Annotated in this window: 84 protein-coding genes, 1 tRNA gene and 1 other RNA gene; 34 read left to right on the top strand and 52 right to left on the bottom strand. The window is 51.5% G+C overall.

Annotated elements, in window-relative coordinates:
- Positions 1-231: 231 nt before the first annotated feature.
- The 3 genes from JW499_RS03335 to JW499_RS03325 all read right to left on the bottom strand — a co-directional run bounded on the left by JW499_RS03335 (position 232) and on the right by JW499_RS03325 (position 2,642).
- Positions 232-1,209: a glutathione S-transferase family protein gene (locus JW499_RS03335; RefSeq protein WP_205209256.1), complete on the bottom strand. Its 978-nt coding sequence runs from the start codon at positions 1,207-1,209 to the stop codon at positions 232-234.
- Between the two features lie 55 nt (positions 1,210-1,264).
- Positions 1,265-1,654: a DoxX family protein gene (locus tag JW499_RS03330; protein ID WP_205209255.1), complete on the bottom strand. Its 390-nt coding sequence runs from the start codon at positions 1,652-1,654 to the stop codon at positions 1,265-1,267.
- 70 nt (positions 1,655-1,724) lie between these two features.
- Positions 1,725-2,642: a LysR family transcriptional regulator gene (locus JW499_RS03325; RefSeq protein WP_205209254.1), complete on the bottom strand. Its 918-nt coding sequence runs from the start codon at positions 2,640-2,642 to the stop codon at positions 1,725-1,727.
- A 131-nt stretch (positions 2,643-2,773) separates the two neighbouring features.
- On the opposite strand from JW499_RS03325, the gene JW499_RS03320 reads away from it, so the two are divergent.
- Positions 2,774-3,607, top strand: a complete 834-nt coding sequence (locus JW499_RS03320) for a pirin family protein (RefSeq protein ID WP_205209253.1) — start codon at positions 2,774-2,776, stop codon at positions 3,605-3,607.
- A gap of 19 nt (positions 3,608-3,626) precedes the next feature.
- On the opposite strand, the gene JW499_RS03315 is transcribed toward JW499_RS03320, so the two are convergent.
- Positions 3,627-5,183, bottom strand: coding sequence for a glutamate synthase-related protein (locus JW499_RS03315; RefSeq protein ID WP_205209252.1), 1,557 nt, complete (start codon positions 5,181-5,183; stop codon positions 3,627-3,629).
- A 95-nt stretch (positions 5,184-5,278) separates the two neighbouring features.
- A complete protein-coding gene (locus JW499_RS03310; RefSeq protein ID WP_332874003.1) occupies positions 5,279-6,028 on the bottom strand; it encodes a sulfite exporter TauE/SafE family protein in 750 nt (249 codons plus the stop codon).
- 97 nt (positions 6,029-6,125) lie between these two features.
- Here JW499_RS03310 and JW499_RS03305 point away from each other — a divergent pair, with 97 nt between their 5' ends.
- Positions 6,126-6,833 (top strand): pirin family protein, encoded by a 708-nt coding sequence (locus JW499_RS03305; protein WP_205209251.1) that lies wholly within the window; start codon positions 6,126-6,128, stop codon positions 6,831-6,833.
- 325 nt (positions 6,834-7,158) lie between these two features.
- Here JW499_RS03305 and JW499_RS03300 read toward each other — a convergent pair whose 3' ends face one another.
- Entirely contained in the window at positions 7,159-7,848 is a 690-nt protein-coding gene (locus JW499_RS03300; RefSeq protein WP_205209250.1) for a haloacid dehalogenase type II, read from the bottom strand.
- Between the two features lie 128 nt (positions 7,849-7,976).
- Between JW499_RS03300 and JW499_RS03295 the strand changes: the two genes are divergently transcribed.
- Both JW499_RS03295 and JW499_RS03290 read left to right on the top strand, forming a co-directional pair.
- A complete protein-coding gene (locus tag JW499_RS03295) occupies positions 7,977-8,237 on the top strand; it encodes a hypothetical protein (protein WP_205209249.1) in 261 nt (86 codons plus the stop codon).
- Positions 8,238-8,510: 273 nt separating this feature from the next.
- Positions 8,511-9,665: a mechanosensitive ion channel family protein gene (locus JW499_RS03290; protein ID WP_205209248.1), complete on the top strand. Its 1,155-nt coding sequence runs from the start codon at positions 8,511-8,513 to the stop codon at positions 9,663-9,665.
- A gap of 242 nt (positions 9,666-9,907) precedes the next feature.
- Here JW499_RS03290 and hrpB read toward each other — a convergent pair whose 3' ends face one another.
- From hrpB to JW499_RS03275, 3 genes are all read right to left on the bottom strand, one after another.
- Positions 9,908-12,433, bottom strand: a complete 2,526-nt coding sequence (gene hrpB, locus JW499_RS03285; RefSeq protein WP_205209247.1) for an ATP-dependent helicase HrpB — start codon at positions 12,431-12,433, stop codon at positions 9,908-9,910.
- 115 nt (positions 12,434-12,548) lie between these two features.
- Complete coding sequence (locus tag JW499_RS03280) at positions 12,549-13,529, bottom strand: hypothetical protein (protein WP_205209246.1); 981 nt, start codon at positions 13,527-13,529, stop codon at positions 12,549-12,551.
- A gap of 107 nt (positions 13,530-13,636) precedes the next feature.
- Positions 13,637-14,041 carry a phnA protein gene (locus tag JW499_RS03275; protein WP_205209245.1) on the bottom strand — a complete coding sequence of 135 codons (405 nt, stop codon included), beginning with the start codon at positions 14,039-14,041 and terminating at the stop codon, positions 13,637-13,639.
- Positions 14,042-14,614: 573 nt separating this feature from the next.
- On the opposite strand from JW499_RS03275, the gene JW499_RS03270 reads away from it, so the two are divergent.
- From JW499_RS03270 to JW499_RS03255, 4 genes are all read left to right on the top strand, one after another.
- The gene (locus JW499_RS03270) at positions 14,615-16,144 is read left to right on the top strand and encodes an alanine/glycine:cation symporter family protein (RefSeq protein ID WP_205209244.1); all 1,530 of its coding nucleotides are present in this window, start codon (positions 14,615-14,617) and stop codon (positions 16,142-16,144) included.
- A gap of 218 nt (positions 16,145-16,362) precedes the next feature.
- Complete coding sequence (locus JW499_RS03265) at positions 16,363-17,127, top strand: substrate-binding periplasmic protein (protein ID WP_205209243.1); 765 nt, start codon at positions 16,363-16,365, stop codon at positions 17,125-17,127.
- Between the two features lie 122 nt (positions 17,128-17,249).
- Positions 17,250-20,411 carry an AraC family transcriptional regulator gene (locus tag JW499_RS03260; RefSeq protein ID WP_205209242.1) on the top strand — a complete coding sequence of 1,054 codons (3,162 nt, stop codon included), beginning with the start codon at positions 17,250-17,252 and terminating at the stop codon, positions 20,409-20,411.
- Between the two features lie 143 nt (positions 20,412-20,554).
- On the top strand, positions 20,555-21,601 hold the full coding sequence (locus JW499_RS03255) for an ATP-binding response regulator (protein ID WP_205209241.1): 1,047 nt from the start codon (positions 20,555-20,557) through the stop codon (positions 21,599-21,601).
- Positions 21,602-21,688: 87 nt separating this feature from the next.
- Here the strand turns inward: JW499_RS03255 and JW499_RS03250 are convergent, their stop codons facing one another.
- The 19 genes from JW499_RS03250 to JW499_RS03160 form a co-directional block, all read right to left on the bottom strand.
- Positions 21,689-22,099, bottom strand: coding sequence for a hypothetical protein (locus JW499_RS03250; RefSeq protein ID WP_205209240.1), 411 nt, complete (start codon positions 22,097-22,099; stop codon positions 21,689-21,691).
- Between the two features lie 125 nt (positions 22,100-22,224).
- Positions 22,225-22,797, bottom strand: coding sequence for a LysE family translocator (locus tag JW499_RS03245; protein ID WP_332874408.1), 573 nt, complete (start codon positions 22,795-22,797; stop codon positions 22,225-22,227).
- 193 nt (positions 22,798-22,990) lie between these two features.
- Positions 22,991-23,272: a hypothetical protein gene (locus JW499_RS03240; RefSeq protein ID WP_205209239.1), complete on the bottom strand. Its 282-nt coding sequence runs from the start codon at positions 23,270-23,272 to the stop codon at positions 22,991-22,993.
- A 165-nt stretch (positions 23,273-23,437) separates the two neighbouring features.
- Positions 23,438-23,941, bottom strand: coding sequence for a hypothetical protein (locus JW499_RS03235; protein ID WP_205209238.1), 504 nt, complete (start codon positions 23,939-23,941; stop codon positions 23,438-23,440).
- 259 nt (positions 23,942-24,200) lie between these two features.
- The gene (locus tag JW499_RS03230; RefSeq protein ID WP_205209237.1) at positions 24,201-24,710 is read right to left on the bottom strand and encodes an Lcl C-terminal domain-containing protein; all 510 of its coding nucleotides are present in this window, start codon (positions 24,708-24,710) and stop codon (positions 24,201-24,203) included.
- A 233-nt stretch (positions 24,711-24,943) separates the two neighbouring features.
- The gene (locus JW499_RS03225; RefSeq protein ID WP_205209236.1) at positions 24,944-25,528 is read right to left on the bottom strand and encodes a DUF6151 family protein; all 585 of its coding nucleotides are present in this window, start codon (positions 25,526-25,528) and stop codon (positions 24,944-24,946) included.
- Positions 25,529-25,836: 308 nt separating this feature from the next.
- Complete coding sequence (locus JW499_RS03220) at positions 25,837-26,187, bottom strand: hypothetical protein (RefSeq protein WP_205209235.1); 351 nt, start codon at positions 26,185-26,187, stop codon at positions 25,837-25,839.
- 91 nt (positions 26,188-26,278) lie between these two features.
- Positions 26,279-26,791 (bottom strand): hypothetical protein, encoded by a 513-nt coding sequence (locus JW499_RS03215; RefSeq protein ID WP_205209234.1) that lies wholly within the window; start codon positions 26,789-26,791, stop codon positions 26,279-26,281.
- A gap of 86 nt (positions 26,792-26,877) precedes the next feature.
- A complete protein-coding gene (locus tag JW499_RS03210) occupies positions 26,878-27,378 on the bottom strand; it encodes a DinB family protein (protein ID WP_205209233.1) in 501 nt (166 codons plus the stop codon).
- 84 nt (positions 27,379-27,462) lie between these two features.
- Positions 27,463-28,287 (bottom strand): hypothetical protein, encoded by an 825-nt coding sequence (locus JW499_RS03205; protein ID WP_205209232.1) that lies wholly within the window; start codon positions 28,285-28,287, stop codon positions 27,463-27,465.
- A 171-nt stretch (positions 28,288-28,458) separates the two neighbouring features.
- On the bottom strand, positions 28,459-28,965 hold the full coding sequence (locus tag JW499_RS03200; protein ID WP_205209231.1) for a hypothetical protein: 507 nt from the start codon (positions 28,963-28,965) through the stop codon (positions 28,459-28,461).
- A 209-nt stretch (positions 28,966-29,174) separates the two neighbouring features.
- Positions 29,175-29,672, bottom strand: coding sequence for a hypothetical protein (locus tag JW499_RS03195; protein ID WP_205209230.1), 498 nt, complete (start codon positions 29,670-29,672; stop codon positions 29,175-29,177).
- Positions 29,673-30,387: 715 nt separating this feature from the next.
- On the bottom strand, positions 30,388-30,615 hold the full coding sequence (locus JW499_RS03190; RefSeq protein WP_205209229.1) for a hypothetical protein: 228 nt from the start codon (positions 30,613-30,615) through the stop codon (positions 30,388-30,390).
- Positions 30,616-30,706: 91 nt separating this feature from the next.
- Positions 30,707-35,542, bottom strand: coding sequence for an NAD-glutamate dehydrogenase (locus JW499_RS03185; RefSeq protein ID WP_205209228.1), 4,836 nt, complete (start codon positions 35,540-35,542; stop codon positions 30,707-30,709).
- A 278-nt stretch (positions 35,543-35,820) separates the two neighbouring features.
- Positions 35,821-37,128 (bottom strand): TRAP transporter large permease, encoded by a 1,308-nt coding sequence (locus JW499_RS03180; protein WP_205209227.1) that lies wholly within the window; start codon positions 37,126-37,128, stop codon positions 35,821-35,823.
- Positions 37,128-37,646: a TRAP transporter small permease gene (locus JW499_RS03175; RefSeq protein WP_205209226.1), complete on the bottom strand. Its 519-nt coding sequence runs from the start codon at positions 37,644-37,646 to the stop codon at positions 37,128-37,130. Before JW499_RS03175 ends, JW499_RS03180 begins: the two co-directional genes overlap by 1 nt.
- 59 nt (positions 37,647-37,705) lie before the next feature.
- Positions 37,706-38,686, bottom strand: a complete 981-nt coding sequence (locus JW499_RS03170; RefSeq protein WP_205209225.1) for a TRAP transporter substrate-binding protein — start codon at positions 38,684-38,686, stop codon at positions 37,706-37,708.
- 196 nt (positions 38,687-38,882) lie between these two features.
- Complete coding sequence (locus tag JW499_RS03165; protein ID WP_205209224.1) at positions 38,883-40,238, bottom strand: sigma-54-dependent transcriptional regulator; 1,356 nt, start codon at positions 40,236-40,238, stop codon at positions 38,883-38,885.
- Positions 40,235-42,178, bottom strand: a complete 1,944-nt coding sequence (locus JW499_RS03160) for an ATP-binding protein (protein WP_205209223.1) — start codon at positions 42,176-42,178, stop codon at positions 40,235-40,237. Before JW499_RS03160 ends, JW499_RS03165 begins: the two co-directional genes overlap by 4 nt.
- A gap of 178 nt (positions 42,179-42,356) precedes the next feature.
- Between JW499_RS03160 and JW499_RS03155 the strand changes: the two genes are divergently transcribed.
- From JW499_RS03155 to JW499_RS03135, 5 genes are all read left to right on the top strand, one after another.
- Entirely contained in the window at positions 42,357-43,421 is a 1,065-nt protein-coding gene (locus tag JW499_RS03155) for a TRAP transporter substrate-binding protein (protein ID WP_232846206.1), read from the top strand.
- Positions 43,422-43,907: 486 nt separating this feature from the next.
- A complete protein-coding gene (locus JW499_RS03150) occupies positions 43,908-45,221 on the top strand; it encodes a 2Fe-2S iron-sulfur cluster-binding protein (RefSeq protein WP_205209222.1) in 1,314 nt (437 codons plus the stop codon).
- Positions 45,222-45,231: 10 nt separating this feature from the next.
- Positions 45,232-45,810 carry a hypothetical protein gene (locus JW499_RS03145; RefSeq protein ID WP_205209221.1) on the top strand — a complete coding sequence of 193 codons (579 nt, stop codon included), beginning with the start codon at positions 45,232-45,234 and terminating at the stop codon, positions 45,808-45,810.
- Complete coding sequence (locus JW499_RS03140) at positions 45,807-46,568, top strand: cytochrome c3 family protein (protein ID WP_205209220.1); 762 nt, start codon at positions 45,807-45,809, stop codon at positions 46,566-46,568. The genes JW499_RS03145 and JW499_RS03140 overlap by 4 nt, the downstream gene beginning before the upstream one ends.
- A 162-nt stretch (positions 46,569-46,730) precedes the next feature.
- Entirely contained in the window at positions 46,731-48,311 is a 1,581-nt protein-coding gene (locus JW499_RS03135) for a sensor histidine kinase (RefSeq protein WP_205209219.1), read from the top strand.
- A gap of 150 nt (positions 48,312-48,461) precedes the next feature.
- Here the strand turns inward: JW499_RS03135 and JW499_RS03130 are convergent, their stop codons facing one another.
- Together JW499_RS03130 and JW499_RS03125 are read right to left on the bottom strand one after the other, a co-directional pair.
- Positions 48,462-49,544, bottom strand: a complete 1,083-nt coding sequence (locus JW499_RS03130) for a polyamine ABC transporter substrate-binding protein (protein WP_205209218.1) — start codon at positions 49,542-49,544, stop codon at positions 48,462-48,464.
- Positions 49,545-49,660: 116 nt separating this feature from the next.
- A complete protein-coding gene (locus JW499_RS03125; protein ID WP_205209217.1) occupies positions 49,661-50,383 on the bottom strand; it encodes a TorF family putative porin in 723 nt (240 codons plus the stop codon).
- A 298-nt stretch (positions 50,384-50,681) separates the two neighbouring features.
- Here JW499_RS03125 and JW499_RS03120 point away from each other — a divergent pair, with 298 nt between their 5' ends.
- The 5 genes from JW499_RS03120 to JW499_RS03100 all read left to right on the top strand — a co-directional run bounded on the left by JW499_RS03120 (position 50,682) and on the right by JW499_RS03100 (position 56,769).
- The gene (locus JW499_RS03120) at positions 50,682-52,313 is read left to right on the top strand and encodes an amidohydrolase (protein WP_205209216.1); all 1,632 of its coding nucleotides are present in this window, start codon (positions 50,682-50,684) and stop codon (positions 52,311-52,313) included.
- Positions 52,314-52,475: 162 nt separating this feature from the next.
- The gene (locus JW499_RS03115) at positions 52,476-53,264 is read left to right on the top strand and encodes a helix-turn-helix transcriptional regulator (protein ID WP_205209215.1); all 789 of its coding nucleotides are present in this window, start codon (positions 52,476-52,478) and stop codon (positions 53,262-53,264) included.
- Positions 53,265-53,585: 321 nt separating this feature from the next.
- A complete protein-coding gene (locus tag JW499_RS03110) occupies positions 53,586-54,638 on the top strand; it encodes an aromatic ring-hydroxylating oxygenase subunit alpha (RefSeq protein ID WP_205209214.1) in 1,053 nt (350 codons plus the stop codon).
- Positions 54,639-54,682: 44 nt separating this feature from the next.
- Positions 54,683-55,630, top strand: a complete 948-nt coding sequence (locus tag JW499_RS03105) for a PDR/VanB family oxidoreductase (RefSeq protein ID WP_205209213.1) — start codon at positions 54,683-54,685, stop codon at positions 55,628-55,630.
- A gap of 86 nt (positions 55,631-55,716) precedes the next feature.
- Entirely contained in the window at positions 55,717-56,769 is a 1,053-nt protein-coding gene (locus JW499_RS03100) for a TRAP transporter substrate-binding protein (protein WP_205209212.1), read from the top strand.
- Positions 56,770-56,833: 64 nt separating this feature from the next.
- Here JW499_RS03100 and JW499_RS03095 read toward each other — a convergent pair whose 3' ends face one another.
- Both JW499_RS03095 and JW499_RS03090 read right to left on the bottom strand, forming a co-directional pair.
- Complete coding sequence (locus JW499_RS03095) at positions 56,834-58,366, bottom strand: sbcc family protein (protein ID WP_205209211.1); 1,533 nt, start codon at positions 58,364-58,366, stop codon at positions 56,834-56,836.
- A 199-nt stretch (positions 58,367-58,565) separates the two neighbouring features.
- A complete protein-coding gene (locus tag JW499_RS03090) occupies positions 58,566-59,969 on the bottom strand; it encodes an aminotransferase-like domain-containing protein (RefSeq protein ID WP_205209210.1) in 1,404 nt (467 codons plus the stop codon).
- Positions 59,970-60,079: 110 nt separating this feature from the next.
- On the opposite strand from JW499_RS03090, the gene ccoG reads away from it, so the two are divergent.
- Positions 60,080-61,453: a cytochrome c oxidase accessory protein CcoG gene (gene ccoG / locus JW499_RS03085; protein WP_205209209.1), complete on the top strand. Its 1,374-nt coding sequence runs from the start codon at positions 60,080-60,082 to the stop codon at positions 61,451-61,453.
- Positions 61,454-61,525: 72 nt separating this feature from the next.
- Here the strand turns inward: ccoG and JW499_RS03080 are convergent, their stop codons facing one another.
- Positions 61,526-63,325, bottom strand: coding sequence for a sigma 54-interacting transcriptional regulator (locus JW499_RS03080; RefSeq protein ID WP_205209208.1), 1,800 nt, complete (start codon positions 63,323-63,325; stop codon positions 61,526-61,528).
- A gap of 357 nt (positions 63,326-63,682) precedes the next feature.
- Between JW499_RS03080 and JW499_RS03075 the strand changes: the two genes are divergently transcribed.
- The 6 genes from JW499_RS03075 to JW499_RS03050 all read left to right on the top strand — a co-directional run bounded on the left by JW499_RS03075 (position 63,683) and on the right by JW499_RS03050 (position 72,527).
- Positions 63,683-64,891, top strand: coding sequence for an MFS transporter (locus JW499_RS03075; RefSeq protein ID WP_205209207.1), 1,209 nt, complete (start codon positions 63,683-63,685; stop codon positions 64,889-64,891).
- A 71-nt stretch (positions 64,892-64,962) separates the two neighbouring features.
- The gene (locus JW499_RS03070) at positions 64,963-66,606 is read left to right on the top strand and encodes a DUF1302 domain-containing protein (protein ID WP_205209206.1); all 1,644 of its coding nucleotides are present in this window, start codon (positions 64,963-64,965) and stop codon (positions 66,604-66,606) included.
- Between the two features lie 21 nt (positions 66,607-66,627).
- Positions 66,628-67,983 carry a DUF1329 domain-containing protein gene (locus JW499_RS03065; RefSeq protein WP_205209205.1) on the top strand — a complete coding sequence of 452 codons (1,356 nt, stop codon included), beginning with the start codon at positions 66,628-66,630 and terminating at the stop codon, positions 67,981-67,983.
- A gap of 70 nt (positions 67,984-68,053) precedes the next feature.
- Positions 68,054-69,109 (top strand): WD40/YVTN/BNR-like repeat-containing protein, encoded by a 1,056-nt coding sequence (locus JW499_RS03060; protein ID WP_205209204.1) that lies wholly within the window; start codon positions 68,054-68,056, stop codon positions 69,107-69,109.
- 12 nt (positions 69,110-69,121) lie between these two features.
- Complete coding sequence (locus tag JW499_RS03055; protein WP_205209203.1) at positions 69,122-71,557, top strand: efflux RND transporter permease subunit; 2,436 nt, start codon at positions 69,122-69,124, stop codon at positions 71,555-71,557.
- 1 nt (position 71,558) lies between these two features.
- Positions 71,559-72,527 carry an alpha/beta hydrolase gene (locus tag JW499_RS03050; RefSeq protein ID WP_205209202.1) on the top strand — a complete coding sequence of 323 codons (969 nt, stop codon included), beginning with the start codon at positions 71,559-71,561 and terminating at the stop codon, positions 72,525-72,527.
- A gap of 229 nt (positions 72,528-72,756) precedes the next feature.
- Here the strand turns inward: JW499_RS03050 and glpK are convergent, their stop codons facing one another.
- Positions 72,757-74,250, bottom strand: coding sequence for a glycerol kinase GlpK (gene glpK / locus JW499_RS03045; RefSeq protein ID WP_205209201.1), 1,494 nt, complete (start codon positions 74,248-74,250; stop codon positions 72,757-72,759).
- Positions 74,251-74,494: 244 nt separating this feature from the next.
- On the opposite strand from glpK, the gene JW499_RS03040 reads away from it, so the two are divergent.
- Both JW499_RS03040 and glpD read left to right on the top strand, forming a co-directional pair.
- Complete coding sequence (locus tag JW499_RS03040; RefSeq protein WP_205209200.1) at positions 74,495-75,259, top strand: DeoR/GlpR family transcriptional regulator; 765 nt, start codon at positions 74,495-74,497, stop codon at positions 75,257-75,259.
- A 209-nt stretch (positions 75,260-75,468) separates the two neighbouring features.
- Complete coding sequence (gene glpD, locus JW499_RS03035; protein WP_205209199.1) at positions 75,469-76,986, top strand: glycerol-3-phosphate dehydrogenase; 1,518 nt, start codon at positions 75,469-75,471, stop codon at positions 76,984-76,986.
- 65 nt (positions 76,987-77,051) lie between these two features.
- Here glpD and JW499_RS03030 read toward each other — a convergent pair whose 3' ends face one another.
- The 18 genes from JW499_RS03030 to JW499_RS02945 all read right to left on the bottom strand — a co-directional run bounded on the left by JW499_RS03030 (position 77,052) and on the right by JW499_RS02945 (position 96,717).
- The gene (locus JW499_RS03030; RefSeq protein WP_205209198.1) at positions 77,052-77,552 is read right to left on the bottom strand and encodes an Lrp/AsnC family transcriptional regulator; all 501 of its coding nucleotides are present in this window, start codon (positions 77,550-77,552) and stop codon (positions 77,052-77,054) included.
- A gap of 320 nt (positions 77,553-77,872) precedes the next feature.
- Complete coding sequence (gene purU, locus JW499_RS03025; protein ID WP_205209197.1) at positions 77,873-78,745, bottom strand: formyltetrahydrofolate deformylase; 873 nt, start codon at positions 78,743-78,745, stop codon at positions 77,873-77,875.
- A 233-nt stretch (positions 78,746-78,978) separates the two neighbouring features.
- Positions 78,979-80,127, bottom strand: a complete 1,149-nt coding sequence (locus tag JW499_RS03020; RefSeq protein WP_205209196.1) for a glycine cleavage T C-terminal barrel domain-containing protein — start codon at positions 80,125-80,127, stop codon at positions 78,979-78,981.
- A 452-nt stretch (positions 80,128-80,579) separates the two neighbouring features.
- Positions 80,580-81,473 (bottom strand): bifunctional methylenetetrahydrofolate dehydrogenase/methenyltetrahydrofolate cyclohydrolase FolD, encoded by an 894-nt coding sequence (folD, locus tag JW499_RS03015; RefSeq protein ID WP_205209195.1) that lies wholly within the window; start codon positions 81,471-81,473, stop codon positions 80,580-80,582.
- 116 nt (positions 81,474-81,589) lie between these two features.
- Entirely contained in the window at positions 81,590-82,525 is a 936-nt protein-coding gene (locus JW499_RS03010; protein ID WP_205209194.1) for a methylenetetrahydrofolate reductase, read from the bottom strand.
- A gap of 204 nt (positions 82,526-82,729) precedes the next feature.
- A complete protein-coding gene (locus JW499_RS03005) occupies positions 82,730-83,878 on the bottom strand; it encodes a glycine cleavage T C-terminal barrel domain-containing protein (protein ID WP_205209193.1) in 1,149 nt (382 codons plus the stop codon).
- Positions 83,879-84,132: 254 nt separating this feature from the next.
- Positions 84,133-85,068 (bottom strand): LysR family transcriptional regulator, encoded by a 936-nt coding sequence (locus tag JW499_RS03000; protein ID WP_205209192.1) that lies wholly within the window; start codon positions 85,066-85,068, stop codon positions 84,133-84,135.
- A 150-nt stretch (positions 85,069-85,218) separates the two neighbouring features.
- Positions 85,219-86,859 (bottom strand): acyl-CoA synthetase, encoded by a 1,641-nt coding sequence (locus JW499_RS02995; protein ID WP_205209191.1) that lies wholly within the window; start codon positions 86,857-86,859, stop codon positions 85,219-85,221.
- A gap of 162 nt (positions 86,860-87,021) precedes the next feature.
- Positions 87,022-87,822 carry an enoyl-CoA hydratase gene (locus JW499_RS02990; protein ID WP_205209190.1) on the bottom strand — a complete coding sequence of 267 codons (801 nt, stop codon included), beginning with the start codon at positions 87,820-87,822 and terminating at the stop codon, positions 87,022-87,024.
- A gap of 25 nt (positions 87,823-87,847) precedes the next feature.
- On the bottom strand, positions 87,848-88,297 hold the full coding sequence (locus JW499_RS02985; protein ID WP_205209189.1) for an OsmC family protein: 450 nt from the start codon (positions 88,295-88,297) through the stop codon (positions 87,848-87,850).
- 483 nt (positions 88,298-88,780) lie between these two features.
- A complete protein-coding gene (locus JW499_RS02980; RefSeq protein ID WP_205209188.1) occupies positions 88,781-90,022 on the bottom strand; it encodes a leucine-rich repeat-containing protein kinase family protein in 1,242 nt (413 codons plus the stop codon).
- 166 nt (positions 90,023-90,188) lie between these two features.
- Positions 90,189-90,312, bottom strand: a non-coding RNA gene (locus JW499_RS02975) — RtT sRNA.
- Between the two features lie 193 nt (positions 90,313-90,505).
- Positions 90,506-90,593, bottom strand: a tRNA-Ser gene (locus JW499_RS02970).
- 432 nt (positions 90,594-91,025) lie between these two features.
- Positions 91,026-92,228 (bottom strand): cell division protein FtsZ, encoded by a 1,203-nt coding sequence (ftsZ, locus tag JW499_RS02965; protein WP_205209187.1) that lies wholly within the window; start codon positions 92,226-92,228, stop codon positions 91,026-91,028.
- A gap of 60 nt (positions 92,229-92,288) precedes the next feature.
- On the bottom strand, positions 92,289-93,527 hold the full coding sequence (gene ftsA / locus JW499_RS02960) for a cell division protein FtsA (protein WP_205209186.1): 1,239 nt from the start codon (positions 93,525-93,527) through the stop codon (positions 92,289-92,291).
- A gap of 632 nt (positions 93,528-94,159) precedes the next feature.
- Positions 94,160-94,813 (bottom strand): gamma-glutamylcyclotransferase, encoded by a 654-nt coding sequence (locus tag JW499_RS02955; protein ID WP_205209185.1) that lies wholly within the window; start codon positions 94,811-94,813, stop codon positions 94,160-94,162.
- Positions 94,810-96,336 carry a DNA recombination protein RmuC gene (locus JW499_RS02950; RefSeq protein ID WP_232846205.1) on the bottom strand — a complete coding sequence of 509 codons (1,527 nt, stop codon included), beginning with the start codon at positions 96,334-96,336 and terminating at the stop codon, positions 94,810-94,812. The genes JW499_RS02955 and JW499_RS02950 overlap by 4 nt, the downstream gene beginning before the upstream one ends.
- 30 nt (positions 96,337-96,366) lie before the next feature.
- The gene (locus tag JW499_RS02945) at positions 96,367-96,717 is read right to left on the bottom strand and encodes a hypothetical protein (protein ID WP_091359374.1); all 351 of its coding nucleotides are present in this window, start codon (positions 96,715-96,717) and stop codon (positions 96,367-96,369) included.
- A 242-nt stretch (positions 96,718-96,959) separates the two neighbouring features.
- Here JW499_RS02945 and JW499_RS02940 point away from each other — a divergent pair, with 242 nt between their 5' ends.
- The 7 genes from JW499_RS02940 (at position 96,960) to JW499_RS02910 (ending at position 102,753) form a co-directional block, all read left to right on the top strand.
- The gene (locus JW499_RS02940; RefSeq protein ID WP_205209183.1) at positions 96,960-97,601 is read left to right on the top strand and encodes an O-methyltransferase; all 642 of its coding nucleotides are present in this window, start codon (positions 96,960-96,962) and stop codon (positions 97,599-97,601) included.
- 63 nt (positions 97,602-97,664) lie between these two features.
- Entirely contained in the window at positions 97,665-98,075 is a 411-nt protein-coding gene (locus tag JW499_RS02935; RefSeq protein ID WP_205209182.1) for a hypothetical protein, read from the top strand.
- Positions 98,076-98,113: 38 nt separating this feature from the next.
- Positions 98,114-100,471 (top strand): intermembrane phospholipid transport YdbH family protein, encoded by a 2,358-nt coding sequence (locus JW499_RS02930; protein WP_205209181.1) that lies wholly within the window; start codon positions 98,114-98,116, stop codon positions 100,469-100,471.
- A 70-nt stretch (positions 100,472-100,541) separates the two neighbouring features.
- Positions 100,542-100,742: a YnbE family lipoprotein gene (locus tag JW499_RS02925; protein WP_091359363.1), complete on the top strand. Its 201-nt coding sequence runs from the start codon at positions 100,542-100,544 to the stop codon at positions 100,740-100,742.
- 11 nt (positions 100,743-100,753) lie between these two features.
- On the top strand, positions 100,754-101,089 hold the full coding sequence (locus tag JW499_RS02920; RefSeq protein WP_205209180.1) for a YdbL family probable chaperone protein: 336 nt from the start codon (positions 100,754-100,756) through the stop codon (positions 101,087-101,089).
- Positions 101,090-101,113: 24 nt separating this feature from the next.
- Positions 101,114-101,635 carry a disulfide bond formation protein B gene (locus JW499_RS02915; protein WP_205209179.1) on the top strand — a complete coding sequence of 174 codons (522 nt, stop codon included), beginning with the start codon at positions 101,114-101,116 and terminating at the stop codon, positions 101,633-101,635.
- A complete protein-coding gene (locus JW499_RS02910) occupies positions 101,635-102,753 on the top strand; it encodes a lipid A deacylase LpxR family protein (protein WP_205209178.1) in 1,119 nt (372 codons plus the stop codon). Before JW499_RS02915 ends, JW499_RS02910 begins: the two co-directional genes overlap by 1 nt.
- Positions 102,754-103,023 lie beyond the last annotated feature (270 nt).

Below are 103,023 nucleotides of genomic sequence, written 5' to 3'. Positions count from 1 at the left end.
ATCGAGATACTTGCTACAAAGGGAGCCTGAAAGGCTCTAAGCCGAGTCAAAGCGTCCCATAAATCTTTTACCTCGTTTTTGCTAACGTCGCTGGAATAGCCTTAGAAAAACAAAACCCCAGCAAAAAATACTGGGGTTTATCAGTAACCTGAACCGCCTGTTATGGCGGTTTTTTTTCTTAGGGCTTAATGGCTTTCATAACGTACAGGCAGCTCATCTATCTTATAACCGTCAAATGCTATCCCGACCGTGGGGTGCAGTAAAATCCAGTTCAGGCCCCAGTGGCACGATCCGGGTGGGGTTGATCATATCGTGGCTGTAATAGTAGTGCTGTTTGATATGGTTCATATCCACCGTTTCAGAGACGCCTTCAATCTGATATAGCTCGCGCAGATAACCGCTGATATTCGGGTATTCGCGCAGCTGTTTCAGGTTACATTTAAAGTGACCGTGATACACCGCATCAAACCGGATCAGGGTGGTAAACAGACGCCAGTCCGCTTCCGTTAGCGTAGCCCCCGCAAGGTAACGATTCTGAGACAGAATATGTTCGATCCGATCAAGGCTGGCAAACAGCTCTTTCACATTGTGTTCATAGGCCTCCTGCGTGGTGGCAAACCCTGAACGATACACACCGTTATTAACCGTCTCGTAGATCCAGCTATTCAGCGCTTCAATCGTATCACGCAGCGCTTCAGGCCACAGATCCAAGGTATTGCCGGCGAATCCATCAAACGCCGAGTTAAACATGCGGATAATCTCTGACGATTCATTACTGACAATGGTCTGCAGCTGTTTGTCCCACAGCACCGGCACCGTGACCCGGCCGGTATAATCCGCTTGCGCCCGGGTATAGATCTGATGCATAAACTCAGAAGCGTACAGATGATCGCCGGTTGAGCCGGTTTCCCTATCGAAGCTCCAGCCCTGTTCCAGCATATGCGGGCTGACAACCGACACCGTGATCAGCTCTTCCAGCCCTTTTAGCTTACGAAAAATCAGTGTGCGGTGTGCCCAGGGACAGGCCAGCGAGACATACAGATGATAGCGACCCGGTTCTGCTTTAAAGCCCCCCTTACCGGAGGGACCCGCACTGCCATCGGCTGTAATCCAGCTTCGATAGCCTGCCTGCTCACGGACAAACTCGCCCTTTGAATCTTTCGTATCGTACCAGCGATCCTGCCACTGACCATTAATTAATAAACCCATCGTTACCCTCACCCCTGGCTGATAGTTAGATTGTTAGTGCGATGTTTATACAAAGCTATTTCGCGCGCTTCGACCAGGCATCCAGGCTATAGCATCCGGCACCATTGGCGACTAACAGCAGAAAACCGCCCGCGATGGCGAAATTTTTCATAAACATAATGAATTGCACCTGCTCCGCAAAATTACTGTGAAAAATCAGTGCGGTTGCAATTGAAAAAAGGGCCAGAGCGGCTGCCACCCAACGGGTCATAAATCCGACCACGATGGCGATCCCCCCTAACAGTTCAAGTGCGATCACGACAGGTAATAGTATGCCCGGCACGCCCATACTCTCCATGTAACCCACGGTGCCTTCATAGCCGCCTATTTTGCCCCATCCGGCAATAATAAAGACTGCCGCAAGGCCGAAGCGTGCCAGCAAGGATAAAACTGCAGAAAAGTTCATCTCCGTCTCCCGTATTGTTCAGGTATACCTCCATATTAGCTTTCTGTATTTCTAATAAAAATCACTTAATTTAGCACTTTATATTCGAAAAATTAGAAACATCTGCATCACAACACCGATGTAACAGCTCTGCAACCCGCTTAATACCAGGCCCCATTCTGTCATGGCGCGCATAGTAGAGTTGCAGCGTCATCTTCCGGCATCTCCCCATCTCCAGTGGTACTGGTAACAATGCGCCCTGATTCAGCAAACGACTGATACGGGTGACCGGAATCCAGGCAAAACCCATCCCCCGACAGATCATCTCAACGGATGTGGAGATATTACTCACCGTCCAGCGCTCATCGGCCTTGAGCCAGCCAGAATCGACGCTCTTGTCGAGAGCTGAATCGCGGGTGACCAGTTGGCGGTAATGCACCAGATCATCGATCTGTAGCGGCCGGTTTTTACTGTAGTGTTTAAATATGGGGTGATCAGGAGAGGCAACCGCAATGAAATCCACCGAAAACAACGGTTCCGCCATAAAATGAGACACCCCGGAGCCGGCGATCGCCAGATCCACCTGCCCCCTATTGAGGGCTTCGGCGGCGCCGGACAGCACCGTCTCATAAAGTTGAATCCGGGTATTGGGGTATTCCTGAGAAAACTGTTCCAGCACCGTGCCGATATATTCCGGGGGAAAAGTCTGATCCACCGCAATCGATATCTCAGGCTCCACCCCCGCATTCAGGCTGGCGGCCAGCGAATCGATGTTGGCAGCGGATTCCAACAGATGCTCAGCCCGTTGCAATAATAGCCGGCCGGCATCCGTCAGGTGCGCTTTGCGTCCTTTAACTTCCAGTAACTTAACCTCCAGCATCAGCTCCATCTTCTGAATCGCATGATGGATGCTCGACTGGCTCTTATGCACCACCTCAGCGGCATGGGCAAAACCACCATGTTCGACCACCGCTTTTAACATACGCCACTGCTCAAGCGTCACCTTCATACCGCAATCCTTTCTAAAAAATAGAATATATAGCTCTATTTATACCGATTTTCATTCCCATATAAAGGACTATTATAGGCTCATATCAGATCAGACGCGGCTCAGACAGACGCAGCCGAAGGAGAAAATATATGACGATTCAGATCATTCCAAGCCATCCATCCGCCGATGGTGCCGGTGTCAAAATACAGCGGGTTCACGGCTTTCGCGATAATGGTCTCGACCCTTTCCTGATGCTGGATGAAATCTATTCAGATAACCCCGATGACTATGGTTCAGGTTTTCCTGCACACCCTCACCGGGGTATCGAAACCCTCACCTATATCCGCCATGGTGGCTTTGAGCATCAGGATCACATGGGCAATAAAGGCGGTGTACAAAGCGGTGAAGCGCAATGGATGTCGGCCGGACGGGGCATTATTCACTCCGAAATGCCACTGCAGAAAGATGGTTTGATGCATGGCTTTCAGCTGTGGCTTAACCTGCCCGCCAGCCAGAAAATGAAACAGCCCGACTGGAAAGATGTAGGCCGTGAGCAACTACCCTGGCAGCCGCTGGAGCATGCCGAAGTGAAAGTGATCGGCGGCGGAATCTCCCTGGATGGCCAATCATTCAACGGCCCGCTGCAGCAACTGCCCGGCAGTGCCACTGTTGCAGATCTCTGCCTGAAAGCTGATGCGGATATCAGTATTGCAAACAGCGCGGGCCGGACACTGCTGCTCTATGTCTACGAAGGGGAACTTACTCTGAATGGCACAACAGTGACGACCCGGCAGATGGCAAAAACAACCGAACCAGAGGTGTTGCAGATCACATCCGCCAACGGCGCCGGTGCTCTGCTGCTCAGTGGCGAGCCTCTGAAAGAGCCGGTGGCTCACTACGGCCCCTTTGTGATGAATACTCAGGCTGAAATTGATCAGGCGATCCGTGATTATCAGCAGGGCACCCTGACCGATTCACAGTAAAACCGATCTCCCCCTCTATTCAGAGGGGGACAACACCTGAATAGGTTATCCCCGAAAGATACGCCAGATCCCGATTCCAGGTAGCCAGATCGCCCATATCAAACTGTTGCAGATGATGATGCCCGCAGGCCCGGGCCATCACCTGCATCAGATGCACCGAGCCGGTCAGAAAGTTGGCCAACTGAGCGGCGGACTTGTCCACATTCAACCGCTGACGCAGGTCGGCCTTCTGGGTTGCGATGCCCGCCGGGCAGTTATTGGTGTTACAGATCCGCGCCGCCACGCAGCCGATCGACTGCATCGCACTGTTGGCCAGCGCAATGCCATCGGCTCCCAGTGCCAGCGCTTTAACAAAATCGCTCGGCACCCTGAGCCCTCCGGTAATGATCAGGGTGACCCGCCCGGAAGCGCCGTTAATATTCAGACAGCGCCGAGCCCTGGCCAGGGCCGGAATCGTGGGCACACTGATATGATCTCTGAACAACTGTGGCGCGGCTCCCGTACCGCCGCCCCGACCATCAAGGATGATATAATCGGCCCCGGCTTTCAGAGCAAACTCAATATCCCGCTCAATATGGTTGGCACTGAGCTTAAAGCCTACCGGAATCCCCCCACTGATCTCCCGAACCCGGTCGGCAAAGTGGCTAAAATCGGCCACACTGTGCAGATCGGTAAAGGTCGGCGGCGATAGCGCTTCCTGCCCCTCCGGAATCCCCCGCACCTGAGAGATCTTTCCGACATTTTTACTGGCGGGCAGATGGCCTCCGGTACCGGTTTTAGCCCCTTGCCCCCCTTTAAAATGAAACGCCTGCACCTGCTCCAGCAACGTTTCGCGATAACCAAATTTAGCACTGGCAAGTTCATAAAAATAACGGGAGTTAGCCTGCTGTTCCTCCGGCAGCATACCGCCCTCACCGGAACAGATACCCGTACCGGCCAGTTCAGCCCCTTTTGCCAGGGCGGTTTTCGCTTCTTCCGAGAGCGAGCCAAAGCTCATATCGGAGACAAACAGAGGGATATCCAGCTGCAACGGTTTTTTCGCTTCCGGGCCAATTACCAGCGAGGTTTCCACCACTGCATCTTCCAGCAACGGCTTACGGGCCATCTGAGCGACCATAATCTGAATATCATCCCAGGCTGGCAGCCGATTGCGGGGCACACCCATTGCGGTCATCGGACCATGGGAGCCGACCCCCTTTATCCCTTCACGGGCCAACTGATGGATAAACTCGACAGTGGACTCCTCAGGCGTATTCACCGCCCGCGGGGGCGTGTTATCGGAAGCACCATCAGACACAGCCGACTCTGGCCCCTCATAGCCCACAGCGGCGGCATCAAACTGTTTATGGCTGCCATCACAATAGGGGGCGTTGCCGGTATGTTTGCAGGCGCACAGCCACGCCTCCCCGGTACGCTCAGCCCGGAACGCTTTGGGTGTCAGGCCCGTCCCCGCATGGGAACCATCGCAGAAAGGTTGTTTAGAGGAACGCCCACAGACACAGAAATGATACTCCTGCCCCTCAATGAGCTCGACCTTAGCGGGTTTGTTATCCGCAACTACCGGTTTTGCCGACATAACTCACTCCCATGAACGGTTCAATGAGTAAAGCCTAGCAGCCATTTTAAAAAAAGAGCCAGCCCTGAATTAAAAAACGATCAGATCAGGCGCCCTCAGATCCCATCATAGATCAGCTTAATACCGACTATCAGCAGCATAATCAGAATAATGCGGTAAAACAGCTGATCATCCAGTTTATGATGGATCACCAGCCCCAGTCTGATACCGATCCAGGCGACAGGGGCCAGCACCAGCCCCACCAGCAGGTTATCGGTATTGATCTGTCCCAGTACACCATAGGCCATCAGTTTGACCAGATTGACGATCGCCAGAAACACCACAGCGGTGCCAAGAAATTCGGCCCGGGGCAGTTTCATAGGAATCAGATAGAAATTCATCGGCGGCCCCCCGGCATGGGCGATAAAGCTGGTGAACCCCGCTACCGTACTGGAGATAGATCCGACTACCGGCGAAGCGGTCCGGCCCAGCGTTGAACCGTTCAGTAACCCCCAGAGCGCAAAACCAATCGACAGAATGCCCAGTAACAGGCGTAATACATCGTCATTCAGATAACCAAACAGCAGATAGCCGATAAAGATCCCCAGCACCGCACCTGGCACCATAATCTTTAACAGATCGTTACGTTTGCTGTGCCACCAGGCCCGTACACTGAAAAAGTCCATCAGAATCAACAGTGGCAACATAATGGCGGCGGCCTGCACCGGACCGATATAGAGCGACATCAGCGGTACGCTAATCACGCCAACTCCTCCGGCAAAGCCCGACTTAGAAATACCGGTTAATAACACACCGATAGCGGCTAACAGCCAGAACGCCCAGCTAAATGACAGGATAAGATCCACTGAATTCCCCCGATAAAAGCAGCATTTTACCCTGATGCAGAGGACGGTAAAACTTATCTTCGTATTTACACTCTGCTGCGGACAGGGTAAAACAGTGATGAACAGTTCTCACTTGCGAACCCAGATGATCAGAATAAAACGTGCTTCAGACCGGGGTTATGCCCATTTCGGCTGGCTTGAATCCCGGCATGTATTCTCATTCGGCAGCTATTTCGATCCAGAATGGATGGGAGTTTCCGAACTGCGGGTGGCCAATGAAGATCTGTTGCATCCGGGTGCGGCAATCGATCCGAGCACCCATCAGGATATGGAGATCATCTCCGTTATTCTCGATGGTAAAAACCTGCATACTGACTCACTGGGCAACCGAAAGCTGTTAGAGGGACGCAGTCTGCAACTGCTCAGTACCGGAACAGGCACTGAGTTTACCGAACAGAACGCCTCGCTGGAAAACAACCTGAAAATGCTGCAGTTCTGGATCGTACCCGAGACCACCGGCAATCCACCACGCTATCAGTCGCGTAAACTCCTGAGTCGCGAGGGGGTACAACTGATCGCATCCCCTGATGGCCGGGATGATTCGCTGCAGCTTGGTCAAAATGCTGAGATGTATCAGTTCCGTCTGCAACACGCCAGCTACGGTCTGCCAGCCGCAGCCCACGGCTTTCTGTTTCTCTTCAGGGGCGAGCTGGAGGTCAATGGAAGTTTATTACTGGCGGGCGATGCGATGCTATTTGAAGATGAACCACTGATCTCCCTGCGGGGAATCAGTCGTGCCGAGGGCTTTTATTTCACCCTGCCCTGAAAAACCCTGCTCCTGACCGGGAAACCCCCGACTCCTGACTTAAAAACCTCTGCTCCTGACCTGAAAAGGGTTCGGCAAACAGCCTGATTCAACCGTCAGCGTTTTTAAAACAGATCGGTATATAACAAAAAATTCCAAACAGAATGGGGCTTTCAGCCCGATTATCCCGGAGTGTAATAAAATTTTTACCAAAACATTGTTGCAATGCACAAAAAATTCGCTATATTGAAATAGCACTTTGCTTTTTGAGCCACTAATTTGGCTTACTTCGACCCGGCGCCCGCCGGGTCTTTTTTTTCCGCACCGCACCAAAAGCGAGCATTCATCACTCTAAACCGTTGCTTATACTGAACTCTTCTGCAAGATTCTGGAGTGAATTCACGGTTTTATCCGGTGAAATATCCCAAAAATCAAACACCGCAGCCGGATCTCGCTGAATCCATGCGGCATTCAGACCCGCATGCTTAGCCCCCATCACATCCCAGGCATTGCTTGATATCAGCCAGGCATCGCCCGCCCGGCTGGCGGTGCGATTTAACAGATGCAGATAGACCGCCGGATCGGGTTTATAGCGTTTAATCTCATCGACACTGACAACATCATCCAGCAACTCTAGCACATTGGCATTGTTCAACAACGCTCTGACCTTATCAGCAGGTCCGTTAGAAAAAGCCACACAGTAGTGGCCCTGCGCCCGCAACGACTCGATAGCAGGAATAACATCGCTATAGGTCGCCAGTTGCTGATACTGAGCCATCAGGAACTGTTGTTGCTCTGTCGTCAGGGAGAGACCGGTTATTCCAAGGGCATACTCAAGAGCCTGCAGGGTACAGACATTAAACGGCTCGTATCGCCCCATCAGGCCACGTCGAAAGGCATACTCTACCTGTTTTTCCCGCCATATACTGGCCAGATCTGCGGCTTTATCACCCACCATCATCTGCAGATGCCTGCCCATCTCGAGTGGATCGACCAGAGTGCCATAAACATCAAAAGCAAAGGTCTGTCTGTGCATATCTGTTCTCCAGTGGCTTGTTCAGATCGGAGGCTATCACGATGATAAACCAGAAATCATCAACACAAGCACAATGCATTGAGTCGCTGACATCAAGTTTATGATGAAAGCCGGGGCAGGAACAGCCAATGAAAGCATCTGATAAAAACGGAACAAAAAAAGAGAGCCCCGCGCTAGCGGGGCTACATGTGGCATGCGAAGTATTTTCTTCTATCTCTTTTCAGCCCCAACTTATTGAGGCTATTGCTTCTCTGTCTTTGCAGAGTAACTTTAGCTTAGTACAGAATTTCCGCTTCGAACTTGAAAATTTTTTATACCCACACGGGCTTAATTGCGATTATTTTCTGTTGCCGCCCCCCGGTTTAAAAGCCGTGTCCACAACACGCTGAATCGGGAACGAAACCAGATTCAGGCTCACCATTTATTACTCTGTTCTCTGGCACTTATCGCTACACTTTATACCACCCGTATAACCGACAATCTCCACTACGCGGTGATTCCCCATATCGGGCTATACTTATCTCTATTGGTATACAGCAGATCAACGGGATACGCTGCAACCGGACAACTCTCAGATGAGCGACAGACTCCAGTCGCGGATGCGATCAAATGCCCGTTGTGACCGGTAAGTTCAATTGCAGTCTGTCTTTGGAGAGGTGTAAATGGCGACATCAGAGATCCAGAATTCAGATCCAGGCACTCAGACCCCTCCCCCGGAACTGATTATTGACAGAATACCCAATCTGAAAGATCTCTTGCCCGATACACTTCAACCTTATTGGGCCGTGTTGGAACACTATCCACTGATTGGCGCAATGCTGATCGTAATGGTCTCTTTCATGGTGGCCTTTTTGTTCCGGGCAATACTCATCCGCAGTCTGCAAAACGTTTATGTATCATCGCCAGGCTTTGCCGAAGAGAGGGTTATCCGGCACCTGCGCAAACCGCTGTTTACCACAATACTTTTTTTCGGTTTTACCCTCGCAGCCCAGATCGCAAATCTGGAAGTGGTAACCAATATTCTGGTAAATCTGTCGGTGTCCGTGATCGTCGCCAGCGGGATGCGCGCAGCGTTTCACCTGAGCACAACGATCCTGGAATCCCTGAGCAGCAGTCACAACCGCATCCCGGTTATCGAGCCACAGACGATTCCGATTCTTAACCTATCGGTGCGGCTGATTGTGATATTAGTGGGCAGCTATTGTTTACTGATCATCTGGGGAATCAACCCCCTCGGCTGGCTGGCTTCAGCAGGTATCGTCGGCATCGCCGTGGGTTTCGCCGCCAAGGATACCCTGGCAAATCTGTTTTCGGGTTTTTTCATTCTGGTGGATGCACCCTACAAAGTGGGCGACTATGTCAATCTCGATAGCGGGGAACGGGGCCGGGTGACCCATATCGGTCTGCGCAGCACACGATTGATGAGTCGCGATGATATTGAGATCACCCTGCCCAATGCAGTCATCGCAAATGCGAAGATCGTCAATGAAAGCGGTGGCATCAACTCCAATATCAGGATAGCGATAGCCGTCAGCGTCGCCTATGGCTCTGATGTCGATCAGGTCTGTGAGATCTTACAAACCATTGGCAACCGCTATGAGGAGTTTTGTGAACTGCCAGAGCCACGGGTTCGGATGCGGGCTTTCGGTGCTTCCGGTCTGGACTTTGAACTGCTGGGCTGGATTCACAACCCCGAAGACCGGGGCAGAATCAGGCATGAGATGCTAATGGAGATATATAAGCAGTTTGCAGCAGCCGGCATTGAGATCCCCTATCATAAAACAGATGTCTACGTTAAGGAGTTCCCCAAAGGCTGAAACCTTTGTGGGTGCTTTGCGCTTTACCTGGCCCGGATGCACCATGTTTAATTTTTGTGGAGCGATACCTCCCCAAACTAAAAGAGACTCACCACAGTCCCCAGAGGGCATGCTAAGGGCACGGAGAGCACAGAGGAACCTGATGAATAGCTCTTCTCCGTTTGCTCTGTGTCCTCTGTGGTAAAACATTTTCCTATGCCTTTTTAGCGTCAAGCCCCCTCGCCATAAAGTTTTTGGCGCCACTAATGGCGTTTATTCCGTTTGATCCCATCAGAGGGCAGCGCCTCCTGCGGGTTATCCGGCCACTGATGTTTTGGATAGCGCCCTTTCATATCCTTCTGTACATCGCGATAACTATTGGCCCAGAAGCTGGCAAGATCCTGAGTCACCGCCAGCGGTCTGCGCGCGGGTGACAACAGGTGTATTTTAACCGCCACACCATAGCCGATTACCGGGGTCTGGGTTGAGCCGAACATCTCCTGCAGTTTGACCGCTAACACCGGCGGAGATTCGCTGTAATCGAGAGTGGCACTGTGCCCCGAAGGCAGCTTCAGCCGCACTGGCGCAAGCTTGTCCAGCTCGCTGGGCAGTGGCCACGGCAATAGCCCCTGCAGTATGCCCGCCAGATCAAGGCGGTCAAAGTGATTGATATGATTTACCGGATCAAGCCAGGGCGCCAGCCAGCTTTCCATCGTATCGAGCAGGGCCTGATCAGACAGATCCGGCCAGCTCCCCCCTTCAGGTTGCGAGCGATGCAGAAACATCACCCGCTGACGCCAGCTGTTAATCTCCTGAGTCCAGGGAAGCACCTGCAATCCCTGCTTGCGAATCATCTCTGTCAGCGCCTGGTTCTTCTCTTTTACCGGCACCTCTGCAAGCGCCTCCCGGGCTAATACCAGCACCCCGATGCGGCGCTGCAATTCACAACACATCCGTGCCTGTTGCCGCTGCCATTCGACCACTTTATGCTGCTCAACCAGGCCTGACAGCTCATGGGAGAACAGCTTTTCCGGTAATGCGATGGCCAGAAACACCCGGTCGGCGCTCTGCCCCTGCATCCCCCCACAACTGGCCACCGCCAACCAGCGATATTTTGCCAGCGGATCACTATCCGCTAACCTGACGGCCCGACCACCACTTAACTGATAATCGCCGCCGACATCACTGCGTTTAGCAGCGATCCGATCCGGATAGGCCTGAGCGATCAGCATGGCGCACAGCTCGGTTTCTGGCAGATTAACAGAACGCTGACTGAGTGTACTCAGATGGCGGCTACACAGGCGATAGAACTGCTGACTCAGTTGGCGAATACGCTGCAGAACACCCTTCTGATTGGCAGCACAGGGGATATCCCCTCTTAACCAGTGCAGGCGACGTTCAAAATCGGCATCACCGCTCAGTGGATCCCGCTCACTGAGCAACGCAGCAATATCACAGGCCAGCCTGACACACTGGCTCTGCCAGCCCACCAGCAGCAGATGCGCAAGTCTTGGATGCAGCGGCAGCAACGCCATCAGAGCGCCGCTCTCGGTGAGCTGCAGACCAGTCTCCATCGGTTTTAATGCACCGAGTCGCAACAACAGCTCCCGCCCCTGAGTCAAAGCGGCTTCCGGTGGTTGATTCAGCCAGCGCAGTTCGGCTGGGTCCGCTACCCCCCAACGGGCCATCTGCAGGGCTAACGGGGTCAGATCGGTGGACATGATTTCCGGTGTCGCATGGGGCGCCAGTTGACCCTGCTGATTCTCGGACCAGAGCCGGTAACAGCACCCGGGTTCCATCCGCCCTGCCCGGCCGGCCCGCTGAATGCTGGCGGCGCGGGACACTTTACAAGTATGTAACCGGGTCATGCCACTGGCGGGATCAAGCCGGGCTTCACGACTCAGTCCGGCATCGATAACCACCCGGATCCCCTCGATTGTCAGACTGGTCTCAGCAATATTGGTGGCCAGTACCACCTTACGCTGTCCCGGCGGAGACGGCGCTATCGCCTGCTGCTGCGCCTGAATAGTCAGATCGCCATACAGTGGCGTCAGAATGATACTGTCTGGCAGATGGCCCTGAAGGTTGCTCATGACACTGCGAATCTCTCTCTGCCCCGGCAGAAACACCAGCAGACTTCCGGATTCCTCCTCCAGCGCCTGTTCGATCGCCCTCGACACTACGTTTTCCAGTCGCTGATCGCGACCGACGGCACCCAGATACCGGATATCCACCGGATAGATTCGTCCTTCACTACTGATCAGTGGAGCTTCGGGTAACAGCTGATCGATCACCCGCTGATCCAGAGTCGCGGACATCAGTAACAGTTTCAGCGGCTGATCTTCACGAAACAGCTCCCGCCCCTGCAGGGTCAGCGCCAGACCAAAATCCGCATCGAGACTGCGCTCATGAAACTCATCGAAGATCACCAGGCCATAACCGTCCAGGCTCGGATCATCCTGCAGCATGCGCGTCAGAATCCCCTCAGTAACCACTTCAATACGGGTCTGGGGGCCGCTTTTTGAATCCATCCGCACCCGGTATCCCACGGTGTCACCAACGGACTCGCCCAACTGCTCTGCCATACGGGCAGCCGCCATTCTCGCTGCCAGCCGCCGGGGCTCCAGCATCAGAATTTTCTGACCGGCAAGGTCGGGGTGCTGCAGCAGTTCAAGTGGCACCAGGGTTGTCTTACCTGCACCGGGGGGCGCTTCCAGCACCACCTCATCATGCTGACTCAGGGCGTCACTAAGCTGATGCAGAACAGCGCATATGGGAAGAGAACTCATGGGCAAATGTAATCCGGTGTGGGCAACAGAAAAAAAGCTATTCTAACAGCCAGACGTGATATTACAGGCAAAAAAAACGCCATATCAATATGGCGTTTTCTCAGTGGCACAAGACCTATGCGGTTTCAGCGACCGGATTGCTGCTCTCTACAGGAGCATCCGTTGCGGCGGCATCCACTACCGGATCACCGGATACAGCGGCAGCCGCTGGATCAGTTTCCCGGTTATGATGCGACCGATGAGCGCGATTTTCATGGTCATCCTCATGTTCATGCCGATCATGGCCGTGATGGCGGTTATGAACCATCTCACCAAGACGGGTGATATTCTCCTGCATTGAGTTCTGCCGGGTTTCGCTGCTGCTGGTAAAGCGAACATCGTGCTGCACCAGATTTACAAACAGACTCATACTAAACTCTGTGGCATTGGCAACATGCTGCTCACTGCTGCTGACCTGATTCTGCAGCTGCTCAATAAACGGCGCTAAGGCATGCTGGGACGCGGCTGGGGCTTCGTCTCCCATCGCCTGAACCTGACGATATTTCTCAATGGCCCGATACTCAATCGACTGCTGCATAGAGATATCCATCTGCGCCAGCTGTTCCGGGTCCAGGGTTAGGTCGCCCGCCTGTTGCAGCGCCGTTTGCAGATCCCCATTAAAGAAGCTGCTGGCCAGCGAGGAAAGATCCTGAACCAGCGAGGCGATGGCATCGATCTCTTCAACATCCAGCTCACCTTCCACTGTAAAACCAAAATCACTGCTCTGATTTTTTTCGATACTGTAGCGCTGACTCTCCCGCCCCGGCCCACTGCGCAGGCTGTAATCAGATTGATAACGGGTTTCGCTATTGAAGGTGATTTCAACCTGATCACCATCCTGAGTGGTCAGATTGATGGTAAAGCTGTCATCCCGGTTAAAGCGCTCTTTCAGTGAGTATGACTGGCGGGAGGCCACGGCAGCCGGACTACTACCCTCCTCGGTGCCAGAAACAGGGCTACTCTGCCCGCGGGGGGCTGCTGTGCCGACGCCCGAAGCGCCGGGCTGAGAAAGCCCGGGATTAAACATGAACGGAGTTGAGCTGAAGGAGTTAAGCATCGCAGGCCCCGGTTTTATTATTCGTAAACCGGGTTATCGCCCGCCAGGCACTGATCTCAAATGAAAAAAAATCATATTGTCGGGGGCTGAAGATGAAGCCCGCTGTTTCAGAAAAGATCAATATCCTCTGACCAGGCCCGCTCATCCTCTTCCATATAGACCTGTTCCAGCAACGCATCAGCCCAGTCCTGCTGCTTCGCCAGATGTCTGAGCAGCGCCACCGAGATCACCTTAACCGGGGCCACGCTGCTCCACATAGAGGTCGCCAGAAAGCGCCAGTATGCAGGATCGATCGTTTTCGGCCGGTCCAGCTGCCCCTGACAGGTTTCGCAGATCATAATACAGTGATCGTAATTTGGCTCCGGTTCGATAGGCGGCACCTCATAGACCACCAGCTTAACCCCATGGCTGTCACACAACTCGCATTTAGAACCGCAGCGGCGCACCAGGTCTTTGCCGAACTGCGACAACCCATGGTGTCTTTCCTGATGTCTCGCATGGCCTTTTGACATAGGAGTATTCCTTTAAAATCAGACAAATATAATACCTATAACAATAGGCTCAAAGCAGAAAAAAGTTAAGCACCGCAAAAATATCTTTCCTCAAGGCCGCTATAGCGGGCTTCCACAAGATTGCCTCCCGCCCCAGAAACAGGTCTGGCACGCCAGGAGGTAAACAAGGCACGGCAGGATATTCCTCCTCAGACAGATTCACTCTACAGTCTTGCACCTGTAGATAAATGAAGACACAGAAACACCCCGGCTTAAGCCTCCACCGCCAGATTGCTCTTCGGTGCCAGAGGTCCAGAAAACGGGCTGTGCCATCTGCTTATTATCTTAATAGCTGATTCTCTGGTTAATCCTTCATGACAGCGAAATGCCTGGATAGCATTTCATTAACCGCTATCTGACGGAGCAACCGGTTACAGGACTGTTGGCAGCAATCCTCAGATATCACCAGTACTCTGGCAATAAATATCTGACAGTGACAACAGCCTGCATCCATCTTCACGGGATGGATGACTATAGCAAAACAATAATTCTAACTTTCGTGCCCAGCACGTTGCTTTCCGGAGACACTTACACATGCAAGAATTTGTCGATTTTACAAACGGCATTATCTGGAGCCCGGCTCTGATCTATCTCTGCCTTGGGGCAGGTCTTTTTTACTCTATCCTGACACGCTTTGTACAGGTACGAATGTTCCGCGAAATGTGGATTTTGCTGTTCTCTGGCAGAGCCTCTGAAAAAGGGATCTCCTCTTTCCAGGCTCTGGCTGTTTCACTGTCCGGCCGCGTTGGCACCGGTAATATTGCCGGCGTTGCTGCCGCTATCGGTTTCGGAGGCCCAGGGGCAGTGTTCTGGATGTGGGTCGTTGCCTTCCTGGGGGCGGCCACAGCATACACCGAATCCACCCTGGCACAGATTTACAAAGAGGAACACGAGGGACAATACCGCGGTGGTCCGGCCTTCTACTTCGAGAAAGCGATGGGACAAAAGTGGTTTGCCTGGATCTTCGCTATCGCCACCATTCTGGCCTGTGGTATCTGTCTGCCTGGCGTCCAGGCGAACAGTATCGGCAACGCCGTAGAAGCCACCTTTGGCTCCGGCGCGATGATTGAAACCACCATGGGTACGCTGAGCTTCGCGAAAATTCTTACGGGCACCGTTGTGGTACTGATTCTGGGCTTCATTATCTTTGGCGGGGTTAAACGTATCGCCAACTTTACCCAGATCGTTGTCCCCTTCATGGCACTGGCTTACATCATCATCGCGGCGGTTATCGTGCTGCTTAACATCGATATGCTGCCAGGCGTGATCGGCATGATTTTAGAAGATGCCTTTACCCCAATGGCCGGTATGGGCGCAGCCATCGGCTGGGGTGTAAAACGGGGGGTTTACTCCAACGAAGCGGGTCAGGGTACCGGCCCTCATGCTGCCGCTGCCGCTGCCGTTGAACATCCGGCGCAGCAGGGACTGGTTCAGGCGTTCTCGGTTTATATCGATACGCTGTTTGTCTGTTCGGCTACCGCATTTATGATTCTGATCACTGGTGCCTATAACGTCCATGGTGTCGGTGATACATTCCTGGTGCAGAACCTGGGGGCGGATATCGCCGCCAATGGTCCGCTGTTTACCCAACAGGCCATTGAGCGGGTGCTACCGGGGCTTGGCAATCCGTTTGTCGCCTTCGCCCTGTTCTTCTTCTCGTTTACCACCATTCTGGCTTACTACTACATCGCCGAAACCAACATCGCTTACATCCAGCGTACTTTTAAAATCCCTGGCATGATTGGCGCCCTTAAACTGGTGCTGATGGCCGCGACTTTCTACGGTGCTGTAAAAACAGCGAATCTGGCGTGGGGTCTGGGCGATATCGGTGTCGGTCTGATGGCATGGCTGAACATTGCCGGTATTCTGATCATCTTCTTCATGTCCAAGCCTGCTCTTAAAGCACTGAAAGACTACGAAGAACAACATAAAGCCGGCGTTGACAGCTATACCTTTAACCCTCTGAAACTGGGCATCAAGAACGCCACTTTCTGGGAAAAACGGCACAGCAAACTGACCGCAAAAGTGAACAAAGAAACTGAAAAAGAAACTGAGCTGGTTTAACACTATTTCAGCTTATCAGATTCAGCGCTACTGACATGAAAGCCCGCCCCTGCAACTGGGCGGGCTTTTTTGTTTCCCTTCCTCCCGCGATCAACACTCAAACAAGCGGTAAAGATTCAAATACCCTAAGACTGGGTTAAAATAGACGCTTACTAGTCTGACCGGTTTATAGCCTGGCAGCGCTAATCCCGAGTCGTTTCCAGGGTGATAATAAAACCATGCCGATAACTAATCTCACCAGACACTTTTTGCTGACTATGCTGTTACTGCTATTAAGCAACACAGCACTGGCGGGCTGCCAAACCCGGTTTCTGGTCGGCTGGCTGGACTGGAAACCTTACCAGGTGTGGCACAACGATAAAGTCACAGGGATGGATATAGAGCTGCTTAAAGTGATTATGAACAAAGCGGGCTGCCGCTATGAGCTTACCAAGGTCCCCTGGGAGCGGACCATGCGCTATATTAAATCCGGTGATCTGGATCTCGCGCTCGGCGCATCAAAAACCGCAGAACGATCCGAGTGGGCCTATTTCTCTGAACCCTACCGAAGAGAGATCATGGCTCTGTTTGTCCGGCGCGACGAATACACTAAATGGAACACGGCGCAAAACTTCGAACAGCTGGCCGGTTTAAACCCTCGCGTTATGGCGTTACGCGGAGCCTATTACGGCAGCACCTGGAATCAGATAAAAGACCGCTTCTTTGTCCATCAGCTGAACAAGTATGAGCAGTTAATCAAAATGCTGGGGGTGCAGCGTACCGATGTTGTACTGACCGACCTCTACAACGGCAAAGTATTAATCAAAGAACTCGGCCTGGAGCACGACATTACAACGCTGGACTGGAATGCCAGCGATGATGATATCCATATGATGTTCAGTAAAGCCACTGTTAATCCCGATGATATCAGGCTGATCGATGAAGCGATTCGTCAGCTGCGTCAATCCGGCACACTGAAACAGGTCATCGATCGTTACCGCTAACCGCTCAGAGCAACTCAATCGCACGAAACGGCACGAAAAGACATACAGCCGGGCAACATCATGATATTCTTGTTTCTAACAACAAAAATATACATACATCCTTCCATGCCAACTTTATTTTCATGACGGTAACCACAGCAACAACCAAACTGCTGGAGCCGGTATTGCAACTGGCCCAGCACTACAGGCTGGACCAGACCGGGATTCTGGAAAGCGCATCACTGACCCATGAAGAGTTTGCTATACCCGGGGCTCGCTTTCCTGCCTCAGCCTATGGTCAGATACTGCAGACCCTGGCTCAGGCCTCTGACAACCCCCGTATCGCTCTGAATCTGGGGGAAGCCACCCAGCCGCGTATACTCGGCTCTATCGGCTTTCTGATGTCTACCGCAGCGACGCTGGGCAAAGCCTATCAGGCTCTGATCGATTATCTGCCGCTGCTGCTTGAAGGGGCGATTATTCAGATGGAGCAGTCCGTTGAGGGAACCCGGCTCACGCTGGAACTGAACGAGCCAGAGCTGCAACCGGTTGAATACCTGCTCGCCTGCCTGATCAACTGGCCCCGCTGGTTAACTGGCCACCAGATCCCTGTCCGTCTGGTCCAGCTGGCGTTTCCGGAACCTGATAACCTGTTACCCTACCAGCAGTTTTTTGCCGCAGAGGTGCAGTTTGATGCCCCCAGAAACCAACTGTTACTTGCCAGTGACTACCTTTCACTGAGCTGCCTCGACGCCAACCCTGAGATGCATCAGTTGCACCGGGAGTTTGCTGATTCCCTGTTAAGTAAATCGGCCCAGCAGAGTGCCCTGACAGCACAAACCCGGAATCTGATCAGACGCCAGCTGGCCGAGGGTAAAGGTTGTATCCGCCGGGAGCAGATCGCCGCCTCTGTAGGGCTCAGCCTCAGGACGCTGCAACGCAAACTGGGTCTTCTGGGGACCAATTTTCAGGATATCTATGATCAGACCCGGCGGGATGTTTGCCTGCAACTGATCCAGCGTGGCCAGCTGAGTTTTGGCGAAATCGCATTTCAGTTAGGTTTTTCAAATCAGTCTGCGTTTCAAAAAGCATTTAAACGCTGGATGGGTGTCGCCCCCAGCCAATACCGGCAACAGATCAAACCCGTCGCCTTTATTGAAACCTCATCCACCGCCCGCCAGCGGGATAGCCATACCCAGTGGCTGCAACAAAACAGCAGCCGCCAGCGCATCAATAAGATTGAAAAACGTATCAGTAAACTCAACAGTTTCACCCTTGAACTGCTGGAATGGGCCGCTCTGCTGGGCGAACAGTTTAGCCTGGTCGAACTGGGGGAGATCACCAACAATCCGGTCGCGCGGCTGGCAATACACCTCTGGCCTGCCGAACAACTCGGACTGATCGATATTGGCCGCAACCCAGCAACAAACGCCACACCAGAAGGCGGCGAAAGCCTGGGCGACGGGACAGAAAACGATTCTGTAGATAAACAGACCCTTTGCTACTTTTGTCATGCGGAGATTCGCAGCACAATCTACCAGCGACTCAGCGAAGCAGAGAAAAGCGCGCTGCATCGGCAGTGCGGCATGGCGATGCTGAGCCGTCTGCCGGCCACCTTTACACTGGATCAGATAGCCCCGGTACTGTGGCATCTGAACCGCGCATTTCAGCATACCGATAGCCAGCACAACAAACGCCTGCGACGTCTCAACATTCGTGCGGCCAGACTTGCGCAGCGGGAACAACGTTTTGACAGTGCCAGCCGTTATCTGTCAAACGCCTACCGGCTACTGAAACCCAATCAGACCAGCAAAAAAAACAAGCTACTTCTGCAACGGGCTAAATTACACCTGCTGGCGGGCGAGGTTGACCCCGCCGACCAGTGTTTGCAGCAACTGCCCGCGGGAAATATCGAATCACAGGACAGCATTAACGCAGCACTGATCACCGCCGAAATCTGCTTACATCGCAACCAGCAGGCACTGGCGTTAAACCACCTGCTGGAGCATCTGGCTCTGCTGACTGATTCCGCGCTTCCGGAAACCGACAACCAGCAGCTGTTACTCCTGTTGGCACTGCACGACAAAATCAGCTCACTGATCGATGCTCAGCAGCTACCACAGTTAGCGCCACTGACCTCACCCGAAGCGTTGCTGCGGTTGCAGCTACTGGAAAAGATCAGTCTGATCGCACGCCAGCAAAGTAAACCGCTGCTTGCCGCCTGCGCCATCGGACAGATGACACTCCTCAGCCTGCAGCAGGGACGTACCCACCTGACCTCGTTTGCCTTTGTCAGTTATGCCTGGGTTGCCAGTTGGTTTTGTGGCGACTATCCGCTGGCGCAGATATTTTCAGTTCAGGGAATGCAGCTGGCAAACCAGTTTGGCGGGCTGCTGTCGCAGGATACCGATGCTTCATCGTGTGACACAGATAAGCAACCAGATATCGCCACTAACGCAGCCCTGTTGCAGTGCAGCCAGGTGCAACACTGGTTTGCCCCGCTGCACAGTGCCAGAGAGCAGCTCCAGCACGTCGCATCACTGTGTGAAAAACATGGCCACTGGCTGATACAGAGCGAGTGCCGCCTGCTACAACACCAATTGTCGCTGTTAACGACCAACGCGCTGACGGAGCAACTCACCCAGTGTCGTCAACATTATCATGCGATGCTTGATCGGCAGCAGCCCCATCCGGCAGCACGCCTGCAGCAATCATCACTGCTGCTGATGGAACAGCTCGGTGGTGAAAAGCCCCTGCCAGACGAGGTCGAATATCAGCATGGCTGGCAGGCTATCAGCACAATCATGGCTGCCTTTCTGCTCAACCAGCAACACCTCTGGCCCGAGCTATATAGCTGGGAAGCCTCCCTTGAAAATGAGCTGGCCGGCTATTTCTGTGTCAGTGAAGCCCTCTTTTGTACCGCCATGATGCGACTCATTCTGGCACAACCCCAACAGTTGCTGGTACAGCGCCGGCGTCTGGAAGTTGAGCAGATAGAATCACGCTTCGAACTCTGGGCGAAACACTGCCCGGAAAACTTTAAAACACAACTGCTTCTGTTGCAGGCAGAAAAAGCCCGCCTGCTTAACCGGCCCGCCGCACCATTGTATGAACAGGCCATTGAGAGTGCAGAGCAGCAGGGGTTTAGTCATCACCCGGCACTCAGCTATGAACGCTACGGGGATTTTTTACAATCGCAGGGACAGCACTGTCTGGCCCGTTTCTGTCTCAACAAAAGCCAGGACCTCTATACCCACTGGGGTGCCCACGCCAAAGCCCGGCAACTTGACAGAGTACTGAGTTAATCGATTATCACAGCCCTGACAATAAAAACTAATGGACACACGTTGGATATGAAATTAGCAAGCCCCGTCCGCTTTTTCTGGTACTCGGGCAACATTTACTGGCAAAATAGCTGCTCTGACAAAACACCGGTGTGTAGTAGTTTATGAATCCATGGAAAGTACTGGTCGTCGACGACGAAGAAGGTATTCACGGCATAACCCGGATGATTTTTCGCGGTTATGAATTTGAACAGCGACCAATCGAACTGATCAGTGCAATGAGCGGTGCCCAGGCCAGGGAACTACTAACAGAGCACCCCGATATAGCACTGGCGCTACTCGATGTCGTCATGGAAAACGATGACGAAGGGTTGCAACTGGTCGAGTATATCCGTAACCAGCTCAACAACCGCGATATAAGGGTGATTCTGCGTACCGGCCATCCCGGATACGCCCCCGAATCTCAGGTGATTGTGAATTACGATATCAACGATTACCTGAGCAAGGCAGAACTGTCCGCCTCCCGCCTGTTAACGTCAGTGGTGGTTGCACTGCGCTCGTTTCGGGACATCAAAAATGCCCGCCTGCAGGCGGCCCCAAGCCGGAGCGCTACCCCGGACAACCAACTGCTGCAAGCAGTAACGCAGCAGTTAAACCAACAGATTCAGCCAATACTAAAACAGAGCCAAAGACTGCAACAGATGGATCTGAACCCGGTGGCTAAAGATCTGGCTACCGGCCTGCATGCCCAGCACCAGCGATTACAAAACAGCATCGGTATTCTGGATCTGACGGATCATGCGGCGAAAACCGTACCACTCAGACTAACACCACTGTTGGACGAGATGCTTTCCACCTTCCTGCCCCAGAGCCGCCACGAAGGCTGGCTGCTGGATTACCGGGTTGATGATGCCCTGCCAGCCCAGATCCATACCGATCCGGTGCGGATCAGACAGATATTGATCAGTGCGATCGAACTGGCCATGCTGCAGGCCAACGGTGCAGACCTGAAACTTAGCGCCGAACCCTCTATGCAACCGGGTCAGCTGCGTCTCAGTGTCACCCTGACCGATGGTCAGCCAGTGTTCTCCTCTTCCCCCTGGGCGCAACAGCTTCGAAACCATCTGCAACGACTGTGTCAGCAGCTACAGGGCGAACTGGCGGAGATGGATGAAAGCGGCGCCATCCACTGCCAGTTTCCGCTGTTATAGCGGCAAGCATTTTTTACCACAGAGGACTCTCTATACAATATAGCGGGTCCTTTTTTGAGCAAGCGTACCCCCACTCTCAAAACTCATCTAGTCACCCCCGCCGCCATCACCACCGTCACCACTACCAATATCCAGCCCGCTCCCCTCACCGGCGCCTGATCGGTTGGACCACGATATCAATATCAGCCCGATAATCATCCCTGCAAATGTTCGTTCAGATAACCCGTTCGAAAAACCATCGAACGCAGTAAAAGCAAAGACTCCATAACCCAGCATCAAGACAGAAGGTTCCACACTGAAGAGTAAAACAGCGCCGAGAATTAACGTCAAAAACGACCAGCCAGACAGGCCATCAAAGAGGGTGACTAAACCACCCATAAACAGGATAAACCCTAACAGTCTTAACACGTTGATACCTGCCTGTTTTTTGTCTATTTCTATGTGCAAGCGCTGAAGGGCGTTAACCCTTCGCCCTCTGATCGCTAAAAAGCGGTTCACCACCGTACCCAGAGCACCGGGGAAGAGCAAAGCTTAGCAAGGAAAACAGACCTCACCCGTTGTGTTGGGCTTAATGACAGGATCACCGCTCACTAAAGGCCAGCTTAAGCCCTAGTGCGGCAAAACTACCCGCAAATAGTTTCTGGATCGCCAAACCGGCTTTCTTTGACCCCACCACATATGCGCTGAAGCTGCTGGCCATAACGCCATAGACAACAAATACTGCGAAGGTCATCGCCATAAACACCCCCCCCCAGTAACAGCATGTTAATCAACGGTTGAGCGGCATTCGGTGAAAGAAACTGTGGTAGAAAAGCGAGAAAGAAAATAGACAGCTTAGGGTTCAATATATTGATAAGAAAACCTTTGGTAGCCACAGTGAGAAAATCGGCCGCTGGCTTTTCTCCCCCTAAAGACAGCGGAGCGGATGAGCGCCACATGAGCCAGGCAAGATAGAGTAGGTACGCCGCACCGACATATTTAACAACCTGAAAAGCGAGCACGCTGGTATGAAAAATGGCGGCTAAACCAAACACGCTTGCCAGAAGCGAAGGCACAATCCCCAGGGTGCAGCCTGACGCGGCGAACAGACTGGCGCGCTTACCAACGAACAGACCAGTCGCTACGGTATACAAAACACCTGTACCAGGCATAACAACAACGACTAAGGATGTGAGTAAAAACTCGACTGAAATCATAAGATACCTCCATGTTTCTTCAGGGTGTTATAGCTGAGTACCGGTTACCGGGGCTAAGCTAAGCTGAAATTATCAATATTTCCGGGCTTTGTACGTCTTACGAAATTTAGCACCCCACACTGGAGGCAACAACTAACGTAACGTTTTGACAGCCCCAACGATCAACAGCAACAACTGCTTTGGACTGTCCGGTTTAACCCTCTTTTGGAAGAACAACGATCTGAAAATCATCCCGGTAAATCACCTCACCAGGATTCTCTGATGTAAGCACATCAACGTCAATTTCATATTTTCGTAACAGCTCTACAACCTGAACCGACTTTGACAGAAACAAGGATGGAACATTGAGAAACCAACTTTTCGCAACAAACCGGATTGCTTCATGATCAGGCCCTTCAAAACAGGCCGGATTTTTTAAGTTTTCATTAAACCATGAGGCAGTGGCCACGTACCACTGACGCTCTTCCGCTGACATATTATCCATCCGTTTAAGATCACCCATTGCGGCAAATATCCCTTTTCGGTGAGCCGTTCCTGTGAAAGTCAGTTTCGTTTCGTAACGGATATACATAGATCACACTCATACCATGCGCTGGGGCAAGCCGAAACCCAGCACAGATTTATCCGTGGCAGCATTGTATTAGAAACCTGTCTTCATAATATTTCGAATCCGGGCCTTTACTGAAGGCGCTTCATCACGCATGACCATTTGAAAGAATTGCTTAGTTTCATTGAGATATTCTGAATGTTGTCTGCTTAACTCAAAAAAACCATTATATGACCACGCCCTTACGAACTTATTTTGATCAGTAAGCGTGTGCCTTAAAAAGTCGTATAAATATTTACATTCAGTGGCGGCAATTGGCATAAAGGAGATCGACTGCAGCAGATGCAATTTGCCCTCCCACTGCTGCAACTGGTTCAGCGACCTGTATATTTCTGCAATCTGAAATTGTTCTAACCTATTCCCGGCTTCCAGCCATGCCTTCAGTAGCCATGTGGCTCCCTTCTCATAAGCGGGGGTAAATAACAGAGCAATAACTTTGTCAGCGAAGTCAGCCGCTGAGTGGTGCGCGTCATAGACAACCTTAATATCGGCACTCGATTTACCATCCCACGCGGCTATATCTTGTTCAATACACATAGGTTTACCTGAACTTTCAACGCCACCATTCACCGGAAGCACGCGAAAGCGAGATGCCCTAATGTAATTGCCTGGCTGTGTTTAATACACCTGCGCATTTATCACCTCATGTTCCTCTTTCGTACCTGAAACAGTCAGCTGTCTAAGAAATTTTCCTTCAAGGCAGGTGCTGAGCTGACGGAATATAACGGTTACGTCCTGTTTTCTTCTAATGCATGCGACTAGAGTTGGGTTCTGCCCCGTTCTCATCGACAAACGACTACGGTTCACTACGCACCAGACGCACCGCCAGCGGAAACCCTTTGCTGTGACCATCTACTGCACCATCGATAAAATCAACGAAGTAAACGAGAGAGGGGATCTCCTCAACCGGGGTGTCACTCCAATAAGGTGCACCTTCTCCAACATTTGTTACGGCAGGAAACACAGTAGAGTTAATCGTTGGATTGAAGCATCCCTGTTCGACAATACTATAGAGTTCTTCAATCGTTGGAACACGCCAACCGCCACCGAGTTCCTGTGCGAACTGTTTTGCTTTATCTAGTCCCAAAAGCTTTACTTCCCCGATGCAACCGGCGTCATTGGTCCATGTGGTACCCACACTGCAACGGTTCCACGTCAGTTTCGTTTGCGGGTCATATGCTTCAGCGCCGTTAAGCACGAAGCGTGACGAAGGTGTACTTTCGGCAATATTCTCATCACAGGCAGCCAAAACGGCACTTGAAGACAACCAGGAAGTCAGTGCCAAAAATGTGATAACTCTTTTCATAATATGGTTTCTTAATCGAGACATCCGGCTCTGATCATAAGGTAGTTCCATGTTTCCTCAGGATGTAATAGCAGAGCGCCGGTTAGTGAGGGAGCACACCAATCAAGACTGATCAGGGGCATTGTTGCTTGTCAGAGTGCATTTAATCCAGCCCAGCGCCGTCACCACAACCAATCTCAATGCTCAGAGGAAAAACCCTTAATCAAGACGGTGAATGCACGACTAAACTCGCTTTAAATCTCAGTTTTCAAGGCTTTACGTTCTTCGGCAGTCAGTACCTTCGGCGTCACAACAGGCTCACCTGACTCAGTAAATAGTTGAGAACGTCGATACTGACCACTGATACGCATCGGTAAAACCATCCAGATGAATCGCAAGATAACGCCAAAAAGCCCCTTCTGCACGGGCTTTGGTTCGCCAATGGCTGATTCAACATTGACGACCGCGATACTGCTACCGAAGTCCTTCTCAATCATAGACTGATCAAGAAACGGACGAATAAGCCCGATAAACGAAACCTTTGGATTAGCCAGGGTATTTCCAATCGGGGTTTTGCAACAGTCGGCATACCAACGCAGCAAGCCTTTCTCACTCAGCCGAACCACAGCAAGGTGCTCCTGCCCCTGCGAAAAGACCACCCGGGGCTGCGCCAGCTGCACAATCTCGCTTCCGCCCTGAGCATCCAGCACCTCATCGGAGCAGCCTAAAAACTTTGTAAAGGCGCGACAATCAGCGCAGTAACAGACAACCCGACTGCAGCTTCCCGATCCCTGAATATGGCCTTGCAGCGCCCCGCATTTACATTGAATCCTATGCATCCTTTTTTATCCTCCGTCATTGGGGTTTACTGTCAGTGCTTACCATCAGAGCTTACCACCAGTGCTTACCGTCAGTGCCTGTTAAGTGCTAAAGCCTACAGCATACGCGGCACCAGAATCGAGGAAAAGTTAGAAGACCATGATCCTTTGTCCCCAGATCGGTAAAAAAGCGTCTCACCACAGTACCCAGAGGGCATGCTAAGGACACAGAGGACACAGAGGGCATGCTAAGGACACAGAGAGCACAGAGGCCTCCGGATGAAAAGCCAGAGAGAAGGTCAGGGCAAAAATCTGCCCCTCATTGTCCTTTATGGTGACAACCACTTTACGTTGGTCTCTTTTATACCCAGCCCGTGTTTAAACTTATCAGGAAACTCCAGACTGGGTTTCCCTGCCCAGCCTCGCTCAAGGTATAAATTGTAACCACCACCATTCTTCTCATAACGTACAGCCGTTAACCAAATGCCATCCCAGTCTCCCAAGAACTCAAGATCATCCAGGCTTTCTGGATATTCGCCATTTCGCAGTTTGTGCAACTCAATAATTGAAACGGCTGAGACAAAGTTTTGTGTGCCAAATTTTTCATCAGCACCCGGCACTTCAAAGTTACAACCTGACAATATAAGTAAGAGGAAAACGATTCCAGAGACTCTACGCATTTTATCTGTTCCTTGATTCAGAGCGCCTCGTTAAAAGGAAGAAACATGGTAGCTCGTTCCTAGGCTCCTGCGTGGGAACAAGGCAAACGTATTATTGGCTTTCATACCCGGAGACTCTGGCTATATGATTTCTTAGCTGAACGAAGAAAAGACCATAGAACGCTGTCGTTGCGATAAACATGACAAGCATACTCACTACCACGCCAAATGAACCTAAACCTGTTATCAACAGGGCTGAGATGACAGCCAGACCTAATCCTGTCAGCAAAAAATAGAGAGCAAGTTTAAAACCTACTGGCAGACTTAACGATATAAATCTTAAGAAAAAATCTTTACCGTCCCCCTTTTCGTTTGCCTGATATGTCAGCCACACGCCATAGTAAGTAATAACACCTGCAATGATCATCATTAACAGTGAACCCAGGTTTTTCCATAGACTTATTTCCGTCTCAGAAAACTCAGTCACTACCGGAAATTCAAAGGTAAAACCCCCGAGTACTGAAAGAACAATCAGGTGCTTTAAAGCTCTGATCTCTGAGAATGTACCCGACTTCAGCTCTTCTGAAAGTCCCTGACTATTAAGAAAATAAATATCCTTGAGCATAAATTCCCTTTATGTATAACCGTTAATGATAGTGATCTTGTGCAGTGTCACTCACAGACACAATAACCCGGTAAGCACGGCAGAAGCTAAGTCGCTTTATCTCGTTCCCGCAGAAACACCGGAAAGTCAGTCGTGGGTGGCGAAACACCGAGCTGATAGAGAATGCCAGCGGCATGACCGCGGTGGTAGGTCGTATGGTTTACCACGTGCATCAGGATATCCCGACGACTCATTTGTCCGGTTCCTCCACCAATAAACTCAAACTCAACAACCTCCTCCAGTTCACTCTCTGCGAGAGAGTCGGCGTAGTTGACGTACCACTCATCTATGCAGCGCTGGTTTACAATCAACTCCGCCAGATCCGGACAATCCTGGGGATTGCGAGTGGTTAAGCCGTGAGGTTTGCCTAGCAGGTGACACTTCCAGACGTGATCCATCTGATAGGCGTGGCTGAGCGTGCGAATCAGGCTCCCAAAGACGATTGGGCGCGGTGCGGTAAGCTCTGTATCAGGAAGGAAAGACAGCGCTGACAGGAACAGATCGTCTGCCCAAGCCTTGTAGCGGGTAAGCACCTTCGTCTCTCTCATACAATGCCCCCTAATCTCACTTGACGCCGTGCTCTGCGAAAATTTAGGAGCGCTAGCGAGTAAATTTTCCGTAGCAGCGCCTTGTTAGGCAAAATAGTCTCCAATCCACGCCACCGTTAGAAGAGCTGCTGGTATTGCGAGCGCAATAACGACAACAGACAGACACCCTTTTGATTCGCTTGTGGCGTTGGTATTCCTGCTTCTTTGTTGAACTGACGAACTCGAACGTTTTTGAGGTTTCTCCGGAAATCTTGCGCGTTCTTTGAGTAATAAAGAAGCTTGTTTGTATGCCGCGGTGCGGTTACTCCCCCCTGTATGAACATATCCGTCAGGTGATGTCCATTCCCCAAACCAAATTAGCTCTCTTCCATCATAGCGGCGAGCTGATTTAATAATTTTTTCATCTCTTGCCAGCTCATTAGCAATTTCTTCAATTATCGGATCATCAGGCCCTGATATTGGTGCGTTGTCAGAACCACCGACTAGTTCTCGATAAACTCTGAAGGTGAACCATGACAAAAGCTCCTTTTCGCGGCCGGGAACAACCAATGCGGCTTGAATTCGACAAAATAGAGATTTCTTCCCAATATAATCTGTAAATTCAAGACCATACATTCTTCCGAATTTTTTATGTCGTTCTGTTGATGGCTTGTCTCTGTCTACTTTCAGAGAAATAAGATCACTTAGATCATCCTTTGTTGCGTTGGAAGGGATAGAAATACCGAGGCCTTTTGCATAATCTAGCTGTCTTTCCGTCGGTGGGTCTGGCGGAATCTCTGTTATTTCTTCTACCAACGTGCCATCAGCTTCAGCGAGTTGCCTAGCCTCTTCCTCATTTTGTGCGGTGAAGATACGCTTTCTCGTTCGCCCGGTATCCTTCCCTTTGCCTTTGATCTCATAACTTGGCATCGTTGCTCCTATTTTTTATTGCCATGAATCCCGGCATGAATCACGGGGTCTAATCACGAGGTCACCCATTAGCCGACGGTAGTCAGGTCTTGAATTTTGCACAAGAGTTAATCCAATTTTCTTAACCCTGCAAAATGAAAGACCTGACCCCGATTTTTTTTGATTTTATTATTAGTATTTTTCTATTAACTTTATTTCTGAACAAGCGATTTTAATCGAATTTTTACTTGGTGACCTAAATTCTCCAGTTAAACCCACTAATGCATCAGGATCATCCCAGTCTTCTTCGTTAATACAAACTTTGCTATCAGTTCTAATACCACTACCAATGTAATCATTAGGTGTTGAAAAAGTATATGCTTTACCTTTTTTAGCTATAAATGAAATTGTAGATTTCGCCATATAAGTTTTATCATATTTTTTATCGACATTAGATAATGAATCACTTCTTAATGTAATATTTTTTTCCCCAGGAAGGACACTCAACCGTTTGTAATAATAATACTCTTTGCCATCGTTATTGATAGACGTTACATAAAGGTTTACGCCACTATCTATTGTTACTAAGTAAATTTCTGACACCTCTGATTGAGGAAGTACAGGTCCTTCATAATTTCTTGTGGAAACACACCCAGAAAGCATAATCATTGTAAAACAGATAAATATAATTTTTTTCATCATTTGAACCTAGTACTTAGAGCTAATCGCTCGCATTTGCGGCTGGTTTGGAGCGCAGCGGAAAACCAGTCCGACAACATGCGCTTATTAGGCATTTCTTTTGTAGGCATTGAGTTCTGCAACTTCATCAGCCTCAGCTAGAATAGTTTTGATTTTTAATTCTTCATCGCCTGCTATTGGACCCCTTAAATTTAATTCTGATTATATTTTCACAATTTATCTTTAGAGTCGCAAACCCTGAAGCCATCCAATGAAGATGTATATCCCTTTTTCAGCCCTACCCTGCGGTCCATATTAGTACTATCTCTATTGATAATTCTTACACGACACCACTTGTCAGTAAAACTAGACTTAACATCATAACTCACTCCGGCTTCTGGCATGAAGGCAGCAATAACGTTGCAACTTCTATTTCCGTCGTAACGGTCTATGCTAATAAATATGTCTTGGCCTACTTTAACACTAATAGGTATTCTCTCATCATCTGTATCACTAATTTCAATTACTTCAAAATTTCCGCAACCATCTTTTTCTTTTCTTGCGACCATTATATCACCGCCAGATATTATACTGGCAAGACTAAATTCTCTAGAGTATTTTGGGATCAAGAGTGTAGCTGTAGGGCCATCAACCGGTTGCACATAAGTTGCCGCACATCCCGCCAGCGAGATAACTAAAATCACTAAACATATTAATTTATTGATCATAAACTCTACCTTTCTAATTAAACATAACGAGACTGTCGAATTAGACACCTTGACATAAAAACATCCATCTACCGCAGCCTTCCCCTGTTCGTTTTAATGTTTTTCCTGGAAGCATTGATGGTTTATTCCTCCAGTTCAAGCACGCTCTCTTTAATCTTTAACCGCAATACAGCAATTATAAAAACAGGTCTAATATCTGTCCTTGACTACTAACAGCTTAATTGTGCGCATGCACATATGCACGCAAATTAAATACGTTAAAGAAACGATTAACTAATTGAATAAAATATTCTTTTGATAAACTCCCTTTCATTTGGCTCCGTGTAAACGCGCATGTGCGTTATCCCTAGTTCACTCTGCGAATCATCCCAGGATAGATCGGTATAACACCTTGATTTGCTGAGAACTGTGGGTAACTATCCGATGATAACGCGCAAGCGTCAAGATATTTTACGGATAGAACGTGCAAGCAATGGACGGGATCAAAGATCAATTGCCTGTCCATGCATCTTTATCATATAAGTCTGTCACCTGATAACCGGTGCCTGTTAACGAAAAAAGCCAACACATCTCTGCATTAGCTTTTCGAATATCGGCCACGCTAAACGGCGGAAGGCCGGGCCTTTAAGCAAAGACCCAGCCTTCCTGGTGCACTGTCGGGTGAGCAGGGTCTGAACTCAGCGGTATCAGACCGGTGCCCCACTCAAATTTGAGTCTAGTTATCAGATAACATATAGACCGTCGATTCCTGACGCTGGGTTTCAATCCAGCGTTCGACATCCGCGCGGGTGCGGCCGAAAAAAACCACCCGGGACACCGGTTTCAGTGTGCCATTGCCGCACACCTCATGACGGTAGACCCACCAGCTGTCGGCGGCCATCTGCTTAATGTTCAGCGCACACTGCACCATGTTCATTCCGGGAAATGCGTATCGTTGTTTCATAATTCTGTACGTTGTTTATCTCTTTTTCGCCTGTCTCCAGGCCTGTTTTGTAACCATAGACGGGGGCTCAGATAAGCCCCCGGGTTAATCGTTACTGCGCCTGCGCCAGCTCCATGAGTTCGCGGATCGCCACGGTAATGATCGCGAAGTCCTGCTGCGCACTGCCACGCACCTCATTCAGCAGAGACTGCCAGCGATCCAGTAAGCGATGATTATCCGCCAGCCAGCTTTCTACAAGCTGAACACCGTCCTGCTCTGTTACTTTCTGACTATCGGAATCCAAGGCATCGGAATCAACGGCAGACAGAACACTGACCGTTATCGCCTGCTGGTGACTGGTCAGGTCTTCACGGAAACCGTCCCGGGCCATCGACTCCCAGTGATTACTGGCGGTCAGCTCTTTAACCTGCTGATCAAACCATTGCAGCTGTAAACGCTCTCCCAGACCAAAATGGATCTGCGCGACCTGTTGCAGCGATCGGCCGGTCTGCTCGGCAGACTGAATGATGCTGAGTAGCGCATAGAGGCTATCGGCACCGGCAACAATTGACGCCAGTTCGTCCGGCACACCCGCCGCTGTCAGCTGATCATGCTTGTGCTGCCACAGGTTCAGGGGTTCACCGCTGAGTAACTGTGACAGTTGCCCACTGAGGGTGGCGACGCCACTGCGGAACTGCTGTACCGTTGCGGCAACATCCAGAGGCCGCCGGTGACGCAGGAACCACTGCGTAGCCCGGCGTATCAGACGGATCAGGTCAGCCATCATCTGCTGCTGCAGCGCGGACTGCACCTGGTTGTCCAGCGACTCAATCTGGTGCCACAGCTGATCGATATTGAACACATCACGAGCGATCACAAAGGCCGCAGCCACATCACCAAACCCGGAGCCACTGATCTGACAGAGACGGTCGGCAAAGGTAATACCCATGCTGTTGATCATGCCGTTGGCGATCTGCGTGGCGATGATCTCAGAACGCAGGCGATGCTGTGAGATCTCAGTGCCAAACTCATTCACCAGACGCTGGGGAAAAGCAGACACCGCTTCATGACTCAGATAAGCATCCTCGGTAATCCAGGTGTCGCTGAGCGCCTCTTTCAGTTCTGCTTTCACATAGGAGATCAGTACCGACAGCTCCGGCCGGGTCAGCCCCTGCTGCGCCTGTTTGCGCTCCTGAAGCTGTTCATCGGAGGGGATAAACTCCAGTTCCCGGTCCAGTTTACCGGCGGACTCGAGACGATTGATCAGGCGGATATATTCATCCATCGCACGGCGGGCATGGCTGTGGGCAATACTGATCGCCTGCGCCTGTTTATAGTTGTTCTGTAATACCAGCCCGGCCACTTCGTCAGTCATCTCACGCAGCAGGGCGTTACGCTGCTTCACGGTCATATCGCCGTTAGCCACTACCTCGTTGAGCAGAATTTTGATGTTCACTTCATGGTCAGAACAATCAACGCCACCGGCATTGTCGATAAAGTCGGTATTGGATTTACCGCCATTGGCACAGAACTCTATCCGCCCCAACTGAGTGAAGCCGAGGTTTCCACCCTCACCCAACACACGACAGCGCAGCTGATTACCATTGATACGTAAACTGTCGTTGGCCTTATCACCCACCTCGGCATGGCTTTCGCGGGAGGCTTTTACATAGGTGCCGATACCGCCGTTCCAGATCAGATCGACCGGCGCTTTCAGCAGTGCCGTGAGCAGATCATTTGGCGATAAGCGTGTCTCTTTGATATCAAACCGGGCCTGCATCTGTGGACTGATATCCAGCCACTTAGCAGCACGGGAGAAAACCCCGCCACCGGCGGAGATCAGCTCCCGGTTATAGTCCTCCCAACTGGAACGTGGCAGTTCAAACAGCCGCTTACGTTCAGCAAAACTGGTGGCCGCATCGGGGTCAGGATCGATGAAAACATGCAGATGGTTAAATGCCGCACACAGTTGTATATGTTCAGACAGCAGCATGCCGTTGCCAAACACATCCCCCGCCATGTCGCCAATGGCGACCACGCTGAAATCCTCAGACTGGATATCTTTACCCAGTTCGCGGAAGTGCAGCTTAACGGATTCCCAGGCACCCCGTGCCGTAATGCCCATCCCTTTATGGTCATACCCCTGAGAACCACCGGAAGCAAACGCATCCCCCAGCCAGAAGCCGCGTTCTTCAGCAATCGCATTGGCGATATCAGAGAAGGTCGCGGTGCCTTTATCGGCAGCGACGACAAAATAGGGATCGTCTTCATCGTGACGCACCACATCCACAGGGGGAACCACTTCGCCACCCACCAGGTTGTCGGTGATATCCAGCAGTGCCGAGATAAAGATCTGATAGCTGGCGATACCTTCGGCCTGAAACGCCTCACGCCCCCCCGTTGTGGGTAACTTTTTAGCCACAAAGCCACCTTTGGCCCCCACCGGAACAATCACCGAGTTTTTCACCTGTTGCGCTTTCACCAACCCCAGTACTTCGGTGCGGTAATCTTCCAGCCGGTCAGACCAGCGCAGCCCGCCGCGGGCAACCTTACCCCCACGCAGATGCACCCCTTCCACCCGCGCAGAATAAACAAACACCTCAAACATTGGCCGGGGCTGTGGAATACCGGCAATCACCCGGGGATTCAGTTTGAACGAGAAATAGTCTTTCAGCTCACCGGCTGCATCGCGCTGAAAATAGCTGGTCCGCAGGGTGGCTTTGATCAGTTCCAGAAAACGCCGCAGAATCTGATCTTCATTGAGGTTATCCACTTTATCGAGCGCATCAATAATGCTGTTGCTGATACGCTCTGCCAGGGCTAAAGATTTCTGACTGTCGCGACGACCAGGCTCAAAACGCGCCCGGAACAGGGCAACCAGCAGCTTGGTCACATGGATATGCCGGGCCAGCGTGCCGGCGATATAGGATTGCGAAAAGCCGAAACGGATCTGCTTGTTATAGCGGGCATAGGCACGCAGCATGGCTACTTCACGCCAGCTCAGATTGGCACCGATCACCAGATGGTTGAACTCATCATTTTCTGCGCGTCCCGCCCAGATATTGGCAAACGCATCATGGAAGACATCTTTAACCTCTTCCAGCACAACCGGCTCACTCCCCTGGCTGATCAGGGTGAAATCATGCATCCAGAACTGTTTTCCATCACTGCGGTTCACCGCATAGGGGTGTTCACCGATCACCCGCATCCCCAGGTTTTCCAACACCGGAATCACATCGGACAAGACCAGCGGTTCATCCGCATTAAACAGTTTGAAACGCAGCACTTTCGGGCTTTGCTCCAACACCCGGTAGAAACTCATGGTCACCGGGTTGTCGTCGCACAATGCTTCAATGCGCTGAATATCGTACACCCCGCTGAGGGCGGGGAAGTGTTCACGGTAAGCGCTGGTAAACGCGTGGCCATAGCTGTGGTGTAACCGGTTGCCCTCCTCTTCTCCGCACAGATCGGTGAGTGCAGAATGCAGTTCATCCCGCCAGTCACGAGAGATATGCACCACTTCAGCCTCAAGCTGCGCCAGTTCCAGAGTGTCGGCTTTATCCGGATCGATACGCAGGACAAACTGCACCCGCGCCAGCACTGACTCACTGAAGGTGGTGGTAAACTCCACTTCGCTGGCATGACAAGCTTTGACCAGCAGGTCCTGAACCTGCACCCGCAGCGCGGTGGAAAAGATGTCCCGGGGGACAAAGTAGAGGAAGGTAATAAACTGGTTACAGCGATCTTTACGATACAGTAAGCGCACTTTACGACGATCATGCAGGCTGAAAATACCCATTGCACTGTCCAGCAACGCCTGTTCGCTGGAGAGGAACAGCTCATCCCGGGGCAGATCGTTCATAATCTGTAGCAGCTCTTTACCGTTGTGACTGCGGCGATCGAAACCGACCCGTTGCAGCACCGCCTCTGCTTTGCTGCGCACTCCCGGTATAGCCAGCATCGCTTCAGAATAAACCGACGAGGTATACAAGCCATAAAAACGGCACTGACTGGCGACATTGCCCTGCTCATCAAAACGCTTGATAACCACACAGTCCATATAGGCAGGCCGGTGAACCAGTGAGTAGTGGAAATCTTTGGCAAACATCAGCCGGGTAGGTTCTAACAGAAAATCCCGCTCATCTTCCCGCAACTCTGTCAGCAGACGAGAGCTGCCCTGCCCTGCATTTTTAAGTAGTTTCAGTGTCCCCAGCTCGCTGCCCTCAACCCGCTGCACCCGGTCACCATTGATGCTCAGCTCATCGTAGCCAAGGAAGGTAAAGCGATCATCCAGCATCCAGCGCAGAAACGCTTCAGCTTCGGCATCCACAGACTGCTGCGAGAGTTCATCCAGCAATGCCTGTGCCTGGGCCTGCATCGGCGCATAATCCTCAACCGCCATGCGAACATTTGCCAGCACAAACTGCAGCGAGGTCAGTATGGCCTTAAGCTCTGTCGGGTCGCTGGTGCGATCAACTTCCAGATAGATCACCGATTCAGCCTGAGCTGACGCATGATCCGGTGCAACCAGGCCAACCAGACGTCCCTCCTCCCGCTGTACATGGAGAATGGCATTATGAATGGTGTGAATAACCAGATCCCGGCGATTCAGCTCCATCCGTACAGAGTCCACCAGAAAAGGAATATCGCGATGAATAATCTCTATCACGGTGTGGTTTGAACGCCAGCCAAACTGCTCCAGATCCGGGTTATAGACCCGGACTTTTGGCTTGCCGGCGCTAAAATCCTGCAGAAACTGCCAACACGACATGGTGGCGCCGTAGAGATTCTCCAGCGAGCGTTCCTCCAGCTCATCAGCGGTTGTTGTCTGGTAATAACAGCGTAAGAAGCTGACCACTTTACTGGCCATCTCTGCCGGAAGTCTTTCGATAACTAATTCATTCAGTGGCGCGAGTAACATCGGTTTATCAGATGAACGATCTGGCATGGTTGTTTTATTTTTTAACCTTTGTAGTTATTTACATAAGCTATTTACATTAGCTATTTACATTAGCTAAGACAGGGCTCTGTCCAGAAGACGGCCATAGAATAAAGCGGGCAATAATGTTTGCTGACCCTCTTTCATGCCAATAAGACCTCCTGGCATGCCAGGCCCTGTCCAGCAGCTTTCCATTGGTGCTCAGCCGGCAGAAACCAACCTCCGTTGATGACCCGGTCCACGGCGAAACGGCCATGTCATCCGGCTGCAAGCCGAGCACCATTGAGTCATCCCTGACTCATGGATCTTGGCAGATAGGTGACGATCTGAGGGAAAAGATAGATCAATACCACCGCCAACATAATCAGCAGGAAAAACGGCAGTGCCGCACGTGCCACGTAGAGAATATTTTTGCCGGTTAACGCCTGGATCACAAACAGGTTGAAACCCACTGGAGGGGTGATCTGAGACATCTCAACCACCAGCACAATATAGATTCCGAACCAGAGCAGATCGATACCTGCCTGCTGCACCATCGGCAGCACCACCGCAACCGTTAGCACCACGACAGAGATACCATCCAGAAAGCATCCCAGGGCAACAAACAGCACTGTCAGACAGATCAGCAATACACCGGGTGACAGGGACATATGTGCGATCCATTCCGCCAATGCCCGGGGTATCCCCAGAAAGCCCATCGCCAGTGTGAGAAAGTGAGCCCCGGCCAGAATCAGACCGATCATGCAGGAGCTTTTAACCGCACCGGTCAGGCTTTCAGCAAAGCTACTTATATCCAGAGAGCCGCTAACCGCTGCCAGAAACAGTGCCCCGACAACCCCCAGTGCAGCCGCTTCAGTCGGCGTGGTAAAACCGCCATAGATAGAGCCCAGCACAAAGCCGATCAGACACATAATCGGCAGCAGTAATCGCAACGCTTTTATCTTTGCGGCAAAGGAGAGATGGGTTTTATCATGCTGTGGCAGTTCATCTTTATTCAACAGCGCCCAGATGACGGTATAACCCATAAACAGGGTGACCAGTAACAAGCCAGGCAGTGCCCCGGCAATAAACAGACGGCCAATGGAGACCTCCGCCGCAACCCCGTAGACGATCAGAATAATCGACGGTGGGATCAGCAGCCCCAGTGTTCCCGAGCCCGCCAGTGTCCCCACCGCCATGCGATCACTGTAGCCCTGAGCTTTCAGCTCCGGTAGTGTCATCCGGCCAATCGTTGCAGCCGTAGCGGCTGAAGAACCGGACACCGCGGCAAAAATACCGCAGCTGAGTACATTCACATGTAACAGTTTGCCCGGCAGTCCACTCAGCCAGGGGGACAACCCTTTAAACAGATCCTCCGAAAGCCGGGTTCGAAACAGAATCTCTCCCATCCAGATAAACAGCGGCAGTGCGGTCAGCGACCAGGAGGTGCTGGCCCCCCAGGTTGAAGTGGCGAAGAGCAAACCAATCTGATCGTTACCGGACATATACAGGCCCAGCACCCCAACACCAAACAGTGCCAGTGACACCCAGAAGCCCAGCGCCAGCAGAAATAGCATAAATACGGCTAACGACACGCCTATAATGGTTATATCCATCACACCTCCTCCAGATGAAGCTCACCTTCATGCACTTTGTAGGAGGGGGCTTTGCCTGTTAGCTGCATAATCAGGTCATCCAGAATAGCGATATTCAACATCACAATGCCCATGGCAACAGGCACCTGAGGCATCCAGATGGGCACCGACACATAGCCTGAAGAGACCTCTTCAAAAATATAGGATTCCCACACCATATGGATCGCGTAGAACGACATAAAACTCACCAGCAGCAGAGCCACAATCAGAACCAGCAACTCCTGAATATAGCGGGCTCCCTCTCTCCATTTCTGGATCACCAGCGTCACCCGGATATGTCCTCCCTCACGGAAGGTATAAGCAAGGCCAAAAAAGGTTGCCGCGGCAAGTGCATAGCCGGAAAAGTCTTCCGCTGACGGCACAATAAAGCCCAGCAGCCGGCCAACTATTTGCGCTGTGATAATCAGTGTTATCAGCACGATGCAGAGTCCCGAAAGATAGCCGGATGCCAGATAAAGCTTATTGAGTAGAGAACGCATACTCATCTCCTGTGTCTGACAGGCCCCGCCAGAATGGCAGGGCCTGTCAGCTTTAAAGATTACTGATAGTAGTCAGACAGAATAGTCTCAACTTCAGGCGCTTCCGCTTTCCACTCGTCGACCATGATGGTGCCGATCTTATTCAGCTCGGCCATCAGTTCAGGGGAGGGTTCAGAAACGGTGATACCGTGCTCAGCCAGCGTCATCGTATCTTCTGCCGCCTGTCCCCGAACCCCTGCCCAGCCGCTTGCCTCAGCATTGGCTGCAGCATCCAGAATCACCTGTTGGGTCTTCTTATCCAGACGTTTGAACGAACGTTTATTGACGACCACCATGTTCTTGGGAATCCAGGCACGCACATCGGTGTAATTAGTCAGATAATCCCAGGCCTGACCATTCACACCGGTGGAAGGCGAGGTGATCATCGCATCGATAATGCCGGTACTGAACGCTTGAGGAATCTCCGGCACCTGCACAGTCGTAGGGGAGGTGTTCATCAGATCCGCCAGACGGGAAGTAGAAGGACTATAAGCCCGCATCTTCAGCCCTTGCAGATCTGCCAGACTGTTAACCGGTGCCTTGGTATACAGGCTCTGCGCCGGCCATGGCACGCTATAGAGCAACATCATCCCCTCTTTGTTAAGCTGCTTTTCTAGTTCGGGTTTAGCCGCTTCCCAAAGCTTTTGCGCACTGTCATAGGTGGTTGCGAGGAAGGGAATGTTATCGTGTTTAAACACCGGATGGGTGTTGCCCATAATCCCGATAAACACTTCCCCCAGCTGCACCTGGCCGGTTTTGACTGCACGGGGAATTTCCGGATGTTTAATCAGTGAAGCACCGGAGTGGACCACTATATCCAGATCCCCGGCGGTGTTATTTTTGATCTCTTCGGCAAACTTATAGGCGATCTGGGTTGGTAGATTCGCATCGCCATAGGGAGTCGGCATATGCCATTGAGTTCCGGCAGAAGCCACATTGGCCAGGCCCAGTGAAACAAGAGACGCGAACAGGATTGCCGCTCTTTTAATCGAACATGTCATTTTTATTCTCCAGAGATAGGTTTCTGATATAGCATTGGCATTTACCACCTTAGCTACAGCAACCTCTGTACCAAACATCGGAAAATAAAATAAATTCTTAAAAAACAATAAGTTATTTAAAACAAAGAAAAGCTACACCGGTCGCCACGGGTTAATTCTGACTCAGCAGCATCACCACCACTGGGTCAGTTTTAACTCACTCGCCGATAAAATCACCGCGCTCAATGCCATACTTCTTCATTCGCAAATAGAGCTTTTTACGTGGGATACCCAGTTTTTCAGCGGTCAGCTCCGCCTGCCCCCTGTTTGCCTTAAGTGCAGCTACAATGACGCCCCTTTCATAGCTGGCCACCAGTTGGTCAAGCGTTTCATCACTGTCTTCAGGAGCACTGTCAACGCTGTTGCCAAAAGGCAGCCCCAGCACCCAGCGCTCCGCGATATTGCGCAGCTCGCGTACATTCCCCGGCCAGGATTGCGCACACAGCTCTCTCAACAGCGTCTCAGGTACGGGGCGTTTTTCACGGCCAAAGCGCTGGGTTGCAAGATCTGTAAAATGGCTGAATAAAACCGGAATATCCTCTTTGCGCTGATCCAGACAGGGGATATCTATACTGGCAACATTGAGCCGGTAGTACAGGTCTTCCCGGAAAGTGCCTGCATCAGACGCTTCGCGCAGATCCACTTTGGAAGCCGCCAATACCCGGATATCGATACTGATATCAGCATTCCCCCCCAGCCGTTGCAACACCCGCTCCTGTAAAACCCTGAGCAAGCGCACCTGCAAAGAGGCAGGCATACTCTCTATCTCATCCAGAAACAGCGTGCCCCCACTGGCATACTCGATCTTACCTATACGCTTGCTGTTGGCCCCGGTAAAGGCACCCGCTTCATGACCAAACAACTCACTTTCAATCAAAGATTCGGTCAATGCGCCACAGTTAAGCGCAACAAACGGTTTTTTGGCCCGGGGGCTGAAGTCATGCAGACACCTGGCGACAACTTCCTTACCGGTCCCGGTGGCGCCATTGATAATCAGGTCGACATCAATCTGTGCCAACTGCAACACGGTTTCCCTGAGCCGCACGATCCCTGAGGTCTGTCCAACCAGACGGTTATGGATCTCGTGCTGTCCCTCAACGGCCTGCCGTAAACTGCGATTTTCCAAGACCAACTGACGTTTTTTCCAGGCCCGCTGAACCGTATTAAGGTGGTGTTGAGGGTCGTCATTTTTTTCCAGAAAATCGTAGGCACCTAACTGTATAGCCTGAACAGCGATAGCGATATCAGAATGACCACTGAACATAATGACCGGAATATCAGCATCGATCTCGAGTATTGCCTGTAACACCTCAAGTCCATCCATGCGATCCATACGCACATCACAGATCACCACGCCCTGCCAGCCCACAGAGCACTCAGCAATCGCCTTGACGGGGGTTTCAAAACCTATCGCCTCATAGCCTTCCAGCTGCAGTGTCTGAATCATTGATTCACGCACAATCTCTTCATCATCAATAACGATTACCTGGCCATCACAGGTCGATGAACTCATGATTTACTTCCCCGAAATTCTGGTAGCTGAATACAAAATGACGCGCCTTTTGTTGCCTCAAGATCCACGCTTAATCTGCCTCCAAAGCTATTGATAATGTTATACGAGATCGATAAGCCCAGTCCGAGGCTCTGGCCCCGCCGCTTGGTGGTAAAGAAGGGTTCGAAGATCTGTTCACGCAGCTCACTGCTGATGCCCGGACCATTATCCCTCACATTGATCGCCAGCCAGTCTTTATTACGCTGACACGCTATCCTGATCTGTTTATCCGGCTGCTCCTTCATGGCATCCAGAGCATTGGTGACCAGATTCAGAATGACCTGTTCCAGTTGAACCGGATCCCCCTTGACCTGGTTGTGTTGAGATTCAAACGCCACCTGTATATCGGTCAGCTTCCTGACCTCATCGCCCTCAAGCATCAGTAAGACATTATCCACCGCCTGTTTCAGTTCAACAGCCACCAGATTATCTTTTTGCGGCCGGGCTAACGATTTAAGACGGGTAATAATAATGGCGGCACGTTTCTTCAGATTGGAGATCTGATTAAGATTTTTCTCCACCTCCTCCAGCTTGCCCTGTTTCAGGAAACGGATGCCGTTATGCGAGTAATGACCAATGGCCGACAGGGGTTGATTAATCTCGTGGGCGATACCTGCCGATAGCTGTCCCAGAGCCGCCAGTTTACCGGCCTGTACCAACTCCTCCTGCAGCGTTGCCAGTTGATCCCGAAAGCTCACCAGCGATCGTGCCATGGTCCCGATCTCGTCACTGCCTTTAACTTCCACCTGCTGATCAAGATTACCATTAGCGATGGAGCGCATACTGGCATCCAGACTGGTAATCCTTGCCACCATGTTCCGGCCAACATAGAGCCAGACCGTTAGAATGGTAAACAGCAAACTCACCGCCACCATAAGCAACATCCAGACCCGACCCTTTTTAATGGTCTCGCGAATAGTATCAGCGGAGCTTTGCGCGGCGTTTTCAGTCTGAGTCGTCTGAACCGCAATAAGCTCATTTAAACGGTTGAGCTCTTCACGGATCTGACTCAGCAGCGCCTCGCCGTTATAAATAATCTGACGCTCCTCGCTGCGAATGGAAAAGATATTCCCCTCCCCCCGGGTCAGCGACACGATATTCCCGACGGTCTTCTCAAGCCTCTCTAAACCATATAAGGGATTTACTTTCTGCAGATCCTGAAAGATACGCTGAATAATATCCTCCGAATGGAGTTGTGTGGCGATCAGAGAGCTAAGGTCGGGCAGATGCCCTGCACGGTCCACCAGATTTGTCAGCAAATTGACATCCGCTTCGATCCGGTAGAGCCGCTGCAGATCAGCGTTGATCTCACTGACCGAATCATTTCCTGAGTAATTTTTGACCGCCCAGGCGTCGGGGTAATCTTCATTGATCCGGCTAAAAAGATAGAGCTGGGCCCTCTCTGTTACCGATTTTATCTCAGTTAAAAAGTTGCCTCCGGCCCACCTTAATCGTTGATTTTCAGATACTTTAAGTCGCTGAACCTCAAAATTCTTACGCACATAACGATCAAGTTCAGCCAGGGTCAGCTCTAGTGATTTAATCTGTTCCAGAGACTGATGCTGCCCCTGAAGATCCGCAGTGATCGCCGTAATTTTCGGCAACAGCCCTCTCATCCCCCCGATGCCACTGGTGAGTTCAGTCCATATCTGTTCTCGACTGTTCTCATCCTTTGCCGCTAACAGGGTAGGCGCCAGCAAAGTTATCTTCGTGCCCTCCTCTTTTAATTCAGAGATCAGGCTAAGGGTCTGGATATTACCTTTGATAAGGCTATTGAGTTCATCGCCCAACCGGTTATAGGAGATCCAGCTAATCATGGTAGCGACCAGCGTTAATGCACTCAGCACACCAAACGCAATAAAAAAACGTCCGCGAATCCCTAACTTATAACCATTTTTCATAAAAAGGACGCCATACTAAACCGATGCTGAATGATAGTTATATCAGAGGTAAATTAAAAATCACCCGGTTAAAATACTAAACTGACTTCTCACTTACGTAATACAGTAGGGTATAGTCATCCAATATAATACGATATCTCATTGCTAATTTACCCAGAGAATGAAAACGCCGGTCTATATGAAAACCAATAAGAATTGCATAGCTGCCCTGCTGCTCGGTCTGGTGATAGCAGCTACAAGCAGCCTGGTCATCGCCAACGACACCATCATTATCAAGGCAGTAGGCACCTGGGGATATTTTCACAACTATCCAAAACATGAAGGCCCTTTCTGGAACCAGCATATCGCCGATGTCTCCGGCGGAGAGATTGTCGGTGAGATTAAGCCACAGGACGAACTGGGCCTCAGGGGCTTTGAAATTATGCGCTTATTGAAAAATGGCGTATTTGATTTTGCCTTTGGTTTACCCGGCTATGCAATGGAGGAGGAAAGCGAAATTTTCGAAGGCGCTGATCTGTCATCGCTGGTACAGAATATCGCTGTACAAAGACGCGTTGCTGATGCCTACTTTCCAACCCTGGAGCGCGCTTTCGCCGAGAAATATAATGCCAGACTGATGATCCTCTACCCCTTCCCCAGTCAGATGATCTGGTGCAAACAACCCGTCAATACCATTGAAGAGTTGCAGGGACGCCGTATCCGGGTGTTTCTGAGAACACTTGCTGATTTTGTTGAAGGCGCAGGGGCTATTCCAGTCAACATGCCCTATCAGGATGTGCCCGAAGCCCTGGGCAATAACAGTCTGGACTGTATCATTACCGGAACCATGTCTGCCTATAACGCTGAATTATACAAAGAGATGCCTTATGGTTTTACGCTTCGGGTAGGCTGGGGGCTGGCATTTGGCGCGATGAATATAGATAAATGGAACCGTCTGAGTGAGGCACAGAAACAGCTGCTTGAAAAAGAGATCGCCATTCTGACCGAACAGATGTGGCAGGAAACAGCCAAAGAAGATGATAAAGCCCTGGCTTGCCTGAGTTCAGGCCCCTGTCCTGTTGGCGAAATCGGCAGTATGGTACTGGTCGAGCCCTCTGAGAAAGATCTGGCAATTCGTGACCAGATCGCTAGAGATGTGATTTTACCGAGATGGACTGAACGGTGCGGCCCTGAATGTGCAGCAAACTGGAATCGTACCGTCGGCAAGATCCTTGGTTTAAGAGCTGAGGCACGGATCAGGTGAATCGCTTGCATAAAACGCACCTGACCGAACGGTTAAGCACCCTATTTTTTAAATCCGGCAGTATGAACAGGCAATATCGCTTCCAGCTATTACTTAGCCCTGATCACCTGATCATCGGCCCTCATAATCAGCCCTTATAAGCTGTAATTTTCGATAAAAATACAATTAAGAATCGCATCTCCTTTAAACCTTAAAATAAGAATCACACCTTTTTAGTCAACTGGATGACAAGTTTTTGATCTGGATCTAATTTCGCTCCGGGGACAACCACCACAGTGCTTACAGGTCTGTGCTAAAATAGCTCTTAGGTTATCTATCTTACTGACTTTAAATATTTTTTCTTGTCAGACCCGTAAACCATAACATCTGTAAACCAAGAAAATTAATTTCAAAAATTTACTGTCACATAGAAAAATAATACAAAAAGCAGTTAGTCATTCTCAAAAAAACTGTTTTTGTATTACATGAAAATGAATATTGGGAATAATGACAATGACCACTGGTATTCTGGCATTAATTATATTGACTGTAATTTTGTTGCAGGTTGCTGTCGGCGCATTGTTGCTCTATTTCCACAGCAAAGGTCACTATAAAAAACTGGATAACCCGGTCGATGAAGCAGAGCCTGCACAAAACACATCAACAAAAGCCACGTCAACAACAGCCGTATCAACGATAACCCGATCTACGACTGACGAAGAATCGTATCACCCTGCCGAAGCTGCCTGGAAGGGGTTTCGGGAATTCATCGTACAACGCCGGGTGCCAGAAGACTCGCAGCACTCAGTTTGCTCCTTCTATCTGGCACCGACCGATGGGCAACCATTGCCACCCTTCATACCCGGGCAGTTTTTAACCTTCAAACTCGCCATCAGCGATACAGATCAGACGAAGTCCGTGGTGCGCTGCTACTCCCTCTCTGATGCGCCCAGATCTGACTACTACCGAATCTCTGTCAAACGCGCTCAGGCACCTGTCGGTCTGCCAGAGATACCTGCAGGTCTGGCCTCCAGCTTTCTACATGATCAGGTACGCGAAGGTGACACTCTTCAGGTCAGAGCGCCTGGCGGTCATTTTCATCTGATGGAAGCTGAACCACTCCCCATCGTATTGATTGGCGGCGGCATCGGTATTACCCCCATGTTAAGTATGCTTAACACCTTATTAGAGAACGGAACTGATCGAGAGATCTGGCTGTATTATGGTGTCTGCAATGGTGCTGATCAGATCATGAAAGAGCATCTGCAAACCTTCGCGGATAATCACCACAACTTTCACCTATATATCTGCTACAGCGCGCCACTGGAAAGTGATATCGAGGGAATCGATTATCAGCATAAAGGCCGGGTGACTCTTCATCTGTTGCGTGACACCTTAAAGCTGATGCGCTACCAGTTTTATGTCTGCGGTCCTAAACCCATGATGGAAAGTCTGGTGCCGGGGTTGCAAGAATGGGGAGTGGATAGTGGTGATATTTACTATGAATCCTTTGGCCCTGCTTCACTCATCAAACATGAACAGCCCCAACCCTCTGCTTCAGCAGAACCGATCACAGTAACCTTCAGCGAATCCGGCAAAAGCATTGTATGGGACGTGGGTGCAGCTTCTCTGCTGGAATTTGCCGAAACGAACAATATTGATGTTATGTCAGGTTGCCATGCAGGCAGTTGTGGCACGTGTCAGACAAAGGTGAAATCAGGCGAAGTGGAATACACTCAACAGCCTGATGCGGATGTCGAACCGGGGCACTGTTTACTCTGTATATCAACACCCAGATGTGATCTCACACTGGAAGCTTGAGAGAATAATTATGGAACGATCACTCATACGCAGAGAAGTTATCCCCTTTCTGCAGATGTTCGGCGCACTGATTCTGGGCACCGCCATCGCGGATGCTCTGCTGCACTTTTTCGACCTTGTATGGGTTGGCCGCTGGCTGGGGATACCCGGTGTTTTACTGATTCTGCTGTCATTCCTCTACTCCATGCGCAAACGCAAGATGATCAGCTTTGGCAAACCTAAAACCCTGCTCATTCTGCATGAAACCCTGGGCTGGTCAGGCTCTTTGATGATTCTGGTACATGCCGGCATCCATGTGTATACCGTGTTACCCTGGCTGGCGCTGGCGGCGATGCTGGTAAACGTTATCAGCGGCATGACCGGCAAGTATCTGCTGAATCGTTCGCGCCAGTTCCTGGCAGTAAAGAAAGATCTCTATCTACAACAAGGCCTGTCTGAAGAGGCGATAGAGAAGAAACTGTTCTGGGATGCCACCACCTTCGACCTGATGAAAAAATGGCGCGCGGTACACCTGCCCATCACGCTGGTGTTTACCGTGCTTGGCCTCACTCATATTCTCAGTATTCTTCTGTTCTGGGAGTGGAAATGAACAATAAATCGATCCTCGTCATTATCGTCATTAATCTGTTAGCTCTGGTTTTGCTAACGCTATTTGTCCCCCAGCATATGATCAGCCCGGGTAAACTGATTGACTCCCATGCTGAGCTGGCGGACGATTGCTTTGCCTGCCACACCCCCTTTATTGGCAGCCCCGCCAGCCAGTGTATCGCCTGTCACAAAGTCGAAGAGATTGGCAAAGTCACCACGAAAGGTGTTCCCATTGCCTCTGAGAAAAAGAACGTTGCCTTTCACCAGCAGCTGATTGAAGAGGACTGTGTCAGCTGTCACAGCGACCATAATGGGGGGCAGGCTTTCCGGCCCATCAGTCAGTTCTCCCACAATCTGCTTGAGGCTTCACTGCAGAACGAGTGTGACAGCTGTCATACCAGCCCAACGGATGACCTGCACCGGAAGATCAAAGGCAACTGTGGTCAGTGTCATTCTCAGGATGCCTGGACCCCTGCTACTTTTGATCATGAGGAATATTTCCGTTTCGACCGCCACCACGAAACAGAGTGCGAAACCTGCCATGTTAATAACGACTACACAGATTACACCTGTTATGGCTGTCACGAACACTCAAGATCAAAGATTCGTGAGGAGCATCTTGAAGAGGGTATCCGCGACTATGAAAACTGCGTTAAATGTCACCGCAGCGGAGACGAGGATGAGGCCAAGTATCTAATGAGATCGGGCGGCGTGGAAGGATACGATTATAAGCGGCGTGAGAAGAGGGATGATGATTAAAACTGATAAATGACTGTCCATAATCGACTAACATATCAGCGTCAATGGCATCAGCCATTGACGCCTGTCGGTATCAAAACCAGACAAGCTGGTCGATAAAATCTTTCCTCTTTCTCTGATGGCGCTATCATAGAGATCCCCTGGCCTGAAAAGCTCAAGAAAATGCATCTGTTACAACGCTTTAATGAACTCTGTACCCAGAAGCCCATCGGGGTCAGGTTACTCACCTCAATTCTTCTCTATAGTTCAGCGATTACTCTGATCGCCACCGGTACTCAGCTGTGGCTGGATTATCGCTATGAACGATCAGCTATCGATGAACGGTTACAGCAGATTGAAGCCAGCTCGCTAAACAGTCTGGCTAACAGTTTGTGGGAGATCAGCCCAACCCAGATTCAGGTGCAGCTGGATGGTCTGCTTCAATTGCCGGATATTCGCTACCTGGAGATCCGCTCTCAGTTTGGCAATATCTATACCGCTGGCAGCAAACCCCGTATCGGTGCCACCGTAGAGCGTCATTTCGAGCTGAACTACAGCGATAAAACCAATGCCCCGGTTAATGTCGGCCAGTTGACCCTGATCGTCAGTCTGGATGAGGTCTATCGGCGTCTGGCGGATAAGGTCCTGCTGATTCTCGCCTCTCAGGGGATCAAAACCTTTCTCGTATCGATCTTTATCCTCACCCTGTTCAATCAACTGGTGACCCGCCACCTCAGCACCATGGCCGACTATGCCCGACGGCTCAGGCTCGACCAGCTGGACACCCCCCTGATTCTGAAGCGAAAGCCCCAGGCAAAAGAGGATGAGCTCAGTCAGGTGGTCAACTCAATGAACCACATGCGTCAATCGATGCTGATCGATATGGGTAAACGGGAAGATGCCGAGCGTTCACTGGCACGCTTAAACGCCGAGTTGGAACAGCGGGTATCTGAGCGGACCCAGGCGCTGGAACAGAGCAACGAAGAGCTGCGCGCCACCCTGCTCAAACTGCAGGAAACCCAGCAACAGCTGGTTGAATCGAAAAAACTGGCAGCATTGGGGAGCTTAGTTGCCGGCGTCGCCCATGAGATTAATACGCCGATCGGGATCGGCTATACCGCCGCTTCTTTTCTGGCGGATCAGGCTAACCTTTACCAACAGCAGCACCCGGATAATTCGCTGGCCGGCACAGCGGTTGAAACCAGCCAGTTGATCTGTGAAAACCTTGAGCGTGCAGCCCAGCTGATCAGTGCTTTTAAACAGGTCTCCGTTGACCAGGCGAGTGAGCAGCGCCGGGCATTCGACCTGATCCAGTACCTTGACGAGATACAGCGCTCACTGAAACCTAAGCTGAAACAGTGCAATCCGGAAATAACAGTACTGGGGCCTGATCAACTGATGTTAAACAGTTACCCGGGCGGTTTTTATCAGATCTTTACCAACCTGATACTCAACTCATTGCTGCATGGTTTTGACAACCAGGCCGGCGGCAAAATAGCGATTGAAATCAAGTCCGATGGTAAACGGATCTCTATCGAATACCGGGACAACGGTGTGGGCATAACTGATGGCTGGCACACCAAACTGTTTGAACCCTTTATGACCACCAGGCGAAACCAGGGCTGCAGCGGTCTGGGTATGCATATCGTTTACAACCTGGTGAGTCAGTTGTTGCAGGGCCATATAGAAAGCCTTCCTAGCGATACCGGCGCACACTTTCATATTGATCTGCCGCTGATGCCCGGGCCTGTTTCTACTGATTAGCCGCTGCGGCAAATCACGGATCAAAAAGATAATCAGACATAAAAAAAGCCAGTGAACAAGTCACTGGCAAATGTTGCCGCAATAAAACTTAATATCAGGAAGGAGCAGCGCAGGCCCTGGCACTACCGATAGATCTCAGGGCCGCCCTGATTAACGATTAGTCTTGATATTGGTCCAGGCCCGGTTGAGGATACGGTCAAACTTCTGACTATGTGCTTGCAGCGCAAACAGAGTTTCTTTCACCTCATCCGATGGATAGATACCCGGGTTGTTAAAGGTTTCCGGCTCAACATACTTATCTGCCCCGAGGTTAGGCACCGCATATTTCACCATGTTTGAGATAGATGAACCGATCTCAGGCTCCAGGATAAAATTGATGAACTCATGGGCACCCTCAGGGTTAGGGGCATCAGCCGGAATCGCCATCACATCAAACCAGATCAGGGAACCGATATTAGGGATTGAGTAAGCGATCTCACGGTCAGGGTCGATCGACTTGGCGATCGCATTGCCCGCCAGGATGATGCCGTTGTAACCCAGCGCCACACAGATATCGCCATTGGCCAGATCATCGCGGTAGGAACCATTGTGGAAATATTTATAATTGCCTCTGGCAGCCCGTACCATCGCCTCAGCTTTCTTCAGGTCGCCTTTATCTTCAGAGTTAGGATCCAGTCCCAGATAGTGCAACGCCATCGCCATCGCTTCAGCCGGCGAATCAAGCAGCGCTATACCACAATCCTTCAGTTTGGCTGCCACTTCAGGTTTGAATACCAAATCAAAAGTATTCTCTGGGATTTCGCCTAAACGCTCCTTAACCATTTTCACGTTGTAACCCACGCCGATACTGCCCCAGGCATAGGGAACGCTGTATTGATTACCCGGATCATAGGTTTCGACTTTCTTTAAAATAACCGGATCAATCTTGTTGTAATTAGGTATTTTTGATTTATCAATTTTCTGATAAATACCCGTCTTTACCTGACGTTCCATAAAGTTTGCCGAAGGCACTACCAGGTCATAACGCGAGCCACCAGACAGCAGTTTAGTTTCAAGTATTTCATTACTTTCATAAACATCATAATTCAGTTCAGTTTTCGACGTATCTCTGAAAACCTGGAGAGAATCTTCCGGTATATAACCAAACCAGTTATAAACATTAACCTGAGCAGCACTGACTGAACATGAAGCGGTCAGCAGGCATAGCGATAGAATCTTTTTATTTATTCGCATAACATCCTCTGAAACTTATATTTTTATTTATCTTTTAAGAGCAATTAATACTCAAAAAGTTATCAGTGGCTACCGTATGAAGGGGATTATACAACAGCCCTGATAAAACTATCGCATTAAAACGATTTAGAGACGGAAAACACCACGGCGTCCTGGTTCGCCATGTGACCACTATCAACCGCATAGGTACTGGATATATCCGTGTTCACATAGGCCAGTTTCAGATCAACACCACTGAAGCTCTTGGTGACACCCACCGAATAATCCCTATATTTATCCAGCATCAGCGTGGTCGGATCATCAAACACCTCACCAAACGAAGAGCCGACATGCAGTTCAAGCCCCACACCTTCAGCGATATCGGTCTGATAGTTCAGGTAAAGATACTGATATGCCTTGCCTGAGTTAATGTAGTCAGGTGCATGCTCATAACCTAGGCGGAAACCATTGTAATTAAGGCCCAACTTCAACTCAGCGAAGTCCTGATCAACATTATCATTCGGATACTGGTAGTAGAATAATATTGCATCATAGGAGATATCTTCGTTGATCGCACCGGCATACCCCGCCAGCAGATCAAGCTCAACGGTTGCACCATCATCAAAAGGGTGCCCGGTAGGAAAGAAGTCAACGTTACTGGCCCAGACGCTGGCAAACAGGCCACTCTGGTTGTACCAGTCAATACCACCCTGAATAGCGAGCGACTCATTGGTCATAGAAACGCCACGGTTACGCCATTCACTCAACACTGACACATTGGCACCCAGATCTGCACGAACCAGACCAGACACCGACAAAAGACTTAAGCCGATAGCTGCAATTGATTTAATATTCTTCATGTCACCCTCACATTTACTTTTTTTAGTATGCAACCATCATTTCAGAGATTCTTTTTCTCCGGTATACCCCTATTTCATTAGTTGAAAAAAAAGTGTCATCTACGTCGATAAGTATTTATATCAACCGTCATCATCTATACCTAACGTGGTATTCCTGACAATCATAATTACGTTAATCTGACAGATGTATGAGATATTTTTCGAATGAAAATTAAAAACATAATAAAGAGTCAGAAACTTATTATCTGACGGCCTCAGCTATACCTTTTGTCCACATCTCTAAACATGGATCTACTTAATGTCATACATAGCAGACAAGATAATCGTCAACGGTAACATCCATACAATGGATGATATAAATGAAACAGCCGAAGCGTTGGCAATCTATGGTGATCAGATCATCGCGGTAGGCAGCAACACGGAAATTAAAGCGCTGGCTGACAAGAACACTCAGATGATTGATGCTCAGGGGCAACTGGTGCTGCCCGGCTTTCAGGATACCCACATACATTTTCAGGCCACCAGCGCCGACTTCTTCCACTATGTCCCCCTGCATGAGATGAAAACCATGGACGATCTGCTCAGTGAGATTGAGCGATTCTGCCGGGAAAATCAGCATAAAGAGTGGATTAAAGGGATCGGCTTTAATCCCTCTATATTTAACGAAAACAATCTCACCAAAGAGCGACTGGATGCGGTGACCGATGGGCGCCCCGCACTGATTTTCTCGTTTGATTACCACAGCGGCTGGGCGAACAGCGAAGCGTTTCGTGTTGCCGGCGTTACCGCTGCAAGCCCGGAGCCTGCCAGCGGCAGCTATGCCCGCTGTGCCGATGGCTCCCCCAAGGGGTATATCTATGAGGATGCCATCTGGGCAATGAACCGGTTCTCACCATCGTTCAGTGACGAGGATTATTTCGAGGCGATGCAGCACTACTGCAAAGTGTTCAACCAGCACGGTATCACCGGCATTCTGGATGCCGTGGCCCCTCGCAAAACGATGGAAAACTATCAGGCACTGAACCAGCAGGGTCATTTGACACTGCGGGTGGCGGCCACCTCAAAAATCTTTGCGCACCTGCCACTGGCAGAGCAACTGCAGGAACTTCTCTCGCTGCGGGAGATCTATGCCGATGATATGGTGTCTCTCCACTCAGCCAAGTTCTTCCTCGACGGAGTGCTTGAAAGTGGCACAGCTACACTGCTGGAACCCCGTAGTGATACCGGCACAACCGCACCACTGATGTTTGATCAGCCACAAATCAATGAGTTCTTTACCGCCTTTGATAAAGAGAAATTCCAGCTGCATGTTCACACCATCGGTGACGGCGCGGTTAACGCAGCACTGAATGGTATTGAGTACGCCCGGCAGATGAATGGTGCATGGGATAGCCGCCACCAGCTGGCACACATACAGTTGGTCACCGGATCAGACTTCCCCCGCTTCAAACAACTGGGGGTTTATGGCAACGTCCAGCCACTGTGGGCACAACCGGACCCGGACAACGATAAGATCGCCCTGGAGATGCTGGGTGAAGAACGCTGCCGGCAGATTTTCCCGATTGGTGAGCTGGTACGCCAGGGCATGGTCTGTGCACTCAGTAGTGACTGGGGCGTGAGCACCTTTGATCCCTTTGCTATCATGCAGACAGCACTGACCCGGCAGGTTTCCGGCGCCAGTGAAAGCTCACCGGCACACAACCCTCACTACCGCATCGATATCGATACCGCGATCAAAGGCTATACCATCAATGCAGCACGGGCAGCCTGGAGAGAGAAAACCACCGGTAGTTTAACGGTCGGTAAGTTTGCTGACCTGATCATCCTCAATCAGGATCTCTATACCATCTCCCCGTACGAAATTGAAAAGACTAAGGTGCTATTAACCCTGTTAGGCGGCAAAGAGGTCTACCGGGCCCCATCATACTGATCCACTGATGGCTGCATCAGCAAGCCTGCAGCAGGCTTGCTGACCTGTTTCGTGCCCTTCCCTTCGCGCCCAAATTGCCATTCGACAAAAACTCACCAACCGATATACTATTGAACAACATCTATTAAGCACCATCAGGCCAGAATCCCAAAGGAAGTATGAGTGGACGATTCTTCAGAAAATGTATACCTGCTTGCCTCTAAACTAATCGATACGAGTGGTGCTGATGCGTTTAATCAAGCTTTGCTCAGTCTGATTAACTCTGCCACACCCTGTGAATCGGTATTCGTCATTCACTTTCATAAAAACAGCCGTCCTACGATTCTGGTAGCCCCTGATTCAACCCTGTTAACCGACAAAATAATGGATGAGTACCTGAACGGCTTCTATATGATTGATCCGTTCTATAATGCCTTTAAAACGGGGCTTTCAACCGGTTTACACTTTATCAAAGAGATCGCCCCGGATGACTTTTTCGAGAGTACTTACTACACCGAGCATTACTGTAACCGGGGTTATGAAGAAGCCGCTTTTATCATAAATCTGGACAACGACTCACAGATACAGATATCACTCACCGTTATCGAAACCCCGGCGACAACCGCCACACGACAGCGGCTACAGGCTATATCTCCGCTGGTTATCTCCGCCTACAGGAAGCACTGGCAGAACATCGAAAACACCCAGGAAACCTCGCAGCACGCCAGCGCTATCATTCATGAGCAGATATCCAATGTGTTCAGAAACTTCGGCGGCGGCCTGTTAACCGAACGGGAAAGCGAGATAGCGATACTGATTATCCGGGGCTACTCCTTAATCGCCATTGCAGAGCTGCTGGGTATCGCCCACGGTACCGCTAAAGTTCACTGCAAAAACCTCTACAGCAAGCTGGAAATCAACTCCAAGTCAGAACTGTTTTCGCTCTTCCTGGATGACATTTCCGATAAATAGCCTTTCGGAATCAGTTGCTCTGGCTAAGCACGTCTGAATAGCCTCCCCTTTACAAAAACAGGTTAACAGCCCCTTCCCAAATGGCTCAGGGTTACCTTAATCCACAGCTTTAGCCATCTGCCCTCATAACGCTCTGTTTTTGTCAGACTTTTCAGCCTCCCCCATCACTATTCACGCTTTGCTAAGCAGAGAAAATCTACAACCACGACCCACTGAAATTTATTTTTTGTATCCAAAAATACATTTTTATTGCATATACACCCTTATTTTGCCTATTATTGTATCCATAAAAACAAATAGAACTATTTCGGAGTCCTTTCTATGTTTCCTAAAAACTGCTGGTATGTAGCCTGTACCCCTGATGAAATCGCAGAAAAACCCCTCGGCCGTACAATCTGTGGCGAACAGATCGCTTTTTTCAGAGATGGCGATGGCAAAGTCGCGGCGGTGAAAGACTTCTGCCCTCACCGTGGTGCACCACTCTCCCTTGGCTATACCGAAGGCGGCGGCCTGGTGTGTGGTTATCATGGTTTGAAAGTTGGCAGGGACGGTAAAACCCTTTCGATGCCCAAGCAGCGGGTGGGTGGTTTTCCCTGCATGAAGAGTTATCCGGTCGAAGAACGTTATGGGTTTATCTGGGTGTGGACAGGCGATGCCGATAAAGCCAGCAGTGATGCTATCCCCCATCTGGAGTGGGCAGTCAGTGATGACTGGGCCTACGGCGGTGGGTTGTATCATATCCAGTGCGATTACAAACTGATGATCGATAACCTGATGGATCTGACCCACGAAACCTACGTTCATTCCACCAGCATCGGTCAGAAAGAGATCGATGAAGCACCGGTTAAAACAGAGAAAGTGGGTAATGAGGTCACCACCAGCCGCTTTATGGACAATGTGATTGCGCCCCCCTTCTGGCAGGGAAACCTGCGGACCAAAGGTTTGCCCGATGACCAGCCGGTAGATCGCTGGCAGATCTGTCGCTTTACCCCCCCAAGCCATGTACTGATCGACGTAGGTGTCGCACTGGCCGGTAACGGTGGCCGGGAAGCTCCGGCAGATAAGCGGGTAAACAGTGTCGTTGTCGACTTCATCACCCCTGAAACAGAAACCAGCCACTGGTATTTCTGGGGGATGGCTCGCAACTTTAAAGCCGATGATGCAGCACTGACCGACGCAATTCGCGAAGGTCAGGGAGGCATTTTTGCTGAAGATCTGGAGATGCTGGAACTACAGCAGAAAAACCTGCTGGCCAATCCCGAATTGCGACTGCTTAAGCTGGATATCGATGCCGGTGGCGTTCATGCCCGACGTATTATCGACAAGCTTCTGAAAGAGGAAAACCCTGAGGCCGCGGAGTCTTCATTAGCCTGACAAACGTTTAACTGACGACCCGATGAAGACCCGGAGAGAACGCTATGTTTGAAGTCGAAGTCACCGCCAAGGTGCAGGAAACAGCTGATATTTATCTGTTTCGCCTGGCGCGCACCGATAATTCAGCACTGCCGGCTTTTAGTGCCGGAGCACATATTGATCTGCACCTGCCCAATGGGCTGGTGCGACAATATTCGCTGTGCAATCCACCCCATGACCACCACTGCTATGAAATTGGTGTCCTCAAGGATCCCGATTCACGGGGCGGCTCGATCTGTCTGCATGAGTCAGTCAATGTGGGGGACCGTTTAACCATCAGTGAGCCGCGCAATCTGTTTCCACTGGAGCACAGTGCAAGCCATCACCTGCTGATCGCTGGGGGTATCGGTATCACGCCATTGCTCTGTATGGCCGAACGCCTGGCTCACACCGATGCCAGCTTTTCCCTGCACTATTGCGCCAAATCCCCGGCGCAGGCCGCTTTTGTTGAGCGCATTAACACCTCTGAATTTGCTGACCGGGTAAGATTCCACTTCAGCCAGACAGAGGGCCGTCTGGATATGCAGGCACTGCTTGCCGACCCGGATCAAGGCACTCACCTCTACACCTGTGGCCCAAACCCTTTTATGGACGCAGTGTTACAAACTGCAGCCGCACAAGGCTGGGATGAAACCCGGTTACACCGGGAATATTTTGCCGCGGCAGCCAGCTCAGGCGAAGCCGATAGTGCATTTGAAATTCAGATTGCCAGTAGTGGCGAAGTAATTCAGATCCCGGCAGATAAAAGTGCGCTGGACGTCATGCTTGATCTGGATATCGATATTCCCTTTGCCTGTGAAGAGGGGGTGTGCGGTACATGCTCCACCCGCCTGCTATCCGGCGAACCGGACCACCGTGATGTCTATATGTCCCCGGAGGAACACGCCAGAAACGAAGAGTTCGCGCCCTGCTGTTCCCGCGCGAAAAGTACCCGTTTAGTGCTGGATATATAAACACCCGGCTACTGACTAGTAGAAAACTATTAAATAAAACACTGTGCTGAATCCAATAACAATAAATAACCTTTTAAGGTACCTACATGAAACTAAAAACAACCATAAAACGTTCTATCGCTGCCTGTGTACTATTACTCGGGGCTGCCAACGCCAGCGCAGCTGAACCCGAGTTCACCTTTAAGCTGCACCATATGCTGCCGCCTCCATCAAACGCACATACGAATTTTCTCGTGCCCTGGGCAGATAAAGTGATGAAGGAATCCGATGGGCGGATAAAGATTGATATCTACCCATCGATGCAACTGGGTGGCAAACCACCACAACTGTTTGACCAGGTACGTAAAGGTATCGTTGATATCAGCTGGACAGTCACCGGATACACACCCGGCCGCTTTCCTAAATCAACTGTGTTTGAACTCCCCTTCATGGCGGCCGATGCAAAATCGGTGAGCATGGCGATTCAGGAGTATGCCGAACAGGAGATGGCTGACGAGTTCAAAGATGTGCACCTGCTGGCAATGCATGTGCACTCCCCCGGCTCCCTGCACTCGCGGGATAAAGCGATCCATACCGTTGCAGACCTCGATGGAATGAAAGTCCGTGCGCCCAATAAAACCATGGCGGCTGCATTTGAAGGGCTGGGCGCCAATACAGTCTTCATGCCCGTACCGCAGATGCCCAGCGCACTGTCGAAGGGAGTTATCGATGTGGCGGTGCTGCCTTTCGAAGTGGTCAAACCACTGAAGATACACCAGTTGGTTAAACATCATACGGAGATACCGGGAAAACGCGGTCTCTATGCGAATAACTTTATTTTCAGTATGAATAAAAAAGCCTATGACAGCCTGCCGCCCGATCTGCAAAAAGTGATCGATGATAACTCCGGCGTTGAGCTGGCGGGTTTTATTGGTGAAGCATTCGATACCTACGAAAGAACCGGCCGCCAGGCCGCGATCGATCAGGGTAACGAACTGTATCAGCTACCCGAATCTGAAATTACCGCCTGGAAAGAGAAACTGGCCTTCGTAACCGAAGACTGGCTGAAACAGATGAAGGACGATGGCTATGATTCTCAGAGACTGTTGGATAAAGCCAATGCCCTGATCGATAAGTATCAGGCTGCCAATCAGCAATAATCGGTCTGATGAAACACTCCCCAGCCCCCGGAAAAAAAACCGGGGGCTTTATTATCCACAATAACTATTCTGCATTCAGATTGAGTGAACTGGAGTTCATACACAATCTGATCTTCCGAGAGGTCTGATCAAAATTGATCATACCGTCAATGCCATAAATCTGTTGAAGCGATGCTGCACTCTGTTTTAGCAACAGCTTTGCTGACGCAATCGAGTCCTGAAAGTAGTTTGTGGCTTTTTCAATCCGTTGTCGGGCCGTTTCAATTATCGGCAAATGGACCGTTTCCACCGTTTCAATCTTGTCATATACCTGTCTGACAGCAGCCAGCTGTTGCTGATACCGGTCCAGTTTTTGCTGTGCAATCAGAAGCTGTCGGCTGGCTCTCTGGATGAGCTGCTCGGTTGAGTACTGAGACTTCTGCTCTAAAGAGCCTAAGCTTAGTTGAGGTTCTGTTGTCAAACGACTGGAAGAAAGCAAAGTTTGGGCGGTTTCAGGCTCAATGGTAATCGTCGCAACCCGTTGCGCTACTTTTTGTACTTTCGTCAGGGTAATCCCGGAATCCCCCACTAACCGGCGTAACTCACTATCGGTTGTGGTCACAGCCGACCTTATCTCCTTTGCTACACTGTTCCTGGCTGTTTTCCAGTGATGCAGGCGCTGCAATAATCCCGGCAGCGGGCTACTGATTTCAGACAACCGCGCCATCACCCGGTCCCCCTCAAGCAACACAAGCTCCGTGCGGTCTTGCTGCTGAAGATAACGATTCACCTTCATCTCAATACCGTTAAGTAAAGCCTGCGGATTTGACAGGTCAGTAATCGCTGTTTGTAACAGATTTAACTGTTGACTGATCCTACTCAGGACCCTGGTGGTTGATTTCCCGGGCCCGAGTTCATGCCTGATCTCAGACAGTTGTTGCTGGCTCTCCCGCAGGTCATCAACAGCATCAGAGTGATCCCTCAATGGAATAGCCAGAACCTGATCGAGGGCCTTCAATGCGGCTTGCTGCTGTTCCTCATTGACTGCTTGTTGCACCAAAACACGTTTGCGATACGAAGCTAACCCGATACTCTTCTCATCCATATCTGTTATCAGTTTATCGATATGGTCCCGCGCATCATCTATACGGGAATCAGCAACCAGCATCACCGGCTGTAACGACTGCGCGATGGGTGTAAGACAGGCCACCCGGCTCTGTGCCAGCTTTACACCCGCAACAACAGCCTCTGGCGTATATAGCTGAATAGCGCCATAACCGATGCCTACGGTTGCGGCGATCAGAACAATGATCAGTTGTGGAGCCCGCAAAAGGACCGCAGCAGACCCCGCGGCTGCCAGGATGATCGCAGTGATCCCCCAGATATCGTTGATTGACTGAAATCTCTCAGTGAGTAAAAGATAATCCTGAGCCTGAATACTCAGGTCATGGATAACCGTTTCAATATCTGCACTATGACTGATCTTAGCCAGCCTGATATCTTCCATAAAATACTGGAACAGATAACCCGCAATCAGTAACCCAGCCAGCACCAGCCCCCAGATGAGAGTCTGTTTTCCGGTTTGATTCTCTGGGGATGGCGTGTCTGCCTGTGACATAACAGATCCCTTTTATGCTTCCAACACAGTAAACCCTCATACTCTGTCAGAAACAGAAAGCGGTTTGTGAATCAGATGCAAGCAGTTAAAACCAAGCGATTGCATTCAGTTTAAGTGATGACGGTCAAAATGCTAACAATAGTTCTGGCAACCAGTATAGCGCGTAGATTCAGGCTCAGGTTTTATCGGAACAGTAAAGTCATAACCCCAACACGCCGGACAAAATATTCAGCGCTTCAACCCGGCGCTTATCCCATGGATGGGAAAAACTGAGGCGCATACAGTTGCGGAACTGCCCGGATACCGAGAACAACGGCCCGGGGGTAATGACCACCCCACGGTCAAGCGCTTCGGGGTAAGCCTGCAATGTGTCCACCCCGTCAGGTAGTTCAACCCACACCGCTAAGCCCCCCTGAGGCAGACTTATTCTCAAATCCCCGGGCCAGGCCCGCAGGTGCGCAATCAGCCGGTCACGTCGTTCACGCAACTCATGGCGCTGGCGGCGAAGATGGGCGCCCAAACTACCCTCCGCCATAAACTCAGCAACCCCCTGTTGCAGATAGCGACTACTACTCAGCTGGGTAACCAGTTTCAGCTTGATAATCCGTTCGTGCCATCGTGCTCCTGATATCCAGCCCAGCCGCAGATCCCGGGATAACGATTTTGAAAATGAGCTACAGAGGATCACCCGGTTGTCTTCATCTAACGCTTTCAAAGGGTCTGGCACCATCCCCAAAGCGGTATCGGCATAGATATCATCTTCAATAATGGCGAGATCATGTTGTTCTGCCAGCGTTAATAATGTCAGGCGGGCATCTTTCGGCATCAGCGCCCCCCCCGGGGTAGAGAAGGCAGGCGACACAACACAGGCTTTCACTTTCCAGCGTTTCAACACCTCTTCCAGCGCCTCAATATCCATCCCCGTAGAGATTGATGTGGGCACCTCAACAACCTGCAGCCCCAGTTGCTCAAGCAGTTGAAGTACACCGTAAAAACCCGGTGATTCAACGGCAACAACATCCCCCTTTTCACAGGTCGCCATCAGCGCCAGAAACAGGGCATGCTGACAGCCGGAGGTAATACACAGCTCATCGATATCAACCTGCCAGCCCCGGCGTAACAGATGCAGGGATAGCTGCTCGCGCAACCCGACATCCCCGGCGGGAATATCGTAATACTGGTAATCATCGCCCCGTTGCCGCCGCAGCGCTCTGGCGACAGACCGGTTGAGGGTGACAATGCCTGCGGGCAGCTCACCAGCATGCAGGTCCGGCAGCAGATCAAATGCCGCACTACGACGCATAATATCCAGCAATAGCTCGCTCACCGTGACCGGCCTAGGTGCCTTGATATCTGAACGACTGATCGGCTCTTTGACAGTTTTAGCATGCAATGCAACGAAGTAGCCGGCTTTAGGTCTGGCCTCCAGCAAGCCCTGCGCCTCAAGCCTTTGCAACGCGTGCTGGACAGTCGCTTTAGACAACGAATGCTGTTTGCACAGTTCCCGGATAGAGGGTAACCGATCCCCCATCAGCCAACGCTGCTCCCCGATACCGGTTAATAACCAGTTTTCAAGCTGTTGATAGAGATAGTCTGATGCCATCGTGCATTACCGCCCAACTGTACCTATTAACTATATTTTTTTTATACCTGTACCCATTTAAGCGACAACCTTAAGCTAGTGCAATCAAAATTTTTCAGAAGATTGCCGCCATGCAAAAAATTCCTGTTATACAAGACCCCACCCCACCCTTTGCAACCGATGGTAAATTTCACGTCCGACTTACAGAGGGGCGTTTTCAAAACCTCAGACGTCTGACCTCCTGGCCAATGATCGCGCTGTTTTTCGGGCTCGTCTGGGTTCAGGTTGATGGTCAGCCGTTTCTGTTTTTCTCCTTCGAACAGCGCCGTATCACCCTCTTTGGCAGCGCCCTGTCCTGGCACGATCTGCCCTTAATGGCCGGATTGATGATTGCCGGAGCAGCGCTGCTGTTTTTTATGGCGGTGGCCTGGGGACGCGTCTGGTGCGGCTTTGCCTGCCCGCAAAGTATCTGGACCTGGCTGTTTATTCGTATCGAACAGCTGGCCGAAGGTCGCGCCAGTGAGCGATCTAAATCTGATCACCTGCCACTGCGGGGCACACGTCTGTTACGCCGGGTAATCAAACATCTTCTGTGGATTTTGCTCGCCGTTCTTACCGCAGCGACCTTCACCGGATATTTTGTCCCTATCCGGGAGATAGTGGCGGATGCTGTTAATCTTGAAATGTCCGCAACGGTGGTCGGATGGTTGGCAATTATGGAGGGACTCACCTATGCCAACGCGGGACTCGTGAGAGAGAAAATCTGTCTTCACGCGTGTCCCTACTCACGCTTTCAGAGTGTCATGTTTGATGAAAATACACTCACCGTCAGCTACGACGCCAAACGGGGTGAGCCCCGCGCCAACCGTCGTCATTCCAATAAAAACAGCGCCGATAAAAACAGCGGTGACTGTGTTGATTGTGGCATCTGCGTACAGGTCTGTCCCACGGGCATCGATATTCGTAACGGCCTGCAGGCTGCCTGTATCGACTGTGCTGCCTGCATCGATGCCTGTGACACGGTCATGGATAGAATTAACCGCCCAGGAGGCTTGATACGTTTCGCCTCCGAACGGCAACTGGAAGGCAAACAATCCCCCTTCCTGCGCCCAAGACTGGCGGGCTATGCAGCGGTAACACTGTGCGCCATCTCAGCGGTTATCTACGGTTTTACCGATACTAAAGGGTTACTGGTTGAGGTTCGCCGTGATCGCACAGTCCTGTTTACCCAGTTGGATCAGAACACTGTCTGCAATAATTACCGTGTCAAGGTAGAGGGGTTTGCCAGCGATCAGGAACTGATCAAGGTTTCCCTGTCAGGAAACCCGCAGTTTACCCTCAACGGGCCTGAAATCATTAAGCTCAGTGATAATAACTCAGCCTGGTTACCCTACCGCATCTGCGGTAGTAATGTTGATGAGATAAATGCAAAACTGGCGTTTGTCTTCACCGGCAATGGTATCTCAACGTCAAAGGAAACCACCTTTCTGTCGAAGCTGATCTGACCCTGTGTTAAAATCCGGCAAGGAGGCCCCTTCCTTGCCGGGCGTTTGAGAAAGCCCTCTACCGGCAGCGCATCAGGCCTTGCTCAGGCGGTAAGCCAGTTGCGCGCGCGACAGTCCCATCATCCGTGCAGCAGCGGCCAGGTTGCCACGACACCGTTCCACAGCTTCCTGTATCAGGCGCAACTCCAGGCTCTCCAACGAAAGTGACTCAGATTGAGACAGGGCCAGGAAACGATCCAATAACCCCCCTTCGATAGCCTCACTTGCCGTAAGAGCCTCGTTAGCATCCTCTTTCGCCAGCCCTCCGGCGATCCCGACTGAATACACAAACTCACTGGGCATCTGTTCAAACCGAAACAGGTGGCGCAGATCAATCGCATTATCATCGTCGGCGGAAATAACGCCTCGCTCGACCAGATTCTGCAATTCGCGGATATTGCCCGGATAGTCGTAGTTGAGCAAGGCTCGCACCGCCCGGGCCGTGAAGCCGGTGATATGGCGCCCATGCTGTTGACTGTAGCGCTGCAGGAAGTAGCTGAGCAACAGCGGAATATCTTCCCGCCGATCACGCAACGGCGGCAAGCGAACCGGAAATACGTTGAGACGGAAAAACAGATCTTCCCGGAAACGTCCCTGACGTACTTCCTCTTCAAGTTCGACATTGGTTGCGGCCACAACCCGGACATCCACTCTGATCTCCCGTGTTCCGCCGACCCGCTCAATCACCCCTTCCTGCAAGGCGCGCAACAACTTCCCCTGGGAAACCAGACTCAGTGTTCCAATTTCATCGAGAAACAGGGTGCCTCCGTCTGCGCGTTCGAAGCGTCCCGGACGGGAAGCAATTGCCCCGGTATAAGCGCCCTGCTCCACGCCGAACAACTCTGCTTCCACGAGAGTATCCGGAATTGCGGCGCAGTTGACCGAAACGAAAGGCTTATCTTTGCGCGGACTGATCTCATGGAGCATTTGCGCAAATAACTCTTTTCCGACTCCGGATTCGCCGGAAAATAGTGCGGTCGCCCGGGTTGGCGCAACACGCTTTAGTTGATGACAGCAGGCATTGAATGCTGCCGAAATCCCCACCATATGTTTTTCGTCTTCCGCAGCCAGATTGTCGGTTACTTCAGGGAGTTCGGCGATATCGCGGGCCGAAGACGGGTTGAAAGCACTGGTACTCAGAAAATCCTCACCATTGATGTAATGCAGGTCTTCCTCGACGTTCGGCCACTCTTCGGCCGGTTTACCAATAATACGGCAAGCCTGTCCCCCTGCTGCGCGACACTCAACTTCCCGAAAGATGACTAACCGCCCCAGCGTGGTTGATACATACCCCATGGCGTAGCCAAGCTGCGTCCAGCAGGCCGGTTCAGACCCCATGCCGCAGTGAGCGATGTGGGCTTCGACCTCCACTGAGTTATGCCAGATAAACTCACCACTGTAGGTGCCCATGGCGGCATCGAACTCCAGATGGAGCGGCTCGACTTTAACCATCCCTTCGAGAGCATGAAGCCGCACTCCGGCCAGATAGGTAGACATAGGCCCCTGATCTGCCCAGCGAGCCATAACCAGTTCGGCATCGCGAACGCCGGAAATGTAACCGGTACGCGTCAACAGTCCCCTCGCATCATCCAGACCCACTTTATCGATCAACTGCTGACGCATCATCCCCAGTGCATCGCTCTGCATCAGCACGACACGCCGGTCATCCAGCCAGATCCGCCCGTCCCCTGGCGAGAATTGGATGAACTCAGACAGCTCTCCGAGAGTCGGGGAAACCGCATCGTTTTCGATTGATCCGTCCCACCGCCACGTTTGGGTTTCTTCATTAAGGCGGGAAATGTCGGCTAAGGATATGCGTTCGGAGGATGACATTACAATGACTCCAGAGAAAATTACTGAAATCGTAATAAAGCCAAAAGACTAAGTCCATAAAAATTTATCATATCCGAACATTTCAAAGAAAAGCATCTTCAATCAAAAATATCATAAACAGATAATTAAACTATTTTATCCTTATATAACAATAGGTTGAAATTAATTATCACAATATTAACGGGCTCATATCACTTTCTGGCGCATACATTGCAATTATATAAATATGCGGTCGAAAATTACGGAAATCGGAAAATACCGAAACAATCGACACGACTTCAACAAGAAATGCGCGGGCCGAAAAGGAGAGTCGTCACCACGCAAGACGCCAGATTGACGGCGTAAGGAGATATAGCAATGTGCACACCTGATAGCATCAGCGGCAAGACCGTTCTGGTAACCGCTCACGTCGCCGGACTGATTGATATGGTGGCCCTGCCACTCTGGATCGGAGCGTTAATCCAGTACTACCACTACAGCCCCGAGCAAGCGGGCCTGACAGTTACAATATTCCTTTTCGGTGCACTCCTCGCAAGTCTGCTTGTTGCCCCCCGGTTCAACAGATTACCGAAGCGGCTTGCCGCAGCAGGCGGTTATGGTGTCGGTGCACTCGCTTTTTTCCTGATTGGACAGCAGCCTTTAGAGAACAGTCCCCCCCAGCTAATCGTGCTTTTCCATGGCCTTGGCGGACTTGGGGTTGGCTGTGCGTTATCGTTTGCGCACGGTGCCATGGGACGTAGTGCCAACCCGCACCGTTTGTTCGGTACTGCCCACTTTGCCCTCGGCATATTTGCACTGGCCTTCCTTTCGCTGGTACCACAGGCTATCCAGCAGGTGAGCCCAACGATGTTGTTCAAGATCATTGCCGCAGGAATGTTCATCGCCAGCGTTATGATGGTGATCGGCTTCCCCCACGTGGCGGATGACAGACCCCGAAGCCTGTCAGACAGAAAATACTCCCAGGTAAAGATCCCGCCTGCTGCATGGTTCATCATTGGTGTCGTCATGTGCATGCAGCTCAATCAGGCGATGGTCTTCAGCTTCGTCGAGCGCGTTGGCGCTGATCACGGGTTTGGCATCGCCGGCGTCAATGCGGCACTGATTGCACTCGGTTTTGTAAATCTGTTTCCCGGCGGGCTCGCAGCACTACTGCAAAAAAGACTCTCGCCAATCATCGTGGGCGTAGCCGGGCCACTCGGACAAGCGATCCTCGCCATGATCATTTTCAACTCAAGACATTATCTGCCCTACGCGGTTGCGGCCAGCCTGTTCGTCGCCATGGCTATCTTCACTCATGTTTTTCTGTTCGGTCTGCTCGCGCAGCTCGACATCAGCGGCCGCGCGGTTGCTGCAACGCCCGCGATGCTGATGGTCGGTTCCTGTATTGGTCCAGCTCTGGGAGGTTCCATTGTTCAGGGTATTGGTTACTCAGGACTGGGCTGGGCAGCCTGCATGATCACTGGTATTGCCATCCTATCGATCCTGCTGGTGCGCCACTACATGCTGCGCGCCACTATAACGGCCTCAGCCACCCCGCATACATTAACGGAGTCCATTATCGAGTAAATCGAACGCGAGTCCTCACGCAGAAAGCAATCACAAAAATAACACTGGTTTTACGCGAAGGAGATACACATATGAGAAACAAAAAGTCAGTCCAGGTGGTACACCGCACCATGGTGGCCGTTGCTGTGGCTCTGGCCTGTGGACAGGTACAGGCATTCCAGTTTGATACGGGCGATTCAGGCCTCAGGGCACGCTGGGACAACACCGTCAAATACAGCACTATCTACCGGCTGAGGGACCCGGACGCTACTCAACTGTCCGACTATGCGGCAGCCGGTTCGGTGAGTGACGACGGCGACCGCAACTTTAAAAAAGGCATCGCCTCAAACCGCCTGGATCTGCTCTCAGAGTTCGACCTTGTACATGACAGCAATAAAGGTTTACGCATCAGCGGCACCGCCTGGTACGACGACACCTATCAACAGGATAACGACAACGACTCACCGGCCAGCTCAAACAATATGAGCGCCCCCTACGACCAGTTCACCGACAAAACACGCGATGCCGTCGGTCAGGGCAGCCGACTGATGGACGCCTTTGTCTTCACCCGGGGCCGGATCGGCGATATGCCCGCCAGTTTGAGGATCGGCCGCCACGCTGTCATCTACGGCGAAACCCTGATGTCCGGTAGCAACGGTATTGCCGGTGCCCAGGGCCCCGTCGACATTGTCAAGGCGGCGACGGTACCCGGCGCACAGGTTAAGGAGTTCCTCCTGCCCACCAATCAGATCTCCGCCACCCTGAAACCGACCAGCAATATCTCGCTGGGTGCTTACTACCAGTTCGAATGGGAAAAGTCGCCGTTCTTCGCCTCGGGCAGTTTCCTCTCGCCCGCGGACTTTCTCGGCGACTCTGAGTCTTTCCTGCCTCACGTCACAACCCGCACGTCCGATATGTCACCCGACGATGATGGTCAGTGGGGCGCACAGATGCGCTTCTCGCTGGGTGACACCGAATATGGTCTGTACGCCGCAAACTATCACGACAAAACCCCTTCGGCGGTTTACCTGAATATCGGTGCTAACCCGTTAGCTGGCGGAACCGTTATGCCGACCAGCTTTACCCATGTCTACCAGCAGGATATCAAGACCTACGGTTTCAGTGCCAGTACTGTGCTTGGTAGCGATAACGTCTCCATCGAAGCCTCAGTGCGGGAGAACCAGCCTCTGACCGGCGGCAGCGGCTTCGTCCAGACCACCACTACCCTGCTGGGCGGCCCTGCGTTCGATAACGAGGACAATCCCGCCTATGCCGTTGGTACCACTCAGCACCTGACCCTGGTCGACATCCACATCATCCAGCCCAATACCTTCCTGCGGGATGGCGGATCGATCGCCACCCAGCTCGACTGGCATCGCGTTGCCAGCGTCACTAAAAACGAAGCGGCCATAGATCCCACCACCACCCGGAGCGCATCGCAGATCACCACAGCGTTCACCGCCGATTTCTATCAGGTCGCCGAAGGACTGGACCTGTCGATCCCGATCGTTCTGTCTTACAACCTGTCAGGCCGCTCACGCGTTTACTCTGGCTGGGTCGAACATGGTGGCTCTATCGACACCGGCATTAACTTCACCTACCAGAACGACTGGAAGGGCGGCTTCGGCTACCACCACTTTCTTGGCAGCCATGGCGTGGGCACAGGCGACGGGAATTTCGACCAGACCCTGTGGGACCGCGACTACATCTCGTTCAACCTGTCACGCACTTTCTAAAAATAATAAGGAAACACCTTCATGAATGCACAGATCAAGACTCTCGCTGCCCTGATTGCCCTGACCCTGGCAGGCAGCACACTGGCAGCGGTTTCGCCCGAAGAAGCGGCCAAGCTAAAAACAACCCTGACACCGCTGGGCGCAGAGCGGGCTGGCAACAAAGACGGCAGTATTCCTGCCTGGACCGGTGGCTACACCAAAGCACCGTCCGGCTATCAGTCCGGTGATGTCCGCCCTGACTTTTTCCCTGACGAGAAGCCACTGTACAGCATCACAGCTGAGAACATGGCGCAATATGCAGATAAACTGACTGACGGCGCGAAAGGACTGTTGCAGAAATATCCAAACTTCCGCATGGATATCTACCCAACCCATCGCACGGCAGCAGCCCCTCAGTGGTATTACGACAATACCTTTGAGAACGCCACCCGTGCCAGACTCACCGGCGACGGCTACCGGTTTGAAGGGGCTTATGGCGGCGTTCCCTTCCCGATCACCAACAATCCCAAGGAGATGCTGCTGAATCACCAGACAGCCTGGACCCGTGGTGAATCGGCAATCAGTCCCTCTCGCTGCTTTACCGTATCACCCAGTGGTAAGGTAACCCTGGTCAGCGACGGCATCCAGAACCAGCAGTTTCCCTACAACTTCAAGGATGGCAGTCTGGAGACCTATAGCGGCTATTTTAACGTAGGCCACTTCGTTCAATCGGCACCCGCCTCCAAGGCAGGCGAATCGATCCTCGCCCACTTTCCCTCGGATGCAGATGAGAATATCGGTCTCTGGCAGTATCTGGTCGGCCAGCGCCGTGTACGACGCGCCCCCTCAGTGTCCTACGACACCCCCGACTCAGTCACCTCAGGCGCGGGCTTTTTTGACGAAGCGTTCATGCAGTTTGGGCCGTATGACCATCACGAGTACAAGCTGCTCGGCAAGCAGGAGATGTATGTTCTCTATAATAACAACAGGGCTAATGCCGCCCAACCGGAAGAGATCTTCACCCCGGACTTCCTGAATCCTGATCTGGTGCGCTGGGAACTGCATCGTGTGTGGGTTATCGATGCCACCCTGGCTCCAGGCAAGCGCCATGTTGTCGCCCATCGCCGCTTCTATCTGGACGAGGACAGCTGGCAAATCCTGCTGGTCGATGGCTGGGATGCTCAGGGCCAGCTCTGGCGCATGACCTATACGCTGACCGAACTGGCACCGGATGTGCCCTCGCTGGTGGCCAATATGGCCTGGGGTAACTACAACTTCCTGACCGGCGGTTACTACCTCAACGCCGCGACCAACGGCACCACGCAGTTCAAGGTCGTCCCTCCGCGTCCGGATTCATTCTTCTCTCCTGACGAACTGGCTAACATGAGCGCCCGCTAAGCGCCCTTCTGGGCCTCCCGTCGCTTCATGCGGCGGGAAAAACTCGCTCAACAAGAGACCTGGAAGCACTATGAAAGTGAAGTATCTACTTACGTTGGTGGGGCTGTTTATTGCTGCGTCAAACCTGTTCGCCGCCGATCAACCGCCTCGCCCTGCAGCAGCCCTGGACAAGCCCGCGCTACAATCGCCTAAGTCGCCGAACATGGCGATCCTGTCGGTAACACGTGCCGGCGAGCGGGTGGTGGCTGTCGGTGAACGCGGCATCGCGCTCTATTCCGACGATAGCGGCCAGACCTGGACCCAGGCCCAAACGCCGACATCTGCGACCCTGACCGCGGTTCGCTTCGCCAACGACAAAATGGGCTGGGCAATTGGCCACATGGGTATCGTGTTGCACACAGAAGACGGGGGGGGCACCTGGGTTAAGCAACTCGACGGCATCGAGGCCGCCAGACTTTCTCTCCAGACGGCACAGCAAAGTGGCAACGAACGCGCCATTCGCGACGCGCAATATCTGATTCAGGATGGTGCCGACAAACCCTTCTTCGACATCTGCCTGCTGGACGAAAACAGTCTGATGATTATCGGCGCTTACAACCTGGTGTTACGCAGTGAAAACGGCGGCCAGAGTTGGACCGGCTGGCAAACCCACATCGATAACCCAAGGGCATTGCACCTGTATGCCATGCAAGCCATCGACACAACGCTGTTCATTGCCGGCGAGCAGGGACTGTTACTGCGCTCGGACGATAATGGCCAGCATTTCACTCAGCTCGAATCGCCCTATCACGGTAGCTGGTTCGGTTTGCAGGCTGAGCATAACGGCAGCCTGCTGGCCTACGGGCTACGCGGTACTGCCTACCTGACGACAGATCTCGGCAACCACTGGCAGCAGGTAAATAGCGGCACGCCAGTATCAATCTCTGCTAACACCGAACTGGGCGATGGTCGCACCCTGCTCGTCAGCCAGGCCGGAGAGATACTGGTCAGCACCGATAACGGCCTTAATTTCATCCGCGCAGCGGAACGATTAAGACTCCCTCTGACGGCAGTGACCGAAGTCCCCGATGGCCTCGTCGTGGGCAGCCTGCGCGGCGTCCATGCCATTCCCCTCCCCGCTGAATAAGCTGAGAATACTATGCACGCAACCATAGACCACCAGCCCGTCGTTAAACGACTGGAAGAATTTGATATCCGTTCAGGCAATCTTGCCGAGCGCACCCTGTTCAATAACCGGTTATTAATTGTCATTCTGTGCCTCTGCGGCACGCTGCTGCTCGGCTGGCAGGCAACCATGATTCAGCTGAATGCAAGCTTCGACAAGATGATTCCGACCTCGCATCCATATATCGCCAACTTCCTTGAGCATCGCGGCGATCTGCCCGGGCTGGGAAACTCAATGCGCATCGCGGTCGAGAACCGTGATGGCAGCATCTTCGACAAGGAATATCTCGACACACTGCAGAAGATGAACGACGAGATCTATCTGCTGCCCGGCGTCGATCGTCCCTTCATGAAGTCCCTTTGGACCACGGCTACCCGCTGGGCTGCGGTCACAGAGGAGGGGCTGGAAGGAGGTACCGTGATGCCCGACGATTATGACGGCTCCCCCAGGAGCCTGGATCAGGTCAGGGCTAACATCGAACGCTCCGGCGAGATCGGCCAGCTCGTGGCAAACAACTTCAGGTCGAGCGTGATCTTCGTACCGCTGATCGACCACAATCACCTGACCGGCGAAGATCTGGATTACCGTAAGCTCAACGCCAGCATTGATCAGATCATCGCCAGGTACCAGAGCGACAAGATCCGCATCCATATCACCGGTTTCGCCCGGGTAATCGGCGACCTGCTCGACGGCCTGGTCCAGATGCTCGGTTTCTTCGCCGTCGCCATCGTCATCGCCACCGTCATGCTATATTGGTACACCCGTTGCCTGCGATCCACGACTCTGGTCGTGGCCTGCTCTCTGGTCGCCGTGATCTGGCAGTTTGGCCTGGTACAACTGCTTGGCTATGCCCTCGATCCCTATTCAGTGCTGGTACCCTTTCTGGTCTTCGCCATCGGCATGAGCCACGGTGCCCAGAAGATGAACGGCATTATGCAGGACGTCGGCCGCGGCACCCACCGGGTAGTTGCAGCGCGTTACACCTTCCGACGGTTGTTCGTCGCCGGTATGACTGCGCTCCTGTGTGACGCCGTCGGCTTCGCCGTGCTGATGATCATCGACATCCAGGTGATCAAAGACCTGGCCATGATTGCCAGTGTTGGTGTCGCCGTGCTGATCTTCACCAACCTGATCCTGCTACCGATTCTGCTCTCCTATGTCGGCGTAAGCCCCAAAGCTGCAGAGCGCAGCCTCAAAGCAGAACAACTCGACGAGCTGGGTGCCAAGCACTGGATGTGGGAGTTTCTCGACCTCTTCACCCAACGACGCTGGGCGCTGGGCTCGGTGATTCTGGGGGCGCTTATGGCCATCGTCGGTTTCACCATCAGCACTCACCTGCAGATCGGCGATCTCGATCCGGGCGCACCGGAACTGCGTGCTGACTCGCGCTACAACCTCGACAACGCTTTCATGGTCAAGAACTATGCCGCCAGTAGTGACATTCTGGTGGTGATGGTGAAGACCCCTGATGACCACTGCACACGCTACATCACACTTTCAAAGATGGACCAGTTGGGCTGGCAACTTGAACAGTTACCGGGGGTCGAATCAACCAACTCCATGGCCAATCTGTCGCGCATATCATCGGTCGGCTACAACGAAGGCAACTTCAAGTGGCTGGAGCTGATCCCGAACCAGTATGTATTAAACGGCGTGCAAAACCGGGCCCCTCGGGAACTCTTTAACCAGAACTGCAATCTCCTCAGCCTCTACGTCTACCTTAAGGATCACAAGGCGGCAACGCTGACGCGCGTGGTCGATGCAGTTGAAGCGTATGCCGCAGCCAACAACACCGGCGAGACGCAGTTTATCCTCGCCGCTGGCAGTGCCGGTATCGAGGCTGCGACTAACATTGTTGTCAGGAAGGCCACCCACGAAATGATGTTCTGGGTATACGGCGCGGTGATTGTGTTGTGCTGGATCACTTTCCGCTCCTGGCGCGCAGTCGTCTGCGCCGTGGTGCCATTGGTACTCACCTCGATTCTTTGTGAAGCGCTGATGGTGGTGTTCGGCATGGGTATTAAGGTCGCAACCCTGCCAGTGATTGCACTCGGTGTTGGCATCGGCGTCGACTATGCACTCTACGTGCTATCGGTAATGCTCACGCGCATGCGTGCGGGGATGTCGCTTTCCGAAGCCTATTACCAGGCCCTGCTGTTCACTGGCAAAGTGGTGATGCTGACCGGAGTGACGCTGGCAATTGGCGTTGCCACCTGGGCGTTTTCGCCGATCAAGTTTCAGGCGGATATGGGCATCCTCCTGGCCTTCATGTTTATCTGGAACATGCTCGGCGCACTGCTGCTGCTCCCGGCCCTGGCCCACTTCCTGTTGCCTCAGGGCAGGCCCGAAGATGCACCGGCGATGAACCACGAAATCGAACTTCCCATGACCACTACAAGCGAGACCTGAGATGAATTGGAAAATCCGCTTCAAAGCCAAAGCCTTACGCTTCTTTATCGACCGCATCGTCATGCGCAAACCCGCGTATCAAATTGACGGTGTTCCTGAAACCGCCCATGATGAAGAGTTAATGATTCCAACGCCACAAGGCGAAACGCGTACCCTGTTCCACTGGCCCGCAAAAGCCCGCAATACCGATAGCCCGCTGCCCGCACTGGTGCTGATTCATGGCGGAGGGTTTGTCTTCGGTTTACCGGAGCACGAAACCCCTTTTTGCCAGCGCCTCGCGAACAACACAGGCTGCGTCGTGATCAATCCCGACTACGTGCTCTCACCCGAATACCCGTTCCCCCATGCGATCCACCAGTGCTATGAACTCGTCGCCTGGGTGGCGCGGGAAGCGACATCCATGGGGATAGATCCCCAACGCATCGCTGTCGGTGGCCACAGCGCCGGCGGCAACCTGGCAACAGGCGTCGCCGCGCAGGCGCTGGCCAGGGGTTTCCCGAATATCTGCTTCCAGATTCTCGACTATCCATTTCTGGATGGCAGTGTGGATGCCAGGAACAAGCCGCTTCCCATTCCAAAGCCGGTCATTACGCCGGAGCTCGCCACACTTTTCAATAGCTGCTATATGCCGGAAGGTACAAATCTTCGCGATCCACTGCTATCCCCTGTCTGCGCAGCTCTTGACGATCTGGCGGGCCATCCACCCGCACTGGTTATTACCGCCGAAAACGACGTACTCCGCGAGGAAGCGGATCGATATGCCGACATGCTGCGCAGGGCTGGCGTGCCGGTTAGACACGTAGTATTCCCAGGGGTCGACCACGCCTTCACCCACAACGGCCCGAAACCATCGGCAGACGCAGCCTGGCAACTGATAGAGGACTATGTCCGCGCGGCCTTCGCCAAAACGCCCTCTAAAGGGTCGCTGAACTCACAACAACCAGAGAGCATGACGAACAATTCGCAGTGATACTAAAAGCTTTATTTAAAGCGGGCCGCCTTACGATCTGCGGATAGTGGATTCTGAGTATATTAACGATCTGACCGCCCCGCCTCTGAGGGCCGGGCGGTCATTCAGGAACAGGTTTGCTACTACGGCTTTCAGCAGGGGCTACCCGCCCCCTGCTCAGCATAAACTACTGACTCAGATATTGACGAAAACACCCGCTATCGTGGATAAAGAGTGCCCAGCCAGTCATTTACTCAGGTTCGTCCTTTCCCCGAACACGCCTGACAGCATCCTGCCACCCGGCATAGAACTCATCCCGACCCGATTTGCTCATGGTCGGCTCAAAACGTTTGTCACAATGCCACATCAACTGCAGTGATTCTAAAGACTCAAACACCCCGGCCTGCAAACCAGCTAAATAAGCCACCCCTAAGGCGGTGGTCTCAATAATCTCCGGCCGGTCTACTGTTGCCCCAAGAATATCTGAGAGAAAGCTCAGCACCCAGTTGTTAACCACCATGCCACCATCAACCCGCAGTGTGGTTGGTCTGACACCATCACTTTCCATCGCTTTTTGCAGGTCTTTCGTTTGATAGCACACCGATTGCAGTCCAGCGGTAACAATCTCTTTTATGCCAGTATCCCGGGTGAGACCAAAAATAGCGCCCCGGGCATTCGGGTCCCAATAAGGCGCACCTAATCCAGTAAAGGCAGGCACCAGATAAACACCATGATCCAGTGGCGTCTGGCAGGCCAGCGGTTCCGCCTCTGCGGCTCCTTTGATCAGTTGCAAACCATCTCGCAACCACTGAATCGTTGCTCCGGCAATGAAAATACTGCCTTCCAATGCATAGGTTGTTTTACCGTTAAGACGATAAGCCACCGTTGTCAGCAAACGGTTTGCCGAGACCAGTGCTTTATCACCGGTATTCAGCATCAGGAAACAACCGGTACCATAAGTGCTCTTGGCCATCCCCGCCGTGAAACAGGTCTGACCAAAGAGTGCCGCCTGCTGGTCGCCAGCGACCCCCAGAATAGGCACCTCACCCCCCAGCAGGTGCTTAGCAGTGACACCGAAATCAGCAGAGGAGTCCAACACTTCAGGCAGCATAGACGCGGGTATATCGAACAGCTCAAGCAGCTCCGGATCCCACTCCTGTGTATGAATGTTAAACAGCATGGTGCGTGACGCATTGGTCGCATCCGTACGATGTACCTTTCCGCCGGTCAACTGCCAAAGCAGATAGGTATCGACAGTACCAAAAACAAGGTCGCCCCGCTCTGCCTTTTCTCTGGCTCCCGGAATCTGTTCCAGCAACCAGCAGATCTTAGTGGCGGAGAAGTAAGGGTCGATAAGTAGTCCGGTCTTCGAGCTGATTAACGCTTCTACACCTTGCGCTGAAAGCTTTTCACAATATTCGGAGGTGCGACGGTCTTGCCAGACAATGGCATTATAGACAGGCACCCCGGTATGCCGGTCCCATACCAGGGTGGTTTCTCTCTGATTGGTAATACCGATCGCGATAATGTCGTCAGTTGATAGCGCATTTTCCGCTAATACTTTGCGACAGGTTGTCAGAACAGTACCCCACAGATCATCAGGATTGTGTTCAACCCAGCCATCCTGTGGAAACTTCTGTGAAAACTCCTCCTGAGCCAGCGCATGCACCCGTCCTTCCGTTGTAAAAAGCACCGCTCTGGAGCTTGTTGTACCCTGATCGATAGACAAGAGATATCCAGACATGAACACTACCTGTATTGTTATTCTATATGTTCTTAAATGTTCGATAATGCATCATTTACAACAAACAAACAACGAAGATTTTCAATACCGAACAACAGCACTGCTCTACATATATAAAAGTTAAAACAAAACAAAAACTATATGCGATAATTTACCTCTTTCCACTTTCATACAAGCGCCCCTGGATGGTGTGCCGCAACGGCTTATGAACAAAACTTACTTATAGAGTAGAAGGTTTTTCAGAATGTCACAGAGCCAACGCCAACTTCAAATCATGGAACTGGTCCGGGAAAAAGGGTTTGCCAGTATTGATGAGCTGGTAACGCACTTTAACGTTACCCCCCAGACTATTCGCCGGGATCTCAATCAGCTGGCAGAAGCGAAGAAACTCCGGCGTCACCATGGTGGGGCGGGGGCGGAACCAGAATCAAGTACGGAAAATCTCTCTTATCAGTCGCGAAAGATTATGAACCTGGAGGCGAAAGAGCGTATTGCGAAAGCCCTGGCAAAGGCGATCCCTGACGGCGCCTCTCTGTTTATCAACATCGGCACGACCACCGAAACCATCGCTCAGGCTTTGCTAAATCATCGCGACCTTAAAATCGTCACCAACAATATCCATGTCGCCGCAATTCTTTCATCGAAACCGGACTTTACCGTCATTATCGCCGCTGGCGAGGTTCGCCATAGGGACGGAGGCATTGTCGGTGAAGCCACCAGCGATTTTATCGGCCAGTTCCAGATGGACTTTGGCATTATTGGTATCAGCGGTATCAGCATGAACGGATCACTACTGGATTTCGACTATCGTGAAGTCAGAGTCGCCCAGGCGATCATTGAGCATTCACAACAGATCATCCTGGCTGCTGACCATACAAAATTTGGTCGAAGCGCAATGGTTAAACTCGGTAATATCTCGCAAATAGACCATCTCTACACCGATATGACGCCGCCCGCAGAGATCTGCGAGATTCTGACCACTAACGATATTAGCCTGCATATCGTCTAGCCCAGCAACGTCGCCCGACTCAGCATAAGGCGGGCATTTCACCACGCTCCTGACAGCCACACAGTTCGTGAATGTTTTTTTGTCAAAATTTGTTCGTTTTTGATTGATTTTTTTCGTATTAGAACATTATAGTAACCAAAATCGAAATACGATAAAAACATATCACAGCTGTCCAGGCTCAAACCGGTATTTACTGAGGAGAATCCAAGATGAATCTTACCCGTGATGTTTATGACCTCCTTGTTATAGGCGGCGGCATTAATGGCGCAGGTATTGCGGCAGATGCTGCCGGTCGTGGTCTGTCAGTTGCCCTGTGCGAAATGAGCGATCTGGGGTCAGCAACCTCATCCAACAGCAGCAAACTGATCCACGGCGGGCTGCGATATCTGGAATACTACGAGTTCAGATTAGTCAGGGAGGCACTGGCTGAACGCGAAGTGCTACTAAAAAACGCGCCTCACATTATCTGGCCGCTGCGATTTCGACTTCCTCACCGGCCACATCTGCGCCCGGCATGGATGATCCGCGCCGGTCTTTTCCTCTACGACAATCTGGCCAAACGAGCCACGCTGCCTGCATCAAAGAGCCTGAAATTTGGTGCTGAAAGCGTACTCAAACCGACCATGCCCCGTGGTTTTGAATACTCTGATGGCTGGGTAGACGATGCCCGTTTAGTCGTCTTGAACGCCTTAGCGGCCCAGACTAAAGGGGCAACGATTAAAACCCGCACCCGCTGCATCAGCGCCAGACGCACAGATCAGCTCTGGAGCGTCACACTACTGGATACACTCACCGGCAACACTGCGGTTCTCAAATCCCGCTCTATCGTTAATGCCGCAGGTCCCTGGGTTTCAAGCCTGTTTAAAGAAACCATGAGCTCGGAGCCGCCCAGACAGGTCAGGTTAGTTAAAGGCAGTCACATCATCGTTCCCCGTATTCATGACGAACCTGAGGCCTATATACTCCAGAACGAAGACGGCCGGATAGTGTTTGTTATCCCCTACGAAGATCGCTTCTCTTTAATCGGCACAACCGATCAGGAGTACATTGGCGATCCTGCCAGGGTGACAATCGATCAGGGTGAAATCGATTACTTAATTGAGGTCACTAATCAGCATTTCCGCAGACAAATTAAGGCGACAGATGTTGTAAGAACGTACTCAGGGGTGCGCCCATTACTCGATGACAACGCCGGTTCGGCCCAGGCAGTAACCCGTGATTACACCTTTGAAGTTGACGCCCCCGGCAACCAGGCACCTTTAATCTCTGTCTTTGGCGGCAAGATCACAACCTATCGTAAGCTGTCCGAGGCAGTCGTCGACAAACTATGTGAGCACTTTCCTGACAGCGGACCAAAGTGGACAGCTGATGCCCGCCTGCCCGGCGGTGAGTTTGAGAGTCAGCCGGCACTGCAAAACAAGCTGGCACACCGATACCCATGGCTGCCGAACCCGCTAATCACCCGATATGTCCGAACTTACGGCACCCTCTCCTACCGTTTGCTCAAAGATATTTCCAGTCTCAGCGAAATGGGAACAGATTTTGGTGCCGGTTTGTATGAAGCAGAAGTACGCTACCTGATTGATCACGAGTGGGCTCTGACCGCTGAAGACATCCTATGGCGTAGAACCAAGCGTGGGCTTTACATGACAGAAACAGACGTTGATTGCTTAACCGCGTATGTGAATAACCACTTCGATAAAAGCATAAAAGCCTCTATTAATTAAAGCGCTGATTTGATGAACGTTTTCTCTATATATCCAACCGAATAAAGTGACACTGATACAAACGACTACTCATCGGCACTGGCTTTATTCGCTAACAGTTTCGATAAGCTGGGCGTGGTCGATTTAACCTCCCGCGTGACAACATAAATATAATAGCGATCAATGCCTATCTCTTCATCAAGCAGTTGCTCAATTAAGTGTTGAAAATCCGGCAGGGAGTGGGTAATGACTTTCATCACATAGTCGCAACCACCACCGGTCGCGCTGCACTCTATGATCTCATCAACGCTCAGAATACGTTTTTCAAACCGCTCAAAATTTGACCGGTTATGCGCCTTTAATGAAACCGTGACATAAACCTTGGTCAGATCGAGAATCTTATCGATGGCAATATCGCCCCGAAACCCCTTTATAAGCCCCGCCTTTTTGAGCTTATCCAGCCGCATCCAGCATGGCGTTGGCGATAGGCTGACCAATTCCGAAAGTCTGGATTTGCTGATCTGTCCGTGCTGCTGCACGGCACTCAGAATACGAACATCCACCGCATCTAAAATGACTTTTTTCATATTTTTGACTACACAATGAATCCCAATCGCAAAGGTCGAGTCTACCCAGCTGCCGAAACCAGAGCAAATGTTATATGTCATCATCGTGGCTACATTGACAACACCGACATTACAGGTTTACCCATTTGAACCGGCTGCGGTATCGACAGTATAGCTAAGCATAAAAAAGGCCCCTGAGGGGCCAGAATATAGGTGCTCTCGCACTAAGGAAGATAACTCTGTTCACCACGTCCCACAGTGCTGTAAAAGCCAAAGCGGATCGCCGGGTTACCGGGCTCATCCGCAGGCTGCAGGACTCATTAATCGCTCAGAGTCGATGGTTAATGCCCGGGGAAGACAACCGTTTTATTGCCATTCAGGAAACAGCGATCCTCTACATGCAGCTTAATCGCCTTGGCCAGCGTCACCCGCTCGGTGTCGCGTCCTTTTGCCACCAGTCGCTCGGGGGTGTAGGTGTGATCCACCGGTTCCACGCCCTGAGTGATGATGGGACCTTCGTCCAGATCTTCACTCACATAGTGTGCGGTGGCCCCGACCAGCTTAACCCCTTTATCGTATGCCTGATGGTAAGGCTTGGCACCTTTAAAGCCCGGCAACAGCGAATGATGGATATTGATGGCTCGCCCGTGTAGCTTCTTACACATATCCTCGGACAGAACCTGCATGTAGCGCGCCAGTACAACGAGGTCGGCTCCGGTTTCCTGGATGATCTGCCACATCTGCGCTTCCTGCTCCGCCTTGGTTTCTGCAGTTACCGGCAGGTGGTAATAAGGAATATTGTACCAATCAGCCTGCTTTTTCAGATCAGGGTGGTTGGAGATGATCGCTGGAATCTCGATATTAAGTGCACCGGTGCTATAGCGATGCAGCAGATCCTGCAGACAATGATCATATTTGGATACCAAAATCACCACCTTTGCGGGAATCGCCAGATCACGCAGCTCCCATTTGACTTCAAAGGCTTCAGCCCGGTCGGCAAGCTGGCTACGCAGATCCGCTTCCGAAAATTCACCATTACCCCGGTAATTAAATTCAACACGGAAGAAAAAACGGTCGGTATCGGCATCATCAAAAGTATGCATCTCGTATGCATAACAGTCGTTTCGATACAGACTGCTAATGATCAGATCCAGGACACCCAGCTTGGTTTGAGAACTGCCGGTAAGGATATAGGTTGTTGTATTTGTAGTCATTCTACGAGTCCTTAATTTTTCACTGGCCAAACGAATAATGCCGGAGAAGTCGGTTGAGAATGAAACTCTGCTCAACGTGCCTGCGTATCGCACCATCAATTGGCTGATTGTTTAATACCGGGATAACCCGGATACCCGGATACATTCACTCCCTGCAAAAAACTGAAATGAACGCAACGGGTGATATGTGAGCCATCGAACACTGGGGAGCATTGATGGCTCAACCATCGGAATCAGGTCGCCGCTATTGTCTTTTTCGGATCAAAGAATGGCGTTTCCACCACGGTGGCGGTTGCTGCTCCACTGGGTAGCGCAACCTCAAAGGCTGTCCCCGGCTCAGCAAACTCTGCGCTGACCATCGCCAGGGCAATATTTTGTTCCAGACGTGGCGAGAACACTGCGGATGTCACCTTGCCCACCTGTTGGCCCTCTTTTTCCAGCATCCAGAAGCGGGTGTTCGGTCCTGTCAGCGCCGGAGCATCGATCACCAGGCCCACCTGTTTGCGTGTCACGCCTGCGTCACGGATTCGCTTCAGCGCAGCTTTACCAATAAAATCAGCATCCATATCCAGCTCAACCAGGCGGTCCAGACCCAGCTCGTATGGATTGGTGTTGATATCCATATCCGCGTGGTAAGACAGCATACCGCCCTCAATGCGACGGATTGACGATGTATGACCCGGCTGTAAACCAAACGGAGCACCGGCTGCCATAATCTTTTCCCACAGCTCATCCCCCTTCGAACCATCCTGCAGATACAGCTCGTAGCCCAGTTCGCTTGACCAGCCGGTCCGGGACACGATCAGAGGAATGCCATCCAGGTCGTATTCACGTAGCCAGTAATACTTCAGATCGGTGATGCTGTCGCCGAACAGGGCTTTCATGATTTCACCGGACTTCGGCCCCTGCAGCTGCAACGGAGAGACATCCGGTTCACGAATGGTGACATCCAGACCGGAGTTCACCGCAACGCCTTGTGCCCACAGTAAAATATCGCTGTCTGCCAGGGAGATCCAGAAGCGGTTTTCTTCAAGACGCAGCAGAATCGGATCGTTCAGAATGCCGCCCTCAGCATTGGTGATCAGCACATACTTGCACTGCCCTACCGCACACTTTGACAGGTCTCGCGGTGTCAGTAGCTGGGCAAACTGTGCGGCATCGGGACCGGTAATCTCCACCTGACGTTCAACCGCTACATCACACAGGATCGCATCGTTCACCAGGTTCCAGAAATTCTGCTCCGGATTACCGAAATCGCGGGGAATATACATATGGTTATACACCGAAAAACCTTTAGCGCCCCAGCGCACGGTTGCATCGAAGTAAGGTGATTTGCGAATCTGTGTGCCAAAGCCAAACTCTTCTTGTTGTTGTGTCGCCATTTTCCAGTCCTCAAAATGTTCAATCCCGCCCGATACGACAAGATTGAACCGCACTTAAATCGTTTGAACAGCGTAAATGATATGAGCAATTCACGGATGAAAGGGCCTAAAGAGATGGTACAAAAATGCACAAACGGTCTTGTTTTAAGCGCATATTAGTCTGTTTGGACTATGCTCAGACGCACCGGAGAATCGGGCTTTAAACGGATCTGAACAGGCATACGTGACACTATGGATAAACAGGAAAACGGGGTGCCGGTTTTAGAAATAGCAGAAAGGTGATGTTGCGACTCCGCCGCGATGAGGATCGATGCGGGGTTCTGACAAAACAGTGTGGCGGGAAGAGCATTAGCGCTGTCACCAGCGCTCATTCCGAATGGATCAGGTGACCCACACTCAGCTGAAGCGGCAGCGTCCGGCAATAGGCCATGGCCCGTTATGATGAAGGATGATCAGACCGTAAGCCCATGGGGTTCAGGGAGAGCTCTGGCCCGACAGCACGCGGTGACCGTATTGGCCAGTAAACAGGCAATCGTCATCGGGCCAACGCCCCCGGGAACCGGAGTAATTGCACCTGCGACCTCTTTGGCAGCGGCGAAATCTACATCCCCGACAAGCCGTGTTGTACCGTCGCTTTTCTCTATACGATTGATACCCACATCGATCACTGTAGCACCCGGTTTGATCCATCCACCCTCAATGAACAGAGGCCGTCCCACCGCGGCAACCACGATATCGGCATTAGCCACCAGTTCAGGCAGATTTCGTGTCCGCGAGTGCGCCACGGTTACCGTGCAACTCTCTCTCAACAGCAGTTGCGCCATCGGCTTGCCAACAATATTAGAACGCCCGATCACTAAAGCATTCTGGCCCGACAAATTGCCGCAATACTCACGCAGCATCATCAGACAACCCAAAGGAGTGCAGGGCACCATCGCTTGCTGTCCTGTCGCAAGCAGACCCGCATTAGAGATATGAAATCCGTCCACATCTTTGGCTGGATCGATCGCATTAATCACTAATGCTTCATCGATATGCTCAGGCAGTGGTAACTGAACCAGAATGCCGTGAACAGCCGGATCCGTATTAAGCTGATCAATCAGTGCCAGCAGTTCCGCTTCGGTTGTATCAACAGCCAGCTTATGCTGATAAGAGTGCATACCCGCCTCAACGGTTTGCTTAGCCTTAGAGCGCACATAAACCTGAGATGCCGGATCCTCACCCACCAGCACCACAGCCAGGCCTGGAGTGATATCGTGTTGTTGCTTCAAATAGGCTGTATGTTCAGCGACTCTTTCGCGTAATGCAACGGCGAAATTCTTACCATCGATGATCTGTGCAGTCATGTTGTTCTTCTCATTTAGCGCTCAGCGAAAGTGGGCTGAAAACCTGTAAAGCGGCGCCCTGATTCCTGTTGTGTAACACGCCCCTGTCGTGGGCTGTAGCTACAGATATAGTTGCATCAATCTCGGTCTGCTGAAGCTGGCCGGCCGGCGCTGCCACCATTTTCAGAGACCCAGACTGCATTATTCCTGATCCCCCCCAATGGGAAGAAATGTACCTGTTCAACGCCAAAACCGGGATGGCGTTCTTTGTGAGCAGCAAGCTCGGTTAATAACTCTGTGGGCTCATAGGGCAGAAGTAACTTCCCGACATCCTTTGCCCTGCGTTGCAGAACCCGCATGCTAGGCCCGACACCACATGACAAGGCATATTTTATCAGGGTATGCAGCTTAGCCGGTCCCGCCACGCCAATATGGATGGGCAGATCAACCCCTTCCGCTGCCAGCCTGTCAGCCCAGGCAATCACCGGAGCAGACTCAAAGCAGAACTGAGTGGTAATCGCCACACGCGCATCCGTCCGCTCGAAGAAAGCCTTTTTCCATTTCATCGCTTGCATCACCATTCGGTCGGAACCGTCGGGATCTATATCCCGGTTCCCTTCAGGGTGGCCAGCTATGTGCAAGTTGCTGAAACCATCGAAGAGACCCGTTTCCAGCAACTGCATAGAATCCTTAAATTCACCCACCGGAGTGTTCAGACCACCGCCCAGAAGCAGCGCCTGATTAACACCTGCTTCGCCCTGGTAGCGGGCGATCCATTCGGCGAGCTCATTATACCCTGTAATCAGGCGCGCAGGAAAATGCGGCATAACCTCAAACCCTTCATCGGTCAGACGGCGTGCGGTATGGACCATATCCTCAATGAAGGTCCCATCGATATGAGCGATATACACGCGGGTGCCGGTGGGCAGGATATCGCGAAAGCATTCCACATTCTCAGCAGTCCGAGGCATCACCTCAATCGAATAGCCGCTTAAAAATTTCTCCAGCAGGGGGGAGGTTGGATCCACGGTAGCAGTCTCAGTGGATTTGTGAAGAAATGATAACAGCCCCATAAAGTCGCCCTTCTGTTTGCCAGGGTGGTCAACCCTGCTATTTATAATCAATAAGCATCTGCAGGCATCTGGAATCAGGTCTTACCGCCAGCCCGAAATCCTGCTCACCCGAACCGTTTGATCGATATAACTTAAATCAAACCTGGTCGTTAATATGCGCCTGCAGAGGTCGCTCATATTTTCTGATTTGTCTGTTTGCCGGAATTAACTCGCTGCAATTTTCTTTTTCGGATCAAAGAATGGCGTTTCCACCACGGTGGCGGTTGCGGCTCCACTGGGTAGCGCAACCTCAAAGGTAGTTCCCGGCTCGGCAAACTCTGCGCCAACCATCGCCAGGGCTATATTTTGTTCCAGACGTGGCGAAAACACTGCAGATGTCACCCTGCCCACCTGCTGGCCCTCTTTTTCCAGCATCCAGAAGCGGGTGTTCGGTCCTGTCAGCGCCGGAGCATCGATCACCAGGCCCACCTGTTTGCGTGTCACACCTGCATCACGGATTCGCTTCAGCGCAGCTTTGCCAATAAAATCGGCGTCCATATCCAGCTCTACCAGGCGATCAAGGCCCAGTTCATACGGGTTGGTGTTGATATCCATATCGGCATGGTAAGACAGCATACCGCCCTCAATACGACGGATTGACGATGTATGGCCCGGCTGTAAACCAAACGGAGCACCGGCAGCCATAATCTTTTCCCACAGCGCATCCCCCTTCGAACCATCCTGCAGATACAGCTCATAGCCCAGTTCGCTTGACCAGCCGGTCCGGGACACGATCAGAGGAATGCCATCCAGATCGTATTCACGCAGCCAGTAATACTTCAGGTCGGTGATGCTGTCGCCGAACAGGGCTTTCATGATTTCACCGGACTTCGGCCCCTGCAGCTGCAACGGAGAGACATCCGGTTCACGAATGGTGACATCCAGACCGGAGTTCACCGCAACGCCTTGTGCCCACAGCAAAATGTCGCTGTCGGCCAGGGAGATCCAGAAGCGGTTTTCTTCCAGGCGGAGCAGGATAGGATCATTCAGAATCCCGCCATCAGCATTGGTGATCAACACATACTTACACTGCCCTACGGCACACTTTGACAGGTCTCGCGGCGTCAGTAGCTGGGCAAACTGTGCGGCGTCGGGACCGGTAATCTCCACCTGACGTTCAACCGCCACATCACACAGGATCGCATCGTTCACCAGGTTCCAGAAATTCTGCTCCGGGTTGCCGAAATCGCGGGGAATATACATATGGTTATACACCGAAAAAACTTTAGCGCCCCAGCGCACGGTTGCATCGAAGTAAGGTGATTTGCGAATCTGTGTGCCAAAGCCAAATTCTTCTTGTTGTTGTGTCGCCATTTTCCAGTCCTCAAAATGTTCAATCCCGCCCGATACGACAAGATTGAACCGCACTTAAATCGTTTGAACAGCGTAAATGATATGAGGTATTTGCAGAGAGAAGGGCCTAAACCACAGCAGCGAAACTGAATAATCAGTCTTGTTTTTGAGCCGTTTTAGTCCGTTTGGACTATAGCCAGGGATAGCATTTTATCCCGAGAGAAAATCAGCAGATGGATTAGCGGGTAAACGGCAAAACACATAAAAAAAGGGGCTCAGGCATCGGGCGAGCCGGCCTCATCCAGCAACCACTCACGAAACTGCCGGGCAATATCCCGTTCATTATTTGGCCCGGCACTGACAACATAGTACGCCTGATCACAGTGCATCGGATGATCAATCACTACCTGCAGTTTTTCTGCAGCAAGCTCTGCCTGCAGCAGCGCTTTACTACCCAACAGCAAGCCTTGTCCGGACAGCGCCGCTTCAAGTGTCAGCAGACCGTTGCCAAAACGCAGTTCACGCAGAGAACCGGTATGTTCCGATGCCTGTTGTAAGAACCACTCATGCCAGCCACAGGAATCTTTAAAGCGTGACAGTGTACTGTCCCATAACAGCGTTTGCTTGCCTAATGACTCTGTACTCTTAAGGCTGGCAGCAAGCTCTGCCGTCCCCATTGGCACTAAATCAAGAGTCATTAAGCGTTGCGGGGCAAGATCCTTATAATCACCATACCCCAGCCGTACAGAGACATCGATCCCCGCCCGCTTTAGCTGCGATCCTTCGAAATCACTATTACGGCACTTATCCACCGTATGCAGACTGGCCTGTAACCGCACTTCAGCTTCCGGGCATCGAGCATAAAACCGGTGCAGGCGTGGCACGATCCATTTGGTCGCGAACAGGGGTTCTGCACAGACGGTCACGACACTCCGCTCTTCGCTGAAGAGACGAATATTGTCGACGGCCTGTTGCAATGTTTTGAAGCCTTCGTGCAACTCAGGCAACGCTGCACGTGCGGCGGGGGTCAGACTGACCCGACGGTGGTGACGGACAAACAGTTCGACTCCCAGATAGGCTTCCAGCGCCTTGATCTGATGACTGATTGCCGCAGGGGTAACATTTAGCTCCTGAGCAGCCTTAGCGAAACTTTTTGTGCGGCTGGCAACCTCAAAATATGAGAGAGCGATCATCGGGGGGAGTCGAGACATAGAATCTGCCCTTAGAAAAAACGAGAGTCATCAACGGGGTACGGCTGTACCCCAATACGATAACAGACAGCTAACTATAATCGCTTATCACCTCCATGACTATTATTTACCGACAGCGATGCAATAGCTCCCCTGCCTGGAAATTGTTAATTACATGCTTGCCTGAGGTCTCAGTTGCTGACGCAATGCAAACTTCTGGATTTTTCCGGTTGAGGTGGTTGGCAGACTACCCAATACAATCCGCTTAGGCGCTTTGAAACGGCTCATATTATCACGGCAAAAATCAATGATTGCCTCTTCACTTAGCTCACTGCCGGGGCGTAATTGTACAAACGCCGCAGGCACTTCGCCCCACTTCTCATCCGGCATAGCCACAACCGCTGCAAGCTCCACTTCAGGATGGCGCTGGATAATATCCTCAACTTCCAGTGAGGATATATTTTCACCGCCCGAAATGATGACATCTTTGGAGCGGTCGGTAATTTTGATATAACCATCAGCATGTACTACCGCTAAGTCACCGGTATGAAACCAGCCATCGGCAAATGCCTCCTCGGTGGCGGTCTCGTTATGGAGATAACCCTTCATAACAATATTGCCCCGGAACATGATTTCCCCCACCGTTGTGCCATCAGCCGGTACCGGTTGCATGGTCTGGGGGTCTAACACGGTGACCTCCTCCTGTAACGGATAGCTCACCCCCTGCCGACCGTTCAGTACCACCTGCTCTTCAAGTGAGCGACCGGCCCAGTCATCCTGCTTAACGCATACCGAAGCGGGACCGTAGGTCTCAGTCAGACCATAGACATGGGTCAGCTCAAAGCCAAGCCGCCCCATCCGCTCCAGAACCGCAGCTGGCGGAGCAGCACCTGCAATCAATCCACAGATCTTGTGATCGATTGAGGTTTTCTGAGTGACGGCAGCATCGGCAATCATCGAATGGACAATTGGAGCACCACAGTAATGGGTGACACGATGCTGTCGCATCAGCTGATGAATTTTTTCCGCATCAACTTTACGCAGGCAGACACTGGTTCCACCGATCGCAGCCAGTGTCCAGGGAAAACACCAGCCATTGCAATGAAACATTGGCAGAGTCCACAGATACACCACCTTTGAAGGTAAGCTCCATGACAGTGTATTGCTGACGGCATTCAGATAAGCACCCCGATGGTGAGTGACCACGCCTTTTGGGTTTCCGGTAGTGCCGGAGGTATATCCCAGCGCAATCGCATCCCACTCATCTGCCGGAAGTTCCCACTCAGTCTCTTCTGGCTGTTCAGCCAGTAATGCTTCATATTCAAAACCGCCAAACAGCCGCCCTTCGCCATAGCCAGGGTCAGCAACGTTGATAACAATCGGGGCATCTCCTTCGACCAGAGTCAGCGCTTTCTCGATAACATCGGCATACTCCGTATCCACCAGTAAAAGCCGCGTGCGACTGTGGTTAAGAATAAAACCAATCGCTTCAGCATCCAGGCGAATATTGATTGCATTCAGCACGGCACCAACCATAGGCACGCCAAAATGAGCCTCATACATGGCGGGAATATTTGGCAGCATGGCTGACACAGTATCGCCTCGGCCAATACCAAACTGCTGCAACAGCGAGGCTAACTTGCAGCATCGACCGTAGGTCTGGCGCCAGGAATAGACTTTATCGTCGTATATCACAGCAGATCTGTCCGGATAAACCGCAGCGGCCCGCTTAATAAAGCTGAGTGGCGACAGAGCGACATAGTTAGCCGTGTTTTTCTCCAGCGCCTGATTGAATGCACATTGCTCGGTCATTTTATTGTTTCTCTTGTGTAAGACTCATCAGCGACCTCTACGTCAGATAAGCTATCTCACCTGCACCAGCAGAGTGTGCCTGATAACGTCAATATCTAATGCTAAATTCATTGAAAGCCAGTAAAACCAGCAGATCCACACAGACTTTCTCAGATAAAAACCTCAGCCCGCCGGCTTTTCCCAGATCGGTGCCCGTTTGGCAAGAAAGGCATCAATACCTTCGCCCGCGTCGGGACTCATCATATTATCCGCCATAACATTGCCGGCAAATTCATAGGCATCAGCCAGCGACATCTGGCGTTGCGGATTAAACATCGATTTGCCAAACCGGACAGCAGAAGGACTTTTACTGAGAATTTTCTCGACTTTTTCTGCAACGGCGTCATCCAGATCCGCATCATCAACCACACTGCTGATCAGCCCCCATTCCAGCGCAGTATCGGCATCAATAATATCGCCGGTCACCAGCAGATCGAATGCCCGCTTAGGTGAGATATTGCGTGACAGGGCAACCGCCGGGGTTGAACAGAACAACCCCACATTAATACCCGGAACAGCGAATCGGGCCGATCTGGCAGCGATCACCAGATCACAGCTGGCGACCAGTTGACAGCCTGCAGCGGCGGCGATACCACCCACCTTTGCAACGACCGGTACTGGCAGATTAACGATGCTCTGCATCACCTGACCACAACGACGAAACAGTTCCTGATAGTAGCTATGCGTTGGGTTGCTGCGCATCTCTTGCAGATCGTGGCCGGCACAAAATCCGCGCCCCTCAGCACTCAGGACGACACACTGTACGGTGGGATCAGCGGCGATACTATCTAGTTCCTGTTGTAGTGAAGCCAGCATCGCTTCGGATAAGGTATTTAATTTATCCGGCCGGTTTAAAGAGAGAAACACGGCACCATTCTGATCGCTGCGCAACAAAAGACTCTCTTTTGACTGATTAGTGCTCATAGAAGCCCTCACAAAATATCAACAGTTAAGAATGATTGATCTCAACACTGGCTGTAACCGAGTTTCTGATAAAACAGTTCTTATGTGCATTGGCATGGATTTTAGAAATTGTTTGCTGATCGGGCTGCTTATCTCCACCGAATATCACGCTGGGGGAGAGGACAATACGGGTAATTTCCATCCCGCCTTTGCCGTTCTTTTCCAGATATCCTGCAGGAACATCTTCGTATGATTCAACCCGGAACCCCTGAAACTCTGCAATCGCCAGGAAAAACAGCATATGACAACTGGAAACAGCACTCACCAGCATCTGCTCGGGATCTGCACAGTTAGGATCGCCCTTAAATTCCGTCGAGGCCGATACCTGAAGTTGCTGATCTCCATTCAGGCTGACCTGATGATTACGCGAGTAAGTCACTGAATCTGAGCAGTGGGGTTTGCGCTGCCAGTTAATTTTTGCTTGATGTACAGACATAACAGAAGATCTCTTTACTGAGTTACTTTATGCCCACCTTAGAAAATCCACCTATCGCTGTAAAACGATCTTTCCTAAGCAAAACGATTAGCTTTGCTAACCCAGACCGGTATTCAACAATCGCTATAACCACTCATAATATTAGTGAATATGCCAGTAAACACCATACAGCTACATTACAAAACCTAAACAGAATAGATTGAACTCATCGTTTTACCCACTACCCACCCCACGCGATGATCGCTGGCTAACGGCTGATAATAGATATGTTGCGTCATTGACCTGAATATAATTTGTCATGAGCACAGACAGACAATGCAACCAATATCTATATAAAAAACTGGGGGAACTCACCGCACTCGACCCCTATCATGTGTCCGACACAAAAAAACCCGGTCGTCAGACCAGGCTTTATCGTTTTCAATTTATGCTGGATTCAGCTGAAAGGGAAATGATCGCCGCTTTTGCTTTTATCCTGGCACGCTAATGCGTAGCTTTCTGCTTCAGGCGCGTGAATCTCAGGTTCTGTTGATCGGTTTCAGCACAGATACTCAACAGATCATCAATAAAATGATGCAGCGCCCGCCGCTCAATCTGCCTGATCTTTTCCTGCTGTCTCTCTGTTAGCATGTGATACATACTGGCCGCGCCAAAGTCGCCAAAAATGATATTCGCATCTTCGTCATACAGGGTGTTATGGGCATACAGATCACCATGACAGACTTGCTGGTCATGCAGATGGGTAAAGACACTCACCATCTGTTGCACAATTTTATCGATCTGTTCGATGGATAGCGAAACACCCTCGGGGAAGTTGTCACGGGTACAACTCTGAAAGCATGGCGGCAACCCCAGATTGCGATAGTGCGGTGGAATCAGGTTCATGATCAACGCTAAGTACCCATTCTCATTCACCTGCGCCAAAGGCTGTACCAGATTGGGATGCTCTCCGACCTTTAAACAGGCGTGCAGCTCATCTTCCGGATAGCCATCAGAGGTAACCTCACCTTTGAATACTTTCACCGCTATCTCATCAGGAAAGTGGGTTTGATCCTCATTCCACACCGCCTTTGAAATTACACCCGATGCCCCCTGCCCCAACACTTCCTGCTGGGTATAGCTGGATGACCGTATAAGCGGAACAGAGTCAATCCTGAGATCTGAACGACTGAATGGATTACCGGAAAACGCAATCCAGGCGAGTTTCGGCAGATCAAGCAGCTGTTCAGGGCACTCACTCAACTGGTTAGCAGAGATACGCACTAACTCAAGGTTGGTTAACTTAGCCATACTCTGTGGCAGATGGGTTAAGCGATTACCCGCCAGTGCTAACTTTTGTAACCGGGGCCGCTCGCCCAGCGACTCAGGCAGAGTTTCAATCCGGTTATCCGTTAAGATTAGCCAGCGTAACCGGGGCGGCAATGCGTTTTCCGGCACCCGGCTTATTCTGTTCGCTTTAAACCCCACCATTTCCAGACTAGCGCACTCACCCAGCACTTTTGGCAGCGTCTCAAAGCGGTTGTTTGAAGCAAACATGATTTTAAGCTTATGCAGCTGTCTCAGCTCATCCGGCAATGAATCCAACCGGTTATGGGACAGATCAAGAATTTCCAGAGTATCCGCCAGCGACAGAATCTCCACCGGGAAGGTGGTCAAATTTTCTGACAATTTCAGATGCTGAATACCCGCTAATTCGCCGGATTTTAACTGTGCAAGTGTATGCAAAATGATGAACCCATGGTGAGTCTGAGACAAAATTGCAGCCAGTATACAAGCGTTATCAGAGGGGCTCTAGGGGAATGAGGGAGAATGTTTTGGGCTTAGACGAAGCCCATATTCCAAACATAAAAAAGCCCGGTGGTTAAACCAGGCTGTTTCATTTTGAATTAGATGGCGGTGAGGGAGGATTACTCGTCGTTTCACTCCTCGCCCTTCGGGTCGTCGTCACAGGCTCCAACGTTATCTCGCTATGCTCGGTGCCCTCGTCGTTTCACTCCTCGCCCTTCGGGCTATCGTCGCAGGCTCCGATGTGGTCTCGCTTCGCTCGGCTCGAACCCGCGAGGGCTATTCACAGAAAACTTTCACCCTTTCAGGGCCATCGTCGCAAGCTCCGATGTTGTCTCACTGCGTTCGACTCTCACCCTCCCCTCATATTTCAGATACAAAAAAGCCCGGTGGTTAAACCGGGCTTTTCCGTTTTGAATTAGATGGCGGTGAGGGAGGGATTCGAACCCTCGATACCTTGCGGTATACACACTTTCCAGGCGTGCTCCTTCGGCCACTCGGACACCTCACCACGTATGTTGTTTACGCTGTCTTTTCAGACTCATAACCTGCACGCCTGCGTGCTCGTTACCATCGTCGTAAACTCCGATGTTCTCTGCGGCTTCGCCTCCGAGTCAACCACTCGGACACCTCACTACGTATTTTGTTTACGCTGTCTTTTCAGACTTATAACCTGCACATCTGGGTGCGGGTTAACGCCGTCGCAAACCTCGGCGTTCTCTCTGATGCCGATATCAGAGGCCGCGTACTTTAATAGAATTCAGGACTTAAATCAAACATCTGGAACGGTTTTTAACGACTTTTTTCGGATTCGTTTAAAACCGCAACCCAGCCGGGTTTTCAGCGACTCAAAAAAGAAAACCCCGCCTGGGATGGCTCCACAGGCGGGGGAAGTTTGGCTGTTAAAAGATAAGGGGTGGAACATACCCCAATGGGCTATCTTTTAATCAGCCTGACGACGCAGGAATGCTGGAATATCCAGAAACTCCATATCATCCGTACCGGTTTTACGTGACTCTGACGCAGGCTCCGGCTCAACCACGGGGTTATCCTGAGCACGGACAGAATCGTTGCGATTACGCATAACGGTTGGCAGCTCAAGCTGGCTGTAATCACTGACTGCGCTGGCGGCACGACGGGAACCTGAAGCAGACGAGCCATTACTGACCACCCGGATATCCTGCTTTTCAGCACCACCCAGCCCGGTTGCCACGACAGTGACTTTAATCTCATCAGACATCTCTGGGTCGATAACGGTGCCGATCACAACAGTCGCGCTATCTGAAGCAAACTCTTCGATCACCTGACCTACATCGCTGAACTCACCCAGGCCGAGATCCAGACCGGCGGTGATATTCACCAGAATACCGCGAGCCCCCATCAGATCGACATCTTCCAGCAGCGGGCTGCGGACGGCGGCTTCGGCGGCCTCAATGGCACGATTATCACCGCGGGCCGAACCGGTACCCATCATCGAGGTACCCATCTCTGACATCACGGTACGCACATCCGCAAAGTCGACGTTGATCATTCCCGGACGGATAATCAGATCAGAGATCCCCTGCACCGCCCCTTTAAGGACATCATTCGCTTCGTCGAACGCTTTCATCAGGGTGCAGTTTTTGCCCAGTACCTGCAGCAGTTTTTCGTTGGGCACGATAATCAGCGAGTCAACATGCTCGGACAGCTCTTTGATCCCCTGATCGGCGATCAGCATCCGCTTCTTACCCTCGAACGGGAACGGCTTGGTCACCACGGCAACCGTCAGGATACCCAGTTCTTTGGCCACTTCAGCAACGATTGGCGCCGCCCCGGTACCGGTACCACCACCCATGCCAGCGGTGATAAACACCATATCCGCACCGCTGAGCATCTCCAGGATCTGCTCACGGTCTTCCATCGCCGCTTCACGACCGATATCCGGATTAGCCCCCGCACCCAGCCCCTTGGTGATTTCGCCACCCAGTTGCAGGACGTTGCGCGAGCCCATATTGTTGAGCGCCTGTGCATCGGTATTGGCACAGATAAATTCGACCCCATCAACCTCCGATGAGACCATGTGCTGTACGGCATTACCACCGCCACCACCAACGCCAATCACCTTAATGACGGCGTTCTGCGCGATGTTATTAACTAGTTCAAACATGTCCCTTATCCTCCAGGTTCAGTGCCCAACCCGCACCTGTTGTATTGCTTATATTACGTTCTAAAAATTCCCCTGAAACCAGGCTTTCATCCGGTTCAGTATGTTCTCTCTTGCTGGTTCATCGTCATCAACCGGGACGGCATCTCCCTGATGATGGCTATCCTGTTTGGCGTATTGCAACAGACCGATGCCGGTGGCGTAGATCGGGCTGTTAAGGATATCCCCCATGCCCCGCACCCCTTTTGGTAACGCCAGTCGCACCGGCATATGGAAGATCTCTTCCGCCAGCTCCACCGCCCCTTCCATCTTCGCCGTGCCCCCGGTCAGTACTATCCCCGCGGCCACCAGATCTTCAAAACCGCTGCGGCGCAGTTCCGCCTGCACCAGGGTGAACAGTTCGTCATAGCGCGGCTCAACCACCTCTGCCAGCGCCTGACGGGACAAGTCCCGCGCCGGACGATCACCGACACTGGGCACCTTGATGGTGTCCTCGGCACTGGCCAGCTGAGCCAGCGCACAGGCGTACTTGATCTTGATCTCTTCCGCATGGGGCGTCGGTGTGCGCAGCGCCATGGCAATATCGTTGGTCACCTGGTCACCGGCAATCGGGATCACCGCGGTATGGCGGATCGCGCCGCCGGTGAAGATAGCGATATCGGTGGTGCCGCCCCCCATATCCACCATGCAGACACCCAGCTCTTTCTCATCCTCAGTCAATACCGAATAACTGGATGCCAGTTGTTCCAGCACCGCGTTGTCCACCGCCAGACCACAGCGCTTAACGCACTTCTCAATGTTCTGCACCGCATTCACCGCGCCGGTCACCAGATGTACTTTGGCTTCCAGTCGCACTCCGGACATCCCCAGCGGTTCGCGAATGCCCTCCTGGTTATCGATGACATACTCCTGCGGCAGGATATGCAGAATTTTCTGATCCGCTGGAATCGCCACCGCCCGGGCCGCATCAATCACCCGCTCCAGATCATGCTCCATCACTTCACCGTCGCGAACGGCAACGATGCCGTGGGAGTTCATGCTGTTGATATGGCTGCCGGCGACCCCCACGGTCACCGAGTGGATCTTACAGCCCGCCATCAGCTCGGCCTCTTCCACGGCCCGCTGAATGGAGTGCACGGTGGATTCGATATTCACCACCACACCCCGCTTCAGCCCCCGCGACTCATGGGAGCCAATACCAACGATATCGATCGTGCCATCCAGGCCAACCTCGCCCACCAGACACACCACTTTCGAGGTGCCTATATCCAGTGCCACGATCATATTGCTCGTCATTGCCATATCCAGTCACATACTTAGCTATCCGCCCCTCTACCGGGAAACGGTAATTTACCGGCTGCTTTTTGCTTCAGCCCTGAATGTTATTTGACCAACCCCGGATATTTTTTTATCCGGTAAAACCATTCTTTTTGCTGTTTGCAATATTATTGACAACTACAGCAAAAAATAAACCAAATAATTGCTAAAAATGAGTATTTCTTTAAACACAACATTTTAGCCATTAAATATTTGTAAAATTTTGAAGCCTTTTATCTATATCGGCAATTTTTTGCCATCTTTAGCGGCAAATCGCCTACCGCCTCTGCCGTTGCGGCAAATATAGCACGTCTTTGAATACCCCTCTATTTTTATCACATATCGCGCCTTTTTTGTACAAAAAATAAACAAAAATCAAAATTAAATTTTGACTGTAAACATACATATCAATATTTAATTTTGATGATTTTAAGAATTTTCAAAACTTAATTTTGATGAATTACAGAATTTTCAATATTTAGTTTTGATTTTTCATGAAAATTCAAAACAGCATATTGATAAAAACAACCGGGCAAAACATGCCGACGAATTTTTATTCAACGATGGGAAAAGAATATATAAACAGGATCAAAAATGGAGCCAGGCAACCGTGCGGACTAGCGGGAAGGATAGTGATAACCCGTTTCAAAATTACGCCAGTCCTGCAACTCCGGGGTCTGATCCAGATAGGTTCTGAGCGTTGTCTGACCATCGGCAAGATAGCTGCTGTCCAGAAAGTTATCCAGCACAGCACGACCCTGAGAGGCGGCCGCTTGCAAACAAAAGGCGAGATAGCGGGGGAAAGGCAGAATATCATCGCGCCAGATAGCCCCCGTATAGAACCGCCCTACCCGCAGCTCATACTCCTGTGGTGTCACACATTTATTGAGGCGGTAGTCCAGATCATCATAACCGGTACACATCCGCCCCACAGAGGGTGTATCAGGCGCCTGTGACGGTTCTAACGGCACGGTTTCTACCTCAATCCAGCGAAACCGGTGTTCCCGTTCATAGAGCCCGACAAAATCCTCAGCAGAGCATTCAAACTGACTACAGATAATGTCACACCCCGCCACTCTCTGCGTTGAACAGGAGGCCAGTTGCAGGCTCTCCGGATCAGCTCCGTGACGGCTGAGAAACACGATACCGACTTTATTAAAAATACGTCGAAAACCAGACACCCGTACCAGACGAAAGTTTTGCAGCGCCGGCACCGTCTGGCGGGCAGAGCTTTCTGATAACAGCGAACCATAACCCACCACCGAGATCATCTGTCGAGAATCTCCAGCTGTTCAGCATCCGGGTCGGACTCTGAGGCATGATCAGTCAGTTTTTTATCCAGCTCTTTCTTGTTTTTCACACCCAGCTTATGCAGTGACGCCGCCTGGTTAACCAGATTCCCCTTGCCACTGCTGAGGCGTTTATGCGCGGTTTCGTAAGCAGCCTGAGTGCGTCCAAGATGACGCCCGATATCTTCCACGGATTCGACAAAACCTACAAACTTATCGTGCAGCTCACCGCCACGACGGGCGATCTCCTGCGCAAAACGGTTCTGCCGCTCATAACGCCAGATATTATTGATGGTCCGCAAGGTCACCAGCAGCGTCGAGGGACTCACCAGAATAATGTTGCGTTCGTAGGCAAAGCTGAACAGCTCTTTATCCTGCTGCAGAGCTAATAGGAAAGCCCCCTCCACCGGGATAAACATCAGCACAAAATCAAGGGATCGCACCCCTTCCAGGCTCTGATACGCTTTATCACTCAGCCCCCGGATATGGTTGCGAATCGATTGCAGGTGTTCGGCTAAAGCCCGCTCCTGTGCCGGGGTGTCATCAGCAGAGCAGTACTTTTCATAGGCGGTCAGAGAGACTTTCGCATCCACAATAACGTCTTTATCGTCCGGCAGACGGATAATGACATCCGGCATATAGCGCTGCCCCTGCTCACTGAGAGAGACCTGGGTTTCATACTCATAGCCTTTTCGCAGACCGGACTGTTCCAGCACCCGTTCGAGAATCACCTCGCCCCAGTTTCCCTGAGTCTTACTCTCACCCTTGAGGGCATTGGTCAGGTTAACCGCATCCATACTCATCTGCTGATTCAGCTCTTTCAGCTGGGTAATCTGTTCATACAACGAGCGGCGGTCTTTGGCTTCCTTATCGTAGACATCCTCTACCTTGCGCTTAAACTCGCCCAACTGATCGCGTAGTGGGGTTAACAGTGAACCGAGAGAGTCTTTATTCGCAGTGGTAAATTTCGCTGATTTCTCTTCAAAGATTTTGTTCGCAAGATTCTGAAATTCGCTTTTCAGCTGATCCCGGGCTTCAGTCAGCAACTGCAGTTTCTCTGACTGTGATTCCCGCTCACTCTCCAGCCGGCTTTCCAGTTCGGCAATACGTGCCTGTCGCTGACTTAATAAACGTTGCAGATTATCCATCTGCTCCTGTTGCTCAGCCAGTTGGTCATCAAGCGCATATTTATGCGCCTCAACCTGCTGCAACCGTACCTGATCCAGCTCCAGATCCCGCACCCGCGCACTGTTTAGCTGCAGCTCCTGTTCCAGATACTGAACTTTGTCGCTGGCCATCGCCTGATCAACCTGAAAACGTTCCAGTTGCTCCAGCAGTTTCTGCTGTTCCATCTCTGCTTGCTGCAATTGTGAACGATGCTGACTGCTGAGTTTCTGTTTTGTCAGTTGCAACCAGATCAGACCCAACAGCAAACCCAGCACGACACCTGACGCTGCAGTCATCAGGGGGCTATTTAACAGTTCAGTCAACTGGGCAGTCATCATTGTCATTCCTGATTGATGGAGAGAATAAGCTTACCAGAAATGATATAGCAGACCGATAGACACCAGGGTCAGTGGCAGCATCAGAAACAGATTCACCCGATCACCCAACAGACGCTGGGTAATACCCAGAGAGATGGCCGGAAAAGAGAGGAAAACAGAGCTCAGCGGGATCCACCACTCCAGCAACCGGAAACCATACGCCAGCGCACCGATCAGTGTCAGCGCCCCCAGATTTCCCGCCATAATCACCATTACCGCACCATTACGGCTTTGCATAAATGCGGGCTTATCAGCATCCGCCAGTTTATTCAGCTGCCCGGCACTCAGTGCAGCAGACATAGAGACAAAACCGGTACAGAGAAACAGAATCAGGGGGTCCAAGGGGTTACTCCACTTTTACAATGTTTAAAAACGATCATTGTAAGGGATTTTTCATCCCCAACCTATGGCATATCCCCGGATACGGCGGAAAAATGTCACCGCGCAGCATTATTGACGGCGTAACACACCATTATCCCTACACGCCTCAAAAGTGATATTATCTCCGGCAAAATTTACCCGGCACCGAACAGGGCAACGGCGCTGAAAGTCCGGGTCAGACATGTGATGTTGAGAGAGACAGAATGACCCAGTATCTGGTTGATGAAGCCATCGAAGATTACGCCTTTATCCATACCGGCGAAGAGCCTCCCCTGCTGCAGGAACTGATCGATAAAACCAACGAAAATATGGGTTGGCCGCAGAAGCTGTCGGGACGTTTAGTGGGCCGCACCCTGAAGCTGCTGAGTGCGATCCACCAGCCGAAAGTGGCGCTGGAGATCGGCATGTTCACCGGTTACTCTGCGCTCTCTATTGCCGAAGGGATGCCCGAAGATGGCCGGCTTATCTGCTGTGAAACCAACCCCCGGGCGATAGAATTTGCCCAGACCTTCTATGATCGCAGCGAACACGGCCATAAAATTGAAGTGATCTTTGGCCGCGCCCTGGAAACCATCGAAAACCTCGATCTGACACTGGATTTCACCTTTATCGATGCCGACAAACGCAACTATCTTAATTACTATAACCGGGTAAAAGAGATGACCCGTCCCGGCGGACTGATCGTACTCGATAATGTGCTCTGGTCGGGCAAAGTGGTACAACCGGAATCGGAGATCGATGATATCCTGGTGGAAACGAACCGGCTTATCGCCCAGGACCCGGACGTGGAAAACGTCTTCCTGACCGTCAGGGATGGCCTTAATGTGGTGCGTAAGATCCGTTAACCCTCAGACTCTCCGGCTGAAACATTTACTCAGTTCAACCTTAAAAGATCAGGCAGCGCCGATATGCGTTTTATTATCCGTAGTCACAACGATGCGTTTCACCTTGAACCCTGCGGCAGCGAAACAGCGGCGGTACCGGGGGCGGCAGATTACCTGATCGGGGATGCCGACACCCTGCTAAGACTCTATGTAGCAACAGACCTGGATGACCCACTGTTTATCGTGTTACAACAGTTGCGCGACCACTTTCTGGCGGATCTGGATGCGGTTGAAACCCAGGCGGAGATCTATGGTCTGATATACTGGTTACTGGATGATAACGGTATCAGTGCCCAGGGCGCCTCCCTGGAAGAAACAGCTGACCGGCTCAGCGATATTGATATTGCCACCGACAGCGACCAGTATGCGAAAATCATCTTCCACCTGAGGGATGCGGTCGACCGGCTCTGTGAGATGGAGCTGGAGGATATCTGATGTTTAACGGGGTTTAATATTGTGACAGGGAGACGTGCATGCGCAAACTGCTGATAGCCACGGCTCTCCTGTGCTTCCTGATAGCCAGTGTCTATGCAGCGCTTCCGGCAATTGCCGAATACAGTGTCCGCCAGCTTTTGGCAGAGCAGCAGATCGATGCCAGCTTTGACTTGCAAAGACCCGGCCTTAACACGATCCGGATCAACCAGTTTAAACTGCAGAAAAATACTCCGGATCAGTCGTTTGTCCTGACGGCGGAAGCAATCGATCTGCGCTTCACCCCCTGGCTGTTATTTAATTCACAGCGGGTTAAAAGTTTGCATATAGATGGGCTGCAACTGGATCTGACAGTCTCGCAGCGTTCAGCAGCCACGACTGAACCGGGACCGCTGCCGTTTCCACCGCTGCCCTCCTATCTGTTAAAGCAGTTACCCGCCGATACGATTAAACTGGAACACTACAGGGTCAATATCCATTCATCTTCTGAGACCGACAGCTTTCCTCCACTGGTTTTTTCCGGACATCTTTCAACCGATAAAGAGCAGTTCCGCCTCAGTATTGACCAGATTCAGGATGCGCCGCAGATCGCTCTGAAGCTGATCATCGACCATCAGGACACAGGCCAGCTGACCCTGACCACCCAGGAGATTCCCGCCCTTAAAACCCGGTTTTCACTGTCCTATCAGGCACCACAGCTTAGCCTCCAAAGCCAGACAAACCTCTACCCGGAACAACTACAGACGCTGTTGCAACAGCCCCTGTTAACGACGTTTATCACATTGCCTGCGCCGGTCACCCTGCCTGAAATATCCGGCATCGTTACGCTCTCTGGCAGTAGCGAATTCCCCCTCAACAGTGGTCTCGGCGGCGCCCGCCATCACTATCAGGTCTCCAGCCAGGTTACCCTGCAGCAGCCCATTCCTGAGCTGGCACGACTGGATATGCAACAACACTCAGCACTGACATTGAAAAACGATGAACTGACCCTGACGATAGAGCAGCTGTCTGCCAACGGCCAGCAGTTTGCTGCCCACGGGGACACGCCAGAAGCCCCGACAATCCGCTCCGAGGCTATACAGGTTGAGCTGGTTAATCCCCTGCATATTCAAACCACCGTGCACACTCTCAGTCAGTCTGGTATTGAGGCGCTGCAGTTACCCCGGACAGATCTGCGTATCAGCCTGCAACCGGTGACGATTAAATCCACCGGACAACCGGATATACAGATCGGTTCAACCCCCCTATTACTCTCACTGTCAGAGATCAGGCTCAGTGACCAGCATCTGCAGGCTGATCTGACGGCTGACCAGATCGAAGGAAGTTATAACACCCGCTCACTGCCGCTGATGCAACTGCATAGCCATGCTGACATCAGCCCGGACAGGATTAGCCAGCGTTTCAGCCTCAATCTACAGGACCGGCTGCTGGCTGCTGCGACAGAGATCAGCGGTTCAACCACCACTGATCTTACAAGCAACCGTACCACCGGCAGCTGGAAAACCGCCGTGCCACTCAACGGTATCGAAAAACTACTGCGACGTTTTAGCCAGGAGATCCCCCCGGAACTGGTATTCACTGCCGGCACACTGCACCAGTCAGGCTGGCTGGATATGAATAACAATGGCATCGCACTGCGACTGTTAAACCGGACAGAGAAAGCCAGCCTCAGTTACGATCAGACCCATCTCTACGAAATTGACTGGAGTTCAGAAACGGTTAAGAACCATCGCGGTAAATTAGAGGATAGCGGTCAGTTAAAGATCGCTTTTATCGATGTCGGTGTGCCTCTGCAGAACTTCTCAGGACACTACCGCCTTGAACACAGCACAGCTGGCAAACAGACGCTGCAGCTCGACAGTAGCACTGTTGACCTGCTCGGAGGCAAAGTGACCACCCTGCCGGTAACACTGGCATTGGATAATCCCGACTTTAAGACGGCCATCGCGGTGACAGGGATCGATCTGGCGCAACTGATCGCGCTGGAGCAGCAGGAGGGACTCACCGGTAGCGGAACCCTTAATGGTCAGATGCCGGTCCACTTCAGTGACGGGGCGTTAACCATCACAGGGGGACAGGTTCTCAGCACCCCGGACGGGGGCTGGATCAGGTTCGAACCACCGGCGGAGTTTCTGGCGTTACAGGCAGCCAACCCGGCCCTGGGCATCGCCTTTGATGCGCTGCGTAACATGCGCTATGAGAGTCTGGGAATTGAACTGGATTACCAGCCAGATGGGGAGGCCCTGCTAAAAACCCACCTGAAAGGACATAATCCCAACTGGAACCGGGGACAGCCAGTCGACTTTACCATCAATATCGAGGAAAACATCCCGAAATTGTTACAAGCCCTTCAATTTACAGACAAATTGACGAAAACACTGGAAAAGCGATACCGTTGACAGGTTACAATCAGGCAGGGCTGCCACAACGGTATCATAAACGTGCTTTACTATTGACGGAGAACAGCATATGTATATGCCAAAAACACTACAATCGCTGACATTATGCAGTTTAATGCTGATGTTGGCTGCCTGTACACCAACCGTACAGGTCGCTGTTCCTAATGAACCGATCACTATCAATCTTAATGTGAAGATAAAACACGAGATACTGATTAAGGTTGATAAAGAGATTGATAACCTGTTAGAAGAAAACAGCGAACTATTCTGAGGAGGAGCACCATGAAGCAGATAAAAAATATACTGACATTCGCGACCCTGCTGCTGAGCCTGGCGATCCCTCCCTCTGCCTGGGCGATCAGCCTGGATGATGCTAAAAATCAGGGACTGGTGGGTGAACAACTTAACGGCTATCTTGGTGTCGTAAAAAGCACCCCAGAAGTGAATAATCTGGTTAAAACAATCAACAGCAAACGTCGGGAAGCATACGCAGAAACCGCCCGTAACGCAGGTGTTGAGATAAATATTATCGAGTTGCGTATTGGCCAGCGTCTGACCCAGCGGGCTCCGGCCGGGCAATATGTTCAAACCCCTAACGGACAGTGGTCTAAAAAATAAACTTTAAACGATCAGGACAATAATGTGAGCACCTTTGATGTTTCAGGTAAGCCCTCATATCGTTCAAACAATCTCTTAGGCTTTTTGATCTGCGTTGCCAGTCTGGCCGTCACAGAGATCTACATCGAACCGTTGATAGATCAGAGTAATTGCGCCCTGTGTTCGGTAATACGCATCATACTGCTGCTGATGGCAGGATTTTTTCTGCTCGGTTTTCTGATAAACCGCAGTGTCTACTTTCAGCGGTTGCTGGCGACACTGCATCTGCTGCTGATTGCCGGCGGTCTGGTGACCATTGTGCGCAGCCTGTTTGCCGACACCAGCGACATCCCTGAAAGTTGTCAGCAGAGCACCTCTGTCCTGCTGGAAAAAGGCAGTCTCAATGCCCTGCTAACCACCCTGGACAATGCCGGTATCTGCCCGGTGCCTGACTGGCAGTTCTATCAACTAAACGTGGCCCACCTGTCACTCATTATCCTGTTGATCCTGCTGGTAGTGGTGTGGAAGATCATGATTAAAAAACCCCAGAGAAACCTGTTCTTCTGATGAAAACCACCGCCGTAATACTAACCGCCGGGCTGACACTATCGGCCCCGATTATGGCGGCTTCCTCGCAGCCAGATACGTTTGCCAGTGAAAAAAATGCGTTGCTCGGCAGCGAGTCTAACCCCGGAACCTTTAACTTTTATCTGGAAAACGACCTGTTTGCCGATACCGATCAGCAGTATACCAACGGCATCCGTTTTTCCTGGACCTCACCGGACCTGACCAGTTATCTGGATGATAAACGACTACCGGTGTGGGCCCGACGCTATAACCGCTATATCACCGCACCGTTGGGACTGTTTGACGATACTCCGCCGAAACAGGATGAGATCGTCCGAAATCTGGTTGTCACCCTGGGACAGCAGATGTTTACCCCGAAAGACAATAAACGCACCACGGTTGTTCCCGATGACCGCCCCTATGCTGGCTGGCTCTATCTGGGGATGGGTTACCACCTGAAGCATAAACAGCGGATGGATTCCGCCATTATGAATATCGGCCTTATCGGCCCGGCATCACTGGCAAAAGAAGCTCAGGATCTGGTGCACGATATACGTGGCATCGAAAAGTTTGATGGCTGGGACAATCAGCTGAACAATGAACTGGGGCTGCAACTGGTCTATGAACGAAAATACCGCACCCCCGTTCAACGCATTAAAGGCGCTCTCGAATACGATATTATCTGGCATGGTGGTGCCAGTCTCGGCAACGTTGCCACCTATCTCAACGCTGGTGCAGAGTTTCGTATAGGCTGGTTCCTTCCCGATGACTTCGGTACCTCTTCACTGCGCCCCGGAGGAGACAACAGCGCCCCAGGTAGCAATGACCTCCGTACCCAAAGCACCTCCGGTTACAGCCGTGACCAGAACTTCGGACTGCACGGCTTTATGGCGATTGACGGCCGCTGGGTTTTACGGGATATATTCCTGGACGGTAACACATTCAGTCACAGCCACTCGGTGGATAAAGAGAACTGGGTCGGCGACTTCAGTATCGGTGCCAGCATGCTGGTCGAGGACTGGAAAATCTCATACGCCCGGGTATTCCGCAGCAAAGAGTTTGATACCCAGAAAGAAACCCACAGCTTCGGCTCAATCTCGGCGTCTTATAGCTTTTAAGCGCTTATACTTACCACAGAAACCAGAGGAGTAGCAGCTCTTATAAAATACTTCGCCACCAAAAGCACAGTACTCAAAGGGCATGCTAAGCACACCCAGAGAACCACTTAAAGCAAAGCTCTTCTCTGTGGACCTCCGCGCCCTTAGTATGTCCTTTGGATACTGCGGTAAAGCCACCCCAAAAGATTACTCACCACCGAGAACACAGAGAGCACCGAGGAAAAGCGAGACCTAAAGTAAGAACGTAAAGCTCTTCTCTGTGGATCTCCG

This window comes from Amphritea pacifica, from assembly GCF_016924145.1.
Classification (GTDB): Bacteria; Pseudomonadota; Gammaproteobacteria; order Pseudomonadales; family Balneatricaceae; genus Amphritea; species Amphritea pacifica.
This window is presented reverse-complemented; position numbering and strand designations above follow the sequence as displayed.

Coding starts and splice junctions, on each gene's coding strand:
- JW499_RS03325 (WP_205209254.1), bottom strand. CDS start 2,642: ATGAAGGTGACGCTTGAGCAGTGGCGTATGTTAAAAGCGGTGGTCGAA.
- JW499_RS02940 (WP_205209183.1), top strand. CDS start 96,960: ATGACCCAGTATCTGGTTGATGAAGCCATCGAAGATTACGCCTTTATC.
- JW499_RS03185 (WP_205209228.1), bottom strand. CDS start 35,542: ATGCCAGATCGTTCATCTGATAAACCGATGTTACTCGCGCCACTGAAT.
- JW499_RS03165 (WP_205209224.1), bottom strand. CDS start 40,238: ATGAGTTCATCGACCTGTGATGGCCAGGTAATCGTTATTGATGATGAA.
- JW499_RS03215 (WP_205209234.1), bottom strand. CDS start 26,791: ATGCTCAAGGATATTTATTTTCTTAATAGTCAGGGACTTTCAGAAGAG.
- JW499_RS02910 (WP_205209178.1), top strand. CDS start 101,635: ATGAAAACCACCGCCGTAATACTAACCGCCGGGCTGACACTATCGGCC.
- ccoG (WP_205209209.1), top strand. CDS start 60,080: ATGCAAAAAATTCCTGTTATACAAGACCCCACCCCACCCTTTGCAACC.
- JW499_RS03190 (WP_205209229.1), bottom strand. CDS start 30,615: ATGAAACAACGATACGCATTTCCCGGAATGAACATGGTGCAGTGTGCG.
- JW499_RS03235 (WP_205209238.1), bottom strand. CDS start 23,941: ATGTGTATTGAACAAGATATAGCCGCGTGGGATGGTAAATCGAGTGCC.
- JW499_RS02955 (WP_205209185.1), bottom strand. CDS start 94,813: ATGATCTCGGTGGTGGGTTATGGTTCGCTGTTATCAGAAAGCTCTGCC.
- JW499_RS03210 (WP_205209233.1), bottom strand. CDS start 27,378: ATGAGAGAGACGAAGGTGCTTACCCGCTACAAGGCTTGGGCAGACGAT.
- JW499_RS03070 (WP_205209206.1), top strand. CDS start 64,963: ATGAGAAACAAAAAGTCAGTCCAGGTGGTACACCGCACCATGGTGGCC.
- JW499_RS03195 (WP_205209230.1), bottom strand. CDS start 29,672: ATGATCAATAAATTAATATGTTTAGTGATTTTAGTTATCTCGCTGGCG.
- JW499_RS03155 (WP_232846206.1), top strand. CDS start 42,357: ATGAAAACCAATAAGAATTGCATAGCTGCCCTGCTGCTCGGTCTGGTG.
- JW499_RS03100 (WP_205209212.1), top strand. CDS start 55,717: ATGAAACTAAAAACAACCATAAAACGTTCTATCGCTGCCTGTGTACTA.
- JW499_RS03105 (WP_205209213.1), top strand. CDS start 54,683: ATGTTTGAAGTCGAAGTCACCGCCAAGGTGCAGGAAACAGCTGATATT.
- JW499_RS03295 (WP_205209249.1), top strand. CDS start 7,977: ATGAAAGCATCTGATAAAAACGGAACAAAAAAAGAGAGCCCCGCGCTA.
- JW499_RS03145 (WP_205209221.1), top strand. CDS start 45,232: ATGGAACGATCACTCATACGCAGAGAAGTTATCCCCTTTCTGCAGATG.
- JW499_RS02995 (WP_205209191.1), bottom strand. CDS start 86,859: ATGACCGAGCAATGTGCATTCAATCAGGCGCTGGAGAAAAACACGGCT.
- JW499_RS03220 (WP_205209235.1), bottom strand. CDS start 26,187: ATGCGTAGAGTCTCTGGAATCGTTTTCCTCTTACTTATATTGTCAGGT.
- JW499_RS03075 (WP_205209207.1), top strand. CDS start 63,683: ATGTGCACACCTGATAGCATCAGCGGCAAGACCGTTCTGGTAACCGCT.
- JW499_RS03000 (WP_205209192.1), bottom strand. CDS start 85,068: ATGTCTCGACTCCCCCCGATGATCGCTCTCTCATATTTTGAGGTTGCC.
- JW499_RS02990 (WP_205209190.1), bottom strand. CDS start 87,822: ATGAGCACTAATCAGTCAAAAGAGAGTCTTTTGTTGCGCAGCGATCAG.
- JW499_RS03140 (WP_205209220.1), top strand. CDS start 45,807: ATGAACAATAAATCGATCCTCGTCATTATCGTCATTAATCTGTTAGCT.
- JW499_RS02930 (WP_205209181.1), top strand. CDS start 98,114: ATGCGCAAACTGCTGATAGCCACGGCTCTCCTGTGCTTCCTGATAGCC.
- JW499_RS02950 (WP_232846205.1), bottom strand. CDS start 96,336: ATGATGACTGCCCAGTTGACTGAACTGTTAAATAGCCCCCTGATGACT.
- folD (WP_205209195.1), bottom strand. CDS start 81,473: ATGACTGCACAGATCATCGATGGTAAGAATTTCGCCGTTGCATTACGC.
- JW499_RS02935 (WP_205209182.1), top strand. CDS start 97,665: ATGCGTTTTATTATCCGTAGTCACAACGATGCGTTTCACCTTGAACCC.
- hrpB (WP_205209247.1), bottom strand. CDS start 12,433: ATGAGTTCTCTTCCCATATGCGCTGTTCTGCATCAGCTTAGTGACGCC.
- JW499_RS03095 (WP_205209211.1), bottom strand. CDS start 58,366: ATGTCACAGGCAGACACGCCATCCCCAGAGAATCAAACCGGAAAACAG.
- JW499_RS03030 (WP_205209198.1), bottom strand. CDS start 77,552: ATGAAAAAAGTCATTTTAGATGCGGTGGATGTTCGTATTCTGAGTGCC.
- glpK (WP_205209201.1), bottom strand. CDS start 74,250: ATGTCTGGATATCTCTTGTCTATCGATCAGGGTACAACAAGCTCCAGA.
- JW499_RS03270 (WP_205209244.1), top strand. CDS start 14,615: ATGCAAGAATTTGTCGATTTTACAAACGGCATTATCTGGAGCCCGGCT.
- JW499_RS03060 (WP_205209204.1), top strand. CDS start 68,054: ATGAAAGTGAAGTATCTACTTACGTTGGTGGGGCTGTTTATTGCTGCG.
- JW499_RS03120 (WP_205209216.1), top strand. CDS start 50,682: ATGTCATACATAGCAGACAAGATAATCGTCAACGGTAACATCCATACA.
- JW499_RS03205 (WP_205209232.1), bottom strand. CDS start 28,287: ATGCCAAGTTATGAGATCAAAGGCAAAGGGAAGGATACCGGGCGAACG.
- JW499_RS03090 (WP_205209210.1), bottom strand. CDS start 59,969: ATGGCATCAGACTATCTCTATCAACAGCTTGAAAACTGGTTATTAACC.
- JW499_RS03200 (WP_205209231.1), bottom strand. CDS start 28,965: ATGAAAAAAATTATATTTATCTGTTTTACAATGATTATGCTTTCTGGG.
- glpD (WP_205209199.1), top strand. CDS start 75,469: ATGAATCTTACCCGTGATGTTTATGACCTCCTTGTTATAGGCGGCGGC.
- JW499_RS03125 (WP_205209217.1), bottom strand. CDS start 50,383: ATGAAGAATATTAAATCAATTGCAGCTATCGGCTTAAGTCTTTTGTCG.
- JW499_RS03135 (WP_205209219.1), top strand. CDS start 46,731: ATGCATCTGTTACAACGCTTTAATGAACTCTGTACCCAGAAGCCCATC.
- JW499_RS03315 (WP_205209252.1), bottom strand. CDS start 5,183: ATGTCGGCAAAACCGGTAGTTGCGGATAACAAACCCGCTAAGGTCGAG.
- JW499_RS03175 (WP_205209226.1), bottom strand. CDS start 37,646: ATGCGTTCTCTACTCAATAAGCTTTATCTGGCATCCGGCTATCTTTCG.
- JW499_RS03280 (WP_205209246.1), bottom strand. CDS start 13,529: ATGCTTAACTCCTTCAGCTCAACTCCGTTCATGTTTAATCCCGGGCTT.
- JW499_RS03065 (WP_205209205.1), top strand. CDS start 66,628: ATGAATGCACAGATCAAGACTCTCGCTGCCCTGATTGCCCTGACCCTG.
- JW499_RS03150 (WP_205209222.1), top strand. CDS start 43,908: ATGACAATGACCACTGGTATTCTGGCATTAATTATATTGACTGTAATT.
- ftsZ (WP_205209187.1), bottom strand. CDS start 92,228: ATGTTTGAACTAGTTAATAACATCGCGCAGAACGCCGTCATTAAGGTG.
- JW499_RS02985 (WP_205209189.1), bottom strand. CDS start 88,297: ATGTCTGTACATCAAGCAAAAATTAACTGGCAGCGCAAACCCCACTGC.
- purU (WP_205209197.1), bottom strand. CDS start 78,745: ATGACTACAAATACAACAACCTATATCCTTACCGGCAGTTCTCAAACC.
- JW499_RS03130 (WP_205209218.1), bottom strand. CDS start 49,544: ATGCGAATAAATAAAAAGATTCTATCGCTATGCCTGCTGACCGCTTCA.
- JW499_RS03255 (WP_205209241.1), top strand. CDS start 20,555: ATGAATCCATGGAAAGTACTGGTCGTCGACGACGAAGAAGGTATTCAC.
- JW499_RS03110 (WP_205209214.1), top strand. CDS start 53,586: ATGTTTCCTAAAAACTGCTGGTATGTAGCCTGTACCCCTGATGAAATC.
- JW499_RS03275 (WP_205209245.1), bottom strand. CDS start 14,041: ATGTCAAAAGGCCATGCGAGACATCAGGAAAGACACCATGGGTTGTCG.
- JW499_RS03170 (WP_205209225.1), bottom strand. CDS start 38,686: ATGACATGTTCGATTAAAAGAGCGGCAATCCTGTTCGCGTCTCTTGTT.
- JW499_RS02925 (WP_091359363.1), top strand. CDS start 100,542: ATGTATATGCCAAAAACACTACAATCGCTGACATTATGCAGTTTAATG.
- JW499_RS03335 (WP_205209256.1), bottom strand. CDS start 1,209: ATGGGTTTATTAATTAATGGTCAGTGGCAGGATCGCTGGTACGATACG.
- JW499_RS03010 (WP_205209194.1), bottom strand. CDS start 82,525: ATGGGGCTGTTATCATTTCTTCACAAATCCACTGAGACTGCTACCGTG.
- JW499_RS03040 (WP_205209200.1), top strand. CDS start 74,495: ATGTCACAGAGCCAACGCCAACTTCAAATCATGGAACTGGTCCGGGAA.
- JW499_RS03260 (WP_205209242.1), top strand. CDS start 17,250: ATGACGGTAACCACAGCAACAACCAAACTGCTGGAGCCGGTATTGCAA.
- JW499_RS03080 (WP_205209208.1), bottom strand. CDS start 63,325: ATGTCATCCTCCGAACGCATATCCTTAGCCGACATTTCCCGCCTTAAT.
- JW499_RS03245 (WP_332874408.1), bottom strand. CDS start 22,797: ATGATTTCAGTCGAGTTTTTACTCACATCCTTAGTCGTTGTTGTTATG.
- JW499_RS03225 (WP_205209236.1), bottom strand. CDS start 25,528: ATGCATAGGATTCAATGTAAATGCGGGGCGCTGCAAGGCCATATTCAG.
- JW499_RS03230 (WP_205209237.1), bottom strand. CDS start 24,710: ATGAAAAGAGTTATCACATTTTTGGCACTGACTTCCTGGTTGTCTTCA.
- JW499_RS03290 (WP_205209248.1), top strand. CDS start 8,511: ATGGCGACATCAGAGATCCAGAATTCAGATCCAGGCACTCAGACCCCT.
- JW499_RS03305 (WP_205209251.1), top strand. CDS start 6,126: ATGAACAGTTCTCACTTGCGAACCCAGATGATCAGAATAAAACGTGCT.
- JW499_RS02920 (WP_205209180.1), top strand. CDS start 100,754: ATGAAGCAGATAAAAAATATACTGACATTCGCGACCCTGCTGCTGAGC.
- JW499_RS03160 (WP_205209223.1), bottom strand. CDS start 42,178: ATGAAAAATGGTTATAAGTTAGGGATTCGCGGACGTTTTTTTATTGCG.
- JW499_RS03005 (WP_205209193.1), bottom strand. CDS start 83,878: ATGGCGACACAACAACAAGAAGAATTTGGCTTTGGCACACAGATTCGC.
- JW499_RS03265 (WP_205209243.1), top strand. CDS start 16,363: ATGCCGATAACTAATCTCACCAGACACTTTTTGCTGACTATGCTGTTA.
- JW499_RS03055 (WP_205209203.1), top strand. CDS start 69,122: ATGCACGCAACCATAGACCACCAGCCCGTCGTTAAACGACTGGAAGAA.
- JW499_RS03320 (WP_205209253.1), top strand. CDS start 2,774: ATGACGATTCAGATCATTCCAAGCCATCCATCCGCCGATGGTGCCGGT.
- JW499_RS03300 (WP_205209250.1), bottom strand. CDS start 7,848: ATGCACAGACAGACCTTTGCTTTTGATGTTTATGGCACTCTGGTCGAT.
- ftsA (WP_205209186.1), bottom strand. CDS start 93,527: ATGGCAATGACGAGCAATATGATCGTGGCACTGGATATAGGCACCTCG.
- JW499_RS03240 (WP_205209239.1), bottom strand. CDS start 23,272: ATGTCAGCGGAAGAGCGTCAGTGGTACGTGGCCACTGCCTCATGGTTT.
- JW499_RS03050 (WP_205209202.1), top strand. CDS start 71,559: ATGAATTGGAAAATCCGCTTCAAAGCCAAAGCCTTACGCTTCTTTATC.
- JW499_RS03330 (WP_205209255.1), bottom strand. CDS start 1,654: ATGAACTTTTCTGCAGTTTTATCCTTGCTGGCACGCTTCGGCCTTGCG.
- JW499_RS03180 (WP_205209227.1), bottom strand. CDS start 37,128: ATGGATATAACCATTATAGGCGTGTCGTTAGCCGTATTTATGCTATTT.
- JW499_RS03020 (WP_205209196.1), bottom strand. CDS start 80,127: ATGGCGACACAACAACAAGAAGAGTTTGGCTTTGGCACACAGATTCGC.